The sequence below is a fragment of the Mycobacterium sp. IDUB_1 genome (genome assembly GCF_055419625.1).
On sequence record NZ_JBVAYA010000001.1, the window covers coordinates 1,562,368 to 1,677,710 of the forward strand.

Below are 115,343 nucleotides of genomic sequence, written 5' to 3' on the forward strand. Positions count from 1 at the left end.
CCCCCTGTCACGCGGTTGTCACAACGGGAGTGATTCAGGCTGATCTGAGAAGAACTACCAAGTGCCGTTTCTGCTGTTCAGCGCCGATTGCTGATCCGTGGCGACTCACCAAGAGTTGCTACTTCTCGGACTGTAAATCCGTCGGCTAACGCCTACACAGGTTCGAATCCTGTACCTGCCACACCCGATCAGGCCCCCTTTCGAGGGGGCCTGATTTCGTGTGCGGGGGTGCGCCACGACCAGGAACGCGACGCTCGCGCCTCCTAGAATGCTGGTCATGGCCAGCAACGGTCTCGGCGAGTACCTGCGGTCGCGTCGCGGGCGGGTCACGCCGGGGGACGTGGGCCTGCCCAACGACGGGTTGCGACGGGTGAGCGGGCTTCGGCGCGAAGAAGTGGCGCTGCTGGCCGGGATGAGCGTCGACTACTACACCCGCCTCGAGCAGGGCCGCGAGCGCAGTCCCTCCCCGCAGGTGATCGACGCGCTGTCAGCGGTACTGCAGCTTCCCGACGACGCCCGTGAGCATCTGTTCCGATTGGCGGGGCTGAGCCCTCAGGAGCGCGGCAGCGTCAGCACTCGCGTCGATCCGGCGCTGCTCGAACTCCTGGAGATGTGGCCGTTCAACCCCGCGTTCGTCTACAACCGTGCGTTCGACGTCCTGGCCAGCAATCCGATCGCCGACGCGATGTTCATGCGGTGGACGCACTCGACGAACCTGATGCACATCATCTTCACCGAACCCGATGCCAAGACCTTCTACTGCAATTGGTCGGTGGTCGCCGAGGATGCGGTCGCGAGCTTCCGCCACGGTTTCGGTATCGCACCAAACGACGTGCGCCTTTGCACGGTGCGCGACGAGCTGTTGGAAGCCAGTCCAGAGTTCGCCGACATGTGGACCCGCCATGATGCTCGACGTAAATCTCTGCAGAACAAGACATTCCGGCATCCTGTGGTGGGAGTCATGACGCTGACGATGCAGACCTTCGACGTCCGCTCCAGCCCGGGTCAGGAGCTGGTGGTCTATCACGCCGAACCGGGATCCGCGAGTGCCGAGGCGCTCTCGCTGCTGTGCTCGTGGGCGGCCACCAGCTGACATCAGTGAACAACCCCAACGAGAGGATCAACGATGTCCATCTTGATGGTCACCTACATCGGTGACGGCACCAGCTCGTTCGACCGCAATTACTACGACGACAACCACATTCCGTTCGTCACCAAGACGTGGGCGCCGTTCGGCCTCGAGAGCACCGAGGTGTTCTATCCCGAGGATGCCGTCGAGGGACAGCACGTCGTGGCGGCGGCGCTGTGCCATTTCACCGACCGCGCGGGTCTGGATCGTGCCCTCACTGCGCCCGAATCCGGGCCCGTGTCTGAGGATGTCGCGAACTTCACCGATCTCACGCCGATCATGACAGTCGTCTCCCCAGCGTCGTGATGTCCCTGGGTGCACTGCACCCATTGTGCCCAGACGGGTGCTGACTAGCGTCGTAAATGCAGTGATCACCTCTGGAAAGGATCGATCGTGAAGCGCACGACTCTCGGTGGACTCGACGTGTCGGCTCAAGGACTGGGCTGCATGGGAATGAGCGAGTACTACGGTGAATCTGATTGGGACACAAGCATCGCCACCATCGGTCACGCTCTCGACGTCGGAGTCACCCTTCTCGACACGGCAGATCAGTACGGCGCAGGTCACAACGAGGTGCTGGTCGGCCGCGGCATCGCCGGCAGGCGAGACGACGTCCAGATCGCCACGAAGTTCGGCATCGACCGCAGCAGCGGCGACGAGAACCGGGTGCACCGCGGCGATCCGCCGTACGTGAAGCGATCATGCGATGCCTCGCTGCTGCGACTCGGTGTCGACCACATCGACCTCTACTACCTGCATCGGCCCCCGGACAACGCCGAGATCGAAGACACCGTCGGCGCGATGGCCGAACTCGTGCAGGCAGGCAAGGTCCGGTACCTGGGTTTGAGTGAGGTCAGCGCCGACCTTCTGCGCCGCGCCCACGCGGTGCACCCGATCGCCGCGGTGCAAAGCGAATACTCCCTGTGGACGCGCGATGTCGAACAGGTCACGCCCGTGATGGCCGAACTCGGCATCGGCCTGGTTCCCTACGCGCCCCTGGGGCGTGGTTTCCTGACCGGGTCGGTGAAGGCAGAAAACCTGGACCCCAACGATTTCCGTGCCCGCAACCCGCGCTTCACCGGTGACGCCAGCCAACAGAACCAGGCCATCGCCGACACCGTCCGCTCAGTTGCCGATCGGCTCGGCGTCCTGCCGGCGCAGGTCGCGCTGGCGTGGGTGTACGCCCAGGCTGAGCGGCTGGGCGTGTCGGTGGTGCCGATCCCCGGGACCCGCCACTCCGAACGGCTCGACCAGAACGTCGCATCGCTGGACGTCGAACTCGACGATGACGCGCTCGCCCAACTCCAGCCGTTGAGCGACCAGGTGCAGGGTGGCCGCTACGCCGATCGCGGGGTGCGCTGATGGCCTCGAGACTCGACGGCAAGGTCGCGGTCGTCACCGGCGCATCGAAGGGGCTCGGAGCCGAGATCGCGCGGCAGTTCGCGGCCGAGGGAGCGTCCGTCGTCGTGAACTACTCCCACAGCAAGGACGCCGCCGATGCCGTGGTCCGCGAGATCTGTGACGCAGGCGGTGAGGCCGTGGCCGTCCACGCCGATATGAGCGACGATGCTCAGGTTCGGGAGTTGTTCTCCGAAACCGACCGCGCCTTCGGTCGGCTCGACATCCTGGTGAACAACGCCGGTGTCTACGACTTCCAGCCCTTGAAGAACCTGAGCCAGGAGCTGTTCCGCCGCCACTTCGATCTCAACGTGTACGGCTACCTGACAGCCATCAAGGAGGCCGTCGAGTACATGTCACCCGGGGCGAGCATCGTGAACATGAGCTCCACGGTGACGATCTTCGGTCCGAGTGACGCCTCGGTGTACACCGCAACCAAGGGCGCGATCGACGGGCTCACCCGGGCTCTCTCGAACGAGCTGGCACCACAGGGCATTCGGGTCAACGCCATCAAGCCAGGTGTGGTGGACACCGAAGGGGTCGAAGCGGGTGGCTTCCTCACCAGCGAGTTCGGCAAGGCGCTGGTCGACGAGACGCCGCTGGGTCGGCTGGGTCGCTCCGAGGATGTCGCGCCGGCAGCCGTGTATCTGGCATCCGACGAAAGCGCATGGATGACAGGAGAGTTCATCACGATGGCCGGAGGGCAGCGCTGATGGCGAACTCCCAGACGTCGAGTCAGGTCGTCCAGAACTATTTCGACACCTTCTTCAGCCACGACGTCGACAAGACGCTGGAGTGCCTCACCGACGACGTCGTGTGGCGTGTCCAGGGAGCGTCCGATGTTCCGACGATAGGTACCCGGCATGGCAAGGAGGAAGTGCGGGAATGGCTTGCGCTGTTTCCGAAGCACTTCCAGCCGCTTGATTTCGACATCGCGAGGATGTTCGAGAACGGCGACCAGGTGATCGTCGTCGGCCACTTCACTCACCGTATCCTCGACACCGGCAGAGAATTCAGCAGTGACTTCGCGACCATCTGCACCGTGCGTGACGGCAAGGTGGCCGCCTACAACTTCCTCGAAGACTCCTATGGATTGTGGGAAGCCTTCCAGCCGGCGATCACCAGCGACTGACATCGAGAGGACTGCCGTGAACATCGCGGGCAACACCATTTTCATCCCCGGGTCGACCAGCGGCATCGGCCTCGCGCTGGCACTGGCTCTGCACGACAAGGGCAACACCGTCATCGTCGGCGGCCGGCGCACCGAACTCCTCGACCAGATCGCCGCACAGCATCCCGGCATCGACACCGTGCAGATCGACACGACCGATTCGGCCAGCATCTCGGCAGCGGCCGCATCCGTGATCGACAAGCATCCGGATCTCAACGTGATCATCGCGATGGCCGGTGTGATGCGTGTGGAGGACTGGCACCACCCCGACGGCTTCCTCGACTCCGCGGAGGCAGTCATCACCACGAACCTGCTGGGTCCGATCCGCCTGATCGCGGCGTTCATCGACCATCTGCAGAAGCAGCCGGCGGCCACGATCGTCACCGTGTCGTCGGGTCTGGCTTTCACGCCGCTGAAGATCACGCCGAGCTACAACGCCTCCAAGGCGGCCATCCACATGCTCACCGAGTCGCTGCGGCTGCAACTGGCCGACACGTCGGTGTCGCTCAAAGAACTGGTGCCGCCATCGGTGGCCACGGATCTGCTTCCCGGACAACGGGAGAGCACGTTCGCGATGCCGCTGGACAACTTCATCGCCGAGGTCATGCAGATCCTGGAAAGCGATCCGGACGGCAAGGAGATCCAGGTGGAGCGGGTGAAATTCCTTCGCTATTCGGAGGTACGAGGCGAGTACGACGATGTCGTGCGCACCCTCAACGAGGCCGATCCGAACTGAGGCTCCGCTGACGTTTTCGCCGAGCGGCCACGCAACCGCCCGGCAACCTCTAGTGTCTTGCCGTGTTCTCGTGGCTGATCCCGCGCGCCCTGCTCGCGCTTCTGCTCCTGTTCGCCATCACCCCTGCCGCCACCGCTGCCCCGTATCCGAGTGGCCCGGTCACGATGACGGCCGGAGCCGGGCCGGGCAGCGGGTTCGATCTGACGATCCGCTCTGTGGTCGACGCGCTGCAGGCCGAGAGCATCGTGAATGTGCCTCTGCCGGTTCAGAATCGGCCGGGGAACAGCGGTTCGGACTTCCTGGCGACGATGGTTGAGCAGTATCGGGGAGCCGACGATCAGCTGTCCGTCGCCTCGCTGGCGACGATGATGAACCAGGCGCGAGGCGTATCGCGCTACGGCTGCACCGACGTGACGATGATCGCGCGGCTGATGACCGAGTACTTCGTCGTCGTCACCACCCCGACCTCGCCTTACCAGAACCTGACCGACCTGATGGCAGCCATCAGGACCGATCCCGCTCGCGCCCGCGTCGGCGCCGCTCCCGACGACGAGGCACCCTTCGATCTGTTGGCCAATGCTGCCGGTGATGATCCGCGCGCCACCCGCTACATCGCCCACGAGGGCGGCGGCGAACAGACCGCGGCGCTGCGCAATGGTGAGGTGGAGGTGGCGATCGGCGGGGTCAGCGAGTTCGTCGACCAGATCCGCAGCGGCGAGCTGCGCGCGCTCGGTGTGCTGTCCGAGGACCGGTTGCCCGGGCTCGACGTGCCGACCGCGCGAGAACAGGGGCTGGACGTGACTCTGGCGAACTGGCGGGGGCTCTACGGGCCGCCGGCAATGCCGCAGTACGCCGTCGACTACTGGCGGCAGGCGTTGGCCACCATGGTGGCGACCCAGACCTGGAAAGGCATCGCCGACCGCAGCGGGTTCGTGACGACGTTCATGGTCGGCGACGAGCTGCAGACGTTCCTCGCCGACACCCAGGCCGACGTCGAGGCTGCTTACCGAATCGCCTAGCGCACCCTCAGTCCCCGCCGGCGCACCCACAGCGCTGCGGCTGCGGTGGCCAGCGCCCAGACCGCCAGCGCGATCCCCAGATGCACGACACTCTTGGTGTCACGGCCGAGGATGGGGCCGATGGCTGCGGGAATCCGGTTCCAGAACACCTCGTGTCCGACCCCGCCGATCGGGTCGGCGATGTAGTACAGCGCGTAGGGCAACGCCAACGCGGACAGCCAGAACGCGACGCGGCGCGTGTCGGAGCGGCGTCGCCATCGCCGCACCAGCGGCGCGGCAGCCACGGGGAGCAGTACGGAGACCAGATTTCCGATGCCGAGCCACGACACCACCGGCACCAGGACATTGGGCACAGTTCTGAGCAGTCGCGACGGTGTGTCGAACCACAGCGTGAACACGACCGCCGTCACCAGAGTGGGCAGACCGATCACCGCGAACAAGGCGAGGTTCTTCACCACGAGGATCCGCGACAGGGGTGTGCCCGACGTCATCGCGGCCTGTACGCGGTAGTGGTCGGAGCCGAGCATGTTCGTGGTCGTGATGTCGGCCAGGACGAACGACGCGAAGTAGGTGTCGACGACGACGATCAGATCGTTGTGCATGGGGTGGCGCGTCAGTGGCTGCACCAGCAGCCACATCGCGGCCAGCACCATGTTGATCGCGACGCCGTTCAGGCAGGCGTAGGGCGGATGGAACAGCCAGCGAATCTCGGCGGCGACGGCGCTCGGGAGAGGGAGGGCGAATGCCCCGGCGCTCCGGCGGGCGCTGTAGGGGCGGGCTGCACCGGCTCGCGCCATCGCCCTGGCGTAGCGACCGACGACCGCACTCATGGACACCTTTCCGGGACAAAGTGCCTGCGACCCTACCCGCGCGCACCTCGAGTTCGTCACCTCCGAGCAACCTCCGCGATGTACTGTTTGTCCGCTCGATCGATGACCCATGACAGCGAGGCAGCCGCGCCGTGAGACTCATCCTGGACTTGCTTCGCCCCTACCGATGGTCGGTGGTCGGCATCTTCGCGGTGCTCTGCGTCCAGATCGCGATGGGCCTGGCCGCGCCATGGCCCCTGAAGGTCGTGCTCGACAGCGTGGTCGGTGATCACCCGCTGCCGCCGTGGCTGCACGGACTGCTGCAGCCGATTCTCGGCGGCGAAAGTCGCATGCACATCGCCGGTCTCGCCGCGATCATGGTGATCATCATCGCGGTGATCGCCGCCATCGCCACCTACGCCGCCAATTACCTCACCGAGACGGTTGGCCAGCGCGTCGGCAACGATCTGCGTACCCGTGCTTATCACCATCTGCAGCAGCTCTCGTTGAGCTACTTCGACACTCACCGGGTCGGGCCGATCCTGTCGACGCTGACCGACGACGTCGACACCATTCAGGATTTCGCATCCGCCTCGACACTGGGGATCGCCACCGACCTGCTGACGATCGTCGGCATGCTCGGCCTGATGCTGTACCTGCAGTGGGATTTCACGCTGGTCGCACTCGCGGTCGCACCGCTGTTGCTGCTGTTCGTCTCCCGTATCCGCAAGGCGGTCAAGGCCGCAACCCATGAGGTCCGCCGACGTGAGTCCGACATCGTCGCCGTGGCTGAAGAGGGGCTGCAGTCGATCCGGGTCGTCAAGGCGTTCGATCGCGAAGCCCTGCAGGAACAGCAGCTGGCGATCGCCGGCCAGCAGGCCGTGGACGCCGCTCTCAACGCACGGCGGGTGAAATCGGTGGTCTCCCCGATCGTCGCGGTCGTGGTCGCGGCGTGTACGGCTCTGGTGCTGTGGCGTGGTTCGGCGCTCATCCTCGCCGGCGCGATGACCGCGGGAACGCTGACGGTGTTCATCAGTTACCTGGCGTCGTTCTTCAAACCAGTGCAGGATCTGGCGAAGCTGACCAACACGATCGCGATGGCCGCAGTCGGGGTCGAGCGGGTGGCCGCGCTGCTCGACGCGGAGACCGGCATCGAGGAGAGGCCCGACGCGGTCGCGGCCTCGAAGATCAAGGGCGGCATCCGCTTCGAGCGGGTGGCGTTCAGCTACGACGGTGAGAAGCCGGTGCTCCGGGACGTGACGTTCGAGGTGAGCCCCGGTCAGCTCGTCGGCATCGTGGGACACACCGGCAGCGGCAAATCGTCTCTGGTGAGCCTCATTCCACGCTTCTACGACCCCAGTATGGGTTCGGTGAAGATAGACGACGTGGACCTGCGCGACTACCGACTGCACGACATCCGCCAGCAGATCGGCTACGTGCTGCAGGACACGGTGCTGTTCCGGGGCACGATCCGCGACAACATCGCGTTCGGCCGACCCGACGCCAGCCACGACGAGATCGTGGAGGCAGCGAAACTGGCCAACGCCCACGAGTTCATCTCCGACATGCCGCAGGGCTACGACAGCGCGGTCGGCGAGCGTGGCATGACGTTGTCGGGCGGGCAGCGTCAGCGCATCGGCATCGCCCGAGCACTCATCCGTGACAGCCCGATCCTGATCCTCGACGAGCCGACGGCTGCGTTGGACGCGCAGTCCGAACATCTGGTGATGAGCGCACTGCAGCGGTTGATGAGTGATCGCACCGTGCTGACCATCGCGCACCGGCTTTCGACGATCCGCGAGGCCGACAAGATCGTCGTGCTCGAGGACGGCCGTGTGGTCGAAGAGGGCAGCCACAGCGAGTTGCTGGAGCTCGACGGCAGATACGCTGAGCTTCACCGCATCCAGTACGAGGACGAGAAACCGTGACCCGCTCCCTGATCATCCTGCCCGACGATTCGGCGCAGCCCGTTCTCGACGCCATCCACACCGCGAGCAAGTCGGTGCGCGTGAAGATGTTCGCATTCAGCCACCAGCCGCTGCTCGACGCGATCGTCGCGGCGCATCAGCGCGGCGTCCTGGTCAAGGTGATGCTGAACCCGGAGCGGCGCGACGGCGAAACAGACAACGACGGTGCGCGAGACCTGTTGACGGGATACGGCATCGATGTCACGGAGAGCAACCCGTCGTTCGGGTTGACCCACGAGAAGTCGATGGTGATCGACGACGAGTTCGCGTTCGTGGAATCGTTGAACTGGACCGACGAGAACTTCACCGAGACGCGCGATTACGCGGTGGTCACGCCGAGCTCGCACGAGGTGCTCGAGATCATCGAGTGTTTCGAAGCCGACTGGGCGCGAGAGGAATTCAACCCCGGTGACGACGCCCGGCTGATCTGGTGTCCGACCAACGGGCGGGCCCGGATCGCCGATTTCATCGACCGGGCCGACAAGACGCTGTTCGTGCAGAACGAGCGCTACCAGGACCCGGTGATCATCGAGCGGTTGGTGCGCGCGGCGCGCCGTGGGGTCAAGGTGCACGTGATGGCCCGTGCCGCCCATCATCTGAAGGCCGACAAGCTCCTCGAGGGTGTCAGCGGGTTACGCATCCTCGAGGATGTCGGCATCAAGATCCACCGGCTCAAGCACCTGAAGCTGCACGCCAAGATGATGGTGGCCGATCACGAGCGGGCGATCGTCGGTTCGATCAACCTGTCGCCGGGGAGTTTCGACCATCGGCGCGAACTCGCCATCGAGGTCGACGATCACCACCTGATCACCCGGTTGAATCACGTCGCGCACCATGACTGGAAGCATTCCGCGCCATTGGATCTCAGCGACGAGGCGCTACTGGCCGATTTGGCCCACAGCGACAAGCGGCAGGTCGACCAACTCGGTCTCCACCGGCCTCAGTAGCCACGGGGTCAGTGCGCCCCGCTGTGCACCATCTGCTCGCGTGTGGCCCGGGACGCGCTCCCTGGCGCACCCGCAGGGACGACCAACACAGGCACTGCGGCGTGGGCGATCACGGCCGCGGTGACGCTGCCCTGCAGATGGCCCACCAGTCCGCTGCGGCGGTGCGGCCCCAGCACGATCATCGCGGCGTCGTGCTCGGTGGCAGCGGCGACGATGCCCTTCCACGTCGGAGTCGCCTCGACCGCCACGCTGCAGGCATGCAAGCCCGCCGCTTCGGCGAGCGAAGCACCATGCGCGGCAGTCTTTTCCGCGGCCGACCGGACATCGCCCGCCCGGTCGGCGTCGACGCGGTCGTCGTCCACCGGACGGAAGCCGACGTCGACCGGCTGCCAGACGCAGACCACGACGGCGTCGCGGTGCGGCGCCAGGTGTTCGGTGGCCCGGGAAATCGCCGCCGCTGCGAGTTCGGTGCCGTCGTAGGCGAACAGGATCGGCCGGTCGCCGGTCGCCGTCAGGACGGGCGCCGGAGCAGGGGTACTGCCGAGAGTGCTGGGGCCCGGTGTCGTCGGGAGTCCGCGCAGGCGTGCCAGCAGCGGCGGTGAATGCCACGCGGGGGAGTCCCCGTCGAGGAACTCGTCGAGGTCCGGCGTCTGAGGCCTGGCTCCGCTCAGCGCGTAGACCGCCACCCCGAACACGGCACCGCCGATCGCGAGACCGAACCCGACCCACAGTGCGATGCCGGTCCCGGCGACGAGATCGTCGGACACCCGGGTGGCCAGGTGGGCGAAGATCGGCGCCACCATGAACGCCGCGACAGCACGCAACAATTCGATGATCGCGAACACGCGTTGCAGGCTGTTCGACTGCAGCGAGAAGCCGGCGACGAACAGCGCAGGCGCCACGGTGGCGCCGAGCGCGAGCCCGGTCAGGGCCGAACCGAGAAGCGCCAGTGAATGATTCGCCGGCAGCGACAGCCGGAACACCAGAATGCCTGCGGCGAGCAGCCCCATGCCGACCAGGGGCAGGTAGTGCATCGCGCGGCGGGAGATCACGAAGCCGAACACGACGGCCATCACGATCGCGCCGCCGAGTTCCGGCAGGTAGAGCAGTCCGACCTGGACGGGGCTGAACGATTGCAGGAACACTGCGGCGGTCAGCGCGGTCGCGGCCACCGACGCGGCCGCAGCGAACAGTGCCACGCCGACGCCGGCTACCGGGATCGCACTGGTGAGCATCGTGCGGATCGTCAGCAGCGGCCGGGCGGCGCGGTACTGGTAGACGATGAGCGCGACGATCAGCAACAGCCCGCCGAGCATCGGGACGGTCACCGCGAGATCGGAGATCTCATGGCTGGTCAGTTGAGCGGCTCCGACGAACGCCGCCGTGCACCCCACCGTGGCCAGCGCGATGGCAGGCAGGTCGCGGGGCGCATCACGGTCGGCGGGAGGCGCGTCGTCGAACGTCAGCACGGCCAGCACGAGGGCGGCCAGCGCGACCGCAGCGACGATCCAGAACAGGGGCCGCCATGCGTGCGCTTCGGCTTGTGCACCGCCGATGAACGGGCCGAGTGCGACGGCGCCGAACACGCACATGTTCATGATCACCGCGGTGTTGCGCAACTTGTCGCGGGGGAAGCCGATGGTCAGCGGCGGAGCGGCGGCGATCAACAGCATGCTGGTCGACAAGCCCTGCAGAACGTGTCCGATCACGAACGTCGGCGCATTCGGCGCGGCCGCGACAGTCACCGATCCGACCACCAGCAGCACCGCGTAGCCGACCAGCATCCGGCGCTGCGGCAGGTGCTGGGCGAACTGCACGGCCAGCACGGTGCCGACCGCGTACGCGGCGTTGCCCAGTCCCGAACTGATCGCCATCGTCTGCGCACTCATGTGCAGCTGTTCGCTGATGATCGGCACCAACGGGTCGAGTGCGGCCGACAACGCCAGGTAGGGGATCAGCGCCAGCGTGACCATGGCGGCCACCGCGGGGTATCGCCCGGCCAGGGGTCCTTGGCGCATCAGCAGCACCCACCGGAAACACGGTCACGATGCGAGAAGAGGGCCACGTTGGGCGGCAACCGGGTCCCGGCGCCCGGCATTCCCCGATCAGCGGTGTTCCCAGGGACCTCCCAGGAAAACGGTCAGATCACCGGAGGTGTGCCGATGCGGATGATCTGCCCGGTGTCGTAGCGCAACTGATAGAGGGCCCCGTCGGTGCCCTGCGCGAGTACGACGGTCCCGCCGGCCTGTGCATCGAAGTCCCGGACGTTCCCGCAGGAGGAGAAGTCGGCAGTGCAGTCCAGCGCCTTGATCCAGCCCTTCACCAGGTCGGCGACCAGCAGGGTGTTCTGGAACTCGTCACCGAGCTGACCCCCGTTGTAGAACAGCACCGACGTGATGGCCGCGCCGCCGCTGCCGTGCCCGTAGGTGTAGATCGGGTCCTGCACGCCGACGCAGTCACTGGTGCAGAGGCCCTCCGAGCCGGGCCATCCGTAGTTGCCCCCGGCGATGACGTTGTCGACCTCTTCGAAGGAGTTCTCGCCGACGTCGGCGACCAGCAGCTGACCGCTGGGAGTGAAGGTCAGCCGGAACGGGTTGCGGAAGCCGTACGCGTAGATCTGCGGCAGCGCCCCGTCGCCCAGGTCCGGGTTGTCGTCGGGGACCGTGCCGTCGGGATTGATCCGGATGATCTTGCCGTGGATGGTGCCGAGGTCTTGGGCGTTGTCGGAGTTCTTGTTGTCGCCGACGCCCCAGTAGAGCATCCCGTCGGGACCGAATCCGAGTGCGCCGCCGTGGTGGAAGAAGGCCGAGGGGTCCGTCGACTGCAGCAAGACCTTCTGGGAGCCGAACACCACGCGGTCGCCGCGCACGGTCAGCCGCGCCAGCCGGTCCCGCGCGAAGATCGTCGTATAGGCGACGTAGATGTAGCCGTTGGTCTCGAAATCGGGGTCGACGGTCAGGCCGCCGAGGCCGCGCTCACCTTGAGTCAGCGTGGGCACCCGATAGAGCGGTCGCCGCTGGACATCACCGTCCTCGTCGACGACGCGGATCCGCCCGTTCTTCTCCGCGACGAGGATGCGGCCGTCGGGCAGGAACTGGAAGTCGGTCGGTTGCGTGAAGCCGGATGCGACGACGGTGCGTTCGGGGGCGACGTCAGCGGCCGCCACGGTCTGTCGCGTGCCCGCCGCGGTCAGCCCGGCGCCGACGAGGTCCAGCAATCGCGAGGGCCGGGGGCTGGGTGCGGCCGGCTCGGCCGGTTCGGGCGAGTCGATCGTCACGGTGCGTTCGTGGCGCTGGGCGACGCGCTCGGCGCGGTCGGCGGCGCGCTGCTCGCGGGCGGCCGCGCGGTCGGCCCGGGCTTCGGCCCGGCGGGTGGCGCGATCGTTGCGTGCCTCGCTGCTCTCGGCGCTATCGCGGCGCACTCGGGGACCTGCAGCCGGCGACGAATCACCTTGTGTTGCAACGTTCCTCGCAGTCGACGGCGGCGACGACGACGTATCGTCGTCCGCGGACGCGACTGCCTGGCCCGTCAGGACCGCCGCACCGATACCGAGGGCGATGGCGAGGCCCCCGACTCGGCCGATGTGGAGAGCGGATCTGGCCGCTGACGACGATTCCCCCATGACGCCTCCTTGCGAGCGGGGTCCCAGCACCGCTCTGTCGGCGGTAACCGAGCAACATCCCGATGGGGCGACTGTAGGTCGCGCATGGGGAGCGCATTGCGTTTTCGGCGTGAAATCTGTGACGTCGCTGTGCGGGCGGGATGCGCAGGCGAGCAACACTTTTCGCGCATCGTGGCATGTCAAGATCGAAACATGCAGAGTCGTTCGGATATGGCGAAGGCGCCCCGCTCGCCGGGCGCGATCCCGTAAGGGCCGATGAGTTCAGCCCGCGAGCTCAGCAAACACAACACGACACCAGGTTGCCGATCATGACCGATCGATGACCAACAGTGTGATCCAGCTCACAACGGCGTATCCTCGAAGCATCCCGGCGAAGAAGGGAGTTGCCATGAAAGGCGCTCATCGCGATCCGGTGGACCACGTTCGCACGACTCTGCCGCACAGCGGGGAATCCTTCATCGACACGCTGTGGTTGCCCGGACTGCTGCTGATCGCAATCGGCACGGTACTGATCGCAGGCACCGTCGCCGCGACGGCATACGGCAACCGTGATCTGTCGCTGATCCTGGGGCTCATCGCCGGAGCGCTCGTGACCGCGGGTGCCCTCCTGATCGCGCTGGAGCATCAGCGGGTCAAGCGCGTCGAGAGGCGGTGGCAGAGGGAACATCCCGACCACCGAGATCTTCGTGCGAGCTAGCTGAGGCTGCTGACAGCAACATCGTGGTTCGGCCGCCGCCGGGCCAGATTCGGCGAATTGACGCGTGGATCATGATCGATTTCTGGGCAATCTCCGCGAAACGCCATATCAGCAAATATTCCGCCATACACTGCCGAACACCACGCGAGGGGGAGGCAATGGGTATTCGTCGGGCGGGCACGCAGGGCAGGCATCGGGCACGGAAGCAGCAGTCGAGCGGTGGACGGCGACGGGCCAAGGCGGCGGTGACCGCCGTCGGCATGGCTGGAGTTGCCGTCGCCGGTGCGGCGATGCTTGGGACAGCCCCGACGATGTCGGTGAGCCCGCAGCTGCTCGCGACCCTGCACTACCTGCGTGGCACCACGAACGGTCATCAGGCGACGCAGCAGGAGTTCGAGGACTTCATCGGTGTCGTGGTCGACGGCACGGGCGCCCCAGCGACCGATGGCCCTTATGAGAAGGTCGACTACAACGCCGGATTCTGGCCCATCTCGGCGGGCGGCTTCAAGGACCTGAAGTTCGACGATTCGGTCGCCGAGGGCGTGGCCAACCTGGCAGAGGCGAGTCCGGCCAACGGCGACGTGATCTTCGGTTTCTCCCAGGGGGCGGCCGTCGCGTCGCAGTACAAGGCGACCCACGAGGGCAACACCTATATCTTGGTCGCGAATCCGAACCGGCCCAACGGCGGCATCCTGGAGCGCTTCGCTGGACTACACATCCCGATCCTTGACGTCAGCTTCAACGGAGCCACCCCTGACAACGGCGATCCCACCATCGACGTCGCCCGCCAGTACGACGGCTGGTCCGATTTCCCGACGTATCTGTGGAATCCACTGGCGATCGCCAACGCGATCGCGGGGATGGCTCTGGTGCACGGCAACACCCAGTTCGAGCTGACGGCCGAGGATCTGATCGCGGCCAGGGAATCGGGCGACAGTGACTACTACCAGGTGGACGAGGGCACCAACACCACCTATTACGTGGTGCGGACCTACCCGATCCCGCTGTTGATCCCGCTGGATCCGTTCCTGCCTGACGCGGTGATCGCGGCACTCGACGCGCCACTTCGCAAGATCATCGAAACTGCTTACGACAGAAGTGATTACGGTGCGCCGACGCGCGCCACCATTTTCCCGCGCCGGAACGTGCAGCCGGAGGTGGCGACCGTGGGCGAGCCGCAGGTCGTCGAGCCGGCGCAGCCGCAGCGGTCGACGCCGGAGCCGCGCGAGCAGGACGAGGACCGGGACCAGGGCACGAAGCGCTCGTCGTGGCACCCCGGAAAGCATCTTCGCGAGGCGCTGGAGGAGGCGAACGCGACCCGCCACGAGAAGAAGAGTGCTCGTCAGGGGCGTGAGGACTCCGCCTCGAACGATGACGCGACGAGCGAGGATGCCCCGAAGAAGGTCCAGGCCCCGTCGGACGACTCGACGTCCGCCGGCCCCGCCGCGAAGGGCGAGGCCGCCTGACCTCTGGTCACCACACGCGGTGGACGTGGCGGTGGAGGCGGTGCCGGTACTCCGCTGGGTTCGAGATGTGAGCGTTCGGGGTGTGAGCCTTCGGTGACGTGACGATGGAGGGGCCGAACACCCGCGGCTGGGTCGGCATGTGCAACCGGGTGTCACGCGGGGTGCTCGGCGCATGGCCGTTGTGCGTCGTGGTCACATGGGTGGTGGAGGGGGTAGCCGCGGCGGCAGTTCCGGTGAGTCCGAGTGCACCACCCAGGATGCCGGCGGTGAGCAGGGGGGCAGCGACGATGCGAGCGGTGATGTTCATGATGATTTCCTTTGTCTGCGTTGGTATTTGATTTTCCTGCCGGTTGTTTCGGCGTTGATACGAGAATGCCCGGCGTCGGGGGTCGCCGTCTGTCCACCGGGCGGCGGATGGCCAGGACGAAACCCTGGTCCTCCGATCGGGGGATACCGGTCCGCTGGTGGGGTGCGGCGCGGGATGCGATGTTGTAGCGATGACGTCTGCGCACTGCTCGCGATGCGGCGCCGAGCGGCCGTCGTGGTTGGGGGAGCCGCATCGCTGCGTCGGCAACGCCGACCTGTCCTGGCTGAGCTTCCATGAGATGAGTGCGTCCGCGGCGATGGCCTGGCGGCGCCACCTGCTCGAGGGTGCGCCGTGAGCGGGATTTGCGGGTCGCGGCACGCGCGGTAGGGTCGTCGGTTAGTCGCAAAGAGATCGGATCGTGACGTCATGGACCTTGTGCTCGGCCTGTCGATGACGTCGTCATCGGTGCGCTGGGTGCTGGTCGAAGGCACCGCCGGTGACGGCGCCACCATCGATCGGGGATCCGCCGACCGTGCCGGCGTGGATGCCGGCGCGTTGCTCGACTCCCTGATCGGCGAAGACACCTCCCGACGCCTGCACGCCGTCGGCCTGACCTGGTGTTCCACCGCGGAGAGCACCGCGAGTGCGGTGTGGCAGGCGCTCACCGACCGCGGAGTCGAGAACGTCATCGCGGTCTCAGATGTCGAGGCGGCCGAGACTCTGGCGCTCGGTATCGCCGATGTCGCCGGACACGAGCGCGTCATGGTCTACGTCGCCGAACCCGCCGCATCGGTGCTGGTCGGGGTGAACCCCGATGGCGTCACGGCCGACCGTGTTGACGTGGCCGCGCTCGCCCACGCGCAGCTCCCGGCGGCCGACGCGGCGGTCGTGCTGGGTTCCGGTGATGTCGCGGGGGCGATGGCCGTCCTGCAGCAGCGCACGGACGCCGCCGTGGTGTCCGCCGATCAATCGGAGCTGGCTCTCGCGCGAGGGGCTGCGTCGGCGGCGGCATCGGCGGTGGCTCTCCTCGACGTCGCCCATCGATCCTCGGGGCGGCGCCTCTCGACCACCGCCGTGCTGGCCTCGGTGCTGGCCGCGGCCGTCGTGACGCTCGTCGTGTCGGTGTCGGCGGCCGTCGGTCTCAGCCTCACCCCCGATCCCGCCCCGCAGATGGCGCGCTCAGTGCAGAACGAGGTCCCCGAGGCGGCCCCGCCTGCCCCTGAGGTCGTGGCTCCTCCTGCGCCGGCCGCTCCGCCGCCGGTGCCCGCGGCGCCCGTCGCCAACGAAGCGCCCGCACCCGAGGCCGTGCAACTGCCCGCTCCACCCGAGGTGGCGCCTGTGGTGGAGGAGCCTGCGGCGGCCGCGCCCGCGCCAGCGCCGGAGTACGTCCCGCCGGCACCCCCGCCGGACTATCTGGCTCCCGCGCCGGGTGCACCCGTCCTGGTGCCCCCGGGCGGACCGCTCCCGGCGGCCGTGCCTCCTCCGGTGGTCGTCGACAATCCTCAGCCGCGGCTGCGGGATCGCATCATCGAACGCATCCCGATCATCAACCGGTTCCACGAGCCGCAGTACGACTACACGCCCTAGCCGGCGGTCCCGGCGACCACGTTGCGTAGCGGCATGCCCTGCTGCAACCGCAGGATGTTCGCTGCGACATCCTCGACGCGGCCTGCGAAGGTATCCGACGTGACGCCCGACGAGTGCGGTGTCATCAGCACGTTGGGTAGCTCCCCGAAGGGGAGATCGCTCGGGGCACAGGGGGTTCCGTCGGTCGGATAGCGATACCAGACGTCTATCGCGGCTGCGGCGATCACGCCCTCGGTCAACGCCTCGTAGAGCGCCTGTTCCTGCACCAACGGGCCGCGCCCGACGTTGATCAGTACCCCCTCGGGGCCCAGTGCCGCGAGCTCCGAGGCGCCGATCATTCCCGTGGTGGCGGAGTTCAGCGGGGCCGACACCACGACGACATCACTGTCGCGCATCAGTCGGTCGAGCGCGCTCGTGTCGTCCACCCACGCGAGCCCCGCGTCATCTGCGGCCCTGCCCGAACCGGTGACAGCAACCGCAGTGCAACCGAACGCGCGCAACAGTTTCCAGCTGCACTGACCGATGTGGCCGAACCCGACGAAGCCGATCCGCGCCTCGCCCAGTGTGGAGGCCTGGTCGATCGTGCGGTCGTAGACCGATGTCGCCCAGACACCCTCCCGGAGCGCGCGATCCTGGACGAGGAAGCGGCGGCGCAACATCACCGCGGCAGCAGCCACGTACTCGGCGATCGAACGTTCGTGGTGAAAGGTGTTGGCGACGAGCGTTTCGGGGCTCAGTGCCGCGAAGTCGATCTTGTCTGTGCCGGCACCGGCGACGTGGATTAGGCGCAGCTTCTCGGCGGTGCGTGCCATGTCGGCGGTGAAGCGGCTGCCGACGAACACGTCCGCATCGCGCAGGTCCGACTCGGTGGCACCGTCGGGGAGCCAGTGGATGTCCGATCCAGCGGGTGCCTTTGCCTCGAAGCGATCGCGGTGCGGCAGGAGGTTGGGGTCGGCGACGACGATCTTCACGTCAATTCCAGTGCAGTGCAGGTCGTTTGCTGTCGAATGTCCAGCCGGGGATCAGGTACTGCATCGCGACGGAATCGTCGCGGCCGCCGAGACCTTCGGCGCGGTACAGCGCATGGGCCGCCGTGACGGCGGCGTCGTCGAGCGTCACACCCAACCCCGGCGCATCAGGCACGGTCAGGTGACCGTCGACGATGTCGTAGGGGTCGGCGGTGATCGCTTGGCCGTCCTGCCAGATCCAGTGGGTGTCGATCGCGGTGATGTTGCCTGGCGCGGCCGCGGCGACGTGGGTGAACATCGCCAGTGACACGTCGAAGTGGTTGTTGGAGTGCGATCCCCATGTCAGCCCCCAGGCGTCGCACAACTGTGCGACACGCACCGAACCCGCCATCGTCCAGAAGTGGGGATCGGCCAGCGGGATGTCGACCGCTCCCGACCGAATCGCATGCCCCATCTCCCGCCAGTCGGTGGCGATCATGTTCGTCGCGGTGGGTAGTCCGGTGGCCCGCTTGAATTCCGCCATCACCTCCCGTCCGGAGAAGCCGCCCTCCGGCCCGACAGGATCTTCGGCGTAGGCGAGCACATCGCGGAGCTCGCGGCAGGTCCGGATCGCGTCGTCGAGCAGCCACCCACCATTGGGGTCGAGGGTTATCCGCGCCTCCGGGAAGCGTTCGGCCAAGGCGATGACGGCTTTCGCCTCGTCGGCCGCGGGCAGTACTCCGCCTTTGAGTTTGAAATCGGCGAACCCGTAGCGGGCCTGTGCGGCCTCGGCGAGTCGGACGATCGCGTCGGGCGTCAGCGCCTCGTCGTGGCGCACCGTCATCCAATCGTCGGCGTCCGCGGATTCGTCTGCGGCAGAGCGGTAGGCGAGGTCGGTCTTGCGGCGATCGCCGACGAAGAAGAGGTATCCGAGGGCCTGCACACGGTCACGCATCTGCCCGTCGCCGAGCAACGCCGCCACCGGGACGTCGAGATGCTGACCGAGCAGGTCGAGCAGGGCCGACTCGATGGCCGTGACGGCGTGCACGGTCACTCGGAGATCGAAGGTCTGCGCGCCGCGTCCGCCGGCGTCACGGTCACGGAAGGCGTGCCGAACAGCGTTGAGCACGGCGTTGTAGTCGCCGATGCTGCGGCCGGCGATCAGGTTTCGCGCGTCCTCCAGCGTGCGGCGGATCGGTTCGCCGCCGGGTACCTCGCCGACCCCGGTGTTACCTGCGGAGTCGGTGACGACCAGGAGATTGCGGGTGAAGAAGGGCCCGTGCGCACCAGACAGGTTGAGCAGCATGCTGTCATGTCCGGCGATCGGGATGACGGTGACGTCGGTGACGACGGGTGTTTTCACGGTCTTGCTCCTCTCGAGCATCATGATGCGAACCATTTGTCGCCGTTGGCCAGGGGGCGCACGACACGGGAGACCTTGTCGCCGGTGCTCTGCAGTGCGTCGATGATCTCGCGTTCGCGCTGCGGGCTGAGCCGGCCGACGGGTATCGAGGCGCTGATCGCGTCCTGCGTGGGCCGGCAGTAGCGCAGTGGTACCGCGAAACACCGTACCCCGACGGTGTTTTCCTGGTCATCTGCCGCGTAACCGCGAATGCGGATCTCGTCGAGTTGGCTGTCGAGAACGGCGCGTTCGGTGATCGTCTGCGGCGTCAGTGGTGTCAGAACCGACGGGATGTGCCGCTCGCGCTCGACGCCGAACTGTTCGGCCAGCAGAGCCTTTCCGAGCGAGGTGGCGTAGGCGGGTAAGCGTCTGCCGACACGATTGGCGGCGCGCGCGTACTGTTGGGATTCGCGCGTGGCCAGGTAGACGATGTCGGTGCCGTCGAGCCGGCCGAGGTGGAATGTCTCGTCGAGGGCTGCGCGCAAATCGTCCAGGAAAGGGACGATCAGCGGAATATACGGGTCGTTGTCGAGGTAGCTGGTACCGACCAGCAGCGCACGAATACCGATGCCGTAGAACGTCCCTGTGGGGTCCGAACGGACCCAGCCCTGACCGACGAGAGTGCGCAGGAGCGCGTGGGCACTGCTGCGCGGCATGTCGAGAGCGTCACTGATCTCCCGCAACCGGGCCGGCTCGTCGTGGCGGCCGGCGAGATACTCCAGCAGTTCGACGGTGCGGACCGCGGACTTGACCTTCCGCACCGGAAGATCTTCTGTCACAACATCTCCCTCACAAGCTCTCTCACATCGCCAACAGTTCGCGGCCGATCAGCAGCGCAGCGCCCACGGCGGAGACGATGATTGCCACTCGGCGCAGCCGGGCCGGATTCAGATGCCGGTTCACCACCATGGACAGCAGATAGCCCGCCACCGCCGCGGGCACCAGCACGGTGAAGCCCCACCAGGTGCGTTCGTCCACGGCGCCGGTGACCGACAGCACGATCAGCGAGATCACCGACCCCACCAGGAAGAACCCGCCCATGGTGCCGCGCAACCGGGGCCCTGAATTGCGTTGCCACACCAACGCCATCGGGGGACCACCGATGGAGGTCGCCGTCCCCAGCAGGCCGGACGTCGCTCCCGCGATCACCACGTTGCGTCGGCGTGCAGTCGGAATCCAACCGCTGCTGGTCAGTACCACTCCACCGAGCACCACGGCGGCCAGCATCAGTGACAGCGCGCGGTGCGGCAGCGCCGCGAGAAGAAGGGCGCCCGCGATGGTGCCGGGAACTCGACCGACGAGCGCCCAGCCGGTGCCGGACAGGTCGATCGCCTCCCGCTCGCGGATCACGACGATCAATGTCACCAGGGTCGCCACCATGATCAGCGTGCCCGGAATCAACGCCGGCTCGACCAGGGCGACGATCGGTGCCGCGAACATCCCCATGCCGAAGCCGATGGACGCCTGCAGGGCGGACGCCAGGAGAATCGCCACGGCGAGAACGCAATACCCGCCTACACTCATGCCGGCACAGTTTCACGGCCACTCCCTTCGAGCAGCAGAGGATGGTGGCATTCGGCGGCATGGCCGGGTGTTTCAGGGTCGACGGCCACGGGCGGTGTCGTGGTCGCACACACGTCGGTCGCCTTCCAGCACCGGGTCCGGAATCGGCATCCCGACGGCGGATCGATCGGTGACGGTACTTCACCCTTGAGCAGGATGCGCTCACCGCGGCGGGCACTGTCGAGTGAGGGCGCTGCCGACATCAGGGCCGCGGTGTAGGGGTGGTTGGACCGCTCGTATACCGCCTCGGTGGGCCCGTTTTCGATGATTCGGCCCAGGTACATCACGGCCACGCGGTCGGCGACGTGGCGCACCACGGACAGGTCGTGGGAGATGAAGATGTAGCTGATGCCGAGTTGGTCCTGCAGGTCGTTGAGCAGGTTGAGTACCTGCGCCTGCACCGACAGGTCGAGAGCGGACACCGGTTCGTCGCAGATGATCACGTCGGGGTCCAGCGCCAGTGCCCGTGCGATACCGATGCGCTGGCGCTGCCCACCGGAGAACTCCTGGGGATACTTGTCGGCGGCCTTGGCGCCGAGACCCACCATGTCGAGCAACCCGCGGACCCGCATGTCGCGGTCCTGCCGGTTCTTCACCACCCCTTTGTGGCTGCGCCACGGTTCGGCGATGATCTCGGCGGCGGACATGCGCGAGTTCAGGGAGGCGTAGGGATCCTGGAAGACCATCTGGACCCGGCGGCGGAAGGCCAGGAGTTCAGACCCTTTGAGGCTGAAGGGGTCGACGCCGTCGAAGCGCACGCTGCCCTCGTCAGGCCGCTCGAGCATCATCAGCGTCCGCGCCAGCGTGGACTTACCGCAGCCGGATTCGCCGACGAGGCCCAGTGTCTCACCGCGCTTGAGATCCAGCGTGATGCCGTCGAGTGCGCGAAGGGCGTTCTTGCCGGCGTGCGGTACCCGGAAGGACTTGCGGATGTCGCGAACCTCGAGCAGCGGGCTTCCGTTCCCGTTCGACATCGTGTGATCAGACATCGTGTGATCAGACACAGTGTGATCAGACATTGGTGACCTCTTCCGGGAAGTGGCAGGCTGTCGCGCGGTCGGTGCCCGACAGGACAGGTCGTGTCGTCGCGCAGATGTCGCGCGCCAGGGGGCAGCGGGCCTGGTAGACGCATCCAGCGGGGACAGCGTGTAGGTCAGGTGGTGAACCCCCGATGGACTTCAGGCTGTCGCCGCGGCGGGCGTTGACCGGGACCGAATTCAGCAGCCCCTTCGTGTAGGGATGGCGGGGATTCGCGAACACCTCGGCGACAGAGCCGGTCTCGACGATGTTGCCGGCGTACATCACGGCAACGCGGTCGGCCTCTTCGGCGACCAGGGCGAGATCGTGGGTGATGAGGACGACGGCCATGTTGTATTCGGTACGCAGATCCCGCAGCAGCGCCATGATCTGTGCCTGCACCGTGACGTCGAGTGCCGTGGTGGGCTCGTCGGCGATCAACACGCTGGGATTGAGTGCGACGGCCATCGCGATCAGCAGCCGCTGGCGCATGCCGCCGGAGAACTGGTGCGGGTAGGAGTTCATCCTCGTCTCGGGCTGCGGAATTCCCACCCGGGCCATCAACTCGACAGCCTTGCTCTTGGCCTCCTTCGCGGAGAGCCCGTGGTGTATCCGAAACGGTTCGGCCAGTTGGGTTCCGACCGTGTAGAGCGGGTTGAGTGCGGTCAGCGCGTCCTGGAACACGATCGCCAGTTCGGTGCCTGCCATCGCGCGCCGCTTCTTGCGGTCGGCCGTCACCAGATCGACGGTTCCGCCCTGGTGTGCGAGTCGTGCGCTGCCACCGACGATGTCGGCGACCGGCTCGAGCAGCCCGACCAGGGCCGTCGCCGTCATCGACTTGCCGCAGCCGGATTCGCCGAGCAGAGCCAGGGTTTCGCCGCGGCGCGCGCCGAAGGACACCTCGTTGACGGCCCGCAGGGTCCCCGAGATCGTGCGGACCTCGACCGACAGGCGGTCGACCTCGAGGACGGGCGAGGTGTCGACGTGGATGTCGTGGTCAGCGAGTGCACTCATCGCAGTGCCTTTCCGGTCTTGGTGAAGGCGGCCAACCGCTTCTGCGGGACAGTGAGACGCCACCGCTGGCCGGGGTCGGTGGCGATGCGCGCCCAGGCGGCCAGGACCGTCGCCGAGACGGTGGTGATCACAATGGCCAGGCCGGGGAAGAACGACAGCCACCAGGCGCTGTGCAGATAGGTGCGGCCCTGGGAGACCATCAGACCCCAGCTGACGTCCGGTGGCTGGATTCCGATGCCCAGGAAGCTCAGCGAGCTCTCGGCGAGCATGACGTAGCAGAAGTCGAGCGTCGCGACGGTGAGCAGGGTGGGAAGCACGATCGGCAGCACGTGCCGGCCGATGATCGAGTTGGCGCTGGCACCGAACGTGCGTGCCGCGTCGACGAAGACCCGGCTCTGCAGTTCGGCGGACTCGGCGCGGGCGGTGCGCAGGTACACCGGGATCCGGGTGATGGCCAGCACTGCAACGATGTTGGCAGCGCTGGGGGAGAAGACGTAGAGCACGACGACGGCGAGTAGCAGGGACGGGAAGCTCATGATCACGTCGGCGATGCGCATCGCGACGGTCTCGCGCCAGCCCCGGTGGTAGCCCGCCCACATGCCGATCGCGGAGCCGACGACCGCGGAGATCACCACTGCGGGTACGGCTACCGACAGCGTGGTGCGGCACGCGACGACGAGCCGGGCGAGCATGCTCCGCCCCAGCGGGTCGGTGCCCAGGATGTTCGCCCAGCCGTGGCTGAGGGTGAACGGCGCCTGGTTGGAGTTGTCCAGATCGATGCGCGTGGCGAGGTCGCCGAACACGACGGGGCCGAGCAGCGCCGTGAGGAACACGAGTCCGAGGACACATGCGGCGGCGAATGCCACGCGGTCGTTGACCAGCAACCGGAACCACAGGGAGCGGCCCCGCTTACGTGCGGTGTCGGTGTCGTCTTCGCCGACGATAGCCGTGGTGGGTTTGACCGGGATCAGGTCGATCTGCGTCATGAGTGTGCTCCTAGCGGTCTTAGATGCGAGCCGGTTCCCGCACCCGCGCGTCGAGCAGCGCGTAGCAGGCGTCGATGAAGATGTTGAGCAGGAAGATGCTGACCGCGGTGAGCAGCACCGCGGCTTGGAGGACCGCGAAGTCGCGCTGCAGGATCGCGTCGATCATCAGTTTCCCGATGCCGGGCCAGCCGAAGATCGCCTCGACCACGACCGCGCCGTTGATGAGGCCGACGGCGAGGTCGCCGGCCACGGTGAGGGCCGGGGCGGCGGCGTTGCGCAGGGCGTGGTGGCTGACCACGCGGAAATCGCTGGCTCCCTTGCTTCGGGCCAGCCGCACGTACGGCGCCGACAACGCCGAGACCATGGCCCCGCGGACCACCTGGGTGAGCACGCCGAGCGGCCGGATCATCAGCGTCGCGATCGGCAGGATCCAGCTCAGCATGCCGTCGTCGACCCCGGAGGTGGGCAGCCAGCCGAGTAGCACGGCGAAGAGCCACACGCCGGTGATGGCGAACCAGAAGTCGGGGATCGACGCGGCGATCATGGACAGCAGGCTGGAGAACCGATCGGCCAGTGAGTTGGGGCGGTACGCGGCCCAGCAGCCGATGACGACGGCTCCGACGATCGCCAGGAGCATCGTGGTGATCGCCAGCTGCAGTGTGGCCGGGAAGGCCCGCAGAGCCATGTCCGCCGCGGATTCACCGGTGCGCAGCGAGGTGCCGAAGTCGAGGTGGATGACACCCTTGAAGTAGTCCATCAACTGGGTGATCAGCGGATCGTTGAAGCCGTTCGCCGCGGCGAACTCGGAGCGCTGGTCGGCGGTGGCGGACTCGGGCAGGTACAGGTTGGTGGGGTCACCGGTGAGCCGGGCGAGGAGAAACACGCCGAGCAACACGATGATCAACGGCAGTGCGCTGGAGTACATCCGGCGCCGGACGAAGGGGAACATGGGGCTGGCCTTCCTGTTGCTCAGGATTGGTCGGTGCGGTCGTCACCGGCGGGAGTCATCGCGGCGAGCCGCATCTCGTCGCCCGTGGCTGGATCGGGGGTGTAGTCGACGCGGGGGGACTTGCCGAGGATGCCTTTCATGTGGGCGATGTAGGCCATCTGCATGATCTCCTTGGGTTCCTCGGCGAACAGTGCGGCGAATGCGTCTTGACGGGCCTGCCCGGTCAGCGCCTCGGCTGCGCGGATCTCAGTGTCGAATTTCTTTGTTCCGTAAGCACTTTGCGGGCCATCCGAGAGCATGTACTGATCCATGGTGAACGCGGCATCACCAGCCTGGTTGCCGTGCATGATCATCAGCAGGTAGGGCCCGGTGTCGGCCGGGAACGGCCGCAGCTGGTACTCCAGCTGATTGGACGTGTCCATCATTTCGATCTTGACGTTGAGCCCGATCTCGGTGAACTCGGCCTGCAGCACCTCGATGGTTTCGCTGATGTTCGGGAACTGCGCGGTGCGGCCGATCAACCGGATCTGGGTGCCGACGGGCACACCGTCGGCTTTCGCCTCGGCGATCAGCTGCTTGGCTTTGTCGGTGTCGTGCGGCCACAGCTGCAGTTGGTCGTTGTAACCGACGACACCGGACGGAATCAGCTGTGCGGCAGGCTGGCCCAGGCCGCGGAACAGCGCTTTGACGATTCCGGTGCGGTTGACGGCGTAGTTGATGGCCTGGCGCACCCGGATGTCGTCGAGCGGCGGCTCCGTGGCTTGCATGCGCAGAGCTGTGGTCTCGTTGTTCTGGAACGGGACGCCCCGGTCGCCGGCGCCGTCCTCGGGCCCGAGGCCGGTGGCGATGTCCGCCTCGTCGTTGATGATCATCGCTGCGCGCACGCTTCCCTCACTGCGCCAACGGTATTCGGCAGTGGCGAAGGCCGGAGCGGGTCCCCAGTATGTAGGGTTGCGCTTGAGTGTCAGTTTCTGTCCGTAGTCCCATGCGGCGATGGCGTAGGGGCCGGTGCCGATCGGCTCGCGCACCTTCTCGGTGATGCTGGTGGTGCGTGGCACCATCTCCACGAATGAGATACGCAGCGGCAGAATCGGATCCGGTTCAGTGGTGCCGACCACGACCGTTGTCGGGTTCGGGGTCTGCAGGCTGAGCTTCTCGTCACCGAACACGTAGCCGTCGACGTTGCATTGCAAATCGGAGTTGACGGCCCGGTCGATCGAGAATGCCGCGTCCTCGGAGGTGAAGGGTGCCCCGTCGGAGAACGTCACGCCGTCGCGCAGGTGGAAGGTCCACTGGGTGGGGCTCGTCTGCGTCCACTCGGTGGAAAGCAGCGGAGTCAGATCGCCGGTGGTGGCGTCGCGCTCCAGCAGGGGCTCGGTGATGTTGGAACGCACCACGATGCCGGTCGAGGTGAGCGAGCTCTCGCACGGTTCCAGAGTGGGCGGCTCCTGCTGGAGAACGATGCGCAGCGTGCCCGGGTCGTATCCCCCGCCGCCGGAGTTCGCGACAGAGCAACCACTCGCGGTGACTGCCGCGACGGTGAGTACGGCAACGACTGCGGGTTTCATGGGTCCTCCCGGGCTGGGGGCTGTGACGTCCACGTATGTAGATGCAAGCTGTGATGGCAACCACACCGTAAGAGCCGGTTTCCACGAGCGTCAACCCCGCTCAAATGGCGCTTAAGGTGGCTTTTCAGCGGCCCCGAATCGCGTCAGGACTCCCTGAAAACCGTTCTGAACAGTGCTTTTACGAGTGCCGTCGGGATGCCGATACTCGAATCGAGCCCGCATCGAACTGATGATGCCGTTTCGCTATAAGTCCATGCCAATTCGGACGTAGACGGGTATCCGCAGGTCGCCGTAGCGTGGTGCGCTATGAGCATCAATGCTGGGGTTCTGCAGGTCGGTCCACTCAAGCCGTCGCTCGAGCAGACGCTGGTCCGGGAGTACGGCGCGAGAACGCTTCCTGAGTCGACCTACGAGCGGGCGACATTCCTTGCCGAACACGGCGCGGACATCACCGCGGTGGTCACTTCGGGTCGTACCGGCGTGGATGCCGAGCTGATGGCTGCCCTGCCTCACCTCGGCGCGGTGATCAATTTCGGTGTCGGCTACGACACCACCGATGTGGAGGCGGCCGCAGCCCGGGGAATCGGCGTGAGCAACACCCCCGATGTGCTGACCGATTGCGTGGCCGACACGGCGGTGGGTCTGCTGATCGACACGTTGCGACAGTTCTCGGCGTCCGACCGGTATGTGCGGGCCGGCCGGTGGCCGGTCGAGGGTTCCTATCCGTTGACCCGCCAGGTGAGCAACACCCGGGTGGGAATAATCGGTCTGGGCCGCATCGGCACAGCAATCGCTCACCGGCTCAGTGCATTTGGATGCTCGATCAGCTATCACAATCGTCATCGGGTGGCCGATTCGCCCTACGCGTACGCGGCGTCGCCCGTGGAGCTGGCGCGAGGGGTCGACATCCTGGTGATCGCCGCGGCCGGCGGTGATGGCACGCGCGGCTTGGTCGGCCGCGAGGTCATCGACGCGCTCGGTGCCGACGGCTATCTGATCAACATCGCCCGCGGCAGCGTCGTCGACGAAGAGGCCCTGGTGTCTGCTCTTCTGCAGCGGAGGCTCGCGGGCGCGGGCCTCGACGTATTCGCCCACGAGCCGAAGGTGCCCGAGGTGCTCTACGGGTTGGACACCGTGGTGTTGCTCCCGCACGTGGCCAGCGGAACGGTGCAGACGCGCGCGGCGATGGAGGCGCTGACCCTGCGCAATCTGGAGAGCTTTCTCGCCACGGGGCAACTGGTCACGCCGGTCTGATCGGCGTCAGTCCACGGTTTCGACGAGGTCGTCGGTCGTCCACTCCTGCGGGGGCAACACATCGCGCAGGACCCGCAGAAGAGCGGGGTTCGTCGAGTCGCCCCTCCACACGGCGTCGAGCTCGACGGGCCGTTCGCGAAACGCCCCGATCGTTCGGAACACGACGCCCTCGGGGTGCAGCGTCGCCGCTGAGGCCGGTACCAGCGCGATCCCGATGCCGGAGCGTACGAGCACCAGCATCGTGTGCACCTGTGTCACGTACTGGACGTACCTCGGTGTGGCCCCCGCGATGGTGAAGGTCGAGATCAGCAGTTCGTTGAAATAGCGTGCCTGCACCGGCGAATACATCACGACGTCTTGCCCGTCGAGGTCGGTGAGCGTCAACTGGCGGGGAAGCTCGGCCAGGGGATGACCGACGGGCAGCGCCGCGATCAACTGCTCGTGGAGCAGCGGCCGCGACACCAGCCCTGGCCGCTTGAGGGGCGGCCGGGCCATGCCCAGATCCAGCTCACCGGTCGCCAGCCCCTCGATCTGGGCCGCGGTCACCATCTCGCGCAGATCGAGCGTCACATCGGGAAGACGTTCCCGCGCGCGCTCGAGCAGTCGCGGCAGCACCGCGTGCGCGGACGCCGCGGTGAATCCGATGACGACCGTGCCGAGATCGCCTGCGGGAACTCGCTTCACAGTCTGCGCGGCTCCCTCGGCCAGCTGCAGGATGCGACGTGCGTCGGGCAGGAACGCAGCACCTGCCGGTGTCAGCGTGACCGTTCGGGTGGTGCGGTCGATGAGCTGCACGCCGAGCTCGCTCTCGAGCTGCTGAACCTGGCGGGACAGCGGCGGTTGCGTCATGTGCAAGCGTTCCGCCGCGCGCCCGAAATGCAGCTCTTCGGCGACCGCGACGAAGCACTGCAACCGCGCCAGGGAGAACATCAGCTCACCGTAGGGCCCCGGGGCGAACTGCGAAAGGCTCTACCAACGCGGGCTCAGCAGCTCGAACTCCGGCTCCACGCTCCGCATGTAGCCCGTGTCGTCCCGGTCCCGGATTCCGCAGCGAAGGTACTGCTGGTGCAGTGTGTCGAGCGCGTCCTCGTCGATCTCCACACCCAGGCCGGGGCCGCGGGGCACTGGCACGGAACCGTCGACGAAGTGCAGCGCGCCGGGCTTCACCACGTCTTCTGTCTTCCACGGCCAGTGGGTGTCACAGGCATAGGTCAGGTTCGGTGTCGCACCGGCGAGGTGCACCATTGCAGCCAGGCTGATGCCCAGATGTGAGTTCGAGTGCATCGACAGACCAAGCCCGAACGTGTCGCAGATCCCCGCGAGCAGTCGTGAGCGTTGCAGCCCGCCCCAGTAGTGATGATCTGAAAGTACCACGCGGACAGAGTTTTTCGCGACAGCAGGAGCGAGCTGATCGAATGCGACCACGCACATGTTGGTGGCCAGGGGCATCGGCGCCTGCGCAGCCACCTCCGCCATGCCGTCGAGGCCCGGAGTGGGATCTTCGAGGTATTCGAGAATGCCGGCCAACCCGGATGCCACCTTCACCGCGGTCTGCGGAGTCCATGCCGCATTGGGGTCGAGCCGTAGCGGAACACCCGGGAAGGCGCGCGACAACGCCTCGATCGCCGCCATCTCCTCTTCAGGGGGGAAGACACCGCCTTTGAGTTTGATTGCGGTGAAGCCGTATTCGTCGACGATGCGGTGAGCTTGGGCGACGAGACCGTCCGGGTCGAGTGCCTCTCCGAAGCGGTCGGGCTCGGCACCGGGGTGGCCCGCCCACTTGTAGAACAGATAGGCGCTGAACGGCACGGCCTCACGGATCGCGCCGCCGAGCAGATCGCAGACAGGGCGATCGAGTGCCTGGCCCTGGACGTCGAGGCAGGCCACCTCGAACGGGGACAGCACCTGATCGACCGCACTGGCGGTGGTGATCATCCCCGCCGTACCGACCGCGGCGGTGTCGTCTCTGAGTCGATCGGCGATCTCTGCGCGCATGACGTTCAGCGCGAAGACATCCAGACCGGTGATCGCATCGGCGGCGGCATGCAATCGGCCGAGGTGGCGGGTGTCGGCGTAGGTTTCACCCAGACCGACCAAGCCTGCGTCGGTGTCCAACTGGATGATCGCCCGCAGCGCATAGGGCTGGTGCACACCCACCGTGTTGAGCAGCGGCGGATCGGCGAACGCGACGGGGGTGATGCGGGCTCCGGTGATCCGGATGGCCGGCATCAGCGTGCCTGGGCCAGCGCGTCGGCGACGACGGAGCGACCGGCTTCGACGATCGAGGCCAGCTCGGCGAGGTCGTCGGGCGTCGGCATCACCAGCGGTGGGCGCACGGCTCCGGCGGGGATGCCTGACATCGTGACACCCGCTTTGACCAGCGACACCGCATAGCCCGGCACGGTGTCGCGCAACCGCACCAGGGGAATGAAGAACGCATTGAGCAACGCGTTGGTCAGCTGCTCGTTCCCGGATTCCAGCGCGTTGTAGAACGCCAGCGCCAGATCGGGTGCGAAGGCGAACGTGGCCGACGAATACAGCGGAACGCCGATCGCTCGGAACGCCAGCTGTGTCGTCTCCGCGGTGGGCAGACCGTTGAAGAAGAGGAAATCGGGATCGACGGTCGTGGTGACGGCCTGAACGATGCGGGCGACCTGGTCGAAATTGCCCGTGCCGTCTTTGAAGCCGACCACGTTCGGGATGCGGGCGACGGCGACGGCGGATTCCTCGGTGTATCGCGCGTTGTTGCGGTTGTAGACGATGACGGGCAATTGTGCCGCCTCAGCGACGGCCCGGGTGTAGTCGACCAGACCGGCCTGCGGCACCTCCACCAGATAGGGCGGCAGAAGCAGGAGGCCATCGGCCCCGGCGTGCTCTGCTGCAACGGCGAAGCGCTTGGCCTGTGCCACGGAGCCTCCGGCGCCGGCATAGACCGGGACCCGCCCGCCGACCACGTCGACGGCCGTGCGGACGACGTCTGCGAACTCGCGGTCGTCCATGGCGTGGAATTCGCCGGTGCCGCAAGCGACGAAGACGCCGCCGGCGCCCGCATCCACACCGTGTGCGATATGGGCGGCCAGCGCATCGAAGTCGACGCTTCCGGACGTCGTGAAGGGCGTGACCGGGAAGAACAGGACGCCGCGGAAGTCAGGGCGCGAAATCGGACGCATGGGGTGGGGCTCCTCGCTCGTGAGTGGTGGGGGGTCAGTCCTGCGTGAGCCGGCCGTCGATGCGCCGCCACAGGTGCTCTGGATTGCCGTCGGAAATCGCCGGGGGTAGCAGGGATGCGGGCACGTCCTGGTAGCAGACGGGCCGCAGGAAACGTTCGATGGCCCGAGAGCCGACCGAGGTGGTGCGCGAGTCCGACGTGGCGGGCGAGGGGCCGCCGTGGACCATCGCGTGGCACACCTCGACTCCTGTCGGCCAGCCGTTGAAGAGAATGCGACCCGCCTTGAGTTCGAGCAGGGGCAGCAGGTCGGCCGCCGCCGGGTGATCGGTCTCGTCGGCGTGCACGGTGGCGGTCAGCTGACCCTCCATGCCGGCTGCCACCGCGTGCATTTCGTCGAGATCGGCGCAGCGCACGATCACGCTCGACGACCCGAAGACCTCGGCCTGCAGAGCATCGGAGGCCAGGAAAGTCGACGCGTCTGTGGTGAAAAGTGCTGCTTGGCAGGATGTTTGGTTGCTCTGTGCTTCGCCGCGTGCCACCAGTTCGGCGGCCTGTTGAAGCGATTCGACGCCCGAGGCGTAGCTCCGCGCGATGTTGGGCGTCAGCATCGGTGTCGCCGGGGCGCCGGTGAGCGCGTCGCGGGCGGCGTCGACGAAGGTCTCCAGGCCCGGGCCGTCGACACTGATGACGAGACCGGGGTTCGTGCAGAACTGTCCCGAGCCCATCGTGAGTGAGGCGACGAATGCCCGGCCGAGGTCCGCGCCGCGGTTGGCCAACGCGCCGTCGAGCAGGAAGACGGGGTTGATGGAGCTCATCTCGGCGTACACCGGGATCGGCTCGGGACGCGCAGCGGCGGCGGCAACGAGTGCTGTTCCGCCGGAACGGGACCCGGTGAATCCGACAGCCTTGATGCGCGGATCGGTGACGAGCGCGATGCCGAGGTCCGGTCCCGAGCCGAACAGCAGCGAGAACGTTCCCGCGGGCAGACCTGCCGCGGTCACGGCATCGGAGATCGCCCGGGCGACCAGTTCGGAGGTGCCGGGATGTGCGTCGTGCCCCTTGACGACGACGGGGCAGCCGGCGGCCAGTGCGGATGCGGTGTCGCCACCGGCGACCGAGAACGCCAGCGGGAAGTTCGACGCGCTGAACACGGCCACCGGGCCCAGCGGAACAGACCGCTGTCGGAGGTCGGGGCGCGGGGCGGGGGTTCGATAGGGCAGGGCGGGGTCGATACGCGCGCCATTCCAGCTACCCTCCCGCAGGACACCGGCGAAGAGCCTCAGCTGCCCGGTGGTGCGGCCGACCTCGCCGGCTATGCGTGCCTGCGGCAGCCCGGATTCGAGGACGGCGCGCGAGACCAGCGTGTCGCGAATCGCTTCGATGTTGGCGGCGACGGCCTCCAGGAACTCGGCCCGTTCCTCGGAGGTGGTGGAGCGATAGGGTCCGAACGCCTCGGCAGCGGCAGCGCAGGCGGCCTCGACATCACCGGCATCGCCGTGGAAGTACGGGGGTTCGAGCGCTCGGTCGGCGGCGGGATCATGGGCACGCACTTCGGTTCCCGATCCGCGCACAGGGGTACCGGCGATGATCATCTGGCCGGTGATACCTGTGGTGGGAGAGATCGTCGCTGTCATGCCGTCAACGGTAGGAGGCGCGTCGATGCCTGTCCAAGACCGTTTAACACTCGATTGATGCCGTAAAGGCATCGATGGGCTCGGTGCTGACCCCCGGGTCGTCGCCCGACGTCGGCTTTTCGCCCAACAAAAGCAAGGGCCGCCGTGCCGTGGTAGAAACTTTTGACCGCGATGTCCGATGTGGGCAACCGGTCGTGCGCTCGTGACATGCGCCGGGGCAGCGCCGGCAAACCTGATGTAGATCGTTTCCGAAGGACCGTCTGGCCGCAGCCGAGGAGAACACCGGTGAATGCGACACCATTCGGTCACTACCGACTCGAAAGGCTCATCGGCCAGGGCGGCATGGGTGAGGTCTACCGTGCGTACGACACGAAGACGGATCGCGTGGTGGCGCTCAAGGTCCTGCCCCACCACATGGCCGCCGATACCGTGTTCCAGCAGCGGTTCCGGCGTGAATCGCAAGCCGCCGCCGGGCTGAACGACCCACACGTGGTCCCGATCCACGGATTCGGCGAGGTCGACGGCCGCCTGTATCTGGACATGCGGCTGATCGAAGGCCGCAACCTCGGCACCATGCTGTCCGAGACCGACAAGCCGCTGGACACCGAATTCGCGGTCAGCATTGTCGAGCAGGTCGCCGAGGCCCTCGACGCCGCCCACGCGACGGGGCTGATGCATCGCGACATCAAGCCGTCCAACATCCTCATCACCAGCGGTGACTTCGTGTACCTGATCGACTTCGGGTTGGCGCGCACCGCGGGCGAGCACGGGCTGACCACCGCCGGCAGCACCCTGGGCACGCTGGCGTATATGGCGCCCGAGCGTTTCGAGGGCGGCGAGGTCGACCGGCGATCCGACATCTATGCGCTGACCTGTGTGCTGTACGAGTGCCTGACCGGCTCGCGGCCGTACCCCGCCGACAGCCTCGAGCAGCAGATCGCGGGTCACATGGTGTCGCCGCTGCCGCGGCCCTCTGACACCGACCCTCGGCTGGCCGCGTTCGACGCGGTCATCGCCAAGGGCATGGCGAAGAAGCCGGAGAAGCGCTATCAGAGTGCCGGCGAACTGGCCGCCGCGGCCCGGCGCGCGGTGAGCGCGCCCGTGACCCGGACCGGTCGCGGTTCGCGGCATGCGGCGCGACCCCGACGCCGGGTGCCGGTCAAGGCGCTCTCGGCGGCGGCCGCGGTGGTGGTGATCGCGACGGGCGCGGCCGGGCTGTGGGTGTGGGCACCGTGGCGTGACACCCCGACGACCCCGGAGAATCTGCCCGATGGCGCGGTCGCCTCGATCGCGGCGGCAGTCCCAGCCGACATTCGAGAGACGGGCCGGCTGGTGATCGGCGTCAACGTTCCGTATGCGCCGATGGAGTTCAAGAACGCCGACGGTCAACTCGCCGGTTTCGACGTGGACCTCGTGACCGCCGTCAGCCGTGTGCTCGGGCTGATCCCGGATTTCCGTGACACCCCGTTCGATTCGATCCTGCCGGGTGTCGTCGATGGCACGTTCGACATCGGTTCCTCGTCGGTCACCGACACCGCTGACCGCGAGGATCTGGTCGACTTCGTCACGTACCTGCGCGCCGGTACCCAGTGGGCGCGCCGGCCCGGCACCTCCCTGGGGCCGACGTCGGCGTGTGGCTTGAAAGTCGGTGTGGCGCAAGGAACTCTGCAGGAGACCGACGAGTTGCCCAGGAAGAGCAACGAGTGCACCGCGGCCGGTATGGCGCCGGTGGAGATCGTCGTGTTCACCAGTCAGGACGAGGTCACCGCGGCTCTACTCAAGGGCGAGGTGCAGGCGATGTCTGCCGACTCGCCTGTCACCGGATTCGCCATCAAGCTCAGCCGCGGTGACCTGGTGCCCGCCGGTGACGTGTTCGATTCCGCGCCATACGGCTGGCCGGTGAAGAAGAACTCCCCACTGGCCGAGGCGTTGCGGCAGGCGCTCGAGCAGCTGATGGACAGCGGCGAATACCGGGCCATCGCGAACATGTGGGGGGTGGAGCGCGGCATGATCGACCGCCCCGCCGTCAACGGCGCGACGAAGTGAGACGTCCGCACCGCGAATCCTCGGTGTAGATCACGTCAGCCCGGGTAGCCCCCTGTGCGGAGCAGGCCAGATGACGTGCGTGCCATCGAAAGCTGCTCATCCCCGTCCCTAGGAGAACCCGATGAATGTCTCTGACATCCCGTTCGCCATCCTGCGGCTTCAGTACCGGCTTGCGCGTGCACCATTTCAGCTGGTGGGAGACATGGTCATGCCACGCATCGGCGAGGAGGCACCCGGCCGGTTGATGTACGAACGTGCACTGGGTGCACTCGACGCCGCGGCCGGTAACGCGTTCAACGACGCAGCTCTCGAGGAGAGCGGAATCTCCCGCATCCGGCGAGCCGCGGCAATGGGTGAGGCCATGCGCCTAGACACACATGACGAACTCGCGCGCAAACGCGAAAAGGTCTCCACCGCAACGGTGTTGACCACCCGCGACGGGGATCTGGGCGACCGTGAGCAGCAGCGGCAGGGCGACCTGTCGTAGCGGCGCTGCCGCCCGATCCCGATCCCGTGGACACCCCCAGCGAGGAGCGCGCTGGGGGTGTCCCCCGGGGGAGAATCCCGCCCCTGTCCGCACTGACGTCGGCCGGCAGGAACATGAACCCGCGCGCGGATCGGTGTCGCTGCGATAGCTGTCTTCATCGCGGTCGTTCCGTCCACAGCAATCGTTGCGATCATTCAGCACTGAGAGCGATCTCGGTGGCAGCGTGACACTGGTACGCGACGTACCGAAAAGCAAATGTGATCATGAGCTGAAGTGGCCAATATGCTGATATTGCCCCTGTGACGAATTTTTGTTTAGCTGACAAGACGTGTAGATGCGCACATTCAGCTGTTGAACGACAGTAAAGACTTTATATTGACGTCTTTATCCATTTGCTGCATGAGCGTAAATGGTGCAATTTCAGAATTGCTGGTGAAAATCTATTCTCTCGGTTATACGCTCGCGATACGCCTGCCGATAGGCGTCCCGACAGCACAAGATCATCCGGGGGAACCGTTATGACCATCACATTCCGCAAAGCCCTAGTCACGTGCGGCGCCGCGTTCGCCTCCGCGGCGCTCGCCCTGTCCGGCCCGACGTCGGCATGGGCCAGTAGTACAGCGGTGATCATCGGCGGGATCGGCGCCGGCACCATGGGTGACGCGCTGATGGCGCCACTGCTGGGCGGTCAGTTCAAGGACGAGACGCGGGTGAACGTGACCTGGCCCGCCCAGGCGGGGCCCATCACGGGCGCGAACGACATGAACCTCGGAGACTCGATCGACATCGGTAAGGCCAACCTCGCCGCCGCGATCGACACCGCGCTCGGGCAGTTGTCACGTGACGCCGACGGCAACGTGATGAATGGTGAAAGGGTCACTGTCGTCGGACTGTCGGCGGGCTCGCTGGTGGTCAACGAGGTCCTGCGGGACATGGTCGCCAGTGGTCAGCTGCCGAACGCCGACGACATCGATTTCATCGTCATCGAGGACTCGAGCCGGCAGGAGTTGATCAATGACTCCGGCAAGTACAACTCCAAGCTGAATTACACCTACCAACCTGCACCGATCACCCCCTACGACGTCGTTGTCGTCACAGGCGAGTACGACGGTTTTGCCGACTTCCCGGACCGCCCCTGGAATCTGCTGGCGGTGGCGAACGCGATGGCCGGCGCGGTCGTCGTTCATGTGCCGGTGATGTACGGCAGCCTGGCCTCGGTTCCGGCGGAGAACATCACCGTCGAGACCAACGCCAAGGGGGGAACCACCACTCACTACCTCGTTCCCACCAAGACCCTGCCTCTCGTGCAATTGAATCCGAAGCTCGCGCCGCGTGAGGCCGAGCTGAAGGCGAAGATCGATGCGGGCTACAGCCGTAATGACGCGACAGTGCCGGTTCCGGCGAGATCGAGCGCTGCCGACGTGCCGCCCGTCGACGCCCCTGCAGAGCAGGCGGCTCCCACGCCCAGGTCGGTGGCTGCTGAACGGCGCGAAGCGCGTGCGGAGCGTCGGGCCGAGGTGAAGGCCGCCACGCGAGACGCTCGTGCACAGGCCAGGGCCGCGCGGGCGGCGCAGCGCGAAGAGCGCAAGGCGACAGGCGTCGACGCGTGACCGACCCTATCCAGTAACGTCGAGAAGTGATGCGCCCCAACCATATTGGCAGTGCCGACACAAAGTCTCGACGCTGCCGGTGGCTCGCGCCCCATCTGCCACCACCAGGCGGTGACCAGGCATTGTCATCTGTTCGCTGATGCTCGATCCGGCGTCGGTGGGTGGCGTCGCGAACCAGTGAACTCGACGGCGCTGCGTCGGCTCGGCCCCCGGGGTGTATGGTCGAGGGAAGGGTTGCTCAGCCGGCGAAGCGATCGAAGCTTCCGCACAGAGGCGGCACCCTCCCAATATTTGAGGACGTGCTCATGGAATCGTCTGAACTCTTTTCTCATCGTCAGACAACGCAAGAACATGCTCCGGTGTCGTCATCCGACGAGCCGGTAGAAGCCCCCGTTTTCTCCGACCTACATCCGAGGCATTCTGCTGATTCGCCACGTCGGTGAACGGCATACCGCGCGCCCGTCGCGCGTCGAAGCCGGTCCGGGTCAGTCTCGCGACCGACCGGAACGGCGTCATCGACGGGGCGTGGTGGCCTCATTCGTCGGCTATCGCTGCTGAACTCCCCGATCTGATCGGGGCGCTGCACCCCTCGCTCGGTGAGGTCGAGACCATGCAGATCAATTGGTCACCCACCGAGGGGCAACTCGACCTCGAGACCATTGCCACCGGGTCTCGCATGGCGCTGCCCGGCGGGCATCATCGGCGACCGAGGTTGATGTCCATCGTCGGTCGAGAGGCCAGCGTGAAACTGCTTGTCGTTCCGAGTATGACGTCGCAGGCCCTCGGATCGATGGTGCTGCGGGCATCCGCGGGACTGCCTCCTGTCGTCGATGCGACGAACAATCGAATCTATGAAACAGCTTGTCTCGTGGTTGGTCTCGCTCGCACCGAGAGCCTGAAGTGGCGCGAGGCCGCCAATTCGTGACAATGCGTTCGCCCGACGCGTGCTACGGTTAGGGCGGGACGCCGAATCTGGCGTTTCATCACATGAGAGAAGTTGAAAAGTATGGCACAGGGAACTGTGAAGTGGTTCAACGGCGACAAGGGCTTCGGCTTCATCGCCCCCGACGGCGGCGCAGAGGACGTGTTCGTCCACTACTCCGCGATCTCTGGCGGCGGCTACCGCTCGCTTGAAGAGAATCAGCGCGTCGAGTTCGACGTCGAGCAAGGACAGAAAGGCCCGCAGGCCGTCAATGTGACGGCCGTCTAAGCGGCACGAGCTTTCGATCGTGGGCTGGTGAGTCACACTCACCAGCCCACTTTTCGTTTCGGCACCGATTGCTCACCAGACATCAATTCGGCCAACGCTTTTCGTGCTGAAGGGCGTATGCTGAGACGACCCGGGAAATGTTGTACGCGACACTCTGAGGTCGCGTCGTCACCGGGTCGGACGGGTCCGCCACGGGCTCAGGCGGGACTGTCCCCATGACTCAGCACACCGATACTGACGATATCGATCCACTCCACCAAGGCCCTGACAGCACGCCACGCCTGCGCCTCCAGCGCAAGGGGTCCAGTAGGGGTTTCGTCGACGGAGCGTGGTGGCCACACAGCGACGACCTGAGCGCCGAATTGCCCGATCTGCTCACCGTGCTCTCGGTACGACTCGGGAGCATCGAGCGAGTCCGGTACAACCGGGCCGAATGGCTGGCGGCGCCATCCAAGATTCGCTTCGCAGATCAACTGGTGCGGCTCGACGGCTACGACAGGCACCCGGCAGGCACGCTCGGGGTGCAGGGAGGCAGGGGCGGCGAAATGCTGCTGCTCGTGATACCCGCCCAGACCGACCCCGATAGTGCACACGCCGCCATGATGGCCACCGCGGCCTCGGAGAGCGCTTCGCGCATCCGGGAACTCCTCGCGACGTGATGCCGCTGGCGAGCGGAGTTGTACAACCCCAGCGAATATCCAAAGGTAAAGGCGCACAACATTTCACACATCACTTCACGCATGGCGATCGGCTGACCATGTCTGCATCACACGCTCTGGCCATGCCGCGGCCGATACGCTTCGGCGTCCTCGGCACGTACGTCCCTACGTTGTGCGGAGTAGCCCGGTTCAGCGCCGGTTTGGCCAACGAGTTGCAATCGCTGGGCAACGACGTCGAGATCGTGCGTGTCGCCGACGGTTCTGGACGTGAATCCGAGGACACCGAGCTGGTCAGTGGTTCGGCGACCTCGATCGAGGCGTGCGTGGACCGGCTGAACGGCAACGACGTTGCGGTCATTCAACACCAGTACGGCCTCTACGGTGGCAGCCACGGCGACGAGGTGCTGTCACTCATCGAATCGCTTGACGTGCCGTCCATCGCGGTGGCTCACGAAGTTCTCGAGAACCCCAAACCCCACCAGCGCTGGGTCATGGAACGCATTGCGGCGATGACGGATCGCATCGTCGTCATGTCCGCATGCGCACGAGACCGGTTGTGTCGTGACTACGGGGTCGAGCGGCGAAAGGTCGTCACGATTCCCCACGGCGGCACCGTGTTCAGCGGTCCGCGCCTCAAGCGGCCCAGCCGGCCCACGATCCTGACGTGGGGAATGCTGGCCCCCGGCAAGGGCGTCGAAAAGGTCATCGACGTGATGAGCTCGCTGCAGAGCCTCGCCGGCCGCCCACGCTACGTTGTCGTCGGTCCGACGGACCCCAGGGAATCAGCTCTCCACGGTGACGCGTATCGGGAGGCGTGCATTGAACGGGCCCGCACCAACGGGGTCGCAGACTCCGTGTCCTTCGATCCCCGTTCGTACAACCGGGCGTCGCTGACTGCACTGATCCAGTCGGCGTCGGTGGTGGTACTTCCCTACGCCTCCACCGACCAGGTGTCGTCCGCCATCCTCGTGGAAGCCATCGCCAGCGGCCGGCCCGTCGTGGCAACGGCGTTCCCGCACGCTGTGGAGCTGCTGTCGGGTGGGGCAGGGATCCTGGTCGACCACGACGACTCCGATGCCCTGGCAACCGCACTACGCCAGATCCTGACGCAGCCGAGGTTGGCCGGAGCGCTGGCGGCCGAGGCGCGGCAACTGGCCCCGGACTTCGCGTGGTCCACGGTGGCTGCGGCCTACACGGCCCTGGGGCAGCGTCTCGTCGCCGAACGCGGCGTCGCCGAGATGGGCTCCGTTTTCTCGCAGGTCGGCAGCACGCCCCAGCGGCGATAGTCACCGAGTATGCGGTCGGCGGCCCGACACGTCGAATGCGTTGCGGGCGAATCTCTTTGAATGCGAGACTAGGATGCCGATGGCGGATTCGGCGTCCCGCGTACGTCACTGCATCCAGGGGCGTAATGTAAGGTCTCGAGGCCAGCTACAGGGGGGGACCAGCATCAGCCGGCAATCCTCCGCAGAACAGGGGCCACAACGCATGAATCAATCGCTGCCCACATCGGGACAACCCCGTGTCGGGCCGACGGCGCGGTAGGGGTGACGTTTCGCGAACAGCTTCTCGCCGCCGTGGACGGTCGCCGTGGCGTTGACGCCGCCGACCGGCTCTGTGAGGCGTGCGTGATGTTGCTCGACGTCGACGCCGCCGCCATCTCGCTGGTCTTCGACGGCGCTTCCACTGGCACCCTTGGCTCCAGCGGAGGTGACGCGCGTGCCCTGGACGAACTCCAATTCACCGTGGGTGAGGGTCCGTGCCTCGAGTCCATCACGTTGTGCTCGCCGGTGATAGTGACCGACCTGGCCGATCCGGCCGAGCAGCGGTGGCCGGTCTACGGGCGGGCAATGCTCGACCTGCGGATCCGCGGCGTCTACGCGATGCCGGTGGTGGTCGCGGGTGAGTACGTGGGTGCCCTCGACCTGTTCCGAGCGGTGCCCGGCCGGCTGGCCGAAGGGCAGCTCGCCGGTGCCATCGTGGCCGCTGAACTGGCAGGCATCCCGGTACTGGATCTTCTCGACGCGGATCTGCATGCCGCGGTCAGTGACCCGGACAGCACCGCGTGGACAGAGCTGAACGCCCTGTCGCGGGCTGAGGTCAGCCAGGCCACTGGCATGCTCGTCGCTCAGCTGGGTATCGAACCTGCTGAGGCGTTGCTGCGCCTGCGCGCCCACGCCTACGCAGCCGGCCGGGCCGCCACCGAGGTGGCTCGAGACGTTCTCGAGCGCCGACTGCGGTTGGAATGACGGGCGTGCGGCAGGCACCTGGATGGAGGCCAACATGACAGACACCCCGCGCGAAGAACTCGTGCTCGATGCGGTCAACTCCCTTGTCGACAGTCTGCTCGTCGACTTCGACGTGGTCGACCTTCTGACCGAACTGACCGAACGCTGCGCACACCTGCTCGACGTCGCCGCGGCCGGCTTCCTGCTCGCCGACCCCTTCGATCGATTACACCTGCTGGCGGCCACCACGCAACAGGCTCGCGATCTGGAGATCTTCCAGCTGGAGATCGACCAAGGCCCGTGTGTCGACTGCTACATGACCGGTACCGCAGTGTCGGTTGCAGCCCTGGATGCCGATGCCGAGGCGCGCTGGCCGCAGTTCGTTCCGGAAGCCGTCGCGGACGGCTTCGCGTCGGTGCACGCAGTGCCGATGCGCGCAGCGGGGATCGTTCTCGGTGCCCTCGGTCTGTTCGGCACCTCGCCCGGAGCACTCGGCCAGGCCGATCTGCTGGTGGCCCAGACGCTGGCGCACATCGCGTGCGTGACGATATTGCAGGGCCAGGCGCCGACGCCGGCGACCGTGCTGCCGCAGCTTCGGGCCGCTCTGGCCGGCCGCACCGTGGTGGAGCAAGCCAAAGGCCTGCTGCGGGAGGTGCTCGACGTCCCGGTCGAGGAGGCGTTCGCCGTGCTGCGCTCGTTCTCGCACACCAATGGCCGCCACCTCACCGATCTGGCGCGCCAGCTGATGACCGACCGCTACGCGCGACCGGTGCTGATCGCAGAGATCACCCAATTCGTCAACCCACCCGTGCATTAGCTGCGGTGGCGGGCGCGGGCCCGGCGCACGGCATCGTCCACCAGCCGCTCGGCGATCGTCACGAGCTTCACGTTCTCCTGCTGGCTCATCTGCGTCAACCGCTCGAACGCCTGATCGGCACTCGCGCCCGAACGGCTCCGGATGATCCCGATCGCCTGGTCGATCACCGCACGACTGCCGAGCGCGCGCTGCAACTGCTCGGTGCGGTTCTGGGCGGAGTGCAGCAACTGGGCGTGATAGACGGACACGGCCGCCGAGGCGGCGAACTGTACCCCGAGCACGGCGGCATGCTCGCCGAACGCGTCGCGGGACTTCGCGTAGGCGTTGATCGCGCCGATCACCTCACCCGAGACGATCAGGGGCAGCGACAGCGCTGAGTGCACGTCCATCCTGGCGACCCGCCCGCCGAAGTGTGGCCAACGATCGTCACTGCCCAGGGAGCCGCTGATGGCTACCCGGCGGGACTCCATGCAGGTCAAGCACGGCCCCTCGTGGAACTCCTCGTACTGAACCCTGTCGATGATCTCGACGAAATCCGCTGTCGCGGTGACGGCTCGGACTTCGTGATGTCCGTGCATCAGGACAGTGCTCGCGCCGTCGACGTTCGGAATCGCGATCGTCGCGAATTCCGCGACGTTGCGCAGCAATTCGGGAACAGACCGAGCGTCGGCGACCAGCTCTGCAACTCCTCGAAGGCCGGCGAGCATGTCGACATCGTCTGCATCGCGTTGTGCGGCAGACGGTTCGACGGGTACCTCGCGACCCGGCTGTATGTCGTAGTCGGCCATCCTGTCCTCGGACGCTACTCCTTTGCAGTGGGCGAGCAGAAGACCTTGGTCTCGTCAGCTGACCAGTGAGAGTGCGTGCGCCCGCCGGAGTTTGCCCGATGGGGTCTTGGGGATGGTCCCCGGTTCGAGCACCACAACGTTGCGCGGGCGAACGTCGACCTCGGCGAACACTTCGTGGGCGACCGCTCGCTCGACCCGGCGCACCTGGGCTTCATCGCGGAAGTCTTTGCATTCGACTGCTACTGCGAATGTCTCCCGCGAGAGGCCCGCGTCGAGGCGCACTGCCACCGCACAACCCGGTCGGACCCCCTCGACGCGGCCCGCGGCGCGTTCGATGTCGGTCGGGTAGATGTTGCGACCGGCCATGATGATGACGTCCTTGAGCCGCCCGCAGACAACGACTTCGCCGGTCTCGGTGACGTAGCCCAGATCGCCGGTGTCGTACCATCCTCGATCATCTTGTGCAGCGAGGAATCCCGCGACGGTGGTGTAGCCCTTCGTCACCGGGTCGCCACGGACCTCGATGACTCCGACGCCGCGGGGCGACAGCTCGCTGCCGTCCTCGTCGACCACGCGCAGCTCGAGGCCTTCGAGCGGCTTGCCCAGAGAGACCAACCGGCGGGTGTGGCCTTTGGTCGCAGGTATCGCGCGGTGCAGTACGGCCATCAGGTCGGCGTCGATCTCGTCGACGACCATGCCGCCACCGCACTGGGAAAAAGACACCGCGACGGTCGTCTCGGCCATTCCGTAGGCGGGGATGATCGCCTCGGGCCGCAGCCCGAATGGCGCGCCGGCGTCGCAGAGATCCTCGACGTCGAGGGGGTCGACCTGCTCGGCACCGGAGAGCGCCCAGCGCAGTGACGAGAGATCGAACGCTCCCGGTTCGGCCTGCCGCCGCAGCCGCTTGGCCAGCAGGGTGTAGGCAAAGTTCGGTGCAGCGGTCATCGTGCCGCGATACTTGTCGATCAGCTTGGGCCACAACAGGATATCGCTCAGGAAATCCATCGGGGTGATCTTCACCAGCTCCGCGCCGTAGTACATCGGCACGGTCAGGTAGCCCGTCATTCCCATGTCGTGGAAGCAGGGGAGCCAACTCACGATCACATCGGTGTCGACGTCGAAATCACAGCCGACGGTCATCGCCGCGGCGTTGGCGACGATGTTGGCGTGCGTGATCTGCACGGCCTTGGGCGACCCCGTCGACCCCGAGGTCAGCTGCATCAGGGCGATGCTGTCGTCGGCAGTGTCGAGCGGGTCGATCGGCGCGCAACCCAGTAGTCCCTCGATGGTCAGCACCGTCATGCCCAGCGACTCGAGGACAGGCGCGGCGGCCATGAACGGATCGGAGATCACCACGGCGCGTGCGGCGATCATCGTGATCACAGCGGTGGTCTCCTCGGCCCAGCGCACGAGATCGGTTCGCGGAGTGGGTTGATGCACCATGGTCAGGCTCGCGCCGCGCATCCAGATGCCCTGCGCGGTGGGCGCAATCTCGACGGGGGCGCCCGCCAGAACCGCGACGGCGTCGCCGGGCCCGATGCCGGCGGCGGCCAGTCCGCCGGCCACCCGGCGAGCCCGTTCGTGCACGTGCGCCCAGGTGTGGCGAACGGGTGCATGCGGTTCGCCGGTGTTCAGCCCCTTGGTGCTGGACCGGGCGTTGGAATACATCGTTTCGGTGAAAACGCTCATGACAGGCCCCTATGGCTTCACGTCTGCAGAGGACGATGAAGGGTGTGTTCGGATGGCCGGTCCGCGCGGATACCGCTGCGGGCCGCTACTCGTGCGGGGTGTCGCTGGAATTCGACCACTGCCGCCCCGGAGCGGGCGGCGGTAACGCGTGACCTCCTCGGGGTCACCCCAGACGGTCCCCGGTCCGATCGGAACGAGGGGCACTGTGTCGGACGCACCGACTGTACCGATACGAACCTCGATCAACGGCAGAGCGCGCCGAACGAGATGCACGTCGTAGTAGCTGTATCTCAACCGTGATCCCTCGAGCACCGACATCCATGACTGGTCGGCTGACGTCGAGTCAGAGAGTCGGCGGGGATCTGATCGCCGCCGCGACGTTTCCGGGAAGCTGAGGAATCAACCCGCAGCAACCTTAGCGTGTCCCCGCGCGGGATCGGCGGTGACCCGCCGTCAACGATGAAGATCGAACTGACTCCTCGGTAAGAAAAGGGTCGAATCCGCCCCGCGGCCGGGGCTCGACGCGGTAAGACTTGTCCATGGGTGCGGGATCATGTGTGGGTCGTGTTGGTGGATTGGCAGTCGCACTGGGGATCGGAGCCGCGGTTCTCGCAGGTGCGGGCGTCGCTGCGGCCGAGGACGGCGGCGATTCCTCCAGCACACCCTCGGTGACGTCCAATACATCGACATCGCAGGCATCGCCGACCTCGAAGGCGCCGCGGAAGACGCTCAAGACACTGAAGGCGCAGCGATCCTCGGCGGACAAGCCGGATGCGGACACCAGGCCCGTCCGCAACCGGCACAGGCTGGCGGCGACCACACCGGCTGCGAAGGCAGACGAGGCGCCGCCCGCGATCCGGCTCGTCGACACCGTCGCAGAACCCGAGGTGGCGCGCGTCGAGTCGGTTGTGGCCGAGGTACCCCCGATCGTGCAGAAGCCTTTCTGGACGAAGAAGGCGGCTGTCGGGCAGGACGAACCCGAGGTGGCCGCGGCCGTTGCGCAGGAGCCCGCACGCGCTCTGACATCACTGCGGGAGCGGATCGCCGCCAAGCGTGCCGACGCGAACGTCGGCGACGATCCGACGCTGCCCGGGCTGGCATCGCTGGTCATGTCGGTGGTGGCGGCCGGTCGGGAGGCCACCGACGACACCTCGCCTACCGTCGCCGCCGCGCAGGCCACGAGCCAGGTGGCGGACAGCTATCCGATCCCGGAGGGGGTCACGGTCGAGGAGGTGCACCCGCCGCTGTTCTGGTTGCAGCGCATCCCGGTGCTCGGCACGTTCGTCTTCACGCCGATCGTCCGCACGCTGCATGCTCTTCCGCTCGTCGGGGATGCGCTGCAGCCCATCATCGGGTTCCCCCTCAACCGGTTCGACCCGCCGGGGACGCCGCAGCCGAAGAGCTATTGGGTCACGTCGTTCGACGGAACCCGGATCTTCGTCAACGTGATGCCGTCGCTGACGTTCGACGAAACGGGCCAAGCCCCAACGGTTCTCGACGGTCCCGGCCTCGGTTTGCCGGGGTCGACGTCGCTGGCGCTGCACAACGACAGCCTGCTTCCGTATGACGTGATCGGGATCGGCAGGCTGCGGGCAGCGGGCTACAACGTGGTCACGTGGGATCCGCGGGGTGAGTGGCGGTCCGGGGGCATCATGCATCTGGACTCCCCGGATCTCGAGGGCCGCGACGTCTCCCACATCATCAGTTTCCTCTCGACGCTTCCGTACGTGCGACTCGACGCGACGAACGATCCGCGCCTGGGCATGGTCGGTGCCTCCTACGGCGGCGGTATCCAATTGTCTGCTGCTGCAATCGATCACCGCATCGATGCCATCGTGCCCACGATCGCGTGGAACGACCTCGTCGACGTGCTCTTCCCCCGTGGTGCGGTCAACAGCGCCTGGGGCACCCTGCTGCCTGCAGTCCTGGTGTTGACGCTGGCGCGCGAACACCCGCGCATCCTCCCGGTCGCCGTCATGGGTGTGTTGTTCGGCAAGGTGAAGCAGTCCGACCTCGACCTGGTCGAGAGCTTCGGCTTCGCCGACCAGATCAAGGACATCACCGCGCCGACCCTGCTGATCCAGGGCACAGTGGACACGCTGTTCCCCCTCAGCCAGGCCGATGCCAACGCCCAGGCTCTCCTCGCCGCGGGCACCACCACCAAGGTGATCTGGTACTGCGGTGGCCACGGCGCGTGCCTGAGCCAGCCCAAAAGAGGCGAGGTGATCCTCGACCGGACCATGGACTGGCTGGATCACTACGTGATGGGCGACGAACGCGTCTCCACCGGGCCGCAATTCGAGTGGACCGACCAGAACGGGGTCTGGTACAGCTCCGGCACGTACCCGGTGGACAACGGCGACCCGATCATCGCGACCGAAGACGACCCGAAGACCATTCCGTTCATCCCGTTCCTCGGCGGCTCGGGGCCCGACCCCCGCATCCTCTTCCACGGACCGCTGCAGACACTGCTGGGTATCGCCTCAGCCGGCCCCGCGCTGAATGCGGTGAATCTGAAAGTGCCTCCGGCGCAGGATCTCACGCACATCGTCGGTGCGCCGGCGCTGACCCTGACCTACTCGGGCCGCGGCAACGCCAAGCACGTCTACGCCCAGATCGTCGACGACAAGACCGGCCTGGTTCTCGGTACGCAGGCGACACCCATTCCGGTGACGCTCGACGGCGTCACGCGCCAGGTCACGTACTCCCTCGAGGAGGTGGCGCACACTCTGCAGCCGGGTGAATCGGTGACGGTCCAGCTCGTCACCTCCACGATCAAGTTCCTGAACTTCTACTCGTGGGGCCGCATCACCGTCGACGGCATGACGATCAAGCTCCCGACGCTGGCCGCCGACGCTCCGGCGGCGGCGATCCCGGCCTGAGGGCAGATCAGTCGAAACACTGTCGCCCGCATGCTCGCGTGACCGAGGATGAGGCATGCCCTCCCGCACTCCTGACGACATCCGCACAGCACTCGAGCACTGCTACACCGCGATGGAGAAGCTCGCGGCGGATCTGAGCGACGCCGACTGGCACGCCCAGTCGCTGTGCCCGGACTGGACCGTGCGTGGCGTGTTCGACCACGTCGTCAGCATCGAGGCCGTGCTCGCCGGGTGGCTGCCCGACAGCGTCGACGCTCTGCCCCCGTTCGAGCGGGCGGCCGAGTTCGTCGCCGACCCGACGCCGTATCCGGAGAAGATGCGCGCGGTCTTCGAGCAGCGGCGCCGCGATCTCGCCGCGCTGTCGCCCGAGGACTACGACCGCCCGTCCTGGATGCCCGTCGGCCCCGGCACGTACGGCCGGTTCTTGGCCATCCGGGTCTTCGACATCTGGGTCCACGAACGCGACATCACCACCGCGCTGGGCCTGTCCAGCGACGACGGCGGCGTCGCAGCGGAACTGGCGCTGGACCAGGTCGACAGCTCGATCGGTTACATCGTCGGCAAGAAGATCGGCCTGCCCGACGGCACGAGCATCACGTTCGACCTCACCGGTCCGGTCGTGCGGACGCTGAATGTGCGCGTCGACGGCAAGGCCAAAGCGGTCGACCACCTCGACGACCCAGATGTCGTCGTCACCACCGACTCCACCACCTTCATTCAACTGGCGTCCGGCCGCATCGACCCCCAGGCGCAGATCGATGCCGGTCGCATCCGCTGGACCGGCACCGGCGAACTCGGTGACCGCGCCGCACGCAACCTGAGGTTCACGATGTGACACCGAATTCGGTTGTCGCCGTGGACTTCCACTTCGACGTGATGTGCCCCTTCGCCTACCAGACGTCTCGCTGGATTCGCGAGGTGCGCGATCTCACCGGGATCACGGTGAACTGGCGGTTCTTCAGCCTCGAGGAGATCAACCGCCAGGAGGGCAAGAAACACCCGTGGGAGCGGGAGTGGTCCTACGGCTGGTCGATGATGCGGATCGGGGCGCTGCTGCGCCGGCAGTCGATGTCCGCCGTGGACGCGTGGTACGAGCGGGCTGCCCGTGCCCTGCACGTCGACGGCCACAAGCCGCACGAAAAGGGAGTGGCCCGGCACCTCCTCGCCGAGCTCGGCTTCGAACCGGGGTTGGTCGACGAGGCCATCGGTGACCCGACCACCAACGACGAGGTGCTGGCCGATCACCGCCGCGTCGTCGCCGCCGGCGGTTACGGGGTGCCGACGCTGTTCTTCGCCGACGGTCAGTGCCTGTTCGGGCCGGTACTGATCGACCCGCCGACCGGCGAGGCGGCACTGCGACTCTGGCACGCCGTCGTGGCGTGGACCGAGTTCCCGCACCTCTACGAGCTGCAGCGGCCCAAGACGGCCGCCGACCAGCAGGCGATCACCGAGACGTTCCGCCCCTACCTGCAGGCCAGGGACTGGGTGTCGATCAACCGCGGCGAGGTCGTGCAGTTCGACGAGCCGGGAGTTTGACGACTCCACCGCAACGGGTACCTCGCTGCGGTGGAACGGCTGGGTGGTCTCGACGCAGGTCTGCTGTACAGCGAATCTGCCACGGTGCCGCTACACGTCTCGTCGGTGGTGCTGGTCGACACGTCGACGGTGCCGGGTGGATTCGCCTACGAACGGTTCCGTCGCGACATCGGTGATCGCATCAAAGCGCTGCCCGAACTGCGTGCCAAGCTCGGTGACAGCCAGTTCAACCTCGACCATCCAGTGTGGGTGCAGGACCGGGACTTCGACCTCGACCGCCACCTGAACCGGATCGCTCTGCCGTCGCCGGGCGGACGCAAGGAGCTGGGGGACGTGTGCGGGCACATCGCCTCCATCCCGCTGGATCGCAGCAAGCCGCTGTGGGAGATGTGGGTCATCGAGGGTGTCGACGGGGCGTCGCTCGACGCCGGTGGTCCGCTGGCTCTGATGATCAAGGTGCACCATGCCGCCGTCGACGGCGTGTCTGCGGCGAACCTATTGGAGACCCTCTGCGACCTCGAACCGGATGCGCCGCCGCCGGCCCCGGTCGAGGGCCCGGGTGAGGCGCCGGCATGGGCGATCGCCGCCGACGGGTTCGTACGCTTCGTGACGCGGCCGTGGCAGTTGACGCGGGTGGTTCCCGAGACCGCGGCGATGGTGGTCAAGACCATAAACCGGGCGGTGTCGGGCACCGCGATGGCGGCGCCCTTCACCGCGCCGAGGACACGGTTCAACGCAGAGCTCACGTCGGAACGATCGATCGCGCTGGTGCAGCTGGACCTGGGCGACGTGAAGAAGGTCAAGGACCACTACGGCGTCAAGGTCAATGACGTGGTGATGGCGTTGTGCGCAGGTGCCCTGCGCGGGTATCTGGCCGACCGCGACGAGTTGCCGGCCAAGCCGCTGATCGCGGTCGTGCCGTCGTCGGTGCACGGCCAGTCCGACCGCCCAGGCCGCAATCAGCTCTCCGGAATGTTCTGCAACCTCCACACCGATGTCGCCGACTCGCAGGAGCGGCTCGACACGATTGCCGCATCCGACAAGAGGGCCAAAGAGCACAGCGGCTCCCTGGGGCCTACGTTGCTCGTGGACTTGGCGCAGCTGCTCTCGCGCAACATGTACAGCTGGATGCTGGCCTTGCTGTCGCGAACCCCGCTGACCCGGACAGCCATCCACAACGTGGTGATCTCCAACGTCGCGGGACCGCCGGCGACCCTCTACAGCTGTGGAGCCGAGGTGACCGGGCTGTACCCGCTCGGCCCGATCTTCCACGGTTCCGGGCTCAACATCACGGTGATGTCGGTGGGCCACCGGCTCAACGTGGGCGTCATCTCCTGCCCGCAGCTGGTCGATGACCTGTGGGATCTGGCCGATCGCTTCGACGTCGAGCTGGGTGAGCTGCTGCGGGGCTGCTGACCCAGCTCGCCGCGGGCTGTCCCGGACGGTGACCACGCGATGACGGTCTTCGTCGACTACTCGCCGGGCAGCGCGGGCGCGGTGCGGGCGGGCGAGGCGTTCTGGGAGCCCGGGGGTGATGTCATTCACTATTCGGACGCGAACCTCCGCAGCGATGCGCGGCTACGTTTCCTGGTCACGATGTTGTGCACCCCCGACACGCCGATGTTGGTGCTGGTCGGCGAGGACGAATTGCGGGCACGGAGGCATTTGCGCGTCACCGCTCGCTGACACCACCGGACGCTCACCCGGTAGGTTTCCTCTTCGGTCGGAGGGGTCACACGAACAGGGCGCGACGAAAGGAAGCCAACAGTGAGCACCCCACGCGTGGGGACGCGGTTCGGACCCTACGAGCTGCGCTCCCTGCTCGGCGTCGGGGGAATGGGTGAGGTGTACCGCGCCTACGACACGGCGCGTGAGCGCATGGTGGCGATCAAGCTGCTGCGCCCGGAGATGGCCGCGGACGGAAGCTTCCAGGAGCGTTTCCGCCGCGAGTCGCGGATTGCGGCCCGCCTGCAGGAACCCCACGTCATCCCCGTGCACGATTTCGGCGAGATCGACGGTGTGCTCTTCATCGACATGCGCCTCGTCGAGGGGGCCAGCCTCAAAGAGGTGCTGCGCGCCCATGGCGCTCTGCAGCCGCGGCGCGCGGTGGCGGTCATCCGTCAGGTTGCGTCGGCGTTGGACGACGCACATGCCAACGGCCTGGTGCATCGCGACATCAAGCCGGAGAACGTGCTGCTGACGCCCGACGACTTCGCCTACCTGGTGGATTTCGGCATCGCCCACGGCGGTGGTGAGGCGACCGTCACCTCCACGGGACTGGTCGTCGGGTCGTGCGACTACATGGCACCGGAGCGGTTCAGCGGGGAACGCGGCGGCCCGGCGTCCGATGTGTACTCGTTGGCGTGTCTGCTCCACGAGACGCTGACGGGCCGAGCGCCGTTCGAGGCAGGTGACGTGCGCCAGGTGATGAGCGCTCACATGTTCTCGGCGCCGCCGCGGCCGAGCATCATGCGCCGCGGCATCAGCCGGGCGTTCGACGACGTGGTGGCCCGCGGGATGGCGAAGGCGCCCGGGGATCGCTACACCTCCGCCGGGGATCTCGCGCGGGCGGCAGGAGCGGCGGCCGAGCGTGCGCCGAGTGCTGCGCCGGTCCTGCCGGTCGGGCCGAGTGCTGGCCCGGCCGCGCCGGCAGCTCCGCCGCCGTCGACGCGGCGCTTCTCGTCGACGCAACCGCCGCCGCCTTACGCGCCCGCTCCGCAGTCTCCGCCGCGACCGGCGCAGCGGTTCAGCCGAGGTCAGGTGGCGCTGATGGCAGCCACGATCGTGTTGCTCACTGCCGCCGCGGTTCTCGCCCTGGTGCTGGTGTTCAGCGGCGGCGACACCGGGACCGCACCCACCACCCGCCTGTCGGCGCCGTCGTCGACGTCGTCCGCTGAGGAGACGACGTCAGCAGAAACCACGACAACGTCGAACAGTCGGCCGATCAGCGGCGTTTCCGGCACGGATTCGCAAGGCTTCGTGGGGCATTCGGCGCGCTGCGACAGCGGCGACTCGGCGGCGGCCGCGATCCGCACCGCTCAGTCGCTGGCTGTGGTGTGCAGGTCCGGTGACAGCTACTACTACCGCGGTGAGCGCCTGCGCGACGGGGCGAATCTCGAAATCCAGAACGCGCAGCGCTCCGGCGACGGGTTCACCGCCGTCAACCCCGCCGACGGCCTGGTGTACAGCGTGCAGCCCGACCAGTTGACGGTGTCCAGCAGTCGCGGCACCGATCGCGAGGCGGCAGTCGAATACGGTTCGAACTGACCCTCTGTGGGTGCTCGAGCGTGGGCCTCGCGCACGCGTCTGGTCGATTTTGCGTGCACAGGCCCCACGCTGGGTGGTTCGCTCGTACAGTACGGCTACGCAACTAGGGGAGGGCTCCGATGACCACCACCGCAGTGCCGCGGTCGAGTGCCGCCGAAACCCGGCGGGCGATCTGGAACACCATCCGAGGGTCATCCGGCAACCTCGTCGAGTGGTACGACGTCTATGTCTACACCGTGTTCGCAACCTATTTCGAGGGCCAGTTCTTCGATGAGTCCGAGAAGAACTCGACGGTGTACGTCTACGCGATCTTCGCGATCACGTTCGTCATGCGGCCGGTGGGGTCGTGGTTCTTCGGGCGCTTCGCGGACCGGCGGGGTCGACGGGCGGCCCTGACAGTCAGCGTGTCGCTGATGGCGTTGTGCTCGTTGGTGATTGCGATCGTGCCGTCGCAGGCCGTGATCGGCACCGCGGCGCCGATCATTCTGATCCTCGCCCGGTTGGTCCAGGGTTTCGCGACTGGCGGCGAATACGGCACGTCGGCCACGTACATGTCGGAGGCGGCGACGCGGGAGCGGCGGGGGTTCTTCTCGTCGTTCCAGTACGTGACGCTGGTCGGCGGACATGTGCTCGCGCAGTTCACCCTGCTCATCCTGCAGACCTTCCTCGACGACCAACAGCTCCGCGAGTTCGGTTGGCGCATCGCGTTCGCCGTCGGTGGTGTGGCCGCGATCGTGGTGTTCTGGCTGCGGCGCACGATGGACGAGTCGCTGTCCGAGGACGTGATCGAGGCGGCCAAGGCCGGCGAGGATCCTGGCGCCGGGTCGATGCGCGCGCTGTTCACCGAGTACCGCCGCCCGCTGTTCATGTGCTTCCTGATCACCCTCGGCGGCACCGTGGCGTTCTACACCTACAGCGTCAACGCGCCGGCCATCGTCAAGACCGCGTACAAGGGCGAAGGCATGACGGCGACGTGGATCAACCTGGCCGGGCTCGTCTTCCTGATGCTGCTGCAACCGATCGGCGGGATCATCAGCGACCGGATAGGTCGCAAGCCGATGCTGGTGTTCTTCGGCATCGGCGGAGTGTTCTACACCTACGTGCTGATTACGTTCCTGCCCGAGACACGTTCTCCGCTCACGTCGTTCGCATTGGTGGCCGCGGGATACATCATCTTGACCGGATACACCTCGATCAACGCGCTGGTGAAGTCCGAGTTGTTCCCTGCCCACATCCGGGCGCTCGGCGTGGGTGTCGGCTACGCGCTCGCCAACTCGATATTCGGCGGTACGTCCCCGCTCATCTACCAGGCGCTCAAGGAACGTGACCAGGTGCCACTGTTCATCGGCTACGTCACCGTCTGCATCGCGATCTCGTTGGTCGTGTACGCGTTCTTCCTGCGCAACAAGGCCGACACCTACCTCGACCGAGAACGGGGATCGGCGTTTCGCGCGTGAGCTGCTACCGCTGCAGCGCCATGTCCCAGAACGCGATCTCGTGCTCGAGGACCTCGCGGACGAGGTCGGCGTGGGTGTCCGGATCGGCCACCCGCTCGAGTCCTTCCACATAGGACGTGAATTCGGGGACTGTCCAATGTTCGACGAACTCCGCGAACGGTGAGTCGTCGGACCTGGCGTGCGACCACGCGAGCAGGTAGACCTTCTCGATCGCCCACAGCGCTGTGAGGGCGGCGTCGGCGGGCTCGGCATCGAGGCGGGTGAGCAGTTCGCGGTAGGCCAGTGTCGCCGGCAGCGCGTGGGCCTCGACGTCGAGTCCGCGCTCCGAGGCCTTCACCTCGAACCAGTCGAGTTCGGCGACCAGCGCCACGCATCCGCCGGCCACCACTTCTTGTGCGGGGCGGGGTACGCGGGCCAACAGCCGAGCCTGGAAGGTCAGTAGGTCGGTGACGAACAGGACGTCCTGGACCAGCCACCGGTCGAATGCCGCGGTACTGATGCTGCCGTCCCGCACGGCGTCGAGGAACAGATGCTGGGTGGCTGCCGTCCAGAGTGAATCATGCATACCGACAAAGTAATCGTGCGGGTACTTGGACAGGACGCACTACTACTCGCAATGTCGAGTAGAGCACTACTCGTGTGTTCGGTGCCGGTCGGGAGCACAGTGGCTGACATCAGCGGCCGCCGTCATCACGGAAAAGGGGCTCATCATGGCCAAGGCGTACTTCATCAACGGCGGGACCTACTCGCGATATGACACCGCAGCCGACCGGGTCGATGCCGGATATCCCAAGCCGATCAGCAATGGATGGTCGGGCATCGACGCCACAGGATTCGCGAGTGGTTGTGATAGCGCATTCGATCTCGGCAACGGCAAGCTGTACCTCTTCCTGGGTTCGAACTATGTGCGGATCGACCAGGCCAGCAATGCGGTCGACGGCGAGGTCCGACCGATCGCCGGCAACTGGGGCGGATTCGCCGAGAACGGGTTCGGCGACACCATCCAGGCTGTTGTCAACTGGGGTGATGGCAAAGCTTACTTCTTCCGCGGCGACAGTTACATCGAGTACGACATCGCCACCGACACAGTGGATCCCAATGCGTCCGGGCTCATCGCCGGCAACTGGCCGGGCATGGCCGAAGCGGGCTTCGCCGACTCCATCGACTGTGCGGTTATGTGGGACAACGGCAACGCCTACTTCTTCAAGGGTGACCAGTACGTCCGCTACGAAGTCGGCGTCGGAGTCGCCGACGGTTACCCGTTGCCCACCGCAGACTATTGGACGGGTCTCGCTGGTCACGTCGACGCTGCCTGGCTGAAGCTCACCGGCGGGTCTGGCGGCGGTGGGGGTGGCGACCAGACATCTATCGCCGGTCTGGTACCCGGCGACCACGTGTGGTACTGGAACGGCAATATCTCCGTCGCACAGGACATTCCCCGCTTCGACTGGTTCGACGGCCTCGACGGTAAGCGTCTCGATCCGAAAGACAAGACTGACTACGGCGGGCACGGCAAGGAGATCTACAACTTCGTGGTGCACGCCGACGGGATACTTCGGCGCGGCCAACCCCACATGACAGGATTCGCCGGTACCTTCGCGTGGCTGGACAACAACCCGGGCAACATCACCGGCGTCAAGGGCGGCACCAATTGGGGCCAATACATGAACAAGTTCAATTGGCACAGTTTCCTTGTGTTCCCGAGCGAGCAAGCCGGACGCGAAGCAATCAGTCGAGTGCTCTTGGAAGGTGGCTACCCCGCCAAGAACTGGGGTGCCAAGCAGTGGCCCGCAGGGCGATACCGCGACCTCGGCATCACCGAAGCGTTCCATCGGTGGGCGCCGGCCGAGGACGGCCACAACAAGCCCGATGTCTACGGGGCCAAGGCCGCGTCTGCCGCCGGCGTGCCGGAGACCACGGTGATCAGCACATTGACCGACGCGCAGATGAGCGCCGTGCAGGACGCGGTGAAAGACATGGAGGGCTGGGTCCCTGGTGTCGAACTGAGCCGTGACGATCCGAACGTTCCCGCCGCAGTACGCGCGGCACTGGCATAGGAGACAGATGATGGCACAACCATTTTCGATGGACATGAACGGCGTGTTCGACGCCGGCGCCTTCACCGGTGGCCTCGGCGGCCCGGGTCAAGGGGGGCACGCTGCCCAGACGGAGTGGTACAACCACTACGGCATGGACCTCGGCGCACCTGCGGGTACCGTCGTGTACGCAGCGTTCGACGCCCACATCACCCGGTACAACCCCCACAACCCGGCCGTCGACGGCACCGAGGCCAACGGCAGAGGGTATGGCGCCCAGCTGTTCATGCGCTCTCCCAACGACGGTATGGGCGGCTTCTACACCCACATCAGCGACGTGCCGGACGGGTTGGCCGTCGGTTCACAGATCTCGCGGGGCGACGTCCTTGGCACCGTGTACGAATTCGGTGGCATCTCACCCCATGTGCACATGGCGCTGGTCGAGATCGTGGGCGCCCTGGTGCCTGCGAACTACCACGGGGTGGACAGCCTGTACGAGCTGATGCAGAGTTTGACTGTCACGGACACCGCAACCGTCAATTTCAACCAGGACGGCACGGCGCCTGCGGTCGGTTAGCACCAGTCATCACGACATGAGGGGGCGCAGTGGCTGACAGCACCGGGGCGGCATTACTGCAGTTGTTGCGTAGCAGTCTGACTCAACTGTTGGCGGATGTGCTTGCCGAACTCGAGCGAACGGCAGGGCTGCCGGCGCTCGGGCCGGCGGGAGCAGACTGGGCGGACAGCGGTTTCGCCGAGCATCTACTGGAACCTCTCGTCGCTGACTCAGCCTCGAATCCGGTGACAGAACAGGTAATTTCGGCGATGCGAAAGCTTGCAGGCATCGCCGGTCCGGGAGCGATCGGCGGTCTTTTCGGTTGGGAACCCGACCCGGTCGGGCACACCGCAGACCGCGGTATCGCCTGCGCCGTGCGGATCACGACCGCCGGCGGTCAGGTGGCGGCGGCCCTTGTGGTCACCAAGGGCGGTGGCGGCGTACGCATCGACATCATCGCCAAGGGCGACATGATGGCATCCGAGCCGCTGGCCATCGACGACGCATGGTCCCTGGTCATCGGTGGCCATGCATCCGACGTGGTCGAGGTCCACCTGCCTGCGTCCGGTCGTGCCTCGGTGGCGCGCGGGTCGAACGGCGACACGATTCGGCTCAGCGTGGCCCGCGCGAGGTCGGCCCGGGGCACCGGTCCCGGCATCGACCTCGGTGACGTTGCGCTCACCGCTGCGCTGACACTAGATGGCGACACACCCAAACTCGTTGGGGGAATGCAAATCAGCTGTGGTGAGGTGCGTCTCACCCCCGGCGATCTCTCCGAACTGGTCCCCGCGCTGGCGCCTACACCCCTCGACGTCGCTCTCTCACTCTCCGACTCCACGGGTGTCGCCATCGCGGGCAGTCCGACGCTGTCGGTGCGACTGCCCACCGCTGCGTCGACCCCGGGACTCTCCGCCGGACCGCTCGATGTGGAGCTCATCCCGTCCCTCGAACAGCCGCCGGTGGTTCGGGTTCGGGTCACCTGCGCGATCGCCCTGGACTTGCCGGCCGCGCCGATCCATCTCGACGTCGCAGGCAACGGTTTCGAGCTCCCATTCCGACTGGGGGGTCCCTCGCTCGCCTTCGATGTGACCGATCTGGTGCCGCACAACCCGACGGGGGCCGGCGTCGGTCTGGATCTACCGATCGTCAAGGGTGCGGGTCAACTGAGCCGTATCGGCGATGCATTCACGGGCATGTTGTCGGTGGAGATGCCGCCGATGTCGGTAACGGCACTGGGTAGCCTCGATGTGCACACCGGAGCTTTCCTGGTCATCCTGGGCGCCGTCTTTCCTCCTCCTGGCATCCAGATCGGCTTCGGATTCGCCGTGACCGGTGTCGGCGGTATCGTCGGCGTCGGCAGGCGGATGGATCGGGATGCCCTGACCCGGGCGGTCCAGGACGGGACAGCCGGTTCGCTGCTGTTCCCCAGCGACCCGGCCAAAGCCGCTCGGGATGTCGTGCCGATGCTGGACCGGGTTTTCCCTCAGTCGCCCGGTTCGCTGATCGTCGGGCCGATGTTCCAGATCAGTTGGGGTGGAAGACTTGTCACCGGCTCGATAGCGCTGATACTCGAACTGCCCGATCCCGTCCGGATGTCCGTCATCGGTAAGCTCCTTCTGGCTGTGCCCTACCCGGAACTGCCCCTGATCAAGTTGCAGATCACCTTCTTCGGGCAGATCGACCCTTCGGTGCCCAGCCTGACGTTCCTGGCAAGTCTGACCGATTCGACCATCGCGGGCATCCCCGTCACCGGAGACATGTTCGTCCTCGTCCAAGGGGGCTCCGACGCCAACGTGGTCGTCTCCGCCGGAGGCTTCCATCCGCGATTCAACCGGCCGCCCGGCGTGCCCGCACTCAACCGCGTGGCGTTGACCTTGTCGTCGGGCCCCTTCTTGCAGTTGCGGTGCAGTGCCTACGTCGCCCTGACATCCAACACACTGCAATTCGGTGCACTGGCCGAGCTCGTGGCCGAGGTTGCCGGCTGCGGGCTACGCGGTCACCTGGGTTTCGATGTGCTGATCCAGTTTTCACCATTCCACTTCGTTGCCGAGATCTCGGCCGCCATCGCCGTCGAGGTGCTCGGCGAAACTCTCGTGGGAATCGCGCTGCGCCTGTCGCTGGAGGGTCCCGGGCGGTGGCGTGCCGTTGGCCGAGGCAGCATCGACCTGTTCCTGTTCAGCGCCTCGTTCGATTTCGACGAGTCCTGGGGCGGGTCGGACCCTGCGCTCGACATCGCGCCCGACGTCCGCGACATCCTCACCGCGGCACTGCTCAAACCAGAAGCCTGGCGGGCCTACGCGCCCGACCCGTCTGCGATGCCGGTGCAACTCACGACGTCGGCGGGAGCAGCGTTGGCGGACGGCCTTGTTCTGCACCCGCACGGCACGTTGTCGGTCCGGCAGAGTGACGTTCCACTCGGCATCGACATCGATCGCTTCAACCGCATCCCGATTCCGACGCAGCGCTGGGATCTGACCACCCCGGTTCTGGGGGACGGTCGTCCGGTGCCCGTCGCCGGTGAGGAGCGTGAGCAGTTCGCGCCAGCGGCATTCCTGACGATGACCGACGACGCACAGATCGGTCGCCCCGCGTTCGAGACGTTCAGAGCCGGGCTCACACTCGTGAGTGGGGAGATTGTGGTGGGGGAGGAGCGAGCCACCGACTTCGACTACGAGACCAAGGTGATCTCGGCACCGTTCGACGTCGCCGATCCCCTCGACGTGACGATCGGCGCCCTGGTCGACGCGGTGGAGGCTGCTGCCGGGACCGGGTTGGACCACCCGCGCTGGTGGCGTACCGACCGCGACGCCGTGACGGTGGCCAACTCGCCGACCTACGTCGTCGTCAACTCGTGGTCGCTGTCGGAGGCCCCCGATATTGCACAGCCTTCGCTCAACGCCACGGAGGTATACGAGGCGGCCGCCGCCGCGAGCATGGCGGACCCACGACTGCAGGTCGAGGTCGCCGAGGCATGGGAGCTGAGCACGCCGTGAGCACAATCCGATTTTCGTCATGGGCGCAGACGGCGGTGGGTCGGGCGATTGACACCTCCGACCGGCCCGGTGCGCTGCCCCCTGCCGGCTTCACGCCGGGCGTGACGCTGGTGGGTTCGTCCGGAGATCCCACACTGCTGAAGGTTCCCGGCGCGATGACGATGCTGGGGCCCGACAGCGTCGCCAGCCTCGACCCCCGCGCGGTGGTACGCACCGACCCGGCTGCGGGCGCAGCCGACGTCGAGGACAGCTACCTGGCATCGGTCGACCTGCGGCCAATCGAACTGCCGTGGTTGTTCACGCCGGCTAGGGCCGAGGGCGGCCGGTTGCGGCCGTGGATCGTGCTCGTTGTCGTCGAGGCCTCCAACAGCCGCTTGATTCCGGGCAGTCCCATGCCGACATTGAGCGTCGATGTCGACCAGCTTCCCGACCTGTCCGACTCGTGGGCCTGGGCGCATGTTCAGCGCGCCGCCGATCCCGCCGATCAGGTCGCCCGTCTGCTGTGCCCGCGTCGCTTACAGGAGACCACCCGCTACCGCGCGTGCATTGTGCCGGCGTTCACCTATTCGGCTGCTGCGCAATCGTATTCACCGTCATGGCAAATCGATCAAGCCAACGGTGTCAACGTGCCCGTCTACTACACCTGGGAATTCAGCACCGGCCAGCACGGTGATTTCGAGTATTTGGTCCGACGGCTCGGGCCGGCCTCCCCGGAGCGCGTCGAACACTTGGGTACGGTGTTCGTCGACGTCGAGAAACCGTGGCTGACCGACGACGCACTCGACGGTGCTCCGCACCCCGCCTTGTTCCCGGTTCCCGGTGTACTCGGGCAGCTCGCCAACGGTGGCATCGCTGCGCCCGCATTCGGGGCATCGGTGACTGCCGATTTCGCGAAGAGAATCTCCACGCAGTGCAATGCAGGCGGCGGGGAACCCGCTGACCCGGGCGCGGAGTTCGCCGCTGTCACACCCCCCATCTATGGCGGTCGCCATGTGGTCGTCAACACGATCGATCCGAGCGGTGCGGGCCTGCCTGACTGGGTACACGCGCTGAATACCGCCATCCCGGGCAGAATTGCCGCGGGCCTCGGGGCCGAATACGTTCGCGCCAACCAGGAGTCGTTGATGGCCCGAGCCTGGCAGCAAGTGGGCGCGATTCGCGAGGCGAACCGCCGCCGCGCGCTCGGGCAGCTCGCCGAGAACGTCGGTGCGGCTCTGCACCAAAAGCACGTCGCCAACCTCACCTTGGGCGAGGCGGTGTCGGTTGCGGCCCCGGTAGCGTCTCGCGTTCGCCCGTGGGGTCCGCCGGGTCCGTCGCTGGCCACCACGATCGAGGTGAGCGTGATGCCCACGGCCGTCGGTTCGACCGCGTTCGCCCGAATGATGCGGTCCGGCGGGCAGCTCGCCCGGGCAGCATCCGTGCACCCCGGGACGGTGATCGAACGTGCCATTTCCGGCGCTGTGCCCGTACCGTCGGCGCGACACGCGCCATCGTTCTCCGTGCCGGACGCCGACGCACCGGCGATCGCGAGCGCCGTCACGGCTGCGGCGGTGGACGCCCAACGCTCGATATCCGCCACCCGCGATTTGTTTCGTCTGCAGGCGATCTCGGACATCGCTCGCGTGATCGGACTGCACGACGTCGCCGCCTCGTTGACTGAAAGGCTGTCCGTCGTCGGAGTCGACGCCTCGGTGCTGCGCATCGGTGACTTCAGCACGCTGCGTGCGCAGGTGATGCCCCGACTGGGCGAGGTCACCGCAAGCGTCGCGACCATGCGGGCGCAACTCACACGGCCGACCGAAGCAGGCGGCGCGGTGACCAACAACGGAGTGCAACTGGACCCGAAGGCTCTGCGCGGCAACCTCGTCGACGCGTTGGCACCTGGGGGTCACGTCGCGCGTTCCATCGCCGCGCAGATCGCACTGCCCGACCGGATGGGTCCTCAAGTATCGCTGGATGCTCTGATGGATCATCCATCGTTTCCCGCTCCGATGGCACTGGCACTGCGCGACTTCGCCCCGAAGTGGTTTCTCCCGGGGCTCACCGATTTTCCCGCCGAATCGACGACTCTGCTGGGTGTCAACAACGCTTTCATCGAGTCGTTCCTGGTCGGCTTGGCCCACGAATTCAACCGCGAACTGCTCTGGCGCGAGTACCCGACGGACATGCGAGGCACGCCGTTCCGGCGGTTCTGGCCGACGCCGGACGCAGAGCCCCAGATCGATGAGATCGCCTCGTGGACAGGACCGCTGGGTGCTCATCTGACGCTGAAGGAGGACGCCATTGCGGTGCTCTTGGTGCGCGGCACGGTGGTGCGCCGATTCCCCTCGATGATCGTCGCTGCGGCTCCCGCTTTAGCCGGCGTCGACGGCGACCGGCCGGTCGCCAACACCGACACCGCGACGTGGCGCGCACCCTTGTTCGCCCTTCCGGTCGACGAGTCGACCGCGTTGTACGCATTCGAGATCCCACCCCAGGCGTTACGGACAACGCCCACCCCTGACACGCCGGGCTGGTTCTTTGCGTTCCAGGAGAACTCGACGCGCATCCGATTCGGCTTCGACATCGGTGACGCGGCGCCCGCCTTCGGCACCTGGGACGACCTCACCTGGGGTCGGGTACTGGCCGCGCTTCCCGAGAGCAACCGCGAGTTCGCCCGGGCTGGCGCGACGATGGCCGCACCCGGCAATCCGGGAGACAAACAGTGGAACCGGGACGCCGCCGACATCGCCAGGATCGCGCTGCAGAAGCCGTTCCGCATGCTGATCCACGCCTCGGAATTGGTGATCCACTCATGACCGGGCCGACCGCCACTCCCGCCGACCCTGAGGCCACGCTCGTCGCTCTGAACGCTGCCGGCATCGACTTCAGCGTTCCCCGAAGCGACCTGCTTGGGTGGCTGAACGACCCCGAGTTCACCGAGTACCCAGCGTTCGCTGCGGCGTTGCTGCAGCTGCTGAGCCCCCGACCATTGCAGCGCCCGGTCTTCATCGACGTGATCGTCGGCTTCTACGAGCAACTTCCCGGCGCGTCGACTCCACATCGCGTGGAGGACGTGAACACAGACTTGCTGAAGCGAGCCATTCTCGACGGATCCAACGAGCGCTACGGCGAGCAAGTAGCCGACTTCGAATCCCTCTGTACACCCTCGCAGAAGCCGTCCTCGAGCATGTCGGAACAACGCCGTGCGATCCGCGAAGCCCGCCGACAGCGCGAAGCAGCATGGCGCGCAAGCTACAATGCCCAGGCGCGGGCCGACGATCTGTTCAGGCGCACCCACTCCATTCCGGAGGACGTGGCGGCATCTGTGTTCGGTCAGCCCTACGTCACCGCTGCGGCTGAAGCTCAGAACGCGAAGGCCTTCGCGCACAATCAGGCAGCAGACGCCGAACGACACGTCGAAGACGTCGAAGCGACATGGAACACCGACGCTGCAGCGGAGCCCATCTGGGCAGACAACGGCGACCTACCGCTTCTGCTCATGCCTGTTCGCCTCGAGACTCTGTATCGGCCAGGTGAACTCGGCGCCGCCGAGCTGTGGATTCGGGTGTACCCCGACGACATCCACATCGACGGACATGAAACCGGGCTTACCCCAGCCGAACGCGCAGCAGCAGAGCAATATTGGAGTGCCGTCGAGATCCCGGCCGCCGACGAGAAAGCACGTGCCGCGGCATGGGCGGCTGTGGTGGCTGCCGTCGGGCCGGCGCGGGGTCTGTGGGCTGTGCAATCGCTGCGCCCCGGAGGACCCGGCGCTGAGAATCGCGACACGACGTGGACCCGTGCCCCACTCGTCCGCCTGATGCCTCGGCACTTCACGTTCTCGGCTTATCGGGAGGGTCGGCTGATGTGGCGGGTGGACGGCGAACCAGTACCCGACGAACTACCCGCCGGATTCGCCCCGCCGAAGATCGACCAGGACGACGACGGCAACCACCCGGCGGGAAAGGTGCCGTGGCAGCACGGCAGCCGGTGGCTTGTCGATTTCGATGAAGCTGTCAGGGTCGGTATGGGTGTACGAGTGCCGCTGCACGATCCCGATCTGCACTACGACCTCGTCACCGTGGTCGGCGTCGGAGCCGGCAACCCTGAGGACTCCGCCCGACACGTCGAGACGCTGCTCACTGCACATGATTACACCGACGGAATATCGATTCTCGGCGCAGGCACTCCCACCAACAACACGCCCGGTAGCAGATCGGGGTGGCAGTCGCGGTCTTCCCGTCCGTCACCCGACGAGCGAACCGCGGCGCAGAGCGCAGTGGCCGGAGCGGGACCGACCGCAGCGGCGCAGCGCGTCGCGACCGCGCTCGGCATCGACGGCGATGCAACGTTGGGGGTGATAGCGGGTGGGCTCGCCGATCCCGACGACCTCGCGCCCGCCGCGAATCGATTCCTGGGCGGCTTGTTCAGCGATCTCTCAGTGGATTGGCTGCCGGTGAGCGGGTCCTTCGGGAAGAACGCTCCCCCCGACCTGTCGTTTCTCGCCGACCACTTCTGCTCGTTCGTCCGCAGCCGCGGCCCGCTGCCGGTGCTGCGCGTCGGCCGCCAGCCCTACGGCATCCTGCCCGTGACACCGACCGATCTCTGGCGGGGGGAGGATGTCCACGAGGCGATCACCGCGGTCATGTCCTCGGTCCTGTCGTATGTCAAGGAGAACGTATCGAGGGCTCAGCGAGTGGGAACGGGCCGCGACCAGGACGCCGCCATCCTCGATCTGTTGAGCCGCCGCCCGGCATCGACCAGGGTGCGTTTCGCCTCGGAGCTACCGTCCAATTTCGCCCCCGAGAGCTCCCCGGCCGTCCCGCCGGCCACGGTAGGCATCGCCATGGCCGACATGGCCATGACGTTCTCGGCGCGCGGTCCGATCGGCGCGACGCCAACAGGTTTCGACTTCACCGCCGCCGTCGACCCCACGCCTGAGCTGTCGACCTTCACCGCAAGCCGTCCGCTGCAGCGTTACGCCGAGCTGATCGGCGATACCCAGGCGTGGCTGGCGTCCATCCCGGCGGGCAGTGATGTCCCCGCCGAATGGCCACCGGAGCTGGTCGCCAAGCTGAAAGCCGTCAACGACAGCTGCGGCCAGCTGGACGCAGCCACCAGCGGGGTCTTCTACCAGCTGGCGCTGCCACTCTTTCACGGCATGTGGTGGATCTCGCTCTTGTACGGGTTCCCGTCGCGAATGCCCGCCGACCACGAAATGCGTCCGATGGCAGAGGGTTTGGCCAAGGCCACGGCTGTCGCGTTGGACCTCGAAGGGATCGCTGTCGAACGACTCGGCGATCTCGAGCGCGCCCTGTGCGAAAGCCTCGACACCGTGACGCATCGCGTCGATGCGTGGGCCACCTCGCTGGCCACTGCCCGGTTGGCGCAGGTACGAACCGACCACCCCACTGGACTGCGTACCGGCGCCTACGGATGGGTGACCGATCTCGAACCGCTGTCACCGGGCAGCCGTGCACAGCGCGACGGCTACCTCATGACACCGTCCCTGCAGCACGCCACCACCGCGGCGGTACTGCGTGCGGGGTGCCTGGCGCACTCGGACCCGTCCGCGTTCGCGGTGAACCTGACGTCGGGCCGCGTCCGCATGGCGCTGCGCACCCTCGAAGGCATCAAGGCGGGGCAATCTCTGGACTATCTGCTCGGCTACCGTTTCGAGCGAGCCCTGCACGACCGCTCGATGGACCACCTCATTCCCGCGTTCCGCCAGATGTATCCGATGGCGCCGCAGGTGGATCCGTCGGCTGAGAACGCCGACGCGGCACAAGCCGCGGTGGCGGCCCGCAACGTCGTCGACGGGTTGGCGCTCAGCCGCGACTATTCGAGGTTCGACGCGGGAGATCCGACCGTATCGGTCGGAGCTGAACTTCCTGCGGTCACAGAAATCGTCGCCGACCTGGTCGCCACTTTCGACGCCGTCGGCGATCTGCTGCTCGCCGAGAGCGTGCATCACATCGTCGGGGGCAACCCGCTGCGAGCCGGGCTGGCTGCCGACGCGGCCAGTCGTGGCGAATTGCCTGACGACTTCGCTGCGATCTCGACTCCGCGAAGCGCGCACACCGTCTCCTACACATTCGGTGCGGTGCTCACTGACCAGTTCGACGCGGGTACCGGCTGGGGTGATGACAATGGTTTGGCGGCAGTCGAACCGGCTCTCGAGAATTGGTGTCGCGCCCGCCTGGGCCCCGCCGACGGGTGGGTGTTCAGTTGCCGTCGCAGCGACGGCACCGCGGTCACCGCGTCGCTGTCCGCGCTCGCGCCCGGAGCCCTCGAAACGGTGCGGACGACGGATTCCGGCAGTCAATCGACCTTCGCGCGTCGGCTTCTCACCGCCGCTGGCGCACTCGAGTTCACAGATGACGCCGGTGGTGCCGGTCGGTGGGATGAACTGGTCACTCTCACAGCGGCGCTGCGGACTCTGATTGCCGCCGGATCACCCCTTCTGGCTTCACATTTCGATCCTGTAGCTGATCCATGGGTTGCGGCTGACCTCGACGAGATGGCACAGCGGATCACCGCCTGGAGCGCACGCGTACATCAGGCGACGGAGATGCTCGCACAGGATTTGGTTGACCCCGTTGGGCTGAAGACGGCCATCGCGGAGCTGATCGGCTGCGGACTGGCCGTGCCCGCCGACACCGATCTGACCGACACCGAACAGTTGACCCGCCTCGCCCCCGGCCTTGCCGCGGTCGTCGCGGGCGCAAAGATGCCCCCCAGTTGCCCGGTACCACCTTCTGGCGCGAGGCGGGATTCAACGAGCACCCTGGCGTGGATCAGTGCCGCGGCCGCCCCGCTGACCGCGCTGACCGGAGGCGGTTTCCCTCTCCTGCCGCGACTCACCTTGGCCGGCAGCGGAATCGATGTACTCCTGGACCCGCAGAATCGGCCCGGCGGTGCCGAGGGTGACGATCTCGCTGATTGGGTCCGCGACATCGGCCGCGTTCGACCCACCGTCCGATCCGCCGACGATGCGCTGGCCGCCGGCGAGCTGATCGCGGGCGGGGCCGCCCCGAACTTCGTTGTCACCCAGGCCCCTGCCGCGTCCGCCTCATCCTGGATAGGGACCCACCGCGGCGACGCGCGGGCCTCGACCGTGCTGACTCTCGATCGCGGGCCCGTCGGATCGACCCTCACCGGCCTCGTCTTCGACATGTGGTGGGAGGTGCTCCCGCGTGAGGGACGCGAACACGGCACCGCAGAGGAGGTCGCGGGGGTCGCCTTCCACACCGCCCGCCCGGACGCGCGGGCACCGCAGGCCATCCTGCTGGCCGTCCCGCCGGATCGCGGCCGCGGCTGGCACATCGAGGATGTGCACGGCGCCGTCGAGGAAGCTCTTGAACTCGCCCAAGTGCGCGGCATGGATCTCGGTGATCTGCCGGAGCTGCGCGCAATGATGCCGCCGACCTTCGAGGGTGGCATTTTCACGACTGGCCCGCTGGGCTGAGGAGGGTACGTGACCGTTCGCTTCGAACCGCTTCCCCGCGACCCGGGAGTCGACGACGGCGTCGCCGCACGGGTGCACGACCCACTGTGGTTTCTCTGTAGACAGTGGCAGTTCGGTGAGTTCCGAGGGGAGGACGCGGGGTCGATCGCCATGGTCGACGTCGGGGTCGATACCCATCGGTTGGACAGATGGCGCGACGGCGCCGATGGTGACTGGCAGCCCTACGACCCATCGGCCGCCCCGCTCGAGCGCATGGTCGAAGAGGAACGTGCAGACCCGGGTGCAGACCCGCGGCTCCGTTCCGAAGGTGGTGTGCGGCTGGCTCGTCTACTGGCCGCCGCCGGGATCGAGCCCGCTGCGTGGACTGAGCGGTACGCCTTCCAGGACGAGGTGCCCGAACGCGCTGCCCGCGGTCTGAATCACCTGTTGCGGAACAGGATCGGCGACGGAGGGCGTATCGCCGACGGTCTTGGGCGGCTGCTTGACCCGGCGACCACTGCGACCGAGGCTGCGGCCCTGGGACTGCCGACCGATCGCCTGGCTGCGGCCCACACGGCGGCCACTGACTGGCTGGGGTGGTGGAATGCCCGCGTCCCGGCCTCCGCCCCGGCCGCCGAGCGGATGCCCGCGTCCTGGAACGATCACCGCTTGGAACACGGATTCTCCGTTGGAGCAACGGGTTTGCCGGGCGTCGAGCTGCGGGCTACGGAGTACGACGGTGGCATCCTGGACTGGTGGTCGATGGACGTCGTCGCCCCTGACGTGCCGCTGGGAGCTGGCTCCGATCCGCAGCACCTGGAGCTGACCGGAATTCCCGCGCCTGCCGGCTTCGGCGCGATGCCGTCGTCGCGGTTCTGGGAGATGGAGGACGCCGCGATCGATCTCGGGGCAATCGATGCCGCCCCGCACGATCTGGGCCGGTTGCTGATGGTCGGCTACGCGACCGTGTACGGCAACGACTGGTACGTGGTACCGCTGCGACTCCCGATCGGAACGCTCTGCTGTATCGACACATTCGTGCTCACGAACGTGTTCGGAATTCCCGAGACGGTCGGACCGGCGGGAGTGGACGACCCGAACTTCAACCTGTTCGGCCTGACGGATCGGCGGGAAATCAGCGGCGCGAATCCGTGGTTCCTCCTCGCTCCCGCGCTGCCCGGATCGTTGGAGAGCGCCCCCATCGAGCACGTCCTGATCGCCCGCGACGAGATGGCCAATCTGGCCTGGGCGATCGAGCAGCGCATCGAGGACGACGCTGGAGTGCCCTACGATCGTTACGAGGTCATGACCCGGCCGCCCACCGCGAACCCCGGCAGCACACCCGCGTATCACGTCGACAGCTTCGTCCCCGAGTATTGGTATCCCCTTGTCCCCGAACACATCGACGTGGATCGGGAGGCAACCCGGCTGCGCCTTGTTCCACTTTCCCGGCGCGAGGCAGGCGACGTCCACGGAGTCACCGAGGTGTTGCCGTTCGGCAGCATCCTGGAGGCTGCGCGCGGAGCACAGCATTTCTGGCTGAACGAGGAGGAGGTTCCACGCGCGGGCGTCGATGTGATCCGATCGCACCAGCGAGCCCGTTGGCACGACGGATCGGTGCACATCTGGACCACCAGACGCAAGGGCACCGGCGCCGGAGAATCTTCGAGCGGGCTGCGCTTCGACACAGTGACAGGAGCGTGACATGACCCATGCCGGTCGGATGGCTACGTCGACCTGGTTCATCACGGATACCGGCTCCATGGCTCGCGTCGACGTCGTTGACGGCGACGCGACCTGGACGGGACCGCTCGACATCGGTGAGATGTTTCCGGCGTTGAGCGTCATGGGCGTGTACGGGAAAGCGTTCCCGCATCTCCATGACATCTATCTCGGCAGGGTCGTCGACGTCCAGCAGACCAGTACCAACGAAGCGGTGTTCACCATCGGCATCCAGCTGTACTTCGCGGACGGGCGCCCGGGCGGCACCACCCGCTCTGTGCGACTCGACATGGCGACCGGTCAGGTTCTGGAGTATCCGGCCACCTTCGCATCGAGCTTCAAGGGCGAGGGATGGCGGCGGTACCACATCTGGCCTGGCGAGGCCTGGGAGAGTCGCAATGTCATCACCAAGGAGCTTCTAGCGCACCACAACTGGGCTGATCGTGTGTTCACGCTGCCTAACGGCGAATTGACCGCGATACCCGCGAACAGCATCTTCGCCGGGATCGATCGAGGCAAGCTGTATGTCAAGACCGACGACACCTCGTTCTCCTATCGAGTCTTCGACCTCGACAACCTCACCTGCGACGGTGTGCTGAGGGGTGTGCCGACCACGCTCACCGCGCCCACCGGATTCACCGAGGCGTTCGTCATGGACGCCGACCCCGACTCGTGGCGCGCATGCCGGCCGGCGCCGGAGTTCGATCGACCGCTGCTGATGGCGATCAACTCGGCGGCGCACGACGCCGGTGTCGATGTTGACGTCCTGCTCCGAGTGATGTACGCCGAGAGCGGCTTACGCACCACGGCTTACCATCCGGCAGGCCGGTACGGTCTGCTGCAGCTGACTGCCGCTCAGCTGACGGTCGCCGGGTGGACCAAGACGCCGCAGGAGTATCTCGACTGCGGGGCCGACCAGCTGACGGTGATCGCCGCGCATCTCAAAACGCTCGGCCTGCCGTCGGAGACCGACGAGGCCGGTCTGTGGCTGTGCGTCATGCTGGGCCGGACGTACACCGCTGAAGACCTGGCAGGGCCGGTGGCGTCCGCTGCGGGCCCCCGACCAGAACTGTGGGCCAGCCATGGAGTCGCCGACGTCGACGGGGACGGGGTTCTCACCGTCGATGACGTGATGAAGTACATCCGATCAATTCGCCATGACGCTCGCTTCGAGGATGTCCTCGAGCGCATGCATCAGCTGTCGGCAGTCGTTCCGAGCTGGGCGAATCTCACGGAGATCAATGAGGGCGACGACATGGGAATGCTGAGCCCGAGCGCGGCGTCGCTCGGGCTGCTCGTCGACCTCTCCTTCGACCAGAACAACCCGAATTTCCAAGATCAGCAGGTGGAGTCGATCGACCCCGCCCCGGGCACGTTGCAGCGGCTGGTGGATCCGGTGCGAGTCACCGTCAACACCGTGGGTCTGTAGCCGAGCGGCTCACGCTGTCAACTGCGCCGCGGAGGCGACGATCCAGGCCAGTTCCTCGTGGAAGATGTCGCTGTGCGCTCCCGATGGCGGGTTGCCCGTCGTCACCACCGCTGAGCAGTCGATGTTGAGGATCGCTCCCGTGGTGAAGGGGTAGCTCGTACCGACGGCGTCGACCGACACTGTGTGGCTCTGGTAGGCGCCAAGGGAACCAATGGCGCGGAAGCGGAACAGCGGATCATCGGCGGCCGCGCGGTCGTCACCGGATGCCAGGGATGCCAGGGGATAGCTGAGGCTCAGCGCCGAGTCGTGACTGGAGAAGCAGACCGTCAACGGTCCGTCGACGCGCGAGAGCATGCCCGCCAGTGCGCCATGGTCCCCCAGGGACCATGGAAGGGCGTCGCTGAACGCGAATCGGGAGAAGGCCCCCTCCAGCAAGGTCACCGACTTCACCGGGGACGGATCTACCTGGGGAAGACCGGCCAATGCGAAGGAGACGACGCGTCCGCCGAAGCTGTGTCCCATCAAATGCACGCGCAGCTGGTCGAATTCGGGCTGGGCGACGATTCGTCCGATCAGCGGCCCGACACCACGCTGACCGACCGCGCCTGCACGGTTCTTCATCTGCCAGTAGGACAGTCCTCGCAGCGCTTCTTTGGCGCCGTGCCAGAGCTTGTCGAGTCGATCGCGCACTCCCGCCGCGCCACCACCGCCGCCGCTGGTGATGTCGACGCCCGAGTCGACCAACGCGTCGGCGTACTTCTCGAACACTTTGTCGGCCTGCGCGGGGTCGTCGAGCATGGCCGGTTGTCCAGAGCCGGGCTCGTCACCATCGGTGGAATTGATCGCCACCGCAGTGTTGAACTGCTGCATGGCGCGAAACAACTCGTCGACACCGTCGTCGCTGGGCTCGGCGGACAGGAGGGTGACGATCTCGTCGAGCTCCTTCTGCGCCTGCGGGAAGACAGCTTTGAGGTCGGCTATTTCTTGCGGACTCAAGGCCGACGAGCCGGCGTCGGCGACCTCGATGGGGTCCAATCCGGCGGCGCCGGTGGCGGATCCGCCCGGCGTCGGATCGAAGTCGGGGATCGTCACGTCGCGCCACAGCTGTGACGGCCATCGGATGCCGATGAAACCGACTGTGTGGCCGGGGCCCACCTGTGCCTTCAAGAGCTCGAACCACCTGGCGTACAACGATGATGCGGCGGCCTCGTCGTTGTTCCACCCGTGGGAGAACACCACCAGATCCGTCACGTGACTGTCGCGCAGGTCCTGCAGGATCTGCTGCTCACCCGCGGCATCGACATCGCCGTCAGCATCGATGGACAGTGCCCAGGGGCCGAAAAACTGTTGTGTAGACATGTGTGCTCTCTCTTCTGGCTCAGGGGGTCTGCAGGGCGCGCATCAGGTCCACCAGCCCGGCGCCCTGGAAGTAGCGGTCGCGGTTGAGTGACGTTGCCGACGACATGAAGATCTCTTTGACGTCGTCGGGATTCCCGATGTACTCGCGCTGCACGGAGAGGAATGCCGCGATCGCGCCCGACACGTGCGGGGCGGACATGCTCGTCCCGCTGTCTTCGATGTAGACCGCGGCGTCGTCGAAGCCGGGGAACTGGGCGCTGCGGATGCTCGCGAGGCTCTTGCCGGCCGCGGCCGAGGTGATGCGTTCCCCGGGCGCGACGAGGTCGGGCTTGAGGCGTCCATCGCCGGTGGGTCCACGGGAGGAGAAGAACGAAATACCGTTGGTGTGCGGTGCTTCCCGATGTGTGGAGCCCACTGTGATGGCCTTCTCCGCGTTACCGGGATCGTTGATCGTGACGCCGGCGCTGAATTGGGTCACGTCCGACTGGGCTGCGTTCAGCGTGACATAGCCGGAGTTGCCGGCGGCCACTACAACGACGACACCAGAGGACACCAGGCGGTTGACTTCGAGGCACAGCGGGCTCTGCCCGCAGCCGAACCAGTCGGCGAGGAAGCCGTACCCCAGCGAGAGGTTCACGCCGTGGATTCGCGTTAGCTTCCCTGCTTCGTCGTTCTTCTGGCGTACGTAGGCCAGCGCGGCGATCACACGGGCGGTGCGCGCAGTCAGATCGCCGTACTTGCTAAGCACCTTCAGACTGACGAGCTTGGCCAGCGGCGCCACACCATTGAGCATGTCAATGTCGACGTTTCGCGGTACCAAGATAGGGTCGTTGTTCCCGCCGGCGCCATTGTTCTGGCGTTTCTCCACAGCCAGCGCGTGCCGTGTCTCGTCCCCGTCCTTCCAGCGCCGCAGGCCACCGGCGATGATCCCGGCCACGTGGGTGCCGTGTCCGTCCTCGTCGACAAGAGCGAGTTCCGGATCGTCACCGTTGGAGACGAAGTCATGATGGAGATTGGCGACCGACGGATCATCCAGCGTGTGGTCGCCTTGAAAGTGCGGGTGTTCTTTGTCGATGCCAGAGTCGATGACGGCCCACACGATGCCTTGGCCGTACGCGGCGAAGGCACGTTGGGCCGTCGTGGCCTTCACGGTCCCGCAGGATGCGTCGATCTGCGGGTGGATGGGGAAGTCGGGCCAGATCCGGAATATGGCCCGCTGCGGCCAATCGCCACCGGCTGAGTCCGCGGTGACGATGTTTTTCACCTGCTCGTCGCTGAGATCCCCGGACATGTACTGGTCGGCGACCACGAGGGGTGTGCCTGCGGCCCCGACCAAGGTCCACAGCTGCTCCACTCGGGCGATCGCACCGGCGGCGCCGGTTGCTGACGCGGAACCGGTGCCGACGCCGTACTGCAGGTTCAGCTCGATCATCACCGGCTTCGGCTGACCCGCTTCGGTCTGCGCGACGGCAGCGTCGAAACCGAGGCGGCCCGCGTACTCGACGGTGAAGTCAGGCCCTGTGATGCCGAGGACTGGTGTGTGCTCCGCGGCTGGTGGTGTCTTGCCCTGGAGTGGTTTGGTGACGACGCCGGCCATCACCGGCCCGGACGATGTGATGGGCTCGGCGACAGGATTCGTGTCCTCAGCTACGAGGGTGCCAAGTCTGCAGTCATCCGCGGCTTGCTTCTTCCCAGCGGCGGTGGTGGCCCACACGGGGTCAGTGCTCTGACTTTTCGGGCGGCGGAGCAGCTTCCGCGCCACCAGAGTCGACAGCGCATCGTCGACGCGACTTTCCCAGGAGGGCCGCGTGCCCTCGTACAGCCGATCTGCCGGCAGGAAAACGGCGGCGAATTTCGCGCCGACCATCTCCTTGATGCGGACGGCCGTCGCGGGCTGGTTGAGTTCCTCAAGAGCCTGCACGGCGCACAGCACCCTGGCTTGCCATGAGCGATCTTGGGACGGAGGTACGAGGGAATCTTCACTCATGGCACTACCTCCCCGGTTCGGTGCCGCATCGATCGACGCCGCTGCGCCGACCCGGGTGGGAAACTACTCCGCCGACCCCTTGTCATGTGCTTCTATCGTGCGTTTGCCTGCGCGCAGTGTCATGAGTAGCGCACTACCTGACCAGGAGTACCCGCTCCGGTGAGATGCCGACTCTGTGGAAACGAGTAGCCGACTACGCGTGATTGCTTGGTTCATCCCCGCGCACGATGGGGTCGTTACAACGGGCCACAACCAAGGAGACCGCCATGTCAGCTCAGATCGTTTTCGACGACCAGACCACCTTTGTGACCGACCCCGTGAATCCCTGCGCTGGTCAGGATTTCACCGTGACCTGGCAGGAGAGGAACATCGGCGACGTCGACTCGGATTCCTATCAGGACATCTTTGATCTCGACGATCAAGGCTCGGGGGACAGCAAGTCTTTGGACTGTGATCCGCTCGCCGCCGGCACCAGCGTTCAACGCTCGCTCGTCTTCAATCTGCCCGCGGGCACCTACCAGATGAGCCTCGTCATCAATGGGGTGGGCCCGCTGAATCTCGGCGATGTGATTGTCGACGACTGCACCGAGGACACCAGCGGAGATGAATCGTGACCGACGACGCAGACGCAACAGGGCGTGGCGCCGTCGACTCGCCGACGCCACCGGATATCGAGCTGCCCGACCCCACCACACTCGCCGACGACTACGGACCGTTCGACGCTGCGCCCGGATATGACGCCGATTGTCGTCGTTCCAGGCGAAGAACTCCCGAAGCCTGCGGGGATATCCGGACGAAGCTCACGGCGATCAGGAAGGCACGCCGATGGCACTGAGAACGGTTGAGGTGGCGCACCGCGACGACTACAACTTCGGCGTCGGCGCCGATCTCGCGTCAGGAAGTCCGATGGGATTCGTCGTCGACGGTGATCCGGAGGGAATCGCCCAAGCGGGCGGCGCTTCGGTGACGTTCGAAGTACGACGAATCAACAGCACCGAGGAGCTCGAGGAATCACTCGGCGTCAGCGCCGAAGCCAGTTACGGGTCAGGACTCTTCGGCGCTGGCATCTCGGCGCGCTTCGGTTACGCCAAGAACTGCAAGGTGCAAACCTCTTCCCTCTTCATGGTGGTCACTGCACGCATCGTCCTCGAGCATCTATCAATCAAAGCGCCGAAGCTCACCGGCAGCGCCGCTGAACTCAGAAGTAACGCAGAACAATTCGCGGCGAGATACGGCAACATGTTCGTTCGCGGCATGGACCGTGGCGGATTGTTCGTTGGCGTTTTCCGCTATGACGTGCGTAGCGAACAGGAACGCACCGAGGTCTCGGCGGAACTCGAGGGCTCCTATGGACTCTTCAGCGCCGAAGCGCGCATGAAGTTCGACAGCATCCGCAGCAAGTATCATTGCGATGCGTTCGTCAGCATGCACCACGAAGGCGGACCGACGGACCTTCAGATCACAGACGTCACCGACCCAGTTCAACTGATGGACAATGCAAATCGGTGGCTCAAAGCGTTTCACGACGATCCCGACCGCAATGCGATGCCGTACACGGTAACTCTAGCTCCCATCGCGATCGCCGAAGGTCCGCTGCCGCTGAACGAGATCGACGTGCAACATGCGCAGGACGTACTGATGATCTGCGCCAAACAGCGCAGCCGCATTCTCGACAAGATCAACCTGCTCGAGTACGTCGTTGACCATTCCGAGGCGTACGACTGGACGTCGGCTGGCGCGGGTACCGTGACATTCCTGACTGAGGCGGTCAACGGATTTCAACAGGATCTCGATCTCATCGCCAGTTGTGCCAGCAGAGCGATCAATATGCCGGGCGAAGCGAAGATGCCCGCGGATTACGCCGTGGCAACCGATGAGGTCTACCCGGTGGGTGTGATGCCGACCCTGCCAACCCCGAAACCGCCGCCGTCGATTGAGAAAATTCAGGTCGGGAACATGGTTGGGGTTGACCTCCGGTCGTGGAATGACTGCTTGCACTACTTGGGACCCGGTCACGGCTACACCGTCGAACAGATGCTCGCGGGAGTTGACCTGTACGAAGACGGAACGCCTCCGCGACCACTCCTCTACGTCAGTCGCGAACAGGCGGAGTTCATGGAGCAGGTGCTCGGGGGCAAGATGGACGTGCGAGAAGACCCGCCCGGCCTTGACCCCGACAGGGATCTTGACTACAACGTCGGATTCAAGATCACCGAGCAGGAACCTGCACCCAACGCGCTCGTTCCCGTAGGAACGGTTCTCAACGTCAAGTGGACGCAGTACGTGCCGTAGAAGGTGCTTCGTCCGCATTCGCTTGGCAGAAGCTACCCCCACGCGTGACGTCGGCGCCGGACACTTGTTTTGTTGAACAGGTGCCCGGCGCCAATCGTTGATGTCTCAGACCGAGAGCAGCCTCTCGAAGAAGCTCCGGTAGCGCTTGAGCGCGACTCGCAAGTCTTCGGTCGAGGCCTGCTCTCCGCGGCTCCACTGATCCTCGAGCCGCGACCGTGCGTGGTCGAAACCGGTGGTCAGCTGCTGCACCAGATCGGCAACCAGACCGTCGGCCTTCTGCACGCAGTCCTTCGGATCGTCGACGAAGCTGGCTTGCACCGCGTCCCACCGGGCACGCAGCCCCGCGAGTTCATCGTGCGCGAAAAGACCGGCGTCTGAGTCGGTTTCGCGGTCAGACTGGTGGTGAACTCCGCCGGAGACCTGCGGGTCCATCGGTGTCGTAGGCGGCCCGCCGGCCTGCGCTGCGCCTGCTTGCGTCGCGCCGGCGTCGGTCTGCACGGGAGCGACCTGGTCTTCGGGAATGTGGTTCGGGTTCTCCGTGGCGTACTGAGGGTGCTGCCCCTGCGGAGTCTGATCAGTGTAGGTGTCGGTGTGCTGATCGTGGGTGGTCATGCGCGCGCCTCCTTCGAGGTGTCGGTGTCGGTGTCGGTGGTGTCGAGAAGTCGTTCGAACAGTGCGCGGTAGTGCACGAAGGCTTCCCGCTGCCGTTCGGTGTTGACCTCGCCGCGCTCCTGGGCGGTGTGCACGCTGTGTGCTGCGCGGTAGTTCTCGACGATGTGGGGGTGGTCGACGGAGATGTCGGCGGCACGGCGTTCGAAGTCGTCGACCGGGTAGCCGCGCTGGCGCATCACCTCGGTGACGAGCAGGTCCGCGGTGCCGACGGCCCGGGCGGGGTCGTCGACGAACTCCGTCTGCACCTGCGCCCAGCGGACTTCGAAATCATTGCGTGCCACGGGGGGGAGCGCGACGATGTCGAGCTTGTCGCGCTTGCGGGCCCGCGTTGCCAGTTCCTTTTCCGCTGCCTTGGGATCGCCGGTTCGCTGTACCGTCCGGTCGTATTCCGGGCCGAAGTGTTGCTTGAGCTCTTCACTGCGTTTGCGTCCGCCGCCGGAACGCACTGCCAGCACCACGAGCACGATCACCACGATGATTGCTGCGGCGATCAAAATCCATTGCCAGGTAGGCATTTCGAACTCCTTTCGTGCACGTTCGGGTAGCCCTGACGTGGTCTACGCAAACGTCAGTTTGTGACTGGTATCACGGAAGCCCAGGTCAGGGGTCAGAAGTAGTGACGCCGGCCGCCGACGGCGCGACCGGTGGTGCCGAGGACGGCGAGGACAGCTCCGACGACCAGGAGAATGACTCCGATCGTGGTGAGGATGGAGATCTTCAGCAGGAGCCCTGCGATGACGGCGATGATGCCGAGAATGATCATGATCGGACCTTTCCTAGAACGTATTTCGGTCGTTCGGACCATGCTCAGTCGACCACCCTCAAGGGTGTGGCGGTACACCCTTAAGGGGGTAATGTCAGCGCCGTGTCCGAGCCCATCACTGTGGCGCTCATCGACGACTACGACGTCGTCGTCAAAGGCGTGGCCAACATGCTCGAGCCGTATCGGGACCGCGTCGTGGTCGCCGAACTCGACGCCACCACGCCGCTGAAAGACACCGTCGACATCGCGCTGTACGACAGCTTCGCCCAACCCGAATCCGATCACGAGGAGATCGGTGTCCTGGTTGCCAACCCGTGTGCACGCCGAGTTGTGGTCTACACCTGGAACTTTCATCCAGACCTCGTCGCCAGTGCGCAGGAGCGCGGGGCGCACGGCTATCTGTCGAAGACGCTGGCGGCGCGCGAGTTGGTGACGGCACTGGAAGCTGTGCACAGGGGAGAGACGGTGGTCAGCGAGGCGCCGCCGCGAAGCCGCCCTGCCCCGGGCAACGACTGGCCCGGTCGCGGTGAGGGGCTCAGCGACCGTGAGGCCGAGATCCTGGCGCTCATCACGCAGGGAAAGAGCAACGCCGACGTCGCGCGCCTGACCTACCTGAGCCCGAACACGGTGAAGTCCTACATCCGGTCGCTGTATCGCAAGCTCGACGTGCAAAGCCGCACGCAGGCGGTGCTGTGGGGGACACGGCACGGATTCCTACCCGACCACCACCGCATCGAGCACTGGCGGGGCGGGCCGTAGCGGGGGGCGTAGACTGTCACAAGCTGGTCCATCCAGCCGTCCCGCTTGGGCCATATTTCGTTCTCAGCCTGGTCTTCCCGAGTCCTCACATCCCGTCGGGCACCGTCCGGCGGCAACAGTTCGGTCGGGAACCTCGTGAAAGTTTTAACGCCCTTTCAGCATTCGCTCGTCCGCTTCGGACGCGCCGACGTTGCCAACGTGTCGAGCGTCGGCATCTTGAGCACCTATGGGCCGACCGTGTGCGGTCTGGCGACGTTCAGCGCCGCCCTGGCCCATGGTCTGTCCCTGCGAGGCGTCGATGTCGATGTCGTACGCGTGTCCGACGGAGTCCGTTCTGCACGCGCCGACGTGGTGGGCGAACTGGTCAGTGGTTCGGCGGCATCCGCTGCAGCGGCGGCGCAACTGCTCAACCGTCGCGACGTGGCGATCATTCAGCATGAGTACGGCATCTACGGCGGTGCCGACGGCGAACAGGTCATCGACGTCATGAAGGGCCTGACGGTGCCCGTGATCGTCATCGTGCACACAGTGCTGACAACCCCGACGCCGCATCAACGCTCGGTACTCGACGAGGTGATGGCCCGCGCCGACCAGGTGGTCGTCATGTCGAGCTCGGCGCGCGAGCGGCTGCGCGCCGGCTTCCGCGTCAGTGACCGGAAGGTCACCACGATCCCGCACGGTGCCGCGCTGCCCACCACAGCGGCGTCGAAGCGCTCGGGCCGGCCGATCCTGCTGTCCTGGGGACTCCTCGGGCCCGGCAAGGGTATCGAAAGGGTCATCCGCGCGATGGTTTCCCTGACGGACCTCGCGCAGCAACCCCGATATCTGATTGCCGGCCGCACGCACCCGAAAGTGCTCGCCCTCGACGGCGAGAAGTACCGAGAAAGCCTTGTCGCACAGGCTGAAAGCCTCGGAGTGTCTGGATCGGTGTCATTCGACGCGGCGTATCGAACGCCCGAAGCGCTGACATCGCTGATGCAGTCGGCGTCTGTCGTCGTGCTGCCGTACGACTCCACTGAGCAAGTCACGTCTGGCGTGCTGGTCGACTCGATCGCCAGCGGTCGACCTATCGTGGCGACGACCTTCCCCCACGCTGTCGAACTGCTGGGCGGTGGCGCAGGCACTCTGGTCCCACATGACGATCCCGATGCATTGGTCCACGCCTTGCGCCGGCTCCTCACCGACCCGCGCGTCGCGGGTGCGATGGCTTCCGAAGCGCGACAGCTTTCTTCCTCGATGGCATGGCCCGTTGTGGCAGGTTCCTACATCACTTTGGCGCAGAGCCTCGTTGCTGCCCGGCGAGGGCCGGCGTGACCCGGGCAGTTCCCCCACCGGTGTTCTCGCATCTCCTGCGGCTCACCGATCACCGTGCCACCTTCGAGCACGCGCTTCTGACCGAACCGCGCCGCGAGCATGGTTACTGCGTCGACGACATGGCCAGGGTCCTCGTCGTCACGACACGGGAGCCATACGCGTCCGGTCCATTGACCGCCCTGGCCGGCAGGGCACTGACCTTTCTGAGCGACGCCCTGTCCGAGGACGGCACGTGCCGAAACCGCATGGACGTTCACGGATGCTGGAGTGGTCGATCGAATACCGACGATCACTGGGGCCGATTGGTGTGGGCCTTGGGCACTGCCGCCGCGCGCAGCGGGAGCGCCCAGGTACGCGGCGTCGCCGCGCAGCAGTTCGATCGCGCGGCACGTGCCCGTTCACGCCATCTGCGGGCGTCTGCGTTCGCCGCCCTCGGCGCTGCCGAGGTTCTTGCCGTCGCGCCGGGGCACCCGTCCGCATGCGAGCTGCTCATCGACTACGCGGCTCGGATACCGCTCGCGCCGACCGACCCTGGTTGGCCCTGGCCGGAGCCTCGTCTGCGCTACGCCAACGCCGCCCTCGCCGAGGCGATGATCGCGGCGGGCGAAGCGCTCGACGATGTGGCGATACGCGGACGCGGCATCGCCATGCTCGAGTGGCTACTGGGCGTCGAGACCGGCGACGGGCATCTGTCGCCCACGCCTGTCGGAGGCCGCGGCCGCTCCGATCACGGGCCTGGATTCGACCAGCAGCCGATCGAGGTGGCAGCCCTGGCGGACGCCTGCGCCCGGGCTGCGACCACCGACTCGCGGCCACTCTGGTGCGAAGGTCTGCGTCTGGCCGTGGGGTGGTTCTGCGGTGACAACGATCTCGGCCTGCCCATGTGGGATCGCACGACCGGTGGCGGGTTCGACGGTCTGCACGCCGACCGCGTGAACCAGAATCAAGGTGCGGAGTCCACCTTGGCGGCACTGTCGACGATGCAGCAGGCGCGGCGTTTGTCGTCTGTTTGGCGATGACCGGGCCCACGGTGGGGCTCGCCACCCGCCATCCGCAACGCCTCCTACCCGACGCTCGTCGGGTGATCTCCCGGCTGTTCGTGCCGGGTCAGGAAGGGTTCGAGCTGCAGGAGACCCGTGCGGGTCAGGTCTTGAAGCGGATTCTCGCGCTCGCCGACGACGAGGTCATCGAGGCCCTGCGAGACGTCGTGACGCACTTCGCGGGTCGGCACCGAGATCTGTACGGCACGTGGCGCATGCACGCCGAGGAGCTCGCCGATCGACTAGACCCTCACCATGCGCTGTCGGAGTCGCGAATGTTGTTGCTGGGCGCCACATTCACCAGCGAGTACGCCGTCGAGGGTGCGGCGCTGTGCAATCCGAGCATGGTCGCCCACCCCAACCAGGAGGGTATACCCGCGGGAACTCTGCGGTTCGTGATGAGCGTGCGGGGCATCGGAGAAGGTCATCGGTCCTCGATCGGATTCCGGACCGGTGTCGTCGACGCCAATGGTTCATGCGCCGTGGACTCGCCCGTCGCGTTCGCCTCGACGGGACGCTTCGAACACACCCTGCTGGACGCGGCGATCTTCCGCGCTGAGCTGAGCCGGCAGGACCGCGCCGGCGAGGCCACCGACTACATCTTCGCCAAGCTCGGTGAGCGGTTCACCGCGGCCGACCTCGAGGAGCGACTCGAGACTCTCGGGGCGCATCTGAGCACTCGAGGGCACGCCGCGGAGACCATCGACACGGTGCGCGCTATCGCCGCGCGCTTCTACGGTGTCGAATACGACTCGTCGACGACGTTGGCCGAGCGGGTGCTGTGGCCGGCTATCGAGGCCGAGGGGGTGGGCATGGAGGACGCTCGCTTCGTGCGCTTCTTCGACGATGACGGGCAGGCCACCTACTACGCCACCTACACCGCTTACAGCGGATCGGCAATCAGCCAGCAACTGCTGGAGACTGCGGATTTCCAGACGTTCACGTCCATGCCGCTGGTCGGTCGCGCCGCCGCGAACAAGGGCCTGGCCCTGTTTCCCCGTCGGATCAACGGGCGGTTCGTGGCGATGTCCAGGTCAGATCGGGAGACCAACACCATCGCGTTCGCCGACCATCCCGCCGTCTGGACGTCGGCCTCGCCGTGCCAGCAGCCGATCGAGACGTGGGAGACGGTGCAACTCGGCAATTGCGGTGCACCGATAGAGACCGACGCGGGGTGGTTGGTACTCACCCACGGCGTCGGACCGATGCGGACCTACAGCATCGGCGCGATTCTGCTCGACCTCGACGACCCGACGCAGATGATCGGCCGGCTGCGACGGCCGCTGCTGGCCCCCGCCGACGACGAGCGCTGCGGATACGTGCCGAACGTCGTCTACTCCTGCGGCGCCCTGGTGCACGCCGGCACGCTTGTGATGCCCTACGGCATCTGTGACTCCGCGATCGGGGTCGCGACAGTGCCGCTTGACGATCTGTTGAACCACATGCGATAGACGGCGACCGCGTAGACTGGGCCCACAAGCCGGCGCGCTGCCCTCTGGGCGCCGTCGACCCCGGGCTCTGCAGACCGGTCCGGCTGTACGTCAACGGCCGGACCACTCGAGGACACCTCATCGCCATCACCGACATCGCCGCATACACCCACCTCTCGCCGCAGGACATCGCCAACCTCGGCGAGGAACTCGACGCGATCCGCACCGACATCGAAGAGTCGCTCGGTGCCCGCGACGCCGCCTACATCCGGCGCACGATCATGTTCCAGCGCACCCTCGACGTCGCTGCGCGGCTTCTCATCGTCGCGTCGCGGTCGAAGGTCGGCTGGGTGGCGGGAACCGCGGCACTCGGATTCGCCAAGAGCGTCGAGAACATGGAGATCGGGCACAACGTGTCCCACGGCCAATGGGATTGGATGAACGATCCCGAAATCCATTCCAGCTCTTGGGAATGGGACATGGTCGCGGTCTCTTCGCACTGGAAATCGTCGCACAACTACCGCCATCACGTGTACAGCAATGTGCTCGGGGAGGACGACGATCTGGGCTTCGGCGCCATGCGCGTGGCGCCAGAACAGCCGTGGCAGCGGAAGCATCTCTTACAGCCGCTGCAAAATGTTCTCCTCGCTATGACATTCGAGTGGGGCGTTGCTCTGCACGGGTTGGATCAGCGGCGGTCGCGCGCCGAGTGGAGAGCTCAGGGCAAGGAATTGGTGCGCAAGATCTTCCGCCAGGGCGCCAAGGACTATGTGCTGTGGCCGGCAGTGAGCATGCGGCGCTGGCGCAGGACGCTGGGCGCGAACGCGACAGCCAACCTGTTACGCAACCTCTGGGCGTACGTGGTCATCTTCTGCGGCCACTTTCCCGACGGCACGCAGAAGTTCACCGCCGATGTCCTCGACACCGAGACGCGGGCGGAGTGGTACCTGCGGCAGATGCTCGCGACCGCCAACTTCACGGCCGGCCGGTTCCTCGGGTTCGCCAGTGGGAATCTCTGCTATCAAATCGAGCATCACCTGTTCCCGGATCTGCCCAGCAACCGGCTCGCCGAGATCGCCGAGCGGGTCCGGCCGCTGTGCGAGAAGTACGACCTGCCCTACCTGACGGGTTCGCTCTCGCATCAGTACGCGTCGACGCTGCGAGTGATCCACCGGCTGGCGCTGCCGAACGGGGCCTAACTCTCCTTTGCGTGCGGATAGGTTTCGCCGCGGTGCTGGAACGACAGGATCTCGTCGTTGAGTATGACGCCGTCGCGCATCTCCACGGCGCGCGCCACGGTGGTGCTGTCCTCCCACGCCGCGGGCCGGCCCAGGACCGTCTCCACATGGGGGAGCAGCGCCTCGCTGATCTCCCATGTCGCGGAGTTGAACAGGTACGACGGGCTGTGGTCGACCGCGTAGTAGTGAATGCCGTTGGGCAACAGCCGAAGTGGATCGGCGAATGAGGTGGGCTGCGCCCAGCTGAAACCCATACCGGCATCGCAGGACACATCGACGATCAAGCTCCCCGCCGCGAAATCGGCCAGGTCGTCGTCGGTGGCGAAGATCAACGGGCTCGTCGGATTCTGAAGGACGCAGTTGACGGCGATGTCGTGGTCGGCCAGTAGTTTGGCCACGGGAATCACGCCGCCATCTCCGGTGTCGACCCACGTCGCCTCGGGCGGGGCGTCGTCGTCGTGCCCCATCTGGAGGATCTGGGTGGAGGGGATCGGTGCGGCGACGGCGGCGACGTCGCGGTTGGTCAGGACGCGGACCTCGTCGACACCATGCGCATTCAATGCGGTGACGGCGCCGCGCGCCGTCGCACCGAAGCCGATGACCGCCGCGCTGAGTCGCCGGCCGTAGTTGCCGGTGACACCGATGAGGGAGAGGGCGTGCAGGACCGAGCAGTATCCGGCGAGTTCGTTGTTCTTGTGGAAGACGTGGAGTGCGAAACTGCCGTCGGCCTTCCAGTGATTCATCGACTCGAAGGCGATCATCGTCAGCCGCCGATCGATAGCAGCCTGTGTGACGTCCGGGTTCTGAACGAGATGTGGCCAGCCCCAGACGATCTGGCGCTCGCGAAACTCGGCGAGGTCCTCCGCCTCGACCTTGGGCAGCAGGATGACGTCGCACTCGGCGATCAACTGCTCCCGGGTCTGGAGACCGCCGACCACGTCGGTGAGCGACTCGTCGGTGGCTCCGAAGTGGGACCCGTAGCCGTGCTCGATGAAGATCCGGCCCCGGATCGACGGATCGATCTTGGCGAAGTGATCGGGGTGGATGGGCAACCGGCGTTCGTCAGGTTTGCGCGAGGTGGCGACAATGCCGAGAGACAACGCCGAGGAGCCGGAACGCTCGCTCACTCGGCGGCCTTGCGGTGCGGCTCGCCGTCCGCACGGACCTGGTGTTCGAGCTTGGTGTCCCGGCCGAGTTCGACGAATGCCGCTTGATCGCGCAGGTGCGTGGCGTCACGGCGCGCATCGGCGGCCCGGCTCGTGGACGGCCGGATACCGGTCACCACTCGACGAGACACCTTGGCCCCGGATTCGAGGAGAGCGAGTAGCCGGGACTTGACGACGGAGAACATGAGGATCTCAGATCTGCTGGAAGGGAGACCAGTACACGCCGCAATCGCGGACCTGTCAAACAGATGTCGTCGACGATTTTCGAGCACCGGCGCGGCCGGCCGGACCCGCTACAACGGCAGCAAGATTCCCTTCACGCTGGGGTCGGTGGCGAGAAATCTCTGTACCGCCGGATCCTTGAACGTCGCGACCAGCTTCTTGATGTTGTCGGTGTCGGCCCAGCGGCTGCCGATGGTCAGCTGTCCGGCGAACTCGTCGGGGGCCGGCGGCGCGAAGATCTGCTGCTGAACGGGCACTTTGGCAGCCAGGTAGTACTCCGTGTAACCCACGGCCGCATCTAGGTCGGGCAGCGAGCGGGACTGCGCCGCGAAGTCGAGCAGCGTGAACTTCAGGTTCTTGGGATTGCCGACGATGTCCTTCTGCGTCGCGGTCCACTTGTCTACCGCGGGGTTCAGCGTGATCAGACCGGCGCGCTCGAGGAGCCACAGGCCCTGCGCCTCGTTGGCAGGATCGGAATAGAGGGAGATGTTGGCTCCGTCGGGAAGTTGGTTGACGTCGGTGTACTTGTCCGACCAGATGCCGAATCCCCAGCGGAAGACGGGTGTGGCTGCCTCCTCGCGGAAGTCGGGGTTGGCCTCGAGCACCTGGCCCAGCCATAGTTTGTGTTGGTAGATGGTGCCCGCCACCTCACCGTCGCTGACGGCTCGGTTGATCGTGTTGCTGTCGGCCAGACCGCGGAATGCCACCGTGATGCCATGCTTGGGCGCCACCTCACGGCTGATGTATTCGATGAGCGCCTGCTCGGCGGCGTTGCCCTCGTTGGTCGCGACCACCAGCGTCGCGCCGGGGATCTCGTTGGCGGACTTTGTGTCTCCGAAGAAGAAGAAGCGGCCCGCGACCACGGCGACGATCACGACCACCAGCCCGGTCGCGAGCCAGATCCAGCGGGGACGCTTCTTGAGGTCGAACCCGTGGTCGTCGGGCGTGTCGACCTGGTTCTCGGTGGTGGTCATGCGGTGACGGTTCCTTTCGCACGTGCGTGGGGGGTGGTGAAGCGGACCGCGGCGTCGCCGATGAGCTGCACGGCGGCGACGGTCACGACGAGAATGACGATGGTGGCCAGCATGACGCCCTGATCGAACCGCTGATATCCGTAAGTGACCGCGACGTAACCGATCCCGCCCGCACCGATGGTGCCGGCGATCGCGGAGTACTCGATCATCGCGATGATGTTGATCGTCAGTCCACCGAGAATCGACGGCACCGCCTCGTTGAGTTGAGCGGTGCGGATGATCTGCAGACGCGATCCGCCCGAGGCGCGGGCGACCGTGACCACCGACGGTGGGACCGAGCGCAGAGAGTTCTCGACGATACGGGTGAAGAATGCGATGCCGGCCAACGACATCGGCACCACCGCGGCTGCGATGCCGATGTTCGTGCCCGTGATGAACCGGGTGAACGGCATGATGGCGGCCATCAAGATCAGGAACGGCAGCGAGCGGCCGACACTGATGATCCAGCTCAACCCCGTGTGCAGCGCCGGATTCTCGAAGAGCCCGCCGGGTGCGAGGTTGTGCACCAGCGCACCGAGAGGGACGCCGACGAGGACGACGATGGTCATCACGATGCCGACCATGATCAGGGTGTCGACGAGCGCGGGGAACAGCAGGCCGGGTAGCTCGTTGACCGGGACCTTGGCGTTGGCCAGCAGGGCGTGGGTCACGCTGCGCCCCGAAGCGGCGCCTCACCGGTGGACAGTCCGTACCGGGCGAGCACGTCGGCGGCGCGGGCAGACAGGTCTGCCGGGATGCCCAGCGTCGCCGAGCCAACGGTGACGCCCTGCACCTGCTGCACCGAGGCGCCGAGGATGGCGATGGGGGCCCCGAGGTCGGCGCTGGCGCGGGCGATCCAGTCGCTGGGCACGCTGGGTGAGTCGTAGACGACGTGCCACACCTGCTGCCCGAGTGCGGCGTCGCTGGACAGGCCCTGCGGGCGCAGCTCGGCGCCGAGCACCGATGCGGGATCGGTGAGAAGGTCCACCAGCCGGCCGGATTCGACGATGCTGCCGTGGTCGAGCCGAGCCACCGAGTCGGCGATCTTGAGCACGGTGTCCATCTCGTGGGTGATGAACACGATCGAAAGATCGAGATCGTCGCGCAGCTCGCGCAGCAGGTCGACGACCGACGCGGTGGTCGTGGGGTCGAGACCGGCGGTCGCTTCGTCGGCAAGCAGCACCGACGGGCGCAGTGCCAGCGCCCGTGCGATGCCGACGCGCTGCTTCTGCCCGCCGGAGAGCTGGAATGGGTAGTGGTTGGCGCGGTGGGACAGTCCGACCCGGTCGAGAAGCTCGGCGACGCGCTTCTCGGAGTCCGCCGCGGTGACCCCCAGGTATTCCAGTGGCAGCGCCACGTTCTCGGCGGCCGTGCGCCGCTCGAACAGACCCGCCGACTGGAACACCGTGCCGATACGCCGGCGGGCGACACGCAGTTTCTGGGTGGACAGTGTGGTGAGGTCGTCACCGTTGACGACAACGGAGCCCGACGTCGGCGGGGTGAGCAGGTTGATGCACTGGGCCAGGGTGCTCTTGCCGGCCCCACTGGGCCCCACGACCGCCAAGATCTCCCCGGCGTCCACCCGGAAGGTGATGCGGTCGAGCACCACGGTTCGGTGCTCGCCACTGCCGTAGACCTTGGTCAGGTCGGTCAACTCGATCATGGGCGCGAACGCTGTCAAAGCGCGTCGGTACGGAACACCTTTGTGCTCAGGGTGAGTCGATCGCGGTGAGCGCAACTCTTCTCGCGCCGCCGATCATGCCGCACAGTACTGGACGCATGAACATCGATGAGTCGGTTGCGGCGCAGCCACACGGTTTCACCCTCCGGAAGCGGCGTCGCTGGCCCTATCTCGTGGTGGCGGTTGCCGTCATCGCAGCCGTGACAACGTTTCTCGTGATCCAGCATTCCTCAGGGACGACGTCGGCGAACGAGACGGCGGGCGCGACGCTCGACGTGGTCTACCTGGACTCGAACCCGGCGGAGAAGGCGATCATCGACTACGTCGCCGCGAACATCGCGCCGGACTACGACGTCAAGGTCGGTGCGGTCGGGCTCGGCGACAGCACACAGATCAACCAGGCGGTCAGCGACGGCCGATATGCGGGAACCATATTCCAGCACCGGCATTGGTTGCAGCAGGTGCTCGACGCCAACCCGGGCTTCAAAGAAGAGGCGGCCACCGGACCGTTCTTCCACTGGGTGTTCGGCATCTGGTCGGACAAATACCGCACGCCTCAGGACATTCCGGACGGTGCGAAGGTGTCGCTGCTCGCCGATCCCGCCAACAATGCGCAGGGCATCTGGTATCTCGCGCAGGCCGGGCTGGTGACCCTGCGCCCCGATGCCGACATCACGGCGTTGACGACCAAGGACATCGTCGCCAACCCGAAGAACCTCACGTTCACGCTCCTCGATTTCGGCGCTCAGCCGCGGGCGCTGCCCGACCTGGATGCGATCGTCGGCTATGCCGAGTCGTTCCTGGCTGCGGGGGTCAGCGAGGACAAGCTGATCTTCGCTCCGAAGTCACCCGACGAGTTCGCCTCGGTGCTGACGGTGGGCAGCGACTACGTCGACACCGAGAACGTGCAGAACCTGATCAAGGCCTTCAAGGATCCACGCGTGCAGGAGTTCATCGCCACCGATCCCGACGTGAAGAAGCTCGCGTTGCCTGGTGATCCGGCGTGACGTCGAGACAGCTTCATCTGGGAGTCAACGTCCTCTCCGACGGCATGCATCCGGCCGCGTGGCAGTTTCCCGGCGCCGACCCGCACTGGTTCACCGACCTGTCCTACTGGGTCGAGGTCGCCCGGATCGCCGAACGCGGGACGCTCGACGGGCTGTTCCTGGCCGACAGCCCGTCGCTGTTCCAGAAGCCCGACGAGCCGCTCACGGCGCCTCCGCTGGCCCTCGATCCGGTCGTGCTGCTCTCGGCGCTGTCGGCGGCGACCACGCACCTCGGCTTGATCGGGACGGTGTCGACGTCGTTCGAGGAGCCCTACAACGTCGCGCGGCGCTTCGCGTCCCTCGACCACCTCAGCGGCGGTCGAGTCGCGTGGAATGTGGTGACCAGCAGTGACGCATACGCGTGGAACAACTTCGGCGGGAGCGCCCAGCCGGACAGGGCGCAGCGGTACCGGCGGGCCGCGGAGTTCATCGATGTGGTTCGCGCGCTGTGGGATTCGTGGGACGACGACGCTGTGCTGGCCGACAAGCAGACAGGAGCCTTCAGTAGGCCCGGCGCCATCCACGCCATCGATCACCGCGGCGAGTTCTTCTCCGTCGACGGGCCGCTGACGTTGCCCCGCTCTCCGCAAGGGCATCCGGTGTTGTTCCAGGCCGGTGGCTCGCCGGGCGGGTTGGATCTGGCGGCACGCTATGCCGACGGGGTGTTCGCCGCGCAGGCTTCCCTGCCGGATGCGCTGCGCAATGCTGAGGAGATCCGTTCGCGCACAGCAGCATACGGGCGATCACGAGATGCGGTCCGGATCATGCCGGGACTGTCGTTCGTGCTCGGTAGCACCGAGGCCGAGGCGCGCAGGCGCAACGACGAACTCAACGAGCTCGCAGGGGAGCGGCGTCTCGCCCACCTGGCGGGCCAGTTGTCGGTCGATCCGGGGGAACTGCACTGGGACCAGCCGCTGCCGCAGTGGCTTCTCGACGGCGCAGTGACCGACTCCGGGTCCCAGGGCGCGCGCGACATCGTGGTGAACCTGGCGCGCCGGGAGTCATTGACGGTCCGTCAGCTCTTGGACCGCGTGATCACCTGGCACCGGCTGGTGGTCGGCGGACCCGAACAGATTGCCGACGCCATCGAGGAGTGGTTCGTCGCCGGAGCGGTCGACGGGTTCAACCTGATGCCGGACGTCTTCCCGTCGGGCCTGGAGCTGTTCGTCGACCACGTCGTGCCGATCCTGCGGGAGCGGGGCCTGTTCCGGCGCGAGTACACGTCGGCGACGCTGCGAGGTCATCTCGGTCTGTCACGGGTACCGGATCGACGCCTGGCTCGAGCGGGGTAACTGTCCTGGTCGGGGCGCCGCCGCGGACGGGGACAATGGGGTCATGCAGCTGTATGACTTCGACGCGATCCGCTCGCGGATGGGCAGTGCTCTGTTCGGCATGGTGGCCGGCCCGGAGGGGCCGGAGAACCGGGCCCGCATCCACGAGACGCCCGGGCCGCGCTGGTTCCCCGAGGACCGACCCATCCGGCAGGTGCATGCGGACGCGTCGATGTTCGTCGGCGGTCTGCGCGCACTCCTGCTGCAGTCGCTGCACCCGCTGGCGATGGCCGGTGTCGCCCAGCACTCCGACTACCGGGGTGACCCGTGGGGACGGCTGGCCCGCACGAGCACCTTCCTCGCGGTGACGACATTCGGCCCCGCCGACGACGCCCAGCGCGCCGTCGACAAGGTCCGCGGCATCCACCGCCGCGTGCACGGAGTCGCGCCCGACGGGCGTGCCTACGAAGCGGGGGATCCGCATCTGCTGGAGTGGGTGCACATCGCCGAGGTCGACAGTTTCCTGCGTGCTCACCAGCTGTACGGCTCTTCGCCGCTCGATCACGAGGGCCGTGACGGCTACGTCGCCGACACCGCGGAGGTGGCCGCCAAGCTGGGCGTCATCGACCCGCCGCGCACCGAGGCCGAGCTCAGGCAGAGGCTGTCGGACTACCGGCCGGAGCTCGCCGGCACCGCCGCCGCCCGCGACGCGGCGCGGTTCCTGCTCCTGACGCCGCCGCTGCCGATCCTCGCGCGCGCGCCCTATGCGGCGCTCGCGGCCGCGGCGGTGGCGATGCTGCCACGGTGGGCGCGCGGACCTTTGTGGCTGCCGTACTTCCCGCCCGCGGAGGCGACGGTGGTGCGCTCGGCCGGGCACGTGCTCGTCGGCGGCATCCGGTGGGCGATGGCCGCCAACGCGGGATGAGCGTCAGCCGCCTGAGACGGTGACGACGACCTTGTCCCCGCAGCGTTGCGCAGCCGACGTGAACGCCTCGGCGGCCTCGGCCAGAGGCCGTCGCTGACTGACGATCGCGTCGAGGTCGATCCCGCTGGTCGCCAGCTCCATCGCCCGCGGGTAGGTGTCGTTCATCCGCCGCACCATCGCGAACGTGAGGCCCTTGCGCCGGGCCGCGGCCGCCGGGAACGACGACGCATCTTCCGACGGGATGCCGCCGAGTGCGATCCGTGCCCCGGGCCGGGACGCGGCGACGGCTGTGGCGATCGCGGCGTCGGTGCCGGCCATCTCGATGACCGCGTCGACTCCGCGGCCCTCGGTGGCTTCCAGGATCTCGCCGTCGGCGACCTCGGGCGGGAACGCGGCGTCGACGCCGCAGTGCAGCGCGGTGGCGCGTCGGTGACCGAGCGGCTCGACGACGAACACCCTGCGGGCACCCGCGCGGCGCACCACCTGCGCGGTGAGCACGCCGATCGGCCCGCCCCCGACGACGAGGACGTCCATCCCCGCCCGCACGTGCCCGACCCCGACCGCGTGCACGGCGACCCCGAGAGGCTCGAGCAGCGCCCCGGCATCGTCGCTGAGATCGTCGGGCAGCGGATGCAGTAGATGGTCCGGCCACACCAGGTGTTCCCGTAAGGCTCCGTCGAGCGTGCCGTGACCCGCGAATTCCACTGTTGGACACAGGTTGTGGAGGCCGGCCGTGCACATCTCGCACTGCTGGCACGGGATCGCGGGATCCACCGCGACCCGCCGCCCAGCCTGTGGGCCGGTGAGTGCGACGGCGGCGAACTCGTGGCCGGGCACCACGGGACGCTCGATGCGGTTCTCCCCGATGCCGCCGTCGGTGAACCAGTGCAGGTCCGAACCGCAGATGCCGACCGAGGTGACCGCGAGCAGCGACCAGCCGGGAGGGGGTTCGTCGGGATCGAGTTCGCGGTACACGCGCAGATCCCCGACACCGTGCAGACGCGCGGCGAGCATCAGCGCACCGCCGCGTCAGAGTCCGCCGGCCACATGGTGATACACCCCGTTCCACTTGAGAGCGTTCTGGAAGTCGCGGACCGTGGTTCCCTCGTCGATGACCAACAGCTCGGTGCCCGTCATCTCGGCGAAGTCCTCGAAGGTTTCGGTGTCCACCGCCGTGGTCAGCACGGTGTGGTGGGGGGCGCCGGCCATCAACCACGCCTCGGCCGAGGTCGACCAGTTCGGCAGCGGCTCCCACACCGCGCACGCGACGGGGAGCTTCGGCAGCTCCGCCGTGGGTTCGACGACGCGAACCTCGTTGGCCACCAACCGAAAACGATCACCCATGTCGCAGATTCCGAGGATGACTGCGTCGGCCGGGGCCGCGGTGAAGCGCAGCCGCACCGGGTCGTCGCGGTCCCCGATCGACAGCGGATGCACCTCCAGCGTCGGGACCTCGGCGGCGATACTCGGGCAGACCTCCAGCATGTGCGCACCGAGAATCCGTTCCTGTCCGGGTGTCAGGTCGTAGGTGTAGTCCTCCATGAACGACGTGCCGCCGGGGAGGCCTTCGCCCATCACCTTGACCGTGCGCAGCATCGTCGCGGTCTTCCAGTCTCCCTCACCGCCGAAGCCGTAGCCGTCGGCCATCAACCGCTGCACCGCGAGACCGGGCAGCTGCCGTAGCCCGCCCAGGTCTTCGAAGTTGGTGGTGAACGCGTGGAAACCACCATGCTGCAGGAACTTTCGCAAGCCGAGCTCGATCTGTGCGCCGACGCGCAGCGAGGTGTGCCGGTCCCCGCCGGGCAGCAGTTCGGGCGCCACCCGGTAGGTGTGGGCGTACTCGCGGACCAGCTTGTCGACGTCGGCGGCACTGATCCCGTCGACGACCCGCACCAGGTCGTTGACGCCGTAGGTGTCCACCGAGACGCCGAAATGTGCCTCTGCTTCGACCTTGTCACCCTCGGTGACCGCGACACCGCGCATGTTGTCGCCGAACCGGGCGACCTTCAGCGTGGACAGCTCGGCGTGTCCAAGTGCCGCGCGCATCCAGGAGCCGATGCGACGGCGGGTGCGCGGATCGCTGACGTGTCCGGCGACGGTTTTGCGCGGGTGCGACATCCGAGTCTGGATGTAGCCGAACTCGCGGTCGCCGTGCGCGGCCTGGTTTAGGTTCATGAAGTCCATGTCGATGGACTGCCAGGGCAATTCGACGCCGAACTGGGTGTGCAGGTGCAGCAGCGGCTTGGTCAGTGCCTTCAGGCCGCGAATCCACATCTTGGCGGGGGAGAACGTGTGCATCCACGCGATCACCCCGATGCAGTCGGGGGCCGCGTTGGCTTCGGCGAAGACGCGTGCGATCTGCTCGGTGTCGGTGACGACGGGCAGCCAGCGCACCTCGACGGGGATCTCGGCGCCGGCGTCGAGCTGTTCGGCGATCTGGCGGGACTGCTCGGCGACCTGGTCGAGGATGGCCTGCCCGTACATCGACTGGCTGCCCGTCACCAGCCACACCTGGCTGGTGACGAGTCGGGACGCGATCATCGCAGATTCTCCTCGGAGGTCTCCTGGGTGCGGCCGGGCTGGCCGTACACGTTCTGGTAGCGCTCGAACAGCGCGGTGACGTCGTCGGCGTCGATCTCCGGAGGCATGCCCAGCTGGCGGCTGATGTGCACGGTGCGGGCGACGTCTTCGACCATCACGGCGGCCTTGACCGCGTCACGAGCGGTGCGGCCGATGGTGAACGGCCCGTGGTTGCGCATCAGGACTGCGCGAGATCGGCTGTGCTGCAACGTCTCGACGATGCCGCGGCCGATGGAGTCGTCACCGATGAGGGCGAACGGGCCGACGGGGATGTCGCCGCCGAACTCGTCGGCGATCATCGTCAGCACACACGGGATCGGTTCCCCGCGCGCGGCCCACGCCGTGGCGTAGGTGGAGTGGGTGTGCACGACCCCGCCCACGTGTGGCATGTGCCGGTACACGTAGGCGTGGGCGGCGGTGTCCGATGACGGCGACAGCTCTCCGTCGACGAGGGTGCCGTGCAGGTCGCAGACCACCATGTCCTCAGGCCGCATCGAGTCATAGTCAGCCCCGGAGGGTTTGATGACCATCAGGTCGCGGCCGGGGACCCGCGCCGAGACGTTGCCCGCCGTCCAGATCACCAGTTCGTATTGGGTGAGGTGGCCGTGCAGATCGCACACCTGACGGCGCAGATCGGCGATGGCCTGGTCGATGTCGGAGGTGATCGTCACGACAGAACTCCTACGGGTTCGGGGGTGCCGATGCGGCGCAGCCGCCGCATCATGCCGTTGCCGCGGCCGAACCACTCGTAGGCGGCGACGTACTCGCGGTAGAGCTGTTCGTAGGCTGCGACATTGGCGGGAATCGGGGTGTAGGCGTCGCGGATTCGGCGTCCCATCTGCCGCGCCGCGGTGGGGACGTCGGGGAACGCGCCCGCCGCGGTGGCGGCGTGGATGGCCGAGCCGAGCGCGGGCGCCTGCGGTGACGGCACCACCGACAGCGGCAGCCCGACGGCGTCGGCGTAGATCTGCATCAGGAGGCCGTTCTTCAGCAGGCCGCCGGCGACGACGAGCTCGTTGACGGGAACGCCGCTCCGCACGAACGTCTCGACGATCATGCGGGTGCCGAACGCGGTGGCTTCCAGTAGCGCGCGGTACATGTCGACGCAGGTGGTCGCGAGCGTCTGCCCGACCATGACCCCGGAGAGTTCGTGATCGACGAGCACGGAACGGTTTCCGCTGTGCCAGTCGAGTGCGATCAGCCCGTGCTCGCCGACGCGCTGTTGGCCGGCCAGCTCGGACAGGTACGCGTGGAGCGACAGGCCGCGGCGGCGCGCCTCGCTCTGGTAGCTCTCGGGCACGCAGTTGTCGACGAACCAGCCGAAGATGTCGCCGACCCCGGACTGCCCCGCCTCGTAACCCCAACTGCCGGAGCTGATCCCGTCGAGCACGACCCCGCACATGCCAGGCACTTCGCGCAGCACATCGGAATTCATCACATGACACGTCGACGTGCCCATGATCGCGACTAGCGATCCGGGATCGAGCGCGTCGGCGGCGGCGACGGTGACGTGGGCGTCGACGTTGCCGACCGCGACGGGAATGCCCTGCGGCAGACCCGTCCATGCGGCGGCCTGCGCGGTGAGCGATCCGGCGCTGTCCCCGAGCCGGCCGATGCGGTGGTCGAGCTTGTCGGTGACGAAGTCGGCGAACTCCGGTCGGACCGCGGCGAGGAACTCCCGTGACGGGTAGCGCTCGTCCTGCCGGATGCCCTTGTATCCGGCGGTGCACGCGTTGCGGACATAGGTTCCGCAGAGCTGCCACACGATCCAGTCGGCGGCCTCGACGAAGTGGTCCATCGCGGCGTAGATCTGCGGGTCCTCGTCGAGGATCTCCAGGGCCTTCGCGAACTCCCACTCACTGGAGATCAACCCGCCGTAGCGGGGAAGCCAGGACTCCTGACGTTGCGCGGCAACGGCATTGATGCGGTCGGCTTGCGGCTGGGGGGAGTGGTGTCGCCACAGCTTGGCGTAGGCGTGTGGACGGTCGGCGAATTCGGCGAGCTCACACAGCGGGGTGCCGTCGCCGCGCACCGGCACCATCGTGCATGCGGTGAAGTCGGTGCCGATCCCGGTGACGTCGGCGGGATCGATGCCGGCCGCGGCGACGGCCTGCGGAACAGCGGTGCGCAGGACGTCGACGTAGTCGCTGGGCACCTGCAGAGCCCACTGCGGCGGCAGCCGGTCGGCGCCGCCGGGCAGCGTGTCGGTCACCACCGCGTGGCGATAGAGGTGTTCGGCGCTCGCCATCTCGTGACCGTCGCTCACCCGCACCACCAGTGCTCGTCCGGACAGGGTGCCGAAATCGACTCCTACCGTGTACTTCTCACTGTTCACGAAGACTCCTTCGGCGGTGCTGTGCTGGCGCGGACGATCAGTTCGGGGGGAAGGAGCGGGACGTTGGCGCTCGACCCTTCCAGGGTCGCCATCACCAGGTCGATGGCACGCCGCCCGATCGCGTGGAAGTCCTGCCGGATGGTGGTCAGGGCGGGGATAAGGAAGCCGGCTTCGGGGATGTCGTCGAATCCGACGACGCTGATGTCGCCGGGTACGGAGCGCCCGGCTTCGGCGAGTGCATGCAGCACGCCGATCGCCATCTGGTCGTTGGCCACGAACACCGCGCTGACGTCGTCCTTGCGGGCGAGTTCGCGACCGATCTCGTAACCCCGCGCCGGGGTCCAGTCCCCTACGCAGGGCGGGCGCGGTGTCAGGCCGGCCTCCCGCATGGCCTGCTCGTAGCCGGTCTGCCGGCCTTTGGCCTCGGTCCAGTTCAGCGGTCCGGCAACGTGTTCGATCGCGGTGTGGCCGAGCTCGATCAGGTGCGCGGTGGCCTGGCGGGCGCCACCGATCTGGTCGACGCCGACGCTGAGTCCCCGCCCGGACAGGTCGCCCTCGACCACGACCAGGGGCAGACGGGCGTCGGCGGAGTGCACGACCTCCAGCGCGTCCTCCTGGGCGGCGATCATGACGATGGCCTCCACGGACTGGCGGGTGAGGTGGTCCAACGCATCGCGCAGCGTCTCGAGTGTGACCTCAGCCAGCGGCACCAGGCTGGAGAAGTAACCTGCCGCGCGGGCGGCTTCCTGCACGGAGCGCTGGATGCTCGACGGCCCGTAGAGGGCGCTGTTGGTGCCGACGATGCCGATGATCCCGGACCGGCGGGTGACCAGCGCCCGGGCTGCGGTGTTGGGCCGGTAGCCGAGTTCCTCGATGGCCTGCTCGACACGGGCCTTCGTGGCGGGGCGAATGCTTGCCGAGCCGTTGATCACCCGGGACACCGTCTGGTGGCTGACGCCGGCCAGGCGCGCGACGTCGGCCATCACGGGCTTGGCGGATGCCGGGGGAGTGGGCTGAGTGCTCATCCGGGTTTCCTCACCACTAGTCGTTGAACCAGGACGAATATCAGTAGCAGTACCCCTGTCATGATGCGGGTCCAGTAGGAGTCGAGGTTGGCCGCGGTGACGAACGTGCCGATGGTGCCCAGCACGAGAACGCCGATCAGCGACCCGAGTACGAATCCGACACCGCCGGAGAGCAACACCCCACCGATGACGGCGGCAGCGATGGCATCGAGTTCGAGGCCGACACCGTTGAGGCTGTAGCCGGAGAGTTTCTGCATCGCGAGCAGCAGTCCGGCCAGCGCCGCGCAGAACCCGCTGATCGCGTAGACGCCGACGCGGGCGCGGGAGGCGTTCAGGCCCATCAACTGTGCGGACTGCCGGTTCCCGCCGACGGCGTACACCGTTCGGCCGAAACGGGTCTGGTGCAGCGTGTAGGCGGCGACCACGACGACGATAAGCGCGATGACGACCGTCCAGCGGATGAACTTGTCCTCGTAGAGGTAGACGTAGTTCAGCCCGATGGCGCGCATGACCGGATCGTCGATGGGCAGTGTGTCGACGCTGATGACGTAGCAGAGGCCGCGCGCCAGGAACATCCCGGCTAGGGTGACGATGAACGGCTGCACGTCGAAGTACTCGATGACCAGACCCATGACGAGCCCCAGCAGCGGGCCCACGATCAGGACGGCGGCCAGCGCGAGCGGGGTGGGCCAGCCCGCCCGCAGCGTCGTCGCCACGATCACGGTGGACAGCGCCACCACCGAGCCGACGCTGAGGTCGATGCCGCCGGTCAGCAGCACGAACGTCATCCCGACCGCGAGCACGATCAGATAGCTGTTGTCCACCAACAGGTTCAGGAACACCTGGGATGGGCTCGCGAAGTCGAAGCGGGTGACGACGGCGACGAACATCACGACGAAGAGCACCAGCGAGGCCAGCGGGGAGAGGTAGCGGCCGCGCGCGTAGCGGGCGAGCCCGGCGAGTGCGCCCGGCCGGGTGGCGGTGACGGTCATCGCGTCACCACCGGCTCGGCGGTGCGGGCAGTGACGGGCGCCGGGGCTGCGGGTCGGCCGGTGCGCTTGCGCCGCAGCAGCGCCCGGAACTTGGGCGCCTGCAGCAGGCACACGGCGATGACGACCAGCGCCTTGAACACGAGCGTGGTCTCCGGCGTGATGCCTGCGGTGTACACCGTGGTGGTCAGCGTCTGGATGATCAACGCACCCAGGATGGTTCCGGTCAGGCTGAACCGGCCGCCCAGCAGCGAGGTGCCGCCGATGACGACGGCGAGGATGGCGTCCATCTCGATCCACAGCCCGGCGTTGTTGGCGTCGGCGGCCGAGATGTTCGACGCGATCATCAGCCCCGCGATACCGGCGCACAGCGCGCTGAACACGTACACCGCGAACACGATCGAGCGGTGCCGCACCCCGGCGAGCCTGCTGGCTTCGGGGTTGATGCCGACCGATTCGAGCAGCATGCCGAGTGCGGTGCGGCGGGTGATCAGTCCGACGAGCGCGAACACCGCGAGGCTGACCAGGATCGCGACGGGCAGGCCTAGTGCGAAGCCGGCGCCCAAGACTTTGAACGGTGCGCTCTCGGTCGTGACGATCTGACCGTCGGTGATCAGCAGGGCCACCCCGCGGCCTGCGGTCATCAGGACCAGCGTGGCGATGATCGGCTGCACTCCGAACACCGACACCAGGGCGCCGTTCCACAGCCCCAGGACGACGGCGACGCCGAGGGCGATGCCCATGGCGCCCAGCACCGTTCCGACGCTGCCGGGATCACCGGAGGCGGCGATGTGGGCGCAGGCCAGTGCGCCGCTGACGGCGACGACGGCGCCGACGGACAGGTCGATCCCGCGCGACGCGATCACCAGCGTCATCCCGAGTGCGACCAGCATCGTGGGGGCGCCGTTGCGGAGGATGTCGATCAGGCTGCCGAACAGGTGGCCGTCCTGCACGCGGATAGTGAAGAAGGTGGGGGTCAGGATGACGTTGACCAGGAGAAGCGCGACGAGCGCCAGTGCGGGCCACAGCAGCGGGGAGGCGGTGAGTCTCTTGATCACGGCGCACCGTCCCCGGCGATGAGGGAGGTCAATTCCCGCACCGTGCAGTCGTTGTCGACCTGCGCGATACAGCGGCCTTCGCGCAGGACCGCGATCCGGTCGCTGATGCGGGCGACCTCGTCGAGCTCTGCGGAGATGAACACGACCCCCATGCCGTCAGCGGCCAGATCGGAGATGAGCTTCTGGATCTGGGCCTTGGCGCCGACGTCGATGCCGCGGGTGGGTTCGTCGAGGATGAACAGCTGGGGTTCGGTGATCAGCCACCGGGCCAGCAGGACCTTCTGCTGGTTGCCGCCGCTGAGGTTCTTGACCGGCAGCCAGGGATTGCGGGGCCGGATGTCGAGCGCCTCCATGTAGCGGGCGACGAGATCGTCGGTGACAGTGCGAGACAGCGGTCGGGCGAAGCCGCGGCGCGCCTGCAGCGCAAGGACGAGGTTGTCCCGGATCGAGAGGTCGCCGATGATGCCCTCGCCCTTGCGGTCCTCGGAGGAGAAAGCGATCCGCTGCGCGATCGCGGCACGCGGTGAACGCACGGCGGCGTGGTGGCCGTCGACGGAGATCTGGCCGCTGGTCGCGCGGTCGGCGCCGAACAGCAGGCGTGCCAGTTCCGTTCGTCCCGAACCCAGCAGCCCGGCCAACCCGACGACCTCGCCGCGGTGAACGTCGAGATCGATCGGGTGCAGCGCCGGGGACCGGCCGAGATCGCGGGCACTGAGCACCACGTCGTCGCGGGACGGCGTCCCTTCGCTGTCGGCGATCTCGTCGAGCATCGCGAGCTCGTGGCCGAGCATCGCGGCGATCAGCGTGACCCGGTCCAGTGTCGCAGTCTGGTACTCACCGACGCGGCGGCCGTTGCGCAGCACTGTCATCCGATTGGAGATCGCATACACCTGGTCGAGGAAGTGCGAGACGAACAGGATCGCGGTGCCGCCGTCGCGCAGTCGTCGCATCACCCGGAACAGTTCGGCCACCTCGTCGGCGTCCAGGCTCGACGTCGGTTCGTCGAGGATCAGCACCCGTGCTGACACCGCCGTCGCGCGGGCGATGGCCACCAGCTGTTGCAATGCGATCGGATGCGAGCCCAACGTGGACCGTGGATCGATGTCGAGGTCGAGATCGGCGAGCAGCTCGGTGGCCCGCCGGTTCATGGCCCGAGAGTCGATGCGGCCCAGGCGCCGTGGTTCGCGACCCAGCAGGATGTTCTCTGCCACCGTCAGATTGGGGCAGAGATTGACCTCCTGGTACACGGTGCTGATGCCGGCGTCCTGCGCCTGCCGCGGACCGCTGAACCGCTGCTCGACGCCGTCGACGGTGATGGAACCGGCGTCGATGTCGTAGACCCCGGTGAGCGCCTTGATCAGGGTCGACTTCCCGGCGCCGTTCTCACCCATCAGCGCGTGGATCTCACCCGGCAGGAGCCGGAATTCCACACCGTCGAGGGCTCTGACGCCGGGGAAGTCGATCGAGACGTCCCGCATGTGGACGACCGGGTCGGCCGTCGCTGTCGTCATCACAGACGTCACGCGTGGTCAGTACTTGCGCTCGGGCAGGACCGCCTTGGCCTGCTGCTGGTCGAAGGTCTGGTCGGGGGTGACGACGCGAGCCGGAACCGATTCGCCGGCAACGACTTTCTTGGCCAGGTCCATCAGTTGCGGTCCGAGCAGCGGGTTGCACTCGACGATGAAGTTCATCTTCCCGTCGGCCAGCGCCTGCATGCCGTCGTGGGTGGCGTCGATCGCGACGATCTTGATGTCCTGGCCGGGCTTCTTGCCGGCCGCTTCGATGGCTTCGATCGCGCCGAGGGCCATGTCGTCGTTCTGGGCGAAGACGAGGTCGATCTTCGGGTTGGCCTTGAGGAATGCCTCCATCACCTGCTTGCCGCCCGAGCGGGTGAAATCGCCTGTCTGCGAGGCGATCACGCTTAGGTTGGGGTTGGCGGCGATGGCCTTGCTGAACCCGGTGCTGCGTTCCAGCGCGGGATCGGAGCCGGTGGTGCCTTCCAGCTGGACGATGTTCACGGGTCCGGCGGCGTTGGCGAACTCCTTGACCACCCACTCGCCGGCCCACTGACCCTCCTGGACGAAGTCGGCGCCTAGGAACGTCTTGTAGACGTCCTTCTCCTGGGTGTCGACGGCGCGGTCGGTGAGGATCACCGGGATGCCGGCGTTCTTGGCCTCCAGCAGCACCGCGTCCCAGCCGGTGCGCACCACCGGGCTGAACGCGATCACGTTGACGCGCTGCTGGATGAACGACCGGATGGCCGAGATCTGATTCTCCTGCTTGCCGTTGGCGTCGGAGAACTTCAGGTTCACATCGGCGGCCTTGGCCGCGTCCTGGATCGAGGTCGTGTTCGCGGTGCGCCATCCGCTTTCCGCGCCGACCTGAGAGAAGCCCATCGTGATCTGGCCGTCGCCGCCGGCGCCACCTCCCGGTGCGTTTCCGGGGGCGGGTCCGCTGCCGCAAGCCGCGAGCACGCCCGCCGTTGCGACGGCGAGCATCGCAGAGAAGATTCTGTTCACTTCAGACTCCTTCGGAATGCCATAGGGCCAGGTCAAGGCCTCGTTTGGCGGGGACCTGCGGTGCCGGCGAGAATGTGACCGGCGTTACACTTCGCAGATGTTAACGCTCACATCGAAGAGCTGTCAACGATTTTGTTAGCGCTAACATTTCTCCGCCGCCCCCCTTGACAGGGGCGTGAGCCGCGTCACAAGATGCTCGATGTTAGCGCTCACATCGTGATGGCACTCCGCCCGACGGACCAGCGATGCGTGGCAGAACCAACCGGAGGAATCCATGCGTAAGAGCTTTCTTCGAATCGCGGCCGCGCTGGCCCTGACGGCCTCGCTGGCGAGCGCCGGCTGTGGCCGCTCGACCGGCCCCGAGGCCACCGGCGGCGGTGGTGGCGGCGGCGATCGCAGCGGCACCATCGGCATCGCGATGCCGACCAAATCGTCGGAGCGGTGGGTCGCCGACGGCGACAACATGGCCAAGCAGTTCCAGGCGCTGGGCTACGAGACCGATCTCCAGTACGGCGACGACGTGGTGCAGAACCAGGTCTCGCAGATCGAGAACATGATCACCAAGGGCGTCAAGGTGCTGGTTGTCGCGCCGATCGACGGCTCCTCGCTGACCGACATCCTGCAGCGGGCCGCCGATGCCAAGATCCCGGTGGTCAGCTACGACCGGCTGATCCGCGGCTCGGCCAACGTCGACTACTACGCGACGTTCGACAACTTCAAAGTCGGTGTGCTGCAGGCACAGTACATCGTCGACAAGCTCGGTGTGGCACAGGGCAAGGGCCCGTTCAACATCGAGCTGTTCGCCGGATCGCCCGACGACAACAACGCGACGTTCTTCTTCAAGGGCGCGATGAGCGTGCTGCAGCCCTACCTCGACAGCGGCAAGCTGGTAGTGCGCAGCGGGCAGACGTCCTTCGACCAGGTCGCGACGCTGCGCTGGGACGGCGGGCTCGCCCAGTCCCGGATGGACAACCTGCTCAGCCGGTCCTACACCAGCGGTCGCGTCGACGCGGTGCTCTCGCCGTACGACGGAATGTCGCTGGGCATCATCTCCGCGCTGAAGAGCGCCGGCTACGGCACCCCGGCCAACCCGCTGCCGATCGTCACCGGCCAAGACGCCGAACTCGCGTCGGTCAAGTCGATCATCGCCGGCGAGCAGACCCAGACGGTGTTCAAGGACACCCGTGAACTCGCGAAAGCCGCTGTCCAGATGGCTGATTCACTGCTGACCGGCGGCAAGCCCGAGGTCAACGACACCACCACCTACGACAACGGGGTGAAGGTGGTCCCGTCGTACCTGCTGCAGCCGGTGAGCGTGGACAAGTCCAATTACCAGAAGGTGCTGGTCGACTCGGGCTACTACACGTCCGCGCAGCTGGCCTGATGGGCGGCGAGGACACCGCACTGCTCGAGATGCGGGACATCACGAAGCGCTTCGGCGCCGTGACCGCGTTGCGCGACGTGAACCTCACGGTGCACAAGGGTGAAATCCACGCGATCTGCGGGGAGAACGGAGCCGGCAAGTCCACCCTGATGAAGGTGCTCAGCGGGATCTATCCGCATGGCAGCTACGAGGGGGAGATCGTCTTCGACGGTGCACCAGGTGATTTCAAAGACATCCGGTCCAGCGAGCGGCGCGGCATCGGCATCATCCACCAGGAGCTGGCGCTGGTGCCGGTGCTCTCCATCGCCGAGAACATTTTCCTGGGCAACGAGCACGCCTCGGCCGGGGTGATCAGCTGGCACGAGACCACCACCCACGCCCAGCAGCTCCTCGACCGCGTGGGGTTGGGGGAGAGCCCGGGCACCCGGATCTCCGACATCGGGGTGGGCAAGCAGCAGCTCGTGGAGATCGCCAAGGCGCTGTCGAAGAAAGTGAAGCTGCTGATCCTGGACGAGCCGACCGCCGCGTTGAACGACGAGGACAGCCGCAACCTGCTCGACCTGATCATGGAGCTGCGCCGCCAGGGGCTGACGTGCATCATCATCTCGCACAAGCTCAACGAGGTGACGCGCGTCGCCGACCGCATCACCGTGCTGCGCGACGGACGCACCATCGAGACGCTCGACGTGGGACCGGATCTCACCGAGGAACACATCATCCGCGGCATGGTGGGTCGGCCGCTGGTCGACCGGTTCCCGGAACGCACCGCCCACGAAATCGGTGACGTGACGTTCGCCATCGAGGACTGGACGGTCTATCACCCGCTCGATCAGCAGCGCAAGGTCGTCGACAGCGTCTCGCTGAACGTGCGCCGTGGCGAGGTGGTGGGGCTGGCCGGGTTGATGGGCGCCGGGCGCACCGAGTTGGCGATGAGCGTGTTCGGCCGCAGCTACGGCAAGAAGGCCGGCGGCACGGTGTTCAAGGACGGCAAAGAGATTCGCACCCGCACCGTGCCCGAGGCCATCGGCCACGGCATCGCCTACGCGACCGAGGACCGCAAGCACTTCGGCCTGAACCTGATGGACGACATCGCGCGCAGCATCACCCTGGCGTCGCTACCGAAGGTGAGCAGGCAGTCGGTCATCAACGAGCACGAGGAGACCAAGGTCGCCGAGCGGTTCCGCACGGACATGCGGATCAAGGCGCCGTCGGTGAAGGCCGTCACCGGGAACCTGTCGGGCGGCAATCAGCAGAAAGTCGTGCTGAGCAAGTGGATCTTCGCCGATCCCGACGTGCTGATCCTCGACGAACCCACCCGCGGTATCGACGTCGGCGCCAAGTACGAGATCTACACGATCATCAATTCGCTGGCAGCGCAGGGGAAAGCGGTGATCGTGATCTCCTCGGAGCTGCCGGAGCTGATCGGCCTGTGCGACCGCATCTACACACTCAACGAGGGCCGGCTCACCGGTGAGGTGGCCCGGGCCGACGCGTCCCAGGAGACGCTGATGCGCTACATGATGAAGGGACGAGGATAGATGACCACCACCCCGACGGTGTCGACGCCGCCCAGCGCCCCGGCTCCGCCGCCCGCGGACTCCCCGGTGTCCCGCGTGAAAGCATTGCTGCAGGGCAACTTCCGCCAGTACGGTATGGTCGTCGCGCTCGCCCTGATCGTCATCCTGTTCCAGGTGTGGACCGACGGCATCCTGCTCAAGCCGCTCAACGTCACCAACATCGTCCAGCAGAACGGCTACATCCTGATCCTGGCGATCGGGATGGTCATCGTGATCATCTCCGGCCACATCGACCTGTCGGTGGGCTCGATCGCCGGGTTCATCGGGGCGATGTCGGCGGTGCTGATGATCCGCAACGACATGCCCTGGCCGGTCGCGGTCGCGCTCTGCCTTCTTCTGGGTGCGCTGATCGGGGCGTGGCAGGGCTTCTGGATCGCCTACGTCGGCATCCCATCGTTCATCGTCACGCTGGCGGGCATGCTCGTTTTCCGCGGCGCCACACAGTATCTGCTCGAAGGACAGTCGATCGCGCCGTTCCCGCGCACCTTCGGTCAGGTCAGTAGCGGGTTCCTGCCCGAGCTCGGCGTGAACGCCGTCTACCACTGGCCGACCGTCATTCTCGGCGTGTTTGTGATGCTGGCCGCGGTGTGGCAGCAGGTGCGGCAGCGACGCGCCCAGAGCCAGTACGGGTTCAGCGTGCTGCCGTTGGGCTGGTTCATCGCCAAGTGCGCGGCCATCGTCGCGGCACTCGCGGCGTTCACGCTGGTGCTGGCGAGCTACCGCGGCGTCCCGGTGGTCGGCATCATCCTGGCCCTGGCCTTCGTGGTCTACGCGTTCATCATGCGCGGCACGGTCGTCGGCCGGCAGGTCTATGCGGTCGGCGGCAACGAGGCGGCGGCGCGGCTCTCGGGAGTCAAGACCAAGCGGGTCACGTTCCTGGTGTTCGTCAACATGGGTCTGCTCTCGGCGCTCGCCGGACTGCTGTTCGCCGCTCGCCTGAATTCCGCGACACCGCAAGCGGGTATCGGCATGGAGCTGGAGGCGATCGCCGCGGCGTTCATCGGTGGCGCGTCGGCCAGCGGCGGTGTCGGCACCGTGTTCGGCGCGATCATCGGCGGTTTCGTGCTCGGCGTCCTCAACAACGGGATGTCGCTCATCGGTATCGGCAGTGACGTGCAGCAGGTGATCAAGGGCCTGGTGCTGCTGGCTGCCGTCGGCTTCGACATCTACAACAAGAAGAAGGGCGGGGCCTGACATGCCCGGCATCGCGGATCGCTTCGAGCACGACATCGTCACGTTCATGCGGAGCTGGGCTCCCTACGGCGGCCCGCCTGCCGACGAGGTCCTGCCCGAGTTCGGGCTGTCTCGGGAGCAACTCGTCGCGCGTTACCATCAGATCCTGGACGCCGCCGCTGAGCGTCGGGAAGAGGAGTTGCGTCAACCGTGGTTGAGAATCCGTCGCTCGCCAACGCAGTGACGGCATGGACCCTCGCCGACGGACGCGATCTCCTCTTCTTCACTCTTCCCGGCCGGTCGCCCGCACCAGTTCCAGACCAGCGGCCACTGCCTCCCCGCTCAGAGTCGCTGTCGGAGTTGAGGTTCGATCAGACAACCGGGCAATGGGTGATCGTCGCACCGGCCCGCCAGGACCGTACCTACCTCCCACCCCGCGGCGAGTGCCCGCTCTGCCCCGGACCGTCCGGACTGACCAGTGAGATCCCGGCACCGGACTACGACGTCGTTGTCTTCGAGAATCGATTCGCCAGCCTGGCAGGTTCGGGCGATGTGCTGACGGCGTCCTCCTCGTTCGAGCAGGTGCCGAGCCGCGGCCGGTGCGAGGTGATCTGCTTCTCCAGCGATCACGACAGCTCCTTCGCCTCACTCGATCCCGCGCAGGCCCGCCTGGTCGTCGAGGCGTGGCGGCACCGGACCTGTGATCTGCTCGGCAGGCCGGGTATCGCGCAGGTGTTCTGCTTCGAGAACCGCGGTGAAGAGATCGGCGTGACGCTGACCCACCCGCACGGGCAGATCTACGGGTATCCGTTCCTGACGCCGCGGACGGAGCAGATGTTGCGGCAGGCATCGTCGTATCGAGAACAGCAGGGCAGCAATCTGTTCACAGACATGGTGGGGCGGGAGGTGGACGATGGGCGTCGGGTTGTGTTGCGCAACAGCATGTTCACGGCGTTCGTTCCGTTCGCGGCCCGGTGGCCGGTGGAGGTGCACATCTACCCTCACCGGTTCGTGAACAGCCTGCTCGATCTCGACGCGGTGGAGTTGGACGCGTTCAGTGCTGTCTATCAGGAGGTTCTGCAGCGGCTGGACCGGATGTACGACGCACCGCTGCCGTACATGGCGGGGCTGCACCAGTTCCCCGAGGGGGAGGGCTGCTTCCACGTCGAGATCATTTCTACGCGACGGACCGCCGACAAGCTGAAGTTCCTCGCGTCGTCGGAGTCGGTGATGGATGCGTTCATCAACGACGTCGTGCCCGAAACGTTGGCCGAGAGGTTGCGTGGCTTGTGAGTATTCGCTTCTCGGCGCCGGGCCGGATCAACCTGATCGGTGAACACACCGACTACAACGCGGGTTTCGCGTTGCCGATCGCGCTGCCCGGCCGCACCGTCGTCGACTACGAGCCGGCTGGCAGCGGCGAGCTGGTGGTGGGCACCGACCGGGAGCCGGACGTGGTGCGCGTCGGGCTCGACACATCTCCCGGGGACGTGACCGGCTGGGCGGCGTATGTGGCCGGGGTGGTGTGGTCGCTTCGAGAAGCCGGCCATGCTGTGCCGGGTGGGACGCTGGCGATCAGCGGCGGGGTGCAGATCGGCTCGGGCCTGGCGTCGTCGGCGGCGCTGGAATGCGCGGTCCTGGGCGCCCTGCTCTGGGGTGCGGATCTGACGGTCGATCGGGTGGAGCAGGCACGTATCGCGCAGCGCGGCGAGAACGAGTATGTCGGTGCGCCGACGGGTCTGCTCGACCAATTGGCGATCCTCTACGCGCAGCCGCGGAGCGCGCAGCTGATCGACTTCCGCGACCTCACCGTCACGCCGGTCCCGTTCGATCCCGACGCCCACGGCGTCCGGCTGCTGCTGATCGATTCGCAGGCGCGGCATCAGCACGCCGGCGGCGAGTACGCGGCGCGACGTGCGTCGTGTGAGCGGGCCGCCGCAGCGCTGGGTGTCCCGTCGCTGCGGGAGGTCACTTCTGTGTCTGCGCTCTCGGGTGAGGATCAACGGCGGGCCCGGCACATCGTCACCGAGAACCAGCGGGTCCTGGACACGGTGGAGGCGTTGGCGGCGAACGACTTCCGTCGCGTCGGCACCCTGTTCACCGAGTCCCACCGCTCGATGCGGGACGACTTCGAGATCACCACACCGCATCTCGACCTGATCGCGTCTACCGCCGTGTCGGCGGGTGCACTGGGGGCGAGGATGACGGGCGGCGGGTTCGGCGGCTGCGTGATCGCGCTGGCGCCTGTCGAGTCCGTGGACGCGGTGAATGCCGCAGTGCGGGAGGCGATGCAGTCGGGCGGATATCCGGCGCCGACGATCGAGCCGACGGCGGCGGGCGCGGGGCCGGCTTAGCGGGTGGGCTTGATCAGCCAGAGCGCCAGGATGATCGCGATGATCGGCCCGGCCGCCATGATCAGGCTGAGCGTGTGGATGGCGTCGATCGCGTTGTAGGGCGCCTGATCGACGATCAGGCGTGCTTGCTCGGGGTTGACCATCGCGGCACCGTTGTGGCCGCCGTGGGTGGTCAGCAGGGCTTCGCGAGTCTCGGCGCGGTCGACGCCGTCCTTCGACAGGTCGTGGGCGCTGTCGGTGAGGAACAGGTTGATCCCGACGAGGGCGAAAAGCGCTGGGCCGAGCGAGTATCCGCCTTCATTGACGGCGCTCTTGACGGCGGACACCGCGCCTCCGAGATCAGCCGGGGCGCTGTTCATCATGATCATGGCCTGCGGGGTGGTGACCAGCGCGCCGCCGATGACCATCAGTGCCGCGGTGATGAACACGGTCACGCGGGTGGTGTCGAGGGTGTAGCTGTGCAGCACCACCAGCCCGCCGAGCATCAGCACCAGGCCGGTGACCATGACGGTGCGGGCGCCGAACTTGTTGGCGACAGGTCCGGCGGAGAGCGCGGCGAGGGCGGCCATCGCGGTGGCGGGCATCAGCAGGTAGCCGAAGAGTTCGTGAGACTCCTTGCGGATCGTGACGAGGTAGAAAGCCAGCAGGATCATCGAGCCGCCGAGCACGATGTTGAACACCACACCGGCGGCGACGGCGGCGTTGAAGCGGCTGGACCGGAAGACGCGCATGTCGAGGGCGGGATGGTCGGTGGTGCGTTCGCGGACCACGAACGCGACACCGGCAGCGAGGCCGGCGGCGATGCAGGTGAGGCCGACGGCGTCGATGCCGGTTTCGATGCGGGACATGCCGTAGATGAACGCGAGGAGCGCGACGGCGAACAGCGCCATGCCGGGGATGTCGAGGCGGCGGCTACTGCGGAGTGTGTCGGGGACGTAGCGCCAGGTGATGAGCAGACCGATGAGGGCGATGACGGGGACGAGGAAAAAGGTTGCGCGCCAACCGATGGCGTGTGCCAGTGTGCCGCCGAGTGCGGGGAGTGGGGTGGAGACGGCGTAGCCGACGCCGAAGTAGGCGGCGATGGCGGCGGCGCGGCGTTCGGGGGAGAAGACGGCGTTGGTGAGGGCGAGGGAGAGGCCGATGAGGAAGGCCAGGGCGATGCCGACGCCGGCGCGGGCGATGATGAGCACGGCGGCGACGGGGGCGGCGGCGGCGAGCAGGCTGAAGGCGGCGGCGCCGGCGAGGCCGACCATGTAGAGGCGGCGCATGCCGTAGAGGTCGCCGAGGGCTCCGGCGGAGAGCACCGCGGCGGCCATGGTCAGGGTGGCGAGGCTGGCGATGAAGGTGGCGGTGCTGCCCGTAATGCCGAGCCCCGCGGAGACGACCTGCAGGTTGGCCGACAGGGTGGTGGGGTCGCCAATGGAGATCGCGTAGCCGAGGCCCATCGCGAGCACGGTCATCACGGCGGCGACGCCGGAGACGGTGCGCTGCTCGGTGGCTGTTTCGGGTTGCACGCGGTGATGTTATGGCGTGGGACCGCGCCGAGCAGTCTCAATGACGCACCCGGCCTGCCATGATTTGGGACGGACCACCCGTAGGCAAAGGAGCTTGATATGGGTTTTGAGCGCATCGACGACCTGCTGAACAGCGTGACCGCGGAAGGGGCGTTGCACGGCGTCGCCGCCACCGTGGTCGGCCGCGACGGTGTCCTGTACCAGGGCGCTTCAGGAGATGCCAAGCCGGACTCGATGTTTCGTAATGCGTCGATGACGAAGGCGGTCGCGACCACGGCCGCGTTGCAGCTCGTCGAGCAGGGGCGGATCGGTCTCGACACGCCTGTTGCGTCGATCCTGCCGGAGTTCGGTGAGCTCCAGGTGCTCGACGGCATCGAGGGTGGTGAGCCCGTCTTGCGGGCACCGAAGACGCAGGCGACAGTGCGGCAGCTGATGACGCACACCGCCGGCTGCGGCTACCACTTCCTCAACGAGAAGCTGTTCGCGTACTGCACCGAGCAGAACTTCCCGAACCCGCTCGAGGGGGTCAAGAAGAGCCTGAGCGCTCCGCTGGTCCGCGATCCGGGCACGGTCTGGGAGTACGGCGTCAACACCGATTGGCTCGGGCTGACCGTCGAGGCCGTCAGCGGGCAGACGCTCTCCGACTACATCGCTGAGCATGTGTACGGCCCGCTGGGCATGACGGACTCGACGTTCGAGCTGAGCGACGAGCAGCGCGCGCGACTGCTGCCGATCCGCTTCCGCGCGCCCGACGGCAGCCTAGTGGAGACCGAGATGGACCTACCGGCCAACCCGGAATGGGACGCGGCCGGGCACGGGTCCTACGGGACGGTCGCCGACTACGGACGGTTCGTGCGCGCCTGGCTGAACGGCGGCGAGCTCGACGGGCAGCGCGTCTTGAAAGCGGAGACCGTGGAGTTGGCGCTGCAGGATCACCTCGACGGGGCGCCGCTGCCGAAGAAGATGGAGCCGGCGATCCCGGAGCTGACCAAGCCGGTCGAGTTGCTACCTGTGCCGCAGGGGTGGGGCCTCGGGTTCCACCTGTATCAGGTCGACCTGCCCGGGATGCGCAGTGCCGGCTCGGCGGACTGGTCGGGTCTGTTCAACAGCTTCTTCTGGATCGACCGCAAGGCCGGCGTCGGCGCGGTGATCGCGACACAGGTGCTGCCGTTCTTCGACGACACCGTGGTGCACACGATCCTCGGGTTCGAGGCTGCGGTGTATGCGGAGCTGGCTGGGGGCTGAACGCGGTGCCGGCGCATGACGAGGCAACTCGTGCACTGACACCTGTTGATGCCGCCTTAGGCTCGACGACGAGGGGGTGTCGTGCGTGGCTGCTCGCGTGAGTTGGCGTCGGGGTCTCCTGATCGGCGCAGCAGTGCTGTCGATCGTGGTGGTGACAGGGGTCGTGGCCGTCATGCGGTGGGTCCCTGACCTCCGGCTGAGCGCCGCGCGGGCATCCTGGCAGCCGCCACCGCAGCCGATGCTGGCGTCGTCCATGCGCGAGCAACCGGTTCCCGGATGGCGCACGACCGTAAGCGATCTCGGGTTGCCCGACACCGGTGACAGCCACATCGCGGTCAGCAATGATCCGCGCGGGCCACGGCCGTTGATCGGCAGCATCGATTCCCGTGCCTACTTTTTGGCAAGCAGTGGTGCACCAGAGGCGCCGCAATGGTGGCTTGTGGGAATAGACGTGCACGACGGCCGGCCACTGTTCCGTGCGGTGCCGCTGAGTGTCGCCGCGCGGGACCCCCAGTGTTTTCTCAACGGGCCGAACGACATTCTATGTCTGGATGGACTACCGTCAGTGACCGCACGTGTGATCGACGGCCGCTCCGGTGCCGTGAAGTACGTCGGTCCGACCGACCTGCGGCTAGGGTTCGGCCAGCTGGCTGTTGAGCAAGTCGGAATGTATGCGGTGGCGACGACGCAAGACCAAGGTGTGTTCGGCATCGGTCCGCGTGCCGAGACGACGTGGTTCGTGCCCGGAAACGGATCGCTCGCAATCGAGCCGGTGGAGCGTCCGGCCGCACGATCTCAAATTCTCACGGCGCAGGGAGACGCGAACCCCAGGAAGTTTTCGCAGACCGTTTTCTCTGTAGCCGACGGTCAGGTGGTCGAACCCGAGATCGACGAGGGTGCATCGCTTGTTGAAACATACTTCTACACAGGTGGATTCGCGAGCAAGATCTCTGATGCTGACGGAACGCCCGGCGACATCTACTTTTTCGACGAGAGTGGCAGACGTGTCGGCGAGAGCGCGGAGACCTCTCTCAAGGAGGACCCGGCTGATCTGCCGGTCACCACGAGGGAGTCAGATGACGTGAATGCCGTGCACTCCGCACAGGGAAAGAAGCTAATCGAAGTTCCCGCCGGCGTGACGCAGCTCGTCGGAACAACGCTGTTGGTCAATCTGGCCAAAAGTCAAGCTTTTCCGCAGTGGCAGCAGTACGACCTCAAAGATGGCGCCGAGGGTCCGGTCTGCGACTACCCGATGCAGAACCTTCTGGGCACTGACGGATCGACGCTGGTGTTCGCGGTCGCGAACCCCGACGCTGCCATCCTCGCGAAGGCGTACGACCTTCATTCGTGCCGACGATTGTGGGCGATACCGAGGCGGGCGGGGTCGGTGGACCGGATCTGGCGAATCGATCGGCACCTTGTTGAACTGGATGCCAACGCAGCGGAATTGAGTTTGCTCACTGCGCCCAGCTAGGAACGTTGGTCAAGATCGCAATCGACCGGCATCGAGGAGTGGCAACCTTGGAGGTGGCGAGGCGGGCATGAGTACGAGGGCGGCAAGAGTCCAGCGGTTGCCTCATACGGAGTCAGAAGCAGCGATGTAGTGGCGCTCTGATTGTGGCTAGGTGCCAAAAGCGACTTCTAGCACGACTGAGCGCTGGCCGTGAAGTCTGGGCGACTGCAGCGCCGCTTCGCCGGCCCCGGTTGCCCGCAGGCGGCGCCGCTCGCTTGAGCGCCGAGAAAGCTCTGGAAGGTCTAGCGTGGTCGAAGTGGGGTTGTTCAGTCATGAAGAAGTTCGGGACCCAGCCGACGACGCCAGTAGTGGCGGTGTTCAGAGGGTCCGAGCCGCTGACGTGGACGAGTTCGGCGTCGATGGTCCGGTGGTCGTGGGTCCGGGGCCGGCGCCTGAAGACGGTTCGTGTGGTCAGTACGCGGTGCAGTTTCACGTGACGACCTCCATGCTCGTCGGGCTGAAACGCATTGCTGACAGGCAGGGAGTCACGGTGCCGGAGGTGTGCCGCCAGGTGATCGGTGTCTTCGTCGCCCAACAGGAAGGCGAGTTGTCGGCCTTGATGGCTGCCGAGACCGACGCGGATCATTATCGGCCCAGTTTGGGTGAGGCGTAAGCCCGCCGCCTCAAAGGCAGTGGCCCGAGTTCCCAACCCGCGACGGGGCCTGGTGTTCCACAGCTTGGTGACTTCATGACATCTTCAGGTATAGCCGAGGTCCCGCAATGCCGTCCTCGCGCGTGCAGCGCATGAGATGAGTCCATCGTCATCGAGGTCTTCCGGCCCTGCCCTCAGCCGCGGGTCGGCGACGTAGGCATCGGCGTCCTCGAACAACTTTTGCAGTATGGGGAAGACGGGTTCGCCGAGAACTCGCCGCTCGCTCTTCACCATCCTGAGAAAGGTCAGCTGGAAATCGGGCGCATTGGTGGAGCGGGCCAACAAGCGATTCAAGAGATCGATGTATGGGTCTATTTCGGGTAGAGCCCGTTCGTCTGACGTCATCAGGAAGCTCCTCGCTGCATCATGTGCGCTCACGGCGTTGGTGCTTGCAGTAGGAACGCCCGGGGTTGCGGAATGCTCTCGCCCTCCAGCCCTCTCAATCTGACACGACCCAGTCACCCTCTACGACAACGGAATAACCGTCGATCTCAAGTATGTCAATATTGCCAAAATCGCGTGCACCGGTAGCGTCTGTATAGGCCATGTTGGAACGGTGAAGCCAGTCGATCGTGGCGACTTTGGTGAAGGTCGGCTCGGCTGACCGATCACAATGGTGCTCACCGACAATGGGCCGGAGATAAGCGGGGTGGCCCGGAGTCAGGACTGCATCGAGAGTGAACGCCAGCTGTGACGGCGCATCGGCGATCGCCAAGACATAACTGTCTTCGAGATAGAACCCCGCGAGACCGGGAAACTGCTCGTAGTCGATCACGCTGGGTGCACCTCCAATTCTTCGGGTAGTGGCCACCGGTTCGGGGGTTGGTCCGTCACCCATACATACTCCAAGCCGGACAGATGACCGCCGGTGATCCAGATGACGACCTCGCCTCGATAGTCGACGTTGTTCGGAACGAATGCCCGCGCTGGAAACGGTCCGTCCGGGCAATCGAATACCGCCTTGGATTTCCGCGCCCGAACGTCGAAAACCCATGTCGAACCGCCCGAAATCAATGCACCAGCCAGTTCGGCCTCCAGAGCCGCTTCGTCGAAATTCCCTGTCGTGCCGACGATTGCGCGGATAATCGCACGCTCCTCGGCGTTCAGCGCGCGCCACTCCGGACGCTCAGTCACGACGTCACCTTGTCTCGCCGCATCCCGTCCCGTTCAACCTCGCTGCATTGACACGCTGTAGGAGATCGCTGATCGCGATGCCATGCGCCGTAGGTTCCCAGTTGTCGTCGAGATTGTCGATGAATTCCTCGGACAGGATCGAGACGATCAGCTCTGCATCGCTGGACGAGACAGTTTCAGTTCGCGCCAGTCTTTCGAAGAGTGCTGGATCACGGCGACTGAGAACGTCACGAAGAATCCGCTTTTCCTGATCTCGCACGGAACTCAAGCTTGCATCCATCGAGCCGCCCTTCCGCACACCGATTCTATTCTCGGACATCCACTTTGACGTGTACGTTCTAGGTGGCGGGCTCGCCAACCGTTCCCTTCTAATGACGCCCACCCGTCATGCTGCCTGCGGGCGTTCCTCATTGTGACGCGCCATCCGGATCGGTCTGTGCACTCCAGATGGCGAGTTCGCCGCCAGGCATTGAGACGACAAGCGCGCCGTTAGGCCCCGATACGTTCCACGCTTCGTATGCGTCATCGGCCGATACCTGAATCAGGCTGCCATCTTCGAAAGCGATCTTCAGCGCACCGGAATCGTCGGCTGTTGATTCAACGACGTCCAGCCCCACCAGCTGGCGAATCGACAGGAAGGCCTCCTGCGGGTCTTGGTCCGGCGTCAACGCGAACACTTCGTTGTTGCGAGTGAGGACAAGGGGCGACGCGATCAGTGCGAAATGCTCGTCCGACAGCTGCATAACTACAGAGTTCTCAATCAGCACAGACAGCAGCGTCTTGCCGTTCAGTCCTAGACCCACCATGGCCGGCAGCCTTTCGGAAGCGATTTATTCAGCTGTTCCATGACCTTCCCCGAAGCGACACTTTCTTGACGATAGAGGTTGATGCCGGGGGGGCTTGACGCCAATTTTTCCGCCGGGTGGCACCGGGGCCTGGCTTCGACGCCCGCGTCGTATCGGTTGTCACACCTCAGTCGTACCGTGCGGACCATGAACGACGGACGTCAGCGACGCAAGATGAAGCAAGCGCGCCGGGATGCGCGGCGGCGGCACCGGACGGACCTAAAATTGGACGAGCACGACAGGATGGCCGGCAATCTGATCAGCGAGGCTCTTGCCAAGAAGCATCCACTGGGCCTGCTCGCGATCGTCGCCTACCTGGTCCAGTCCTCAAAGCCGGATCCGTTCGCGCGCTTGAGATCTAGTCGAGCCCTCGACCGCGAGCGGCTGATCGAGAACTTCACTGCGCTGGAAACGCAGGAGTCCACCGCACTGCTGGCAGCTCTCGCAGAGTTTCTCGACGACGACCCAGCCGCTCAGACAGTGTGCAGCCAGGAAGTCACCCGCCGACGCCACCACATTCCGAAGTGGATCAGCGAACTTCGGCGAGTCGCGGTCTACCGAGCCGTGCGCTTCGCTCACGTCCTCGGCGACTTTGACGAGCTGGTGATTGGCGCACGCTTTCCGAGCGGTCACGAGGTGGCCTGCGTCGCTCAGATCAGCCACAGCACGATGTCGATGATCGACACCGCCGAAGTCGGGTACGGGCCGGTCGCGGATCTCCTCGACAGCATCCAAGTGGACGGCGATCCGGACGTGGACCTCATAGAGATGACAGTGGCCGACGCGAAGGAGTGGATGCTTCAAGGCTTGAAGGGGTCCCCGTTCCCGCGAGAGACGGAATCGTGGCCGCAGTGCAGGCCCCTGGTCGAGTGGCTCGTCAGTTGCATGCCCGACGGCGGGTCCGGCTACGCGCCACCGGACTGGGACAGCGCGGAGCTGCTCGAACTGCAGAGGGAGTTCTTCGCATCGCCCGCTGGGAAGGCATTCGACGGTTGGTCGCGCTGTGTGCAGATGGAGAACCTCCTGGATTCGGGTAACGGCGATCCGCTGCGGTGGAGCGCGGCCCGCATCGCAGAAGCGCTCGATGGGTCTTCGTACTTCGACGACTACTCGATTCTGGAGATCGCGCTGAGCACTCCCGACCTGCTGCGGGCCTACATCCCCTTCGCCCACGCGCGAAGTGGAATACGCGAGGGCCTCACCGTCGAGGCTCTGGCGGCTGTCGACCGTCACGCGCCCCGCTTCCGCCGAGAGGTCATCGCGGAGGCGATAAAGTGGGGTTACTTCGACGACGACGACGATGCCTGCGAGCAAGCGCGCAGCGGTTGACGCCGTCAAAGCGTCTCGCTGGGTCTGCACGAGCGCGTCTATCCGCTCTGGTTATGTGAACAACGTGCGCGAACCCGGGAGGATGAGGCACTACTCCTGCGAGCCAGGGCTTTTCGCTTTATAGGACCGCTGATCGCGAACCAGCCGTGGGTGAGTGCGACGACGAATTCCCGCCGTCGCAGCTTCGTTCGCTACTCAGTTCTGCGGTAGCTGACGCGCGACACGCTCCCCGTGTGAGGTGAGGTTGAGCCAGCAACACCACGGCCATACGTTGACGTCCTCAGATGCCTCGACGTAGTAGCGCTCAATTTTGGCGATCGCGTCATCAATCGGATCGGGCCATGCAGCGAAACCCCGCTCGGCTGTGACATCGCCGACCTCGAAAAGGCCGTCCGCGACCAACTCGCGGATGAGCCCCAACACGGCGTCTTGGACCCGCGACGTCGAAGATCCAACCATGGACAGGGCGACACACCGATGCACCTGGTCAAGCGCCACCCAGTCGTAAAGGCCATGGAGTAGCAGACTTTCGCGGGGAGTCATCACGTCGGCGTCCCCCGGCGTTCGCCGGGCGGGTAGAGGAAGAGATCGTCGTGCTCCCGGCGGTGGCAGGCCTCGACGAATGCGAGACACAACGCGAGGTCAGTCACAAACGTGCGGACTTGTTCGGCGCTAAGTCGGTAGTACTCGTTGCAGTCGACCGGGGCGTTGCCGACAGGTATGGCGAGATAGCGATCGCC

Annotated in this window: 103 protein-coding genes, 1 tRNA gene and 1 pseudogene (1 of these 105 running past the window's edge); 58 read left to right on the forward strand and 47 right to left on the reverse strand. The window is 66.4% G+C overall.

All coding sequences use genetic code 11. The features are described 5' to 3' along the window. Positions 1 to 111: 111 nt before the first annotated feature. The 8 genes from ACZYYX_RS08085 to ACZYYX_RS08120 all read left to right on the forward strand — a co-directional run bounded on the left by ACZYYX_RS08085 (position 112) and on the right by ACZYYX_RS08120 (position 5,453). Positions 112 to 181, forward strand: a tRNA-Tyr gene (locus ACZYYX_RS08085). Between the two features lie 96 nt (positions 182 to 277). After that, positions 278 to 1,093, forward strand: coding sequence for a helix-turn-helix transcriptional regulator (locus tag ACZYYX_RS08090; RefSeq protein WP_463813904.1), 816 nt, complete (start codon positions 278 to 280; stop codon positions 1,091 to 1,093). Between the two features lie 33 nt (positions 1,094 to 1,126). Next, positions 1,127 to 1,435, forward strand: coding sequence for an EthD family reductase (locus ACZYYX_RS08095; RefSeq protein ID WP_463813905.1), 309 nt, complete (start codon positions 1,127 to 1,129; stop codon positions 1,433 to 1,435). 84 nt (positions 1,436 to 1,519) lie between these two features. Continuing rightward, positions 1,520 to 2,491 (forward strand): aldo/keto reductase, encoded by a 972-nt coding sequence (locus tag ACZYYX_RS08100; RefSeq protein ID WP_463814843.1) that lies wholly within the window; start codon positions 1,520 to 1,522, stop codon positions 2,489 to 2,491. Further along, complete coding sequence (locus ACZYYX_RS08105) at positions 2,491 to 3,240, forward strand: SDR family NAD(P)-dependent oxidoreductase (RefSeq protein WP_463813906.1); 750 nt, start codon at positions 2,491 to 2,493, stop codon at positions 3,238 to 3,240. The genes ACZYYX_RS08100 and ACZYYX_RS08105 overlap by 1 nt, the downstream gene beginning before the upstream one ends. Further along, a complete protein-coding gene (locus ACZYYX_RS08110; RefSeq protein ID WP_463813907.1) occupies positions 3,240 to 3,659 on the forward strand; it encodes a nuclear transport factor 2 family protein in 420 nt (139 codons plus the stop codon). The genes ACZYYX_RS08105 and ACZYYX_RS08110 overlap by 1 nt, the downstream gene beginning before the upstream one ends. A 16-nt stretch (positions 3,660 to 3,675) precedes the next feature. Continuing rightward, positions 3,676 to 4,434, forward strand: a complete 759-nt coding sequence (locus ACZYYX_RS08115) for an SDR family oxidoreductase (protein WP_463813908.1) — start codon at positions 3,676 to 3,678, stop codon at positions 4,432 to 4,434. Between the two features lie 62 nt (positions 4,435 to 4,496). After that, positions 4,497 to 5,453, forward strand: coding sequence for a tripartite tricarboxylate transporter substrate binding protein (locus ACZYYX_RS08120; protein ID WP_463813909.1), 957 nt, complete (start codon positions 4,497 to 4,499; stop codon positions 5,451 to 5,453). Here the strand turns inward: ACZYYX_RS08120 and ACZYYX_RS08125 are convergent. Beyond that, a complete protein-coding gene (locus tag ACZYYX_RS08125; RefSeq protein WP_463813910.1) occupies positions 5,450 to 6,283 on the reverse strand; it encodes a hypothetical protein in 834 nt (277 codons plus the stop codon). The two genes, ACZYYX_RS08120 and ACZYYX_RS08125, sit on opposite strands and share 4 nt — an antisense overlap. 131 nt (positions 6,284 to 6,414) lie before the next feature. On the opposite strand from ACZYYX_RS08125, the gene ACZYYX_RS08130 reads away from it, so the two are divergent. Both ACZYYX_RS08130 and ACZYYX_RS08135 read left to right on the forward strand, forming a co-directional pair. Continuing rightward, the gene (locus ACZYYX_RS08130) at positions 6,415 to 8,190 is read left to right on the forward strand and encodes an ABC transporter ATP-binding protein (protein WP_463813911.1); all 1,776 of its coding nucleotides are present in this window, start codon (positions 6,415 to 6,417) and stop codon (positions 8,188 to 8,190) included. Continuing rightward, on the forward strand, positions 8,187 to 9,176 hold the full coding sequence (locus ACZYYX_RS08135; protein WP_463813912.1) for a phospholipase D-like domain-containing protein: 990 nt from the start codon (positions 8,187 to 8,189) through the stop codon (positions 9,174 to 9,176). The genes ACZYYX_RS08130 and ACZYYX_RS08135 overlap by 4 nt, the downstream gene beginning before the upstream one ends. Before the next feature lie 8 nt (positions 9,177 to 9,184). Here ACZYYX_RS08135 and ACZYYX_RS08140 read toward each other — a convergent pair whose 3' ends face one another. Continuing rightward, complete coding sequence (locus tag ACZYYX_RS08140; protein WP_463813913.1) at positions 9,185 to 11,194, reverse strand: MFS transporter; 2,010 nt, start codon at positions 11,192 to 11,194, stop codon at positions 9,185 to 9,187. 122 nt (positions 11,195 to 11,316) lie between these two features. Next, on the reverse strand, positions 11,317 to 12,798 hold the full coding sequence (locus ACZYYX_RS08145; protein WP_463813914.1) for a PQQ-dependent sugar dehydrogenase: 1,482 nt from the start codon (positions 12,796 to 12,798) through the stop codon (positions 11,317 to 11,319). Positions 12,799 to 13,186: 388 nt separating this feature from the next. Here ACZYYX_RS08145 and usfY point away from each other — a divergent pair, with 388 nt between their 5' ends. Both usfY and ACZYYX_RS08155 read left to right on the forward strand, forming a co-directional pair. Continuing rightward, a complete protein-coding gene (gene usfY, locus ACZYYX_RS08150) occupies positions 13,187 to 13,495 on the forward strand; it encodes a protein UsfY (RefSeq protein ID WP_463813915.1) in 309 nt (102 codons plus the stop codon). A 158-nt stretch (positions 13,496 to 13,653) separates the two neighbouring features. After that, a complete protein-coding gene (locus ACZYYX_RS08155; RefSeq protein WP_463813916.1) occupies positions 13,654 to 14,961 on the forward strand; it encodes a PE-PPE domain-containing protein in 1,308 nt (435 codons plus the stop codon). Between the two features lie 7 nt (positions 14,962 to 14,968). On the opposite strand, the gene ACZYYX_RS08160 is transcribed toward ACZYYX_RS08155, so the two are convergent. After that, a complete protein-coding gene (locus tag ACZYYX_RS08160) occupies positions 14,969 to 15,268 on the reverse strand; it encodes a hypothetical protein (protein WP_463813917.1) in 300 nt (99 codons plus the stop codon). Between the two features lie 190 nt (positions 15,269 to 15,458). Here ACZYYX_RS08160 and ACZYYX_RS08165 point away from each other — a divergent pair, with 190 nt between their 5' ends. Both ACZYYX_RS08165 and ACZYYX_RS08170 read left to right on the forward strand, forming a co-directional pair. Then, positions 15,459 to 15,623: a hypothetical protein gene (locus ACZYYX_RS08165; protein ID WP_463813918.1), complete on the forward strand. Its 165-nt coding sequence runs from the start codon at positions 15,459 to 15,461 to the stop codon at positions 15,621 to 15,623. Between the two features lie 71 nt (positions 15,624 to 15,694). Then, positions 15,695 to 16,855 carry a DUF7159 family protein gene (locus tag ACZYYX_RS08170; protein ID WP_463813919.1) on the forward strand — a complete coding sequence of 387 codons (1,161 nt, stop codon included), beginning with the start codon at positions 15,695 to 15,697 and terminating at the stop codon, positions 16,853 to 16,855. Here ACZYYX_RS08170 and ACZYYX_RS08175 read toward each other — a convergent pair. Genes ACZYYX_RS08175 through ACZYYX_RS08215 form a run of 9 tightly spaced genes read right to left on the reverse strand, consistent with a single transcriptional unit; the run spans position 16,852 to position 26,301 of the window. Continuing rightward, positions 16,852 to 17,826 carry a 2-hydroxyacid dehydrogenase gene (locus ACZYYX_RS08175; protein WP_463813920.1) on the reverse strand — a complete coding sequence of 325 codons (975 nt, stop codon included), beginning with the start codon at positions 17,824 to 17,826 and terminating at the stop codon, positions 16,852 to 16,854. The genes ACZYYX_RS08170 and ACZYYX_RS08175 overlap by 4 nt on opposite strands. A gap of 1 nt (position 17,827) precedes the next feature. After that, positions 17,828 to 19,186 carry an enolase C-terminal domain-like protein gene (locus tag ACZYYX_RS08180; protein ID WP_463814844.1) on the reverse strand — a complete coding sequence of 453 codons (1,359 nt, stop codon included), beginning with the start codon at positions 19,184 to 19,186 and terminating at the stop codon, positions 17,828 to 17,830. Continuing rightward, positions 19,186 to 19,983, reverse strand: coding sequence for an IclR family transcriptional regulator (locus tag ACZYYX_RS08185; RefSeq protein WP_463813921.1), 798 nt, complete (start codon positions 19,981 to 19,983; stop codon positions 19,186 to 19,188). Before ACZYYX_RS08185 ends, ACZYYX_RS08180 begins: the two co-directional genes overlap by 1 nt. A 22-nt stretch (positions 19,984 to 20,005) precedes the next feature. Continuing rightward, positions 20,006 to 20,728 carry a sulfite exporter TauE/SafE family protein gene (locus ACZYYX_RS08190; RefSeq protein WP_463813922.1) on the reverse strand — a complete coding sequence of 241 codons (723 nt, stop codon included), beginning with the start codon at positions 20,726 to 20,728 and terminating at the stop codon, positions 20,006 to 20,008. After that, positions 20,725 to 21,756 (reverse strand): ABC transporter ATP-binding protein, encoded by a 1,032-nt coding sequence (locus tag ACZYYX_RS08195; protein WP_463813923.1) that lies wholly within the window; start codon positions 21,754 to 21,756, stop codon positions 20,725 to 20,727. The genes ACZYYX_RS08190 and ACZYYX_RS08195 overlap by 4 nt, the downstream gene beginning before the upstream one ends. A gap of 22 nt (positions 21,757 to 21,778) precedes the next feature. Next, positions 21,779 to 22,798: an ABC transporter ATP-binding protein gene (locus ACZYYX_RS08200; RefSeq protein WP_463813924.1), complete on the reverse strand. Its 1,020-nt coding sequence runs from the start codon at positions 22,796 to 22,798 to the stop codon at positions 21,779 to 21,781. Next, positions 22,795 to 23,784 carry an ABC transporter permease gene (locus ACZYYX_RS08205; RefSeq protein WP_463813925.1) on the reverse strand — a complete coding sequence of 330 codons (990 nt, stop codon included), beginning with the start codon at positions 23,782 to 23,784 and terminating at the stop codon, positions 22,795 to 22,797. Before ACZYYX_RS08205 ends, ACZYYX_RS08200 begins: the two co-directional genes overlap by 4 nt. 19 nt (positions 23,785 to 23,803) lie before the next feature. Further along, the gene (locus ACZYYX_RS08210; RefSeq protein WP_463813926.1) at positions 23,804 to 24,733 is read right to left on the reverse strand and encodes an ABC transporter permease; all 930 of its coding nucleotides are present in this window, start codon (positions 24,731 to 24,733) and stop codon (positions 23,804 to 23,806) included. 20 nt (positions 24,734 to 24,753) lie between these two features. Further along, positions 24,754 to 26,301, reverse strand: coding sequence for an ABC transporter substrate-binding protein (locus ACZYYX_RS08215; RefSeq protein WP_463813927.1), 1,548 nt, complete (start codon positions 26,299 to 26,301; stop codon positions 24,754 to 24,756). 306 nt (positions 26,302 to 26,607) lie between these two features. Here ACZYYX_RS08215 and ACZYYX_RS08220 point away from each other — a divergent pair, with 306 nt between their 5' ends. Continuing rightward, positions 26,608 to 27,555, forward strand: a complete 948-nt coding sequence (locus ACZYYX_RS08220) for a 2-hydroxyacid dehydrogenase (RefSeq protein WP_463813928.1) — start codon at positions 26,608 to 26,610, stop codon at positions 27,553 to 27,555. Between the two features lie 6 nt (positions 27,556 to 27,561). Here ACZYYX_RS08220 and ACZYYX_RS08225 read toward each other — a convergent pair whose 3' ends face one another. From ACZYYX_RS08225 to ACZYYX_RS08240, 4 genes are read right to left on the reverse strand one after another with little or no spacing between them, the layout of a single operon-like run. After that, complete coding sequence (locus ACZYYX_RS08225) at positions 27,562 to 28,485, reverse strand: LysR family transcriptional regulator (protein WP_463813929.1); 924 nt, start codon at positions 28,483 to 28,485, stop codon at positions 27,562 to 27,564. A 39-nt stretch (positions 28,486 to 28,524) separates the two neighbouring features. Then, a complete protein-coding gene (locus tag ACZYYX_RS08230; RefSeq protein ID WP_463813930.1) occupies positions 28,525 to 29,784 on the reverse strand; it encodes a glucarate dehydratase family protein in 1,260 nt (419 codons plus the stop codon). Next, positions 29,784 to 30,725: a 5-dehydro-4-deoxyglucarate dehydratase gene (locus tag ACZYYX_RS08235; RefSeq protein ID WP_463813931.1), complete on the reverse strand. Its 942-nt coding sequence runs from the start codon at positions 30,723 to 30,725 to the stop codon at positions 29,784 to 29,786. The genes ACZYYX_RS08230 and ACZYYX_RS08235 overlap by 1 nt, the downstream gene beginning before the upstream one ends. Before the next feature lie 34 nt (positions 30,726 to 30,759). After that, positions 30,760 to 32,358 carry an aldehyde dehydrogenase (NADP(+)) gene (locus ACZYYX_RS08240; RefSeq protein ID WP_463813932.1) on the reverse strand — a complete coding sequence of 533 codons (1,599 nt, stop codon included), beginning with the start codon at positions 32,356 to 32,358 and terminating at the stop codon, positions 30,760 to 30,762. 285 nt (positions 32,359 to 32,643) lie between these two features. On the opposite strand from ACZYYX_RS08240, the gene stpK7 reads away from it, so the two are divergent. The 9 genes from stpK7 (at position 32,644) to ACZYYX_RS08285 (ending at position 41,415) form a co-directional block, all read left to right on the forward strand. After that, positions 32,644 to 34,404 carry a serine/threonine protein kinase StpK7 gene (stpK7, locus tag ACZYYX_RS08245; protein WP_463813933.1) on the forward strand — a complete coding sequence of 587 codons (1,761 nt, stop codon included), beginning with the start codon at positions 32,644 to 32,646 and terminating at the stop codon, positions 34,402 to 34,404. Positions 34,405 to 34,525: 121 nt separating this feature from the next. Continuing rightward, positions 34,526 to 34,891: a hypothetical protein gene (locus tag ACZYYX_RS08250; RefSeq protein WP_463813934.1), complete on the forward strand. Its 366-nt coding sequence runs from the start codon at positions 34,526 to 34,528 to the stop codon at positions 34,889 to 34,891. Positions 34,892 to 35,409: 518 nt separating this feature from the next. Next, positions 35,410 to 36,501 (forward strand): PE-PPE domain-containing protein, encoded by a 1,092-nt coding sequence (locus ACZYYX_RS08255; protein WP_463813935.1) that lies wholly within the window; start codon positions 35,410 to 35,412, stop codon positions 36,499 to 36,501. Between the two features lie 439 nt (positions 36,502 to 36,940). After that, on the forward strand, positions 36,941 to 37,426 hold the full coding sequence (locus tag ACZYYX_RS08260) for a DUF5994 family protein (RefSeq protein ID WP_463813936.1): 486 nt from the start codon (positions 36,941 to 36,943) through the stop codon (positions 37,424 to 37,426). Between the two features lie 81 nt (positions 37,427 to 37,507). Next, positions 37,508 to 37,711, forward strand: a complete 204-nt coding sequence (locus ACZYYX_RS08265) for a cold-shock protein (RefSeq protein WP_046366004.1) — start codon at positions 37,508 to 37,510, stop codon at positions 37,709 to 37,711. Positions 37,712 to 37,926: 215 nt separating this feature from the next. After that, positions 37,927 to 38,370, forward strand: coding sequence for a DUF5994 family protein (locus tag ACZYYX_RS08270; protein ID WP_463813937.1), 444 nt, complete (start codon positions 37,927 to 37,929; stop codon positions 38,368 to 38,370). A gap of 122 nt (positions 38,371 to 38,492) precedes the next feature. Continuing rightward, on the forward strand, positions 38,493 to 39,656 hold the full coding sequence (locus ACZYYX_RS08275) for a glycosyltransferase (RefSeq protein ID WP_463813938.1): 1,164 nt from the start codon (positions 38,493 to 38,495) through the stop codon (positions 39,654 to 39,656). Between the two features lie 261 nt (positions 39,657 to 39,917). Further along, positions 39,918 to 40,619: a GAF and ANTAR domain-containing protein gene (locus tag ACZYYX_RS08280; RefSeq protein ID WP_463813939.1), complete on the forward strand. Its 702-nt coding sequence runs from the start codon at positions 39,918 to 39,920 to the stop codon at positions 40,617 to 40,619. 34 nt (positions 40,620 to 40,653) lie between these two features. After that, positions 40,654 to 41,415, forward strand: a complete 762-nt coding sequence (locus ACZYYX_RS08285) for a GAF and ANTAR domain-containing protein (RefSeq protein ID WP_463813940.1) — start codon at positions 40,654 to 40,656, stop codon at positions 41,413 to 41,415. On the opposite strand, the gene ACZYYX_RS08290 is transcribed toward ACZYYX_RS08285, so the two are convergent. Together ACZYYX_RS08290 and ACZYYX_RS08295 are read right to left on the reverse strand one after the other, a co-directional pair. Next, a complete protein-coding gene (locus tag ACZYYX_RS08290) occupies positions 41,412 to 42,203 on the reverse strand; it encodes a GAF and ANTAR domain-containing protein (RefSeq protein ID WP_463813941.1) in 792 nt (263 codons plus the stop codon). The two genes, ACZYYX_RS08285 and ACZYYX_RS08290, sit on opposite strands and share 4 nt — an antisense overlap. Positions 42,204 to 42,257: 54 nt before the next feature. Then, positions 42,258 to 43,892 carry a fatty acyl-AMP ligase gene (locus ACZYYX_RS08295; protein WP_463813942.1) on the reverse strand — a complete coding sequence of 545 codons (1,635 nt, stop codon included), beginning with the start codon at positions 43,890 to 43,892 and terminating at the stop codon, positions 42,258 to 42,260. 539 nt (positions 43,893 to 44,431) lie between these two features. Here ACZYYX_RS08295 and ACZYYX_RS08300 point away from each other — a divergent pair. From ACZYYX_RS08300 to ACZYYX_RS08330, 7 genes and pseudogenes are all read left to right on the forward strand, one after another. Next, complete coding sequence (locus ACZYYX_RS08300; protein WP_463813943.1) at positions 44,432 to 46,774, forward strand: CocE/NonD family hydrolase; 2,343 nt, start codon at positions 44,432 to 44,434, stop codon at positions 46,772 to 46,774. Between the two features lie 55 nt (positions 46,775 to 46,829). Beyond that, positions 46,830 to 47,609, forward strand: coding sequence for a maleylpyruvate isomerase family mycothiol-dependent enzyme (locus ACZYYX_RS08305; protein ID WP_463813944.1), 780 nt, complete (start codon positions 46,830 to 46,832; stop codon positions 47,607 to 47,609). After that, the gene (locus tag ACZYYX_RS08310; RefSeq protein WP_463813945.1) at positions 47,606 to 48,310 is read left to right on the forward strand and encodes a mycothiol-dependent nitroreductase Rv2466c family protein; all 705 of its coding nucleotides are present in this window, start codon (positions 47,606 to 47,608) and stop codon (positions 48,308 to 48,310) included. The genes ACZYYX_RS08305 and ACZYYX_RS08310 overlap by 4 nt, the downstream gene beginning before the upstream one ends. Before the next feature lie 30 nt (positions 48,311 to 48,340). Beyond that, positions 48,341 to 49,726, forward strand: a complete 1,386-nt coding sequence (locus ACZYYX_RS08315; RefSeq protein ID WP_463813946.1) for a WS/DGAT/MGAT family O-acyltransferase — start codon at positions 48,341 to 48,343, stop codon at positions 49,724 to 49,726. A gap of 9 nt (positions 49,727 to 49,735) precedes the next feature. Then, positions 49,736 to 49,996: pseudogene (locus tag ACZYYX_RS08320) on the forward strand (cupin domain-containing protein); the annotation flags it as partial. 81 nt (positions 49,997 to 50,077) lie between these two features. Further along, on the forward strand, positions 50,078 to 51,577 hold the full coding sequence (locus tag ACZYYX_RS08325) for a serine/threonine-protein kinase (RefSeq protein ID WP_463813947.1): 1,500 nt from the start codon (positions 50,078 to 50,080) through the stop codon (positions 51,575 to 51,577). Positions 51,578 to 51,696: 119 nt separating this feature from the next. Then, on the forward strand, positions 51,697 to 53,034 hold the full coding sequence (locus tag ACZYYX_RS08330; protein ID WP_463813948.1) for an MFS transporter: 1,338 nt from the start codon (positions 51,697 to 51,699) through the stop codon (positions 53,032 to 53,034). Between the two features lie 4 nt (positions 53,035 to 53,038). Here the strand turns inward: ACZYYX_RS08330 and ACZYYX_RS08335 are convergent, their stop codons facing one another. Then, positions 53,039 to 53,599, reverse strand: coding sequence for a thiaminase II/PqqC family protein (locus ACZYYX_RS08335; RefSeq protein ID WP_463813949.1), 561 nt, complete (start codon positions 53,597 to 53,599; stop codon positions 53,039 to 53,041). A 145-nt stretch (positions 53,600 to 53,744) separates the two neighbouring features. On the opposite strand from ACZYYX_RS08335, the gene ACZYYX_RS08340 reads away from it, so the two are divergent. From ACZYYX_RS08340 to ACZYYX_RS08370, 7 genes are read left to right on the forward strand one after another with little or no spacing between them, the layout of a single operon-like run. Further along, the gene (locus ACZYYX_RS08340; RefSeq protein ID WP_463813950.1) at positions 53,745 to 55,091 is read left to right on the forward strand and encodes a hemopexin repeat-containing protein; all 1,347 of its coding nucleotides are present in this window, start codon (positions 53,745 to 53,747) and stop codon (positions 55,089 to 55,091) included. Positions 55,092 to 55,101: 10 nt separating this feature from the next. Continuing rightward, positions 55,102 to 55,647, forward strand: coding sequence for a peptidoglycan DD-metalloendopeptidase family protein (locus ACZYYX_RS08345; RefSeq protein WP_463813951.1), 546 nt, complete (start codon positions 55,102 to 55,104; stop codon positions 55,645 to 55,647). A gap of 29 nt (positions 55,648 to 55,676) precedes the next feature. Continuing rightward, a complete protein-coding gene (locus ACZYYX_RS08350) occupies positions 55,677 to 58,619 on the forward strand; it encodes a DUF6603 domain-containing protein (protein WP_463813952.1) in 2,943 nt (980 codons plus the stop codon). Beyond that, positions 58,616 to 61,417, forward strand: coding sequence for a proline dehydrogenase family protein (locus tag ACZYYX_RS08355; protein WP_463813953.1), 2,802 nt, complete (start codon positions 58,616 to 58,618; stop codon positions 61,415 to 61,417). The genes ACZYYX_RS08350 and ACZYYX_RS08355 overlap by 4 nt, the downstream gene beginning before the upstream one ends. After that, positions 61,414 to 66,069, forward strand: a complete 4,656-nt coding sequence (locus ACZYYX_RS08360; protein ID WP_463813954.1) for a hypothetical protein — start codon at positions 61,414 to 61,416, stop codon at positions 66,067 to 66,069. Before ACZYYX_RS08355 ends, ACZYYX_RS08360 begins: the two co-directional genes overlap by 4 nt. Positions 66,070 to 66,078: 9 nt before the next feature. After that, a complete protein-coding gene (locus ACZYYX_RS08365; protein WP_463813955.1) occupies positions 66,079 to 67,752 on the forward strand; it encodes a hypothetical protein in 1,674 nt (557 codons plus the stop codon). A 1-nt stretch (position 67,753) separates the two neighbouring features. Then, positions 67,754 to 69,199, forward strand: coding sequence for a transglycosylase SLT domain-containing protein (locus tag ACZYYX_RS08370; RefSeq protein ID WP_463813956.1), 1,446 nt, complete (start codon positions 67,754 to 67,756; stop codon positions 69,197 to 69,199). Between the two features lie 9 nt (positions 69,200 to 69,208). Here ACZYYX_RS08370 and ACZYYX_RS08375 read toward each other — a convergent pair whose 3' ends face one another. Both ACZYYX_RS08375 and ACZYYX_RS08380 read right to left on the reverse strand, forming a co-directional pair. Further along, the gene (locus ACZYYX_RS08375; protein ID WP_463813957.1) at positions 69,209 to 70,558 is read right to left on the reverse strand and encodes an alpha/beta fold hydrolase; all 1,350 of its coding nucleotides are present in this window, start codon (positions 70,556 to 70,558) and stop codon (positions 69,209 to 69,211) included. Between the two features lie 19 nt (positions 70,559 to 70,577). Then, the gene (locus ACZYYX_RS08380; RefSeq protein WP_463813958.1) at positions 70,578 to 72,545 is read right to left on the reverse strand and encodes a S8 family peptidase; all 1,968 of its coding nucleotides are present in this window, start codon (positions 72,543 to 72,545) and stop codon (positions 70,578 to 70,580) included. A gap of 266 nt (positions 72,546 to 72,811) precedes the next feature. Here ACZYYX_RS08380 and ACZYYX_RS08385 point away from each other — a divergent pair, with 266 nt between their 5' ends. Both ACZYYX_RS08385 and ACZYYX_RS08390 read left to right on the forward strand, forming a co-directional pair. Beyond that, positions 72,812 to 73,159, forward strand: a complete 348-nt coding sequence (locus ACZYYX_RS08385; protein WP_463813959.1) for a hypothetical protein — start codon at positions 72,812 to 72,814, stop codon at positions 73,157 to 73,159. 130 nt (positions 73,160 to 73,289) lie between these two features. Continuing rightward, complete coding sequence (locus tag ACZYYX_RS08390) at positions 73,290 to 74,837, forward strand: hypothetical protein (protein WP_463813960.1); 1,548 nt, start codon at positions 73,290 to 73,292, stop codon at positions 74,835 to 74,837. 105 nt (positions 74,838 to 74,942) lie between these two features. Here the strand turns inward: ACZYYX_RS08390 and ACZYYX_RS08395 are convergent, their stop codons facing one another. The 3 genes from ACZYYX_RS08395 to ACZYYX_RS08405 form a co-directional block, all read right to left on the reverse strand. Next, entirely contained in the window at positions 74,943 to 75,449 is a 507-nt protein-coding gene (locus ACZYYX_RS08395; protein WP_463813961.1) for a hypothetical protein, read from the reverse strand. Continuing rightward, on the reverse strand, positions 75,446 to 76,024 hold the full coding sequence (locus tag ACZYYX_RS08400) for a hypothetical protein (protein ID WP_463813962.1): 579 nt from the start codon (positions 76,022 to 76,024) through the stop codon (positions 75,446 to 75,448). The genes ACZYYX_RS08395 and ACZYYX_RS08400 overlap by 4 nt, the downstream gene beginning before the upstream one ends. 92 nt (positions 76,025 to 76,116) lie before the next feature. Beyond that, positions 76,117 to 76,272, reverse strand: coding sequence for a DUF6131 family protein (locus tag ACZYYX_RS08405; protein ID WP_463813963.1), 156 nt, complete (start codon positions 76,270 to 76,272; stop codon positions 76,117 to 76,119). Positions 76,273 to 76,374: 102 nt separating this feature from the next. Here ACZYYX_RS08405 and ACZYYX_RS08410 point away from each other — a divergent pair, with 102 nt between their 5' ends. From ACZYYX_RS08410 to ACZYYX_RS08430, 5 genes are all read left to right on the forward strand, one after another. Further along, positions 76,375 to 77,031: a LuxR C-terminal-related transcriptional regulator gene (locus tag ACZYYX_RS08410; protein ID WP_463813964.1), complete on the forward strand. Its 657-nt coding sequence runs from the start codon at positions 76,375 to 76,377 to the stop codon at positions 77,029 to 77,031. A 216-nt stretch (positions 77,032 to 77,247) separates the two neighbouring features. After that, on the forward strand, positions 77,248 to 78,345 hold the full coding sequence (locus ACZYYX_RS08415) for a glycosyltransferase (RefSeq protein ID WP_463813965.1): 1,098 nt from the start codon (positions 77,248 to 77,250) through the stop codon (positions 78,343 to 78,345). After that, complete coding sequence (locus ACZYYX_RS08420) at positions 78,342 to 79,364, forward strand: glycosyltransferase (RefSeq protein WP_463813966.1); 1,023 nt, start codon at positions 78,342 to 78,344, stop codon at positions 79,362 to 79,364. The genes ACZYYX_RS08415 and ACZYYX_RS08420 overlap by 4 nt, the downstream gene beginning before the upstream one ends. Continuing rightward, positions 79,361 to 80,836: a glycoside hydrolase family 130 protein gene (locus tag ACZYYX_RS08425; RefSeq protein WP_463813967.1), complete on the forward strand. Its 1,476-nt coding sequence runs from the start codon at positions 79,361 to 79,363 to the stop codon at positions 80,834 to 80,836. Before ACZYYX_RS08420 ends, ACZYYX_RS08425 begins: the two co-directional genes overlap by 4 nt. 119 nt (positions 80,837 to 80,955) lie before the next feature. Beyond that, positions 80,956 to 82,014 (forward strand): fatty acid desaturase family protein, encoded by a 1,059-nt coding sequence (locus tag ACZYYX_RS08430; RefSeq protein WP_463814845.1) that lies wholly within the window; start codon positions 80,956 to 80,958, stop codon positions 82,012 to 82,014. Here the strand turns inward: ACZYYX_RS08430 and ACZYYX_RS08435 are convergent. The 5 genes from ACZYYX_RS08435 to ACZYYX_RS08455 all read right to left on the reverse strand — a co-directional run bounded on the left by ACZYYX_RS08435 (position 82,011) and on the right by ACZYYX_RS08455 (position 86,117). Next, positions 82,011 to 83,180, reverse strand: a complete 1,170-nt coding sequence (locus ACZYYX_RS08435; protein WP_463813968.1) for a N(5)-(carboxyethyl)ornithine synthase — start codon at positions 83,178 to 83,180, stop codon at positions 82,011 to 82,013. The two genes, ACZYYX_RS08430 and ACZYYX_RS08435, sit on opposite strands and share 4 nt — an antisense overlap. Then, on the reverse strand, positions 83,177 to 83,404 hold the full coding sequence (locus ACZYYX_RS08440) for a hypothetical protein (RefSeq protein WP_463813969.1): 228 nt from the start codon (positions 83,402 to 83,404) through the stop codon (positions 83,177 to 83,179). Before ACZYYX_RS08440 ends, ACZYYX_RS08435 begins: the two co-directional genes overlap by 4 nt. A 108-nt stretch (positions 83,405 to 83,512) precedes the next feature. Continuing rightward, entirely contained in the window at positions 83,513 to 84,415 is a 903-nt protein-coding gene (locus tag ACZYYX_RS08445; protein ID WP_463813970.1) for a MetQ/NlpA family ABC transporter substrate-binding protein, read from the reverse strand. Then, positions 84,412 to 85,125: a methionine ABC transporter permease gene (locus ACZYYX_RS08450; RefSeq protein WP_463813971.1), complete on the reverse strand. Its 714-nt coding sequence runs from the start codon at positions 85,123 to 85,125 to the stop codon at positions 84,412 to 84,414. The genes ACZYYX_RS08445 and ACZYYX_RS08450 overlap by 4 nt, the downstream gene beginning before the upstream one ends. Next, positions 85,122 to 86,117 (reverse strand): methionine ABC transporter ATP-binding protein, encoded by a 996-nt coding sequence (locus ACZYYX_RS08455; RefSeq protein WP_463813972.1) that lies wholly within the window; start codon positions 86,115 to 86,117, stop codon positions 85,122 to 85,124. Before ACZYYX_RS08455 ends, ACZYYX_RS08450 begins: the two co-directional genes overlap by 4 nt. A gap of 116 nt (positions 86,118 to 86,233) precedes the next feature. Here ACZYYX_RS08455 and ACZYYX_RS08460 point away from each other — a divergent pair, with 116 nt between their 5' ends. Genes ACZYYX_RS08460 through ACZYYX_RS08470 form a run of 3 tightly spaced genes read left to right on the forward strand, consistent with a single transcriptional unit; the run spans position 86,234 to position 89,377 of the window. Further along, a complete protein-coding gene (locus ACZYYX_RS08460; RefSeq protein ID WP_463814846.1) occupies positions 86,234 to 87,142 on the forward strand; it encodes a MetQ/NlpA family ABC transporter substrate-binding protein in 909 nt (302 codons plus the stop codon). After that, positions 87,139 to 88,473 (forward strand): LLM class flavin-dependent oxidoreductase, encoded by a 1,335-nt coding sequence (locus ACZYYX_RS08465; protein ID WP_463813973.1) that lies wholly within the window; start codon positions 87,139 to 87,141, stop codon positions 88,471 to 88,473. Before ACZYYX_RS08460 ends, ACZYYX_RS08465 begins: the two co-directional genes overlap by 4 nt. Before the next feature lie 43 nt (positions 88,474 to 88,516). Then, positions 88,517 to 89,377 (forward strand): oxygenase MpaB family protein, encoded by an 861-nt coding sequence (locus ACZYYX_RS08470; protein ID WP_463813974.1) that lies wholly within the window; start codon positions 88,517 to 88,519, stop codon positions 89,375 to 89,377. A 3-nt stretch (positions 89,378 to 89,380) separates the two neighbouring features. On the opposite strand, the gene ACZYYX_RS08475 is transcribed toward ACZYYX_RS08470, so the two are convergent. The 9 genes from ACZYYX_RS08475 to ACZYYX_RS08515 are packed head-to-tail and all read right to left on the reverse strand — an operon-like array spanning position 89,381 to position 99,883. Then, positions 89,381 to 90,391: a zinc-dependent alcohol dehydrogenase gene (locus ACZYYX_RS08475; RefSeq protein ID WP_463813975.1), complete on the reverse strand. Its 1,011-nt coding sequence runs from the start codon at positions 90,389 to 90,391 to the stop codon at positions 89,381 to 89,383. Between the two features lie 15 nt (positions 90,392 to 90,406). After that, on the reverse strand, positions 90,407 to 91,918 hold the full coding sequence (gene araA / locus ACZYYX_RS08480; RefSeq protein ID WP_463813976.1) for an L-arabinose isomerase: 1,512 nt from the start codon (positions 91,916 to 91,918) through the stop codon (positions 90,407 to 90,409). Further along, positions 91,915 to 92,628 carry an L-ribulose-5-phosphate 4-epimerase gene (locus ACZYYX_RS08485; RefSeq protein WP_463813977.1) on the reverse strand — a complete coding sequence of 238 codons (714 nt, stop codon included), beginning with the start codon at positions 92,626 to 92,628 and terminating at the stop codon, positions 91,915 to 91,917. The genes araA and ACZYYX_RS08485 overlap by 4 nt, the downstream gene beginning before the upstream one ends. Further along, positions 92,625 to 94,292, reverse strand: a complete 1,668-nt coding sequence (araB, locus tag ACZYYX_RS08490) for a ribulokinase (RefSeq protein WP_463813978.1) — start codon at positions 94,290 to 94,292, stop codon at positions 92,625 to 92,627. The genes ACZYYX_RS08485 and araB overlap by 4 nt, the downstream gene beginning before the upstream one ends. Then, positions 94,289 to 95,317: a LacI family DNA-binding transcriptional regulator gene (locus ACZYYX_RS08495; RefSeq protein ID WP_463813979.1), complete on the reverse strand. Its 1,029-nt coding sequence runs from the start codon at positions 95,315 to 95,317 to the stop codon at positions 94,289 to 94,291. Before ACZYYX_RS08495 ends, araB begins: the two co-directional genes overlap by 4 nt. Further along, on the reverse strand, positions 95,314 to 96,309 hold the full coding sequence (locus ACZYYX_RS08500) for an ABC transporter permease subunit (RefSeq protein WP_463813980.1): 996 nt from the start codon (positions 96,307 to 96,309) through the stop codon (positions 95,314 to 95,316). The genes ACZYYX_RS08495 and ACZYYX_RS08500 overlap by 4 nt, the downstream gene beginning before the upstream one ends. Beyond that, positions 96,306 to 97,364, reverse strand: a complete 1,059-nt coding sequence (locus ACZYYX_RS08505; RefSeq protein ID WP_463813981.1) for an ABC transporter permease — start codon at positions 97,362 to 97,364, stop codon at positions 96,306 to 96,308. The genes ACZYYX_RS08500 and ACZYYX_RS08505 overlap by 4 nt, the downstream gene beginning before the upstream one ends. Beyond that, complete coding sequence (locus tag ACZYYX_RS08510) at positions 97,361 to 98,875, reverse strand: sugar ABC transporter ATP-binding protein (RefSeq protein ID WP_463814847.1); 1,515 nt, start codon at positions 98,873 to 98,875, stop codon at positions 97,361 to 97,363. The genes ACZYYX_RS08505 and ACZYYX_RS08510 overlap by 4 nt, the downstream gene beginning before the upstream one ends. A gap of 18 nt (positions 98,876 to 98,893) precedes the next feature. After that, on the reverse strand, positions 98,894 to 99,883 hold the full coding sequence (locus ACZYYX_RS08515; RefSeq protein WP_463813982.1) for an ABC transporter substrate-binding protein: 990 nt from the start codon (positions 99,881 to 99,883) through the stop codon (positions 98,894 to 98,896). 274 nt (positions 99,884 to 100,157) lie between these two features. Between ACZYYX_RS08515 and chvE the strand changes: the two genes are divergently transcribed. Genes chvE through ACZYYX_RS08545 form a run of 6 tightly spaced genes read left to right on the forward strand, consistent with a single transcriptional unit; the run spans position 100,158 to position 106,371 of the window. Further along, a complete protein-coding gene (chvE, locus tag ACZYYX_RS08520; protein ID WP_463813983.1) occupies positions 100,158 to 101,267 on the forward strand; it encodes a multiple monosaccharide ABC transporter substrate-binding protein in 1,110 nt (369 codons plus the stop codon). Continuing rightward, positions 101,267 to 102,805, forward strand: a complete 1,539-nt coding sequence (gene mmsA, locus ACZYYX_RS08525; RefSeq protein WP_463813984.1) for a multiple monosaccharide ABC transporter ATP-binding protein — start codon at positions 101,267 to 101,269, stop codon at positions 102,803 to 102,805. The genes chvE and mmsA overlap by 1 nt, the downstream gene beginning before the upstream one ends. Continuing rightward, entirely contained in the window at positions 102,806 to 104,038 is a 1,233-nt protein-coding gene (mmsB, locus tag ACZYYX_RS08530; RefSeq protein WP_463813985.1) for a multiple monosaccharide ABC transporter permease, read from the forward strand. It abuts the gene before it with no gap. Position 104,039: 1 nt separating this feature from the next. Continuing rightward, positions 104,040 to 104,261 carry a hypothetical protein gene (locus ACZYYX_RS08535; protein ID WP_463813986.1) on the forward strand — a complete coding sequence of 74 codons (222 nt, stop codon included), beginning with the start codon at positions 104,040 to 104,042 and terminating at the stop codon, positions 104,259 to 104,261. After that, entirely contained in the window at positions 104,228 to 105,310 is a 1,083-nt protein-coding gene (gene galT, locus ACZYYX_RS08540; RefSeq protein WP_463813987.1) for a galactose-1-phosphate uridylyltransferase, read from the forward strand. The genes ACZYYX_RS08535 and galT overlap by 34 nt, the downstream gene beginning before the upstream one ends. Further along, positions 105,307 to 106,371 (forward strand): galactokinase, encoded by a 1,065-nt coding sequence (locus tag ACZYYX_RS08545; RefSeq protein WP_463813988.1) that lies wholly within the window; start codon positions 105,307 to 105,309, stop codon positions 106,369 to 106,371. The genes galT and ACZYYX_RS08545 overlap by 4 nt, the downstream gene beginning before the upstream one ends. Here the strand turns inward: ACZYYX_RS08545 and ACZYYX_RS08550 are convergent. Then, entirely contained in the window at positions 106,368 to 107,885 is a 1,518-nt protein-coding gene (locus tag ACZYYX_RS08550; protein ID WP_463813989.1) for an MFS transporter, read from the reverse strand. The genes ACZYYX_RS08545 and ACZYYX_RS08550 overlap by 4 nt on opposite strands. Positions 107,886 to 107,984: 99 nt before the next feature. Here ACZYYX_RS08550 and ACZYYX_RS08555 point away from each other — a divergent pair, with 99 nt between their 5' ends. The 3 genes from ACZYYX_RS08555 to ACZYYX_RS08565 all read left to right on the forward strand — a co-directional run bounded on the left by ACZYYX_RS08555 (position 107,985) and on the right by ACZYYX_RS08565 (position 111,256). Next, positions 107,985 to 109,130: a serine hydrolase domain-containing protein gene (locus tag ACZYYX_RS08555; RefSeq protein WP_463813990.1), complete on the forward strand. Its 1,146-nt coding sequence runs from the start codon at positions 107,985 to 107,987 to the stop codon at positions 109,128 to 109,130. A gap of 85 nt (positions 109,131 to 109,215) precedes the next feature. Continuing rightward, entirely contained in the window at positions 109,216 to 110,604 is a 1,389-nt protein-coding gene (locus ACZYYX_RS08560; RefSeq protein WP_463813991.1) for a hypothetical protein, read from the forward strand. 379 nt (positions 110,605 to 110,983) lie between these two features. After that, the gene (locus ACZYYX_RS08565) at positions 110,984 to 111,256 is read left to right on the forward strand and encodes a hypothetical protein (protein ID WP_463813992.1); all 273 of its coding nucleotides are present in this window, start codon (positions 110,984 to 110,986) and stop codon (positions 111,254 to 111,256) included. Between the two features lie 84 nt (positions 111,257 to 111,340). Here the strand turns inward: ACZYYX_RS08565 and ACZYYX_RS08570 are convergent, their stop codons facing one another. The 5 genes from ACZYYX_RS08570 to ACZYYX_RS08590 form a co-directional block, all read right to left on the reverse strand. After that, positions 111,341 to 111,640 (reverse strand): colicin immunity domain-containing protein, encoded by a 300-nt coding sequence (locus ACZYYX_RS08570; protein ID WP_463813993.1) that lies wholly within the window; start codon positions 111,638 to 111,640, stop codon positions 111,341 to 111,343. A gap of 94 nt (positions 111,641 to 111,734) precedes the next feature. Beyond that, positions 111,735 to 112,070: a hypothetical protein gene (locus ACZYYX_RS08575; RefSeq protein ID WP_463813994.1), complete on the reverse strand. Its 336-nt coding sequence runs from the start codon at positions 112,068 to 112,070 to the stop codon at positions 111,735 to 111,737. After that, the gene (locus tag ACZYYX_RS08580; protein WP_463813995.1) at positions 112,067 to 112,429 is read right to left on the reverse strand and encodes a hypothetical protein; all 363 of its coding nucleotides are present in this window, start codon (positions 112,427 to 112,429) and stop codon (positions 112,067 to 112,069) included. The genes ACZYYX_RS08575 and ACZYYX_RS08580 overlap by 4 nt, the downstream gene beginning before the upstream one ends. Before the next feature lie 4 nt (positions 112,430 to 112,433). Next, positions 112,434 to 112,709: a hypothetical protein gene (locus ACZYYX_RS08585; RefSeq protein WP_463813996.1), complete on the reverse strand. Its 276-nt coding sequence runs from the start codon at positions 112,707 to 112,709 to the stop codon at positions 112,434 to 112,436. Positions 112,710 to 112,836: 127 nt separating this feature from the next. Next, the gene (locus ACZYYX_RS08590; protein ID WP_463813997.1) at positions 112,837 to 113,235 is read right to left on the reverse strand and encodes a DUF6188 family protein; all 399 of its coding nucleotides are present in this window, start codon (positions 113,233 to 113,235) and stop codon (positions 112,837 to 112,839) included. Between the two features lie 186 nt (positions 113,236 to 113,421). On the opposite strand from ACZYYX_RS08590, the gene ACZYYX_RS08595 reads away from it, so the two are divergent. Next, positions 113,422 to 114,603, forward strand: a complete 1,182-nt coding sequence (locus ACZYYX_RS08595; protein ID WP_463813998.1) for a hypothetical protein — start codon at positions 113,422 to 113,424, stop codon at positions 114,601 to 114,603. 195 nt (positions 114,604 to 114,798) lie between these two features. On the opposite strand, the gene ACZYYX_RS08600 is transcribed toward ACZYYX_RS08595, so the two are convergent. Together ACZYYX_RS08600 and ACZYYX_RS08605 are read right to left on the reverse strand one after the other, a co-directional pair. Next, on the reverse strand, positions 114,799 to 115,149 hold the full coding sequence (locus ACZYYX_RS08600; protein ID WP_463813999.1) for a hypothetical protein: 351 nt from the start codon (positions 115,147 to 115,149) through the stop codon (positions 114,799 to 114,801). Next, positions 115,146 to 115,343, reverse strand: partial view of a hypothetical protein gene (locus ACZYYX_RS08605; protein ID WP_463814000.1) — the 3' portion only. The gene runs 75 nt beyond the window's last position; only the last 198 of its 273 coding nucleotides appear in the window; its start codon lies beyond the right edge, outside the window; its stop codon occupies positions 115,146 to 115,148. The genes ACZYYX_RS08600 and ACZYYX_RS08605 overlap by 4 nt, the downstream gene beginning before the upstream one ends.

Excerpts from the sequence above, each read along its gene's own strand:
- ACZYYX_RS08090 (WP_463813904.1), top strand. The coding sequence starts at position 278 with ATGGCCAGCAACGGTCTCGGCGAGTACCTGCGGTCGCGTCGCGGGCGG.
- ACZYYX_RS08095 (WP_463813905.1), top strand. The coding sequence starts at position 1,127 with ATGTCCATCTTGATGGTCACCTACATCGGTGACGGCACCAGCTCGTTC.
- ACZYYX_RS08105 (WP_463813906.1), top strand. The coding sequence starts at position 2,491 with ATGGCCTCGAGACTCGACGGCAAGGTCGCGGTCGTCACCGGCGCATCG.
- ACZYYX_RS08110 (WP_463813907.1), top strand. The coding sequence starts at position 3,240 with ATGGCGAACTCCCAGACGTCGAGTCAGGTCGTCCAGAACTATTTCGAC.
- ACZYYX_RS08125 (WP_463813910.1), bottom strand. The coding sequence starts at position 6,283 with ATGAGTGCGGTCGTCGGTCGCTACGCCAGGGCGATGGCGCGAGCCGGT.
- ACZYYX_RS08140 (WP_463813913.1), bottom strand. The coding sequence starts at position 11,194 with ATGCGCCAAGGACCCCTGGCCGGGCGATACCCCGCGGTGGCCGCCATG.
- ACZYYX_RS08145 (WP_463813914.1), bottom strand. The coding sequence starts at position 12,798 with ATGGGGGAATCGTCGTCAGCGGCCAGATCCGCTCTCCACATCGGCCGA.
- usfY (WP_463813915.1), top strand. The coding sequence starts at position 13,187 with ATGAAAGGCGCTCATCGCGATCCGGTGGACCACGTTCGCACGACTCTG.
- ACZYYX_RS08155 (WP_463813916.1), top strand. The coding sequence starts at position 13,654 with ATGGGTATTCGTCGGGCGGGCACGCAGGGCAGGCATCGGGCACGGAAG.
- ACZYYX_RS08160 (WP_463813917.1), bottom strand. The coding sequence starts at position 15,268 with ATGAACATCACCGCTCGCATCGTCGCTGCCCCCCTGCTCACCGCCGGC.
- ACZYYX_RS08165 (WP_463813918.1), top strand. The coding sequence starts at position 15,459 with ATGACGTCTGCGCACTGCTCGCGATGCGGCGCCGAGCGGCCGTCGTGG.
- ACZYYX_RS08170 (WP_463813919.1), top strand. The coding sequence starts at position 15,695 with ATGGACCTTGTGCTCGGCCTGTCGATGACGTCGTCATCGGTGCGCTGG.
- ACZYYX_RS08180 (WP_463814844.1), bottom strand. The coding sequence starts at position 19,186 with ATGCTCGAGAGGAGCAAGACCGTGAAAACACCCGTCGTCACCGACGTC.
- ACZYYX_RS08190 (WP_463813922.1), bottom strand. The coding sequence starts at position 20,728 with ATGAGTGTAGGCGGGTATTGCGTTCTCGCCGTGGCGATTCTCCTGGCG.
- ACZYYX_RS08195 (WP_463813923.1), bottom strand. The coding sequence starts at position 21,756 with ATGTCTGATCACACGATGTCGAACGGGAACGGAAGCCCGCTGCTCGAG.
- ACZYYX_RS08200 (WP_463813924.1), bottom strand. The coding sequence starts at position 22,798 with ATGAGTGCACTCGCTGACCACGACATCCACGTCGACACCTCGCCCGTC.
- ACZYYX_RS08205 (WP_463813925.1), bottom strand. The coding sequence starts at position 23,784 with ATGACGCAGATCGACCTGATCCCGGTCAAACCCACCACGGCTATCGTC.
- ACZYYX_RS08210 (WP_463813926.1), bottom strand. The coding sequence starts at position 24,733 with ATGTTCCCCTTCGTCCGGCGCCGGATGTACTCCAGCGCACTGCCGTTG.
- ACZYYX_RS08215 (WP_463813927.1), bottom strand. The coding sequence starts at position 26,301 with ATGAAACCCGCAGTCGTTGCCGTACTCACCGTCGCGGCAGTCACCGCG.
- ACZYYX_RS08220 (WP_463813928.1), top strand. The coding sequence starts at position 26,608 with ATGAGCATCAATGCTGGGGTTCTGCAGGTCGGTCCACTCAAGCCGTCG.
- ACZYYX_RS08225 (WP_463813929.1), bottom strand. The coding sequence starts at position 28,485 with ATGTTCTCCCTGGCGCGGTTGCAGTGCTTCGTCGCGGTCGCCGAAGAG.
- ACZYYX_RS08230 (WP_463813930.1), bottom strand. The coding sequence starts at position 29,784 with ATGCCGGCCATCCGGATCACCGGAGCCCGCATCACCCCCGTCGCGTTC.
- ACZYYX_RS08235 (WP_463813931.1), bottom strand. The coding sequence starts at position 30,725 with ATGCGTCCGATTTCGCGCCCTGACTTCCGCGGCGTCCTGTTCTTCCCG.
- ACZYYX_RS08240 (WP_463813932.1), bottom strand. The coding sequence starts at position 32,358 with ATGACAGCGACGATCTCTCCCACCACAGGTATCACCGGCCAGATGATC.
- ACZYYX_RS08250 (WP_463813934.1), top strand. The coding sequence starts at position 34,526 with ATGAATGTCTCTGACATCCCGTTCGCCATCCTGCGGCTTCAGTACCGG.
- ACZYYX_RS08255 (WP_463813935.1), top strand. The coding sequence starts at position 35,410 with ATGACCATCACATTCCGCAAAGCCCTAGTCACGTGCGGCGCCGCGTTC.
- ACZYYX_RS08265 (WP_046366004.1), top strand. The coding sequence starts at position 37,508 with ATGGCACAGGGAACTGTGAAGTGGTTCAACGGCGACAAGGGCTTCGGC.
- ACZYYX_RS08270 (WP_463813937.1), top strand. The coding sequence starts at position 37,927 with ATGACTCAGCACACCGATACTGACGATATCGATCCACTCCACCAAGGC.
- ACZYYX_RS08275 (WP_463813938.1), top strand. The coding sequence starts at position 38,493 with ATGCCGCGGCCGATACGCTTCGGCGTCCTCGGCACGTACGTCCCTACG.
- ACZYYX_RS08285 (WP_463813940.1), top strand. The coding sequence starts at position 40,654 with ATGACAGACACCCCGCGCGAAGAACTCGTGCTCGATGCGGTCAACTCC.
- ACZYYX_RS08290 (WP_463813941.1), bottom strand. The coding sequence starts at position 42,203 with ATGGCCGACTACGACATACAGCCGGGTCGCGAGGTACCCGTCGAACCG.
- ACZYYX_RS08295 (WP_463813942.1), bottom strand. The coding sequence starts at position 43,892 with ATGAGCGTTTTCACCGAAACGATGTATTCCAACGCCCGGTCCAGCACC.
- ACZYYX_RS08300 (WP_463813943.1), top strand. The coding sequence starts at position 44,432 with ATGGGTGCGGGATCATGTGTGGGTCGTGTTGGTGGATTGGCAGTCGCA.
- ACZYYX_RS08305 (WP_463813944.1), top strand. The coding sequence starts at position 46,830 with ATGCCCTCCCGCACTCCTGACGACATCCGCACAGCACTCGAGCACTGC.
- ACZYYX_RS08330 (WP_463813948.1), top strand. The coding sequence starts at position 51,697 with ATGACCACCACCGCAGTGCCGCGGTCGAGTGCCGCCGAAACCCGGCGG.
- ACZYYX_RS08335 (WP_463813949.1), bottom strand. The coding sequence starts at position 53,599 with ATGCATGATTCACTCTGGACGGCAGCCACCCAGCATCTGTTCCTCGAC.
- ACZYYX_RS08340 (WP_463813950.1), top strand. The coding sequence starts at position 53,745 with ATGGCCAAGGCGTACTTCATCAACGGCGGGACCTACTCGCGATATGAC.
- ACZYYX_RS08345 (WP_463813951.1), top strand. The coding sequence starts at position 55,102 with ATGGCACAACCATTTTCGATGGACATGAACGGCGTGTTCGACGCCGGC.
- ACZYYX_RS08360 (WP_463813954.1), top strand. The coding sequence starts at position 61,414 with ATGACCGGGCCGACCGCCACTCCCGCCGACCCTGAGGCCACGCTCGTC.
- ACZYYX_RS08370 (WP_463813956.1), top strand. The coding sequence starts at position 67,754 with ATGACCCATGCCGGTCGGATGGCTACGTCGACCTGGTTCATCACGGAT.
- ACZYYX_RS08375 (WP_463813957.1), bottom strand. The coding sequence starts at position 70,558 with ATGTCTACACAACAGTTTTTCGGCCCCTGGGCACTGTCCATCGATGCT.
- ACZYYX_RS08380 (WP_463813958.1), bottom strand. The coding sequence starts at position 72,545 with ATGAGTGAAGATTCCCTCGTACCTCCGTCCCAAGATCGCTCATGGCAA.
- ACZYYX_RS08385 (WP_463813959.1), top strand. The coding sequence starts at position 72,812 with ATGTCAGCTCAGATCGTTTTCGACGACCAGACCACCTTTGTGACCGAC.
- ACZYYX_RS08395 (WP_463813961.1), bottom strand. The coding sequence starts at position 75,449 with ATGACCACCCACGATCAGCACACCGACACCTACACTGATCAGACTCCG.
- ACZYYX_RS08400 (WP_463813962.1), bottom strand. The coding sequence starts at position 76,024 with ATGCCTACCTGGCAATGGATTTTGATCGCCGCAGCAATCATCGTGGTG.
- ACZYYX_RS08405 (WP_463813963.1), bottom strand. The coding sequence starts at position 76,272 with ATGATCATTCTCGGCATCATCGCCGTCATCGCAGGGCTCCTGCTGAAG.
- ACZYYX_RS08425 (WP_463813967.1), top strand. The coding sequence starts at position 79,361 with ATGACCGGGCCCACGGTGGGGCTCGCCACCCGCCATCCGCAACGCCTC.
- ACZYYX_RS08440 (WP_463813969.1), bottom strand. The coding sequence starts at position 83,404 with ATGTTCTCCGTCGTCAAGTCCCGGCTACTCGCTCTCCTCGAATCCGGG.
- ACZYYX_RS08445 (WP_463813970.1), bottom strand. The coding sequence starts at position 84,415 with ATGACCACCACCGAGAACCAGGTCGACACGCCCGACGACCACGGGTTC.
- ACZYYX_RS08455 (WP_463813972.1), bottom strand. The coding sequence starts at position 86,117 with ATGATCGAGTTGACCGACCTGACCAAGGTCTACGGCAGTGGCGAGCAC.
- ACZYYX_RS08460 (WP_463814846.1), top strand. The coding sequence starts at position 86,234 with ATGAACATCGATGAGTCGGTTGCGGCGCAGCCACACGGTTTCACCCTC.
- ACZYYX_RS08470 (WP_463813974.1), top strand. The coding sequence starts at position 88,517 with ATGCAGCTGTATGACTTCGACGCGATCCGCTCGCGGATGGGCAGTGCT.
- ACZYYX_RS08475 (WP_463813975.1), bottom strand. The coding sequence starts at position 90,391 with ATGCTCGCCGCGCGTCTGCACGGTGTCGGGGATCTGCGCGTGTACCGC.
- araA (WP_463813976.1), bottom strand. The coding sequence starts at position 91,918 with ATGATCGCGTCCCGACTCGTCACCAGCCAGGTGTGGCTGGTGACGGGC.
- ACZYYX_RS08495 (WP_463813979.1), bottom strand. The coding sequence starts at position 95,317 with ATGAGCACTCAGCCCACTCCCCCGGCATCCGCCAAGCCCGTGATGGCC.
- ACZYYX_RS08500 (WP_463813980.1), bottom strand. The coding sequence starts at position 96,309 with ATGACCGTCACCGCCACCCGGCCGGGCGCACTCGCCGGGCTCGCCCGC.
- ACZYYX_RS08510 (WP_463814847.1), bottom strand. The coding sequence starts at position 98,875 with ATGACGACAGCGACGGCCGACCCGGTCGTCCACATGCGGGACGTCTCG.
- chvE (WP_463813983.1), top strand. The coding sequence starts at position 100,158 with ATGCGTAAGAGCTTTCTTCGAATCGCGGCCGCGCTGGCCCTGACGGCC.
- mmsA (WP_463813984.1), top strand. The coding sequence starts at position 101,267 with ATGGGCGGCGAGGACACCGCACTGCTCGAGATGCGGGACATCACGAAG.
- mmsB (WP_463813985.1), top strand. The coding sequence starts at position 102,806 with ATGACCACCACCCCGACGGTGTCGACGCCGCCCAGCGCCCCGGCTCCG.
- ACZYYX_RS08535 (WP_463813986.1), top strand. The coding sequence starts at position 104,040 with ATGCCCGGCATCGCGGATCGCTTCGAGCACGACATCGTCACGTTCATG.
- ACZYYX_RS08555 (WP_463813990.1), top strand. The coding sequence starts at position 107,985 with ATGGGTTTTGAGCGCATCGACGACCTGCTGAACAGCGTGACCGCGGAA.
- ACZYYX_RS08570 (WP_463813993.1), bottom strand. The coding sequence starts at position 111,640 with ATGACGTCAGACGAACGGGCTCTACCCGAAATAGACCCATACATCGAT.
- ACZYYX_RS08585 (WP_463813996.1), bottom strand. The coding sequence starts at position 112,709 with ATGGATGCAAGCTTGAGTTCCGTGCGAGATCAGGAAAAGCGGATTCTT.
- ACZYYX_RS08590 (WP_463813997.1), bottom strand. The coding sequence starts at position 113,235 with ATGGTGGGTCTAGGACTGAACGGCAAGACGCTGCTGTCTGTGCTGATT.
- ACZYYX_RS08595 (WP_463813998.1), top strand. The coding sequence starts at position 113,422 with ATGAACGACGGACGTCAGCGACGCAAGATGAAGCAAGCGCGCCGGGAT.